112 protein-coding genes, 1 tRNA gene and 1 pseudogene (1 of these 114 running past the window's edge) are annotated in these 110,612 nt (G+C 68.5%); 53 read left to right on the top strand and 61 right to left on the bottom strand.

Going from position 1 to position 110,612, the window contains the following annotated elements:
* Together DI276_RS19155 and DI276_RS19150 are read left to right on the top strand one after the other, a co-directional pair.
* Positions 1 to 1,417: the 3' portion of an NPCBM/NEW2 domain-containing protein gene (locus DI276_RS19155; protein WP_112265257.1), read on the top strand. Its footprint begins 233 nt before the window's first position; the window shows 1,417 of its 1,650 coding nt (coding positions 234–1,650); its start codon lies off the left edge, out of view; its stop codon occupies positions 1,415 to 1,417.
* Positions 1,418 to 1,484: 67 nt separating this feature from the next.
* Positions 1,485 to 2,165: a hypothetical protein gene (locus DI276_RS19150; protein ID WP_112265255.1), complete on the top strand. Its 681-nt coding sequence runs from the start codon at positions 1,485 to 1,487 to the stop codon at positions 2,163 to 2,165.
* Here DI276_RS19150 and DI276_RS19145 read toward each other — a convergent pair.
* Both DI276_RS19145 and DI276_RS19140 read right to left on the bottom strand, forming a co-directional pair.
* The gene (locus DI276_RS19145) at positions 2,152 to 2,895 is read right to left on the bottom strand and encodes a class I SAM-dependent methyltransferase (RefSeq protein WP_112265253.1); all 744 of its coding nucleotides are present in this window, start codon (positions 2,893 to 2,895) and stop codon (positions 2,152 to 2,154) included. The genes DI276_RS19150 and DI276_RS19145 overlap by 14 nt on opposite strands.
* Positions 2,892 to 4,019 carry a carboxylesterase family protein gene (locus DI276_RS19140; RefSeq protein ID WP_232836759.1) on the bottom strand — a complete coding sequence of 376 codons (1,128 nt, stop codon included), beginning with the start codon at positions 4,017 to 4,019 and terminating at the stop codon, positions 2,892 to 2,894. The genes DI276_RS19145 and DI276_RS19140 overlap by 4 nt, the downstream gene beginning before the upstream one ends.
* Before the next feature lie 108 nt (positions 4,020 to 4,127).
* Here DI276_RS19140 and DI276_RS19135 point away from each other — a divergent pair, with 108 nt between their 5' ends.
* Positions 4,128 to 5,162 carry a zinc-dependent alcohol dehydrogenase family protein gene (locus DI276_RS19135; RefSeq protein WP_112265251.1) on the top strand — a complete coding sequence of 345 codons (1,035 nt, stop codon included), beginning with the start codon at positions 4,128 to 4,130 and terminating at the stop codon, positions 5,160 to 5,162.
* Here the strand turns inward: DI276_RS19135 and DI276_RS19130 are convergent.
* Entirely contained in the window at positions 5,146 to 6,618 is a 1,473-nt protein-coding gene (locus DI276_RS19130) for a flavin-containing monooxygenase (protein ID WP_112265249.1), read from the bottom strand. The genes DI276_RS19135 and DI276_RS19130 overlap by 17 nt on opposite strands.
* A gap of 121 nt (positions 6,619 to 6,739) precedes the next feature.
* On the opposite strand from DI276_RS19130, the gene DI276_RS19125 reads away from it, so the two are divergent.
* Complete coding sequence (locus DI276_RS19125; RefSeq protein ID WP_112265736.1) at positions 6,740 to 7,315, top strand: TetR/AcrR family transcriptional regulator; 576 nt, start codon at positions 6,740 to 6,742, stop codon at positions 7,313 to 7,315.
* Here DI276_RS19125 and DI276_RS19120 read toward each other — a convergent pair.
* From DI276_RS19120 to DI276_RS19105, 4 genes are all read right to left on the bottom strand, one after another.
* Positions 7,281 to 7,988, bottom strand: coding sequence for a type 1 glutamine amidotransferase (locus tag DI276_RS19120; RefSeq protein WP_112265247.1), 708 nt, complete (start codon positions 7,986 to 7,988; stop codon positions 7,281 to 7,283). The genes DI276_RS19125 and DI276_RS19120 overlap by 35 nt on opposite strands.
* Positions 7,981 to 9,228 carry a MurT ligase domain-containing protein gene (locus DI276_RS19115; protein WP_232836758.1) on the bottom strand — a complete coding sequence of 416 codons (1,248 nt, stop codon included), beginning with the start codon at positions 9,226 to 9,228 and terminating at the stop codon, positions 7,981 to 7,983. The genes DI276_RS19120 and DI276_RS19115 overlap by 8 nt, the downstream gene beginning before the upstream one ends.
* 78 nt (positions 9,229 to 9,306) lie before the next feature.
* Entirely contained in the window at positions 9,307 to 9,792 is a 486-nt protein-coding gene (locus tag DI276_RS19110) for a helix-turn-helix domain-containing protein (protein ID WP_232836757.1), read from the bottom strand.
* Between the two features lie 116 nt (positions 9,793 to 9,908).
* Entirely contained in the window at positions 9,909 to 11,480 is a 1,572-nt protein-coding gene (locus DI276_RS19105; RefSeq protein WP_232836756.1) for an LCP family protein, read from the bottom strand.
* A gap of 430 nt (positions 11,481 to 11,910) precedes the next feature.
* On the opposite strand from DI276_RS19105, the gene DI276_RS19100 reads away from it, so the two are divergent.
* Entirely contained in the window at positions 11,911 to 14,841 is a 2,931-nt protein-coding gene (locus DI276_RS19100; RefSeq protein WP_112265245.1) for a glycine--tRNA ligase, read from the top strand.
* A gap of 44 nt (positions 14,842 to 14,885) precedes the next feature.
* Here DI276_RS19100 and DI276_RS19095 read toward each other — a convergent pair whose 3' ends face one another.
* The 4 genes from DI276_RS19095 to DI276_RS19080 form a co-directional block, all read right to left on the bottom strand.
* A complete protein-coding gene (locus DI276_RS19095) occupies positions 14,886 to 15,674 on the bottom strand; it encodes a chitosanase (protein ID WP_269814274.1) in 789 nt (262 codons plus the stop codon).
* 159 nt (positions 15,675 to 15,833) lie between these two features.
* A complete protein-coding gene (locus DI276_RS19090; protein WP_112265243.1) occupies positions 15,834 to 16,619 on the bottom strand; it encodes a chitosanase in 786 nt (261 codons plus the stop codon).
* Between the two features lie 78 nt (positions 16,620 to 16,697).
* A complete protein-coding gene (locus DI276_RS19085; RefSeq protein WP_112265241.1) occupies positions 16,698 to 18,134 on the bottom strand; it encodes an alpha/beta hydrolase in 1,437 nt (478 codons plus the stop codon).
* 162 nt (positions 18,135 to 18,296) lie between these two features.
* Positions 18,297 to 20,003 carry a S8 family serine peptidase gene (locus DI276_RS19080; protein ID WP_112265239.1) on the bottom strand — a complete coding sequence of 569 codons (1,707 nt, stop codon included), beginning with the start codon at positions 20,001 to 20,003 and terminating at the stop codon, positions 18,297 to 18,299.
* Between the two features lie 210 nt (positions 20,004 to 20,213).
* Here DI276_RS19080 and DI276_RS19075 point away from each other — a divergent pair, with 210 nt between their 5' ends.
* Positions 20,214 to 21,332, top strand: coding sequence for a sugar ABC transporter substrate-binding protein (locus tag DI276_RS19075; RefSeq protein WP_332874701.1), 1,119 nt, complete (start codon positions 20,214 to 20,216; stop codon positions 21,330 to 21,332).
* A 21-nt stretch (positions 21,333 to 21,353) separates the two neighbouring features.
* Here the strand turns inward: DI276_RS19075 and DI276_RS19070 are convergent, their stop codons facing one another.
* Together DI276_RS19070 and DI276_RS19065 are read right to left on the bottom strand one after the other, a co-directional pair.
* A complete protein-coding gene (locus tag DI276_RS19070; RefSeq protein ID WP_232836755.1) occupies positions 21,354 to 22,100 on the bottom strand; it encodes a hypothetical protein in 747 nt (248 codons plus the stop codon).
* Positions 22,101 to 22,131: 31 nt separating this feature from the next.
* A complete protein-coding gene (locus DI276_RS19065; RefSeq protein WP_157984803.1) occupies positions 22,132 to 22,362 on the bottom strand; it encodes a hypothetical protein in 231 nt (76 codons plus the stop codon).
* Positions 22,363 to 22,602: 240 nt separating this feature from the next.
* Here DI276_RS19065 and DI276_RS19060 point away from each other — a divergent pair, with 240 nt between their 5' ends.
* From DI276_RS19060 to DI276_RS19040, 5 genes are all read left to right on the top strand, one after another.
* A complete protein-coding gene (locus DI276_RS19060) occupies positions 22,603 to 22,809 on the top strand; it encodes a cold-shock protein (RefSeq protein WP_030468404.1) in 207 nt (68 codons plus the stop codon).
* Between the two features lie 107 nt (positions 22,810 to 22,916).
* A complete protein-coding gene (locus tag DI276_RS19055) occupies positions 22,917 to 23,795 on the top strand; it encodes a glutamate ABC transporter substrate-binding protein (protein ID WP_112265231.1) in 879 nt (292 codons plus the stop codon).
* The gene (locus tag DI276_RS19050) at positions 23,792 to 24,406 is read left to right on the top strand and encodes an amino acid ABC transporter permease (protein ID WP_112265229.1); all 615 of its coding nucleotides are present in this window, start codon (positions 23,792 to 23,794) and stop codon (positions 24,404 to 24,406) included. Before DI276_RS19055 ends, DI276_RS19050 begins: the two co-directional genes overlap by 4 nt.
* Positions 24,406 to 25,173, top strand: coding sequence for an amino acid ABC transporter permease (locus tag DI276_RS19045; protein WP_112265227.1), 768 nt, complete (start codon positions 24,406 to 24,408; stop codon positions 25,171 to 25,173). Before DI276_RS19050 ends, DI276_RS19045 begins: the two co-directional genes overlap by 1 nt.
* On the top strand, positions 25,154 to 26,056 hold the full coding sequence (locus tag DI276_RS19040; RefSeq protein WP_112265225.1) for an asparaginase: 903 nt from the start codon (positions 25,154 to 25,156) through the stop codon (positions 26,054 to 26,056). The genes DI276_RS19045 and DI276_RS19040 overlap by 20 nt, the downstream gene beginning before the upstream one ends.
* Here the strand turns inward: DI276_RS19040 and DI276_RS19035 are convergent.
* Entirely contained in the window at positions 26,050 to 26,502 is a 453-nt protein-coding gene (locus tag DI276_RS19035) for an ester cyclase (RefSeq protein ID WP_112265223.1), read from the bottom strand. The two genes, DI276_RS19040 and DI276_RS19035, sit on opposite strands and share 7 nt — an antisense overlap.
* A gap of 68 nt (positions 26,503 to 26,570) precedes the next feature.
* Here DI276_RS19035 and DI276_RS19030 point away from each other — a divergent pair, with 68 nt between their 5' ends.
* Positions 26,571 to 27,206: a TetR/AcrR family transcriptional regulator C-terminal domain-containing protein gene (locus DI276_RS19030; RefSeq protein WP_112265221.1), complete on the top strand. Its 636-nt coding sequence runs from the start codon at positions 26,571 to 26,573 to the stop codon at positions 27,204 to 27,206.
* Here DI276_RS19030 and DI276_RS19025 read toward each other — a convergent pair.
* Positions 27,203 to 29,206, bottom strand: coding sequence for an NPCBM/NEW2 domain-containing protein (locus DI276_RS19025; RefSeq protein ID WP_198680746.1), 2,004 nt, complete (start codon positions 29,204 to 29,206; stop codon positions 27,203 to 27,205). The genes DI276_RS19030 and DI276_RS19025 overlap by 4 nt on opposite strands.
* Before the next feature lie 106 nt (positions 29,207 to 29,312).
* Positions 29,313 to 31,025 carry an acyl-CoA dehydrogenase family protein gene (locus DI276_RS19020; protein WP_112265216.1) on the bottom strand — a complete coding sequence of 571 codons (1,713 nt, stop codon included), beginning with the start codon at positions 31,023 to 31,025 and terminating at the stop codon, positions 29,313 to 29,315.
* Between the two features lie 120 nt (positions 31,026 to 31,145).
* Here DI276_RS19020 and DI276_RS19015 point away from each other — a divergent pair, with 120 nt between their 5' ends.
* Together DI276_RS19015 and DI276_RS19010 are read left to right on the top strand one after the other, a co-directional pair.
* Entirely contained in the window at positions 31,146 to 32,225 is a 1,080-nt protein-coding gene (locus DI276_RS19015; RefSeq protein ID WP_112265214.1) for a WD40/YVTN/BNR-like repeat-containing protein, read from the top strand.
* Positions 32,222 to 32,506, top strand: a complete 285-nt coding sequence (locus tag DI276_RS19010; protein ID WP_112265212.1) for a MoaD/ThiS family protein — start codon at positions 32,222 to 32,224, stop codon at positions 32,504 to 32,506. Before DI276_RS19015 ends, DI276_RS19010 begins: the two co-directional genes overlap by 4 nt.
* Before the next feature lie 411 nt (positions 32,507 to 32,917).
* Here the strand turns inward: DI276_RS19010 and DI276_RS19005 are convergent, their stop codons facing one another.
* Together DI276_RS19005 and DI276_RS19000 are read right to left on the bottom strand one after the other, a co-directional pair.
* Positions 32,918 to 33,721, bottom strand: coding sequence for an alpha/beta fold hydrolase (locus tag DI276_RS19005; protein WP_198680745.1), 804 nt, complete (start codon positions 33,719 to 33,721; stop codon positions 32,918 to 32,920).
* Between the two features lie 35 nt (positions 33,722 to 33,756).
* On the bottom strand, positions 33,757 to 35,223 hold the full coding sequence (locus DI276_RS19000; protein WP_112265208.1) for an aromatic amino acid ammonia-lyase: 1,467 nt from the start codon (positions 35,221 to 35,223) through the stop codon (positions 33,757 to 33,759).
* A gap of 30 nt (positions 35,224 to 35,253) precedes the next feature.
* Between DI276_RS19000 and DI276_RS18995 the strand changes: the two genes are divergently transcribed.
* The gene (locus tag DI276_RS18995; RefSeq protein ID WP_112265206.1) at positions 35,254 to 38,229 is read left to right on the top strand and encodes a DEAD/DEAH box helicase; all 2,976 of its coding nucleotides are present in this window, start codon (positions 35,254 to 35,256) and stop codon (positions 38,227 to 38,229) included.
* The gene (locus DI276_RS18990) at positions 38,222 to 39,052 is read left to right on the top strand and encodes an SWIM zinc finger family protein (protein WP_112265204.1); all 831 of its coding nucleotides are present in this window, start codon (positions 38,222 to 38,224) and stop codon (positions 39,050 to 39,052) included. Before DI276_RS18995 ends, DI276_RS18990 begins: the two co-directional genes overlap by 8 nt.
* Before the next feature lie 524 nt (positions 39,053 to 39,576).
* Here DI276_RS18990 and DI276_RS18985 read toward each other — a convergent pair.
* The 4 genes from DI276_RS18985 to DI276_RS18970 form a co-directional block, all read right to left on the bottom strand.
* Positions 39,577 to 39,849: a GlsB/YeaQ/YmgE family stress response membrane protein gene (locus DI276_RS18985; protein WP_112265202.1), complete on the bottom strand. Its 273-nt coding sequence runs from the start codon at positions 39,847 to 39,849 to the stop codon at positions 39,577 to 39,579.
* Positions 39,850 to 39,911: 62 nt separating this feature from the next.
* The gene (locus DI276_RS18980; RefSeq protein WP_112265200.1) at positions 39,912 to 40,394 is read right to left on the bottom strand and encodes a hypothetical protein; all 483 of its coding nucleotides are present in this window, start codon (positions 40,392 to 40,394) and stop codon (positions 39,912 to 39,914) included.
* Between the two features lie 50 nt (positions 40,395 to 40,444).
* A complete protein-coding gene (locus DI276_RS18975; RefSeq protein ID WP_198680744.1) occupies positions 40,445 to 41,650 on the bottom strand; it encodes a TolB family protein in 1,206 nt (401 codons plus the stop codon).
* A gap of 70 nt (positions 41,651 to 41,720) precedes the next feature.
* On the bottom strand, positions 41,721 to 42,767 hold the full coding sequence (locus DI276_RS18970) for a DUF2786 domain-containing protein (protein ID WP_112265196.1): 1,047 nt from the start codon (positions 42,765 to 42,767) through the stop codon (positions 41,721 to 41,723).
* A gap of 62 nt (positions 42,768 to 42,829) precedes the next feature.
* On the opposite strand from DI276_RS18970, the gene folP reads away from it, so the two are divergent.
* From folP to DI276_RS18955, 3 genes are read left to right on the top strand one after another with little or no spacing between them, the layout of a single operon-like run.
* On the top strand, positions 42,830 to 43,654 hold the full coding sequence (gene folP / locus DI276_RS18965) for a dihydropteroate synthase (protein ID WP_112265194.1): 825 nt from the start codon (positions 42,830 to 42,832) through the stop codon (positions 43,652 to 43,654).
* A 14-nt stretch (positions 43,655 to 43,668) separates the two neighbouring features.
* The gene (locus DI276_RS18960; RefSeq protein ID WP_112265192.1) at positions 43,669 to 44,607 is read left to right on the top strand and encodes a hypothetical protein; all 939 of its coding nucleotides are present in this window, start codon (positions 43,669 to 43,671) and stop codon (positions 44,605 to 44,607) included.
* 48 nt (positions 44,608 to 44,655) lie between these two features.
* Positions 44,656 to 44,940, top strand: a complete 285-nt coding sequence (locus DI276_RS18955) for a hypothetical protein (protein WP_112265191.1) — start codon at positions 44,656 to 44,658, stop codon at positions 44,938 to 44,940.
* Here the strand turns inward: DI276_RS18955 and DI276_RS18950 are convergent.
* A complete protein-coding gene (locus tag DI276_RS18950; RefSeq protein ID WP_112265190.1) occupies positions 44,897 to 45,949 on the bottom strand; it encodes a cytochrome P450 family protein in 1,053 nt (350 codons plus the stop codon). The two genes, DI276_RS18955 and DI276_RS18950, sit on opposite strands and share 44 nt — an antisense overlap.
* Before the next feature lie 84 nt (positions 45,950 to 46,033).
* Between DI276_RS18950 and DI276_RS53010 the strand changes: the two genes are divergently transcribed.
* From DI276_RS53010 to DI276_RS18935, 3 genes are read left to right on the top strand one after another with little or no spacing between them, the layout of a single operon-like run.
* Positions 46,034 to 48,304 carry a LuxR C-terminal-related transcriptional regulator gene (locus DI276_RS53010; RefSeq protein WP_112265189.1) on the top strand — a complete coding sequence of 757 codons (2,271 nt, stop codon included), beginning with the start codon at positions 46,034 to 46,036 and terminating at the stop codon, positions 48,302 to 48,304.
* Between the two features lie 32 nt (positions 48,305 to 48,336).
* Positions 48,337 to 48,852: a 3'-5' exonuclease gene (locus DI276_RS18940; RefSeq protein WP_112265187.1), complete on the top strand. Its 516-nt coding sequence runs from the start codon at positions 48,337 to 48,339 to the stop codon at positions 48,850 to 48,852.
* The gene (locus DI276_RS18935) at positions 48,849 to 49,352 is read left to right on the top strand and encodes a DUF6998 domain-containing protein (protein WP_112265176.1); all 504 of its coding nucleotides are present in this window, start codon (positions 48,849 to 48,851) and stop codon (positions 49,350 to 49,352) included. The genes DI276_RS18940 and DI276_RS18935 overlap by 4 nt, the downstream gene beginning before the upstream one ends.
* On the opposite strand, the gene DI276_RS18930 is transcribed toward DI276_RS18935, so the two are convergent.
* The 3 genes from DI276_RS18930 to DI276_RS18920 are packed head-to-tail and all read right to left on the bottom strand — an operon-like array spanning position 49,336 to position 55,572.
* A complete protein-coding gene (locus tag DI276_RS18930) occupies positions 49,336 to 53,118 on the bottom strand; it encodes a TIGR02680 family protein (RefSeq protein WP_112265174.1) in 3,783 nt (1,260 codons plus the stop codon). The two genes, DI276_RS18935 and DI276_RS18930, sit on opposite strands and share 17 nt — an antisense overlap.
* Positions 53,111 to 54,190, bottom strand: a complete 1,080-nt coding sequence (locus tag DI276_RS18925) for a TIGR02678 family protein (protein WP_112265172.1) — start codon at positions 54,188 to 54,190, stop codon at positions 53,111 to 53,113. The genes DI276_RS18930 and DI276_RS18925 overlap by 8 nt, the downstream gene beginning before the upstream one ends.
* Complete coding sequence (locus DI276_RS18920; RefSeq protein ID WP_232836754.1) at positions 54,187 to 55,572, bottom strand: TIGR02677 family protein; 1,386 nt, start codon at positions 55,570 to 55,572, stop codon at positions 54,187 to 54,189. The genes DI276_RS18925 and DI276_RS18920 overlap by 4 nt, the downstream gene beginning before the upstream one ends.
* Positions 55,573 to 55,880: 308 nt before the next feature.
* On the opposite strand from DI276_RS18920, the gene DI276_RS18915 reads away from it, so the two are divergent.
* The 8 genes from DI276_RS18915 to DI276_RS52175 are packed head-to-tail and all read left to right on the top strand — an operon-like array spanning position 55,881 to position 61,573.
* Positions 55,881 to 56,396 (top strand): YbaB/EbfC family nucleoid-associated protein, encoded by a 516-nt coding sequence (locus DI276_RS18915; protein WP_112265170.1) that lies wholly within the window; start codon positions 55,881 to 55,883, stop codon positions 56,394 to 56,396.
* The gene (locus tag DI276_RS18910) at positions 56,393 to 56,695 is read left to right on the top strand and encodes a hypothetical protein (protein ID WP_112265168.1); all 303 of its coding nucleotides are present in this window, start codon (positions 56,393 to 56,395) and stop codon (positions 56,693 to 56,695) included. The genes DI276_RS18915 and DI276_RS18910 overlap by 4 nt, the downstream gene beginning before the upstream one ends.
* Complete coding sequence (locus DI276_RS18905) at positions 56,692 to 57,786, top strand: WXG100-like domain-containing protein (RefSeq protein WP_112265166.1); 1,095 nt, start codon at positions 56,692 to 56,694, stop codon at positions 57,784 to 57,786. Before DI276_RS18910 ends, DI276_RS18905 begins: the two co-directional genes overlap by 4 nt.
* Complete coding sequence (locus DI276_RS18900) at positions 57,783 to 58,709, top strand: DUF6346 domain-containing protein (RefSeq protein WP_112265164.1); 927 nt, start codon at positions 57,783 to 57,785, stop codon at positions 58,707 to 58,709. The genes DI276_RS18905 and DI276_RS18900 overlap by 4 nt, the downstream gene beginning before the upstream one ends.
* Positions 58,706 to 58,936, top strand: a complete 231-nt coding sequence (locus tag DI276_RS18895; protein WP_112265162.1) for a hypothetical protein — start codon at positions 58,706 to 58,708, stop codon at positions 58,934 to 58,936. Before DI276_RS18900 ends, DI276_RS18895 begins: the two co-directional genes overlap by 4 nt.
* Before the next feature lie 4 nt (positions 58,937 to 58,940).
* Entirely contained in the window at positions 58,941 to 59,165 is a 225-nt protein-coding gene (locus DI276_RS18890) for a hypothetical protein (RefSeq protein ID WP_112265160.1), read from the top strand.
* The gene (locus DI276_RS18885) at positions 59,162 to 60,214 is read left to right on the top strand and encodes a nucleoside hydrolase (protein WP_112265158.1); all 1,053 of its coding nucleotides are present in this window, start codon (positions 59,162 to 59,164) and stop codon (positions 60,212 to 60,214) included. Before DI276_RS18890 ends, DI276_RS18885 begins: the two co-directional genes overlap by 4 nt.
* A gap of 27 nt (positions 60,215 to 60,241) precedes the next feature.
* Positions 60,242 to 61,573 (top strand): DUF2786 domain-containing protein, encoded by a 1,332-nt coding sequence (locus tag DI276_RS52175; RefSeq protein ID WP_112265156.1) that lies wholly within the window; start codon positions 60,242 to 60,244, stop codon positions 61,571 to 61,573.
* 89 nt (positions 61,574 to 61,662) lie between these two features.
* Here the strand turns inward: DI276_RS52175 and DI276_RS18875 are convergent, their stop codons facing one another.
* Genes DI276_RS18875 through DI276_RS50055 form a run of 5 tightly spaced genes read right to left on the bottom strand, consistent with a single transcriptional unit; the run spans position 61,663 to position 65,039 of the window.
* Positions 61,663 to 62,553, bottom strand: a complete 891-nt coding sequence (locus DI276_RS18875; RefSeq protein WP_112265154.1) for a DUF6346 domain-containing protein — start codon at positions 62,551 to 62,553, stop codon at positions 61,663 to 61,665.
* Complete coding sequence (locus tag DI276_RS18870) at positions 62,550 to 62,990, bottom strand: DUF6346 domain-containing protein (RefSeq protein WP_112265144.1); 441 nt, start codon at positions 62,988 to 62,990, stop codon at positions 62,550 to 62,552. Before DI276_RS18870 ends, DI276_RS18875 begins: the two co-directional genes overlap by 4 nt.
* Complete coding sequence (locus DI276_RS18865; RefSeq protein ID WP_112265142.1) at positions 62,987 to 64,285, bottom strand: WXG100 family type VII secretion target; 1,299 nt, start codon at positions 64,283 to 64,285, stop codon at positions 62,987 to 62,989. Before DI276_RS18865 ends, DI276_RS18870 begins: the two co-directional genes overlap by 4 nt.
* Positions 64,282 to 64,590, bottom strand: a complete 309-nt coding sequence (locus DI276_RS18860; protein WP_112265140.1) for a type VII secretion target — start codon at positions 64,588 to 64,590, stop codon at positions 64,282 to 64,284. The genes DI276_RS18865 and DI276_RS18860 overlap by 4 nt, the downstream gene beginning before the upstream one ends.
* Positions 64,587 to 65,039: a YbaB/EbfC family nucleoid-associated protein gene (locus DI276_RS50055; RefSeq protein WP_157984802.1), complete on the bottom strand. Its 453-nt coding sequence runs from the start codon at positions 65,037 to 65,039 to the stop codon at positions 64,587 to 64,589. The genes DI276_RS18860 and DI276_RS50055 overlap by 4 nt, the downstream gene beginning before the upstream one ends.
* Before the next feature lie 57 nt (positions 65,040 to 65,096).
* Here DI276_RS50055 and DI276_RS50050 point away from each other — a divergent pair, with 57 nt between their 5' ends.
* From DI276_RS50050 to DI276_RS18825, 7 genes are all read left to right on the top strand, one after another.
* Positions 65,097 to 65,657 (top strand): hypothetical protein, encoded by a 561-nt coding sequence (locus DI276_RS50050; RefSeq protein WP_157984801.1) that lies wholly within the window; start codon positions 65,097 to 65,099, stop codon positions 65,655 to 65,657.
* 63 nt (positions 65,658 to 65,720) lie between these two features.
* Positions 65,721 to 66,353, top strand: a complete 633-nt coding sequence (locus DI276_RS18850; protein ID WP_157984800.1) for a hypothetical protein — start codon at positions 65,721 to 65,723, stop codon at positions 66,351 to 66,353.
* A 117-nt stretch (positions 66,354 to 66,470) separates the two neighbouring features.
* Positions 66,471 to 67,787: a purine-cytosine permease family protein gene (locus DI276_RS18845; RefSeq protein ID WP_112265134.1), complete on the top strand. Its 1,317-nt coding sequence runs from the start codon at positions 66,471 to 66,473 to the stop codon at positions 67,785 to 67,787.
* Positions 67,788 to 67,804: 17 nt separating this feature from the next.
* Positions 67,805 to 69,376, top strand: coding sequence for a hydantoinase/oxoprolinase N-terminal domain-containing protein (locus tag DI276_RS18840; protein ID WP_112265132.1), 1,572 nt, complete (start codon positions 67,805 to 67,807; stop codon positions 69,374 to 69,376).
* Positions 69,369 to 70,436 (top strand): DUF917 domain-containing protein, encoded by a 1,068-nt coding sequence (locus tag DI276_RS18835; protein WP_112265130.1) that lies wholly within the window; start codon positions 69,369 to 69,371, stop codon positions 70,434 to 70,436. Before DI276_RS18840 ends, DI276_RS18835 begins: the two co-directional genes overlap by 8 nt.
* A gap of 22 nt (positions 70,437 to 70,458) precedes the next feature.
* Positions 70,459 to 71,520 (top strand): DUF917 domain-containing protein, encoded by a 1,062-nt coding sequence (locus tag DI276_RS18830; RefSeq protein ID WP_112265128.1) that lies wholly within the window; start codon positions 70,459 to 70,461, stop codon positions 71,518 to 71,520.
* Complete coding sequence (locus DI276_RS18825) at positions 71,517 to 73,052, top strand: helix-turn-helix domain-containing protein (RefSeq protein ID WP_112265126.1); 1,536 nt, start codon at positions 71,517 to 71,519, stop codon at positions 73,050 to 73,052. Before DI276_RS18830 ends, DI276_RS18825 begins: the two co-directional genes overlap by 4 nt.
* A gap of 1 nt (position 73,053) precedes the next feature.
* Here the strand turns inward: DI276_RS18825 and DI276_RS18820 are convergent, their stop codons facing one another.
* Both DI276_RS18820 and DI276_RS18810 read right to left on the bottom strand, forming a co-directional pair.
* Positions 73,054 to 73,842 (bottom strand): sensor histidine kinase, encoded by a 789-nt coding sequence (locus DI276_RS18820; protein ID WP_232836753.1) that lies wholly within the window; start codon positions 73,840 to 73,842, stop codon positions 73,054 to 73,056.
* 359 nt (positions 73,843 to 74,201) lie between these two features.
* A complete protein-coding gene (locus DI276_RS18810) occupies positions 74,202 to 75,152 on the bottom strand; it encodes a glycoside hydrolase family protein (RefSeq protein WP_112265122.1) in 951 nt (316 codons plus the stop codon).
* A gap of 99 nt (positions 75,153 to 75,251) precedes the next feature.
* On the opposite strand from DI276_RS18810, the gene DI276_RS18805 reads away from it, so the two are divergent.
* The 9 genes from DI276_RS18805 to DI276_RS18765 all read left to right on the top strand — a co-directional run bounded on the left by DI276_RS18805 (position 75,252) and on the right by DI276_RS18765 (position 83,225).
* On the top strand, positions 75,252 to 76,493 hold the full coding sequence (locus DI276_RS18805; protein ID WP_198680743.1) for an SLC13 family permease: 1,242 nt from the start codon (positions 75,252 to 75,254) through the stop codon (positions 76,491 to 76,493).
* A 2-nt stretch (positions 76,494 to 76,495) separates the two neighbouring features.
* Positions 76,496 to 76,930, top strand: a complete 435-nt coding sequence (locus tag DI276_RS18800; protein ID WP_112265118.1) for a universal stress protein — start codon at positions 76,496 to 76,498, stop codon at positions 76,928 to 76,930.
* 37 nt (positions 76,931 to 76,967) lie between these two features.
* On the top strand, positions 76,968 to 77,954 hold the full coding sequence (locus DI276_RS18795; protein WP_112265116.1) for a hypothetical protein: 987 nt from the start codon (positions 76,968 to 76,970) through the stop codon (positions 77,952 to 77,954).
* Positions 77,955 to 77,981: 27 nt separating this feature from the next.
* On the top strand, positions 77,982 to 78,764 hold the full coding sequence (locus DI276_RS18790) for a TIGR02452 family protein (protein WP_112265114.1): 783 nt from the start codon (positions 77,982 to 77,984) through the stop codon (positions 78,762 to 78,764).
* Positions 78,765 to 78,849: 85 nt separating this feature from the next.
* Complete coding sequence (locus tag DI276_RS18785) at positions 78,850 to 79,368, top strand: ribbon-helix-helix protein, CopG family (RefSeq protein ID WP_112265112.1); 519 nt, start codon at positions 78,850 to 78,852, stop codon at positions 79,366 to 79,368.
* 69 nt (positions 79,369 to 79,437) lie between these two features.
* Complete coding sequence (locus DI276_RS18780; RefSeq protein ID WP_112265110.1) at positions 79,438 to 80,280, top strand: DUF4097 family beta strand repeat-containing protein; 843 nt, start codon at positions 79,438 to 79,440, stop codon at positions 80,278 to 80,280.
* Between the two features lie 10 nt (positions 80,281 to 80,290).
* On the top strand, positions 80,291 to 81,226 hold the full coding sequence (locus tag DI276_RS18775; protein WP_112265108.1) for an ATP-binding cassette domain-containing protein: 936 nt from the start codon (positions 80,291 to 80,293) through the stop codon (positions 81,224 to 81,226).
* Complete coding sequence (locus tag DI276_RS18770; RefSeq protein WP_112265106.1) at positions 81,223 to 82,005, top strand: ABC transporter permease; 783 nt, start codon at positions 81,223 to 81,225, stop codon at positions 82,003 to 82,005. The genes DI276_RS18775 and DI276_RS18770 overlap by 4 nt, the downstream gene beginning before the upstream one ends.
* Positions 82,006 to 82,028: 23 nt before the next feature.
* A complete protein-coding gene (locus DI276_RS18765; RefSeq protein WP_198680742.1) occupies positions 82,029 to 83,225 on the top strand; it encodes a cytochrome P450 in 1,197 nt (398 codons plus the stop codon).
* A gap of 24 nt (positions 83,226 to 83,249) precedes the next feature.
* Here the strand turns inward: DI276_RS18765 and DI276_RS18760 are convergent, their stop codons facing one another.
* The 10 genes from DI276_RS18760 to DI276_RS18715 all read right to left on the bottom strand — a co-directional run bounded on the left by DI276_RS18760 (position 83,250) and on the right by DI276_RS18715 (position 91,809).
* Positions 83,250 to 83,951, bottom strand: coding sequence for an SDR family NAD(P)-dependent oxidoreductase (locus DI276_RS18760; protein WP_112265104.1), 702 nt, complete (start codon positions 83,949 to 83,951; stop codon positions 83,250 to 83,252).
* A gap of 51 nt (positions 83,952 to 84,002) precedes the next feature.
* Positions 84,003 to 85,871 carry a hypothetical protein gene (locus tag DI276_RS18755; RefSeq protein WP_112265102.1) on the bottom strand — a complete coding sequence of 623 codons (1,869 nt, stop codon included), beginning with the start codon at positions 85,869 to 85,871 and terminating at the stop codon, positions 84,003 to 84,005.
* A 68-nt stretch (positions 85,872 to 85,939) separates the two neighbouring features.
* Complete coding sequence (locus tag DI276_RS18750) at positions 85,940 to 86,920, bottom strand: fatty acid desaturase family protein (protein ID WP_112265100.1); 981 nt, start codon at positions 86,918 to 86,920, stop codon at positions 85,940 to 85,942.
* A 59-nt stretch (positions 86,921 to 86,979) separates the two neighbouring features.
* Positions 86,980 to 87,330: a VOC family protein gene (locus DI276_RS18745; RefSeq protein WP_112265727.1), complete on the bottom strand. Its 351-nt coding sequence runs from the start codon at positions 87,328 to 87,330 to the stop codon at positions 86,980 to 86,982.
* Positions 87,331 to 87,360: 30 nt separating this feature from the next.
* A complete protein-coding gene (locus DI276_RS18740) occupies positions 87,361 to 88,368 on the bottom strand; it encodes a BtrH N-terminal domain-containing protein (RefSeq protein ID WP_232836752.1) in 1,008 nt (335 codons plus the stop codon).
* Between the two features lie 21 nt (positions 88,369 to 88,389).
* Positions 88,390 to 88,632, bottom strand: coding sequence for a three-helix bundle dimerization domain-containing protein (locus tag DI276_RS18735; RefSeq protein WP_112265098.1), 243 nt, complete (start codon positions 88,630 to 88,632; stop codon positions 88,390 to 88,392).
* Between the two features lie 416 nt (positions 88,633 to 89,048).
* A complete protein-coding gene (locus tag DI276_RS18730; RefSeq protein ID WP_112265096.1) occupies positions 89,049 to 89,783 on the bottom strand; it encodes a GAF and ANTAR domain-containing protein in 735 nt (244 codons plus the stop codon).
* A gap of 34 nt (positions 89,784 to 89,817) precedes the next feature.
* On the bottom strand, positions 89,818 to 90,459 hold the full coding sequence (locus tag DI276_RS18725; protein ID WP_112265094.1) for a GAF and ANTAR domain-containing protein: 642 nt from the start codon (positions 90,457 to 90,459) through the stop codon (positions 89,818 to 89,820).
* The gene (locus DI276_RS18720; RefSeq protein ID WP_112265092.1) at positions 90,456 to 91,370 is read right to left on the bottom strand and encodes an acyl-CoA desaturase; all 915 of its coding nucleotides are present in this window, start codon (positions 91,368 to 91,370) and stop codon (positions 90,456 to 90,458) included. The genes DI276_RS18725 and DI276_RS18720 overlap by 4 nt, the downstream gene beginning before the upstream one ends.
* Positions 91,371 to 91,605: 235 nt before the next feature.
* On the bottom strand, positions 91,606 to 91,809 hold the full coding sequence (locus DI276_RS18715) for a cold-shock protein (RefSeq protein ID WP_112265090.1): 204 nt from the start codon (positions 91,807 to 91,809) through the stop codon (positions 91,606 to 91,608).
* 59 nt (positions 91,810 to 91,868) lie between these two features.
* On the opposite strand from DI276_RS18715, the gene DI276_RS50045 reads away from it, so the two are divergent.
* Positions 91,869 to 92,021 carry a hypothetical protein gene (locus tag DI276_RS50045; protein WP_157984799.1) on the top strand — a complete coding sequence of 51 codons (153 nt, stop codon included), beginning with the start codon at positions 91,869 to 91,871 and terminating at the stop codon, positions 92,019 to 92,021.
* A gap of 528 nt (positions 92,022 to 92,549) precedes the next feature.
* On the opposite strand, the gene DI276_RS18705 is transcribed toward DI276_RS50045, so the two are convergent.
* The 6 genes from DI276_RS18705 to DI276_RS18680 all read right to left on the bottom strand — a co-directional run bounded on the left by DI276_RS18705 (position 92,550) and on the right by DI276_RS18680 (position 95,875).
* The gene (locus DI276_RS18705) at positions 92,550 to 93,419 is read right to left on the bottom strand and encodes a transglutaminase-like domain-containing protein (protein WP_198680740.1); all 870 of its coding nucleotides are present in this window, start codon (positions 93,417 to 93,419) and stop codon (positions 92,550 to 92,552) included.
* Entirely contained in the window at positions 93,416 to 93,571 is a 156-nt protein-coding gene (locus tag DI276_RS50995; protein ID WP_198680739.1) for a DUF6307 family protein, read from the bottom strand. The genes DI276_RS18705 and DI276_RS50995 overlap by 4 nt, the downstream gene beginning before the upstream one ends.
* Positions 93,572 to 93,705: 134 nt before the next feature.
* Positions 93,706 to 93,963, bottom strand: coding sequence for a DUF5994 family protein (locus DI276_RS52170; protein WP_232836785.1), 258 nt, complete (start codon positions 93,961 to 93,963; stop codon positions 93,706 to 93,708).
* Positions 93,964 to 94,114: 151 nt separating this feature from the next.
* A complete protein-coding gene (locus DI276_RS18690) occupies positions 94,115 to 94,570 on the bottom strand; it encodes a DUF6292 family protein (protein ID WP_157984798.1) in 456 nt (151 codons plus the stop codon).
* A 206-nt stretch (positions 94,571 to 94,776) separates the two neighbouring features.
* Complete coding sequence (locus tag DI276_RS18685; protein ID WP_059362550.1) at positions 94,777 to 94,953, bottom strand: CsbD family protein; 177 nt, start codon at positions 94,951 to 94,953, stop codon at positions 94,777 to 94,779.
* 82 nt (positions 94,954 to 95,035) lie between these two features.
* On the bottom strand, positions 95,036 to 95,875 hold the full coding sequence (locus tag DI276_RS18680) for a helix-turn-helix domain-containing GNAT family N-acetyltransferase (protein WP_112265080.1): 840 nt from the start codon (positions 95,873 to 95,875) through the stop codon (positions 95,036 to 95,038).
* A 99-nt stretch (positions 95,876 to 95,974) separates the two neighbouring features.
* Between DI276_RS18680 and DI276_RS18675 the strand changes: the two genes are divergently transcribed.
* The 3 genes from DI276_RS18675 to DI276_RS18665 are packed head-to-tail and all read left to right on the top strand — an operon-like array spanning position 95,975 to position 99,465.
* The gene (locus tag DI276_RS18675) at positions 95,975 to 97,306 is read left to right on the top strand and encodes an NAD(P)-binding domain-containing protein (protein WP_112265078.1); all 1,332 of its coding nucleotides are present in this window, start codon (positions 95,975 to 95,977) and stop codon (positions 97,304 to 97,306) included.
* The gene (locus DI276_RS18670; protein WP_112265076.1) at positions 97,296 to 98,507 is read left to right on the top strand and encodes an MFS transporter; all 1,212 of its coding nucleotides are present in this window, start codon (positions 97,296 to 97,298) and stop codon (positions 98,505 to 98,507) included. Before DI276_RS18675 ends, DI276_RS18670 begins: the two co-directional genes overlap by 11 nt.
* Complete coding sequence (locus tag DI276_RS18665) at positions 98,494 to 99,465, top strand: ArsO family NAD(P)H-dependent flavin-containing monooxygenase (protein ID WP_112265074.1); 972 nt, start codon at positions 98,494 to 98,496, stop codon at positions 99,463 to 99,465. The genes DI276_RS18670 and DI276_RS18665 overlap by 14 nt, the downstream gene beginning before the upstream one ends.
* Positions 99,466 to 99,468: 3 nt before the next feature.
* Here DI276_RS18665 and DI276_RS18660 read toward each other — a convergent pair whose 3' ends face one another.
* Entirely contained in the window at positions 99,469 to 99,816 is a 348-nt protein-coding gene (locus DI276_RS18660) for an ArsR/SmtB family transcription factor (RefSeq protein ID WP_112265072.1), read from the bottom strand.
* A 79-nt stretch (positions 99,817 to 99,895) separates the two neighbouring features.
* On the opposite strand from DI276_RS18660, the gene arsM reads away from it, so the two are divergent.
* Positions 99,896 to 100,645: an arsenite methyltransferase gene (gene arsM / locus DI276_RS18655; protein WP_112265070.1), complete on the top strand. Its 750-nt coding sequence runs from the start codon at positions 99,896 to 99,898 to the stop codon at positions 100,643 to 100,645.
* Here the strand turns inward: arsM and DI276_RS18650 are convergent.
* The 7 genes from DI276_RS18650 to DI276_RS18620 all read right to left on the bottom strand — a co-directional run bounded on the left by DI276_RS18650 (position 100,636) and on the right by DI276_RS18620 (position 105,610).
* Positions 100,636 to 101,046 (bottom strand): arsenate-mycothiol transferase ArsC, encoded by a 411-nt coding sequence (locus DI276_RS18650; RefSeq protein WP_112265058.1) that lies wholly within the window; start codon positions 101,044 to 101,046, stop codon positions 100,636 to 100,638. The genes arsM and DI276_RS18650 overlap by 10 nt on opposite strands.
* Positions 101,043 to 101,744, bottom strand: coding sequence for an MIP/aquaporin family protein (locus tag DI276_RS18645; RefSeq protein WP_112265721.1), 702 nt, complete (start codon positions 101,742 to 101,744; stop codon positions 101,043 to 101,045). The genes DI276_RS18650 and DI276_RS18645 overlap by 4 nt, the downstream gene beginning before the upstream one ends.
* A gap of 22 nt (positions 101,745 to 101,766) precedes the next feature.
* Complete coding sequence (locus tag DI276_RS18640; RefSeq protein ID WP_112265056.1) at positions 101,767 to 102,420, bottom strand: arsenate reductase ArsC; 654 nt, start codon at positions 102,418 to 102,420, stop codon at positions 101,767 to 101,769.
* Positions 102,413 to 103,105 (bottom strand): arsenate reductase/protein-tyrosine-phosphatase family protein, encoded by a 693-nt coding sequence (locus DI276_RS18635; protein WP_112265054.1) that lies wholly within the window; start codon positions 103,103 to 103,105, stop codon positions 102,413 to 102,415. Before DI276_RS18635 ends, DI276_RS18640 begins: the two co-directional genes overlap by 8 nt.
* A 244-nt stretch (positions 103,106 to 103,349) precedes the next feature.
* Positions 103,350 to 103,423, bottom strand: a tRNA-Lys gene (locus DI276_RS18630).
* A gap of 67 nt (positions 103,424 to 103,490) precedes the next feature.
* Positions 103,491 to 104,111: a lysoplasmalogenase gene (locus DI276_RS18625; protein WP_112265052.1), complete on the bottom strand. Its 621-nt coding sequence runs from the start codon at positions 104,109 to 104,111 to the stop codon at positions 103,491 to 103,493.
* Positions 104,111 to 105,610, bottom strand: a complete 1,500-nt coding sequence (locus DI276_RS18620; protein WP_112265049.1) for a flavin-containing monooxygenase — start codon at positions 105,608 to 105,610, stop codon at positions 104,111 to 104,113. Before DI276_RS18620 ends, DI276_RS18625 begins: the two co-directional genes overlap by 1 nt.
* A gap of 96 nt (positions 105,611 to 105,706) precedes the next feature.
* Between DI276_RS18620 and DI276_RS18615 the strand changes: the two genes are divergently transcribed.
* Positions 105,707 to 106,333: a TetR/AcrR family transcriptional regulator gene (locus DI276_RS18615; protein WP_112265047.1), complete on the top strand. Its 627-nt coding sequence runs from the start codon at positions 105,707 to 105,709 to the stop codon at positions 106,331 to 106,333.
* Here DI276_RS18615 and DI276_RS18610 read toward each other — a convergent pair.
* Together DI276_RS18610 and DI276_RS18605 are read right to left on the bottom strand one after the other, a co-directional pair.
* Positions 106,326 to 107,489 carry an amidohydrolase gene (locus DI276_RS18610; protein ID WP_112265045.1) on the bottom strand — a complete coding sequence of 388 codons (1,164 nt, stop codon included), beginning with the start codon at positions 107,487 to 107,489 and terminating at the stop codon, positions 106,326 to 106,328. The genes DI276_RS18615 and DI276_RS18610 overlap by 8 nt on opposite strands.
* Complete coding sequence (locus DI276_RS18605) at positions 107,486 to 108,184, bottom strand: TetR/AcrR family transcriptional regulator (protein ID WP_232836751.1); 699 nt, start codon at positions 108,182 to 108,184, stop codon at positions 107,486 to 107,488. Before DI276_RS18605 ends, DI276_RS18610 begins: the two co-directional genes overlap by 4 nt.
* 91 nt (positions 108,185 to 108,275) lie before the next feature.
* Between DI276_RS18605 and DI276_RS18600 the strand changes: the two genes are divergently transcribed.
* Positions 108,276 to 108,839 (top strand): ester cyclase, encoded by a 564-nt coding sequence (locus DI276_RS18600; RefSeq protein ID WP_112265040.1) that lies wholly within the window; start codon positions 108,276 to 108,278, stop codon positions 108,837 to 108,839.
* 15 nt (positions 108,840 to 108,854) lie between these two features.
* On the opposite strand, the gene DI276_RS18595 is transcribed toward DI276_RS18600, so the two are convergent.
* Positions 108,855 to 110,066 (bottom strand): heparan-alpha-glucosaminide N-acetyltransferase domain-containing protein, encoded by a 1,212-nt coding sequence (locus DI276_RS18595; protein WP_112265038.1) that lies wholly within the window; start codon positions 110,064 to 110,066, stop codon positions 108,855 to 108,857.
* 340 nt (positions 110,067 to 110,406) lie between these two features.
* Positions 110,407 to 110,612: pseudogene (locus DI276_RS50990) on the bottom strand (sporulation protein); the annotation flags it as partial.

The raw sequence follows: 110,612 nt of genomic DNA, 5'->3' as shown, positions 1-110,612 counted from the left end.
CATCGACGACTGCTGGGCCGAGAAGACCCGCGACTCCCAGGGCAAGCTCGTTCCCAACAAGGTGCGCTTCCCCAACGGCATCAAGGCCGTCGCGGACTACGTGCACTCCAAAGGTCTCAAGTTCGGCATCTACACGAGCGCCGGCACGAAGACCTGCAACAAGGACAACGGTTTTCCCGGCGGCCTTGGCCACGAGGAGTCCGACGCCCAGCAATTCGCGTCGTGGGGTGTCGACTACCTCAAGTACGACAACTGCAACAACCAGGGCGTCGACGCCAAGCAGCGCTACCGCAAGATGCGTGACGCGTTGAAGAAGACCGGCCGGCCGATCGTCTTCTCGTTGTGCGAGTGGGGCCAGAACAAGCCGTGGGAGTGGGCCTCCGACACGGGGCACCTGTGGCGCACCACCGGTGACATCAACGACACCTGGCCACGCACCATGGACATCTACGAGAAGAACGTCGTGCTGGATCAGTACGCCGGTCCTGGGCACTGGAACGACCCCGACATGCTCGAAGTCGGCAACGGAAAGATGAGCGCCACCCAGTACCGCAGCCACTTCTCGCTGTGGGCGATCATGGCCGCACCGCTGCTGATCGGGTCCGACCTGCGCAAGGTCAACGCCGACACGTACACGATCCTGGGCAACAAGGACGTCATCGCGATCGACCAGGACAAGCTCGGCAAGCAGGGCAAGCGGATCAGGACCACCGGCAAGACCGGCATCGACGTCATCGTGAAGCCGCTCGCCAACGGGGACAAGGCCGTGGCGCTGTTCAACAAGTCCGGCTCCACGCAGACGATCTCGACCTCCCTGTCCGAGATCGGCATGTCCGGACCGGCGACGTTGAAGGACCTGTGGACCAAGTCCACGCGCACCACGACCGGCGCGATCTCGGCGTCGGTGCCGTCGCTCGCGACCGTGATCTACCGGGTGTCCAAGGGGGACGGTGGCCCGCGGCCGACCCCGCCCGCCGGCACGACCGACCTGTCCGCGTTCGAGGCCACGTCGTCCACGAACGGCTGGGGCCCGGTCGAGATCGACAGGTCCGTCGGTGGCAACAAGGCCGGTGACGGCAAGGCGATGGCGATCAACGGTGTGACGCACGCGAAGGGCTTCGGCGCGCACGCTGCCTCGACGATCGAGTTCTACCTCGGCAGGAAGTGCTCGTCAGTCACTGTGGACGTTGGTGTCGACGACGAAGTGGCCGTGGGCAAGGGATCCGTGGTGTTCGAGATGTTCGCGGATTCGACCAAGGTCGCGGAATCCGGACGGATGACCGGAACCGATCCCGCGAAGAAGCTCACCGCGTCACTGAGCGAAGCCGAGAACCTGCGCTTGGTCATCACGGATGCCGGTGACGGCATCAATTCCGACCACGGTGACTGGGCGTCTCCGCGGATCACCTGTTCGTAGCGTGTTTTTTCGAGCGGTCTGTGGGTAGCGGTGTTACGCAGCTCACAGGCCGTTCTATATTCAAGCTATGAAAGCAACTCGGCTTCTCCCTGCCTTCGCCGCTGCCGCGGCGCTGGTGCTGGCCCCCGGTCTGGGGCTCGCCGAGCCCGGCAACGGCAAGGGGAACGGGATCACGAACAACCCCCAGGTCCCACCGGGACAGTCCACCCAGGACACTTCGGCACCGCAGCCGCCGTCCAATGCGGACTTCAGCGGCAACGGCGCGAACGTCCACGGCCCGTACGACTCGACGCGCGATGGCTCGCCGTCGTTGAACGGCAACGGCGGCGGCGAGGCCGTCGGAAAGCCGTGCGCGGGCTGCGTGGGCAAGGCGGACAACAAGAACCCGCCGGGCCAGCTGCCGGGTGGCTCGGACGCGAACAAGGGCTACGAGTGCGACGCCAACCACGGCGTGGGCCGCACGAACCCGGCGCACACGGGCTGCAAGCCGAACGAGACGCCTCCGTCCACGCCGCCGTCCACCCCGCCGCCGTCGACCAAGACGGAGACGCCTCCGCCGCCGCCTGGTGGAGGCGCGCCGCAGGCTCCTGCACCGCAGGCTCCGGCGCCTCAGGTCGCCACTGCTGCTCAGGCGGACGAGCTGGCGTTCACCGGCTTCGACGTGCTGCCGGTCGGCCTCGGTGGCCTCGCCCTCGTCGGCGCGGGCGGCGCGGTCGTGCTGATGGCGCGGCGGACTAAGCGCTCCTGAGACGGGCAACGGCGAGCTGGGTCAGGTACCGCTTGGTGACCCGGCCGCCGTAGCGCGTGTCGATCAGCTGCCGGATGTCCGCGATGAGTTCTTCGCGGGTCGGTAGTGCGATGTGGTTCGAGTACGTGAGGAGCAGGTCTGCGTACGCCTCGGTGTCGTAGGCCTGCTCCCACTCGTACCGGTGGAACTCGGGTTGCTCGAACTCGGGGCTTTCGTCGAACTCGCGCGGGATGTCGTCCGCCTTGGACTGCCTGAGGTTCGGTGGTGTGGCGGGATCCCAACGCTCGTAGCACTCCTGGACGTCCACGAAGAACTGTTCCGTGCCACCGGCGACGTGGTGCGTGGAGATGACGGCCAGCGCGCCACCAGGTTTCAAGGCCGCCGCGCACTTCGCCGTGCGGGTGTGCGGATCGAGCCAGTGGAACGCCGTCGCGGAGACCACGAGGTCGAACGGTTCGGGCAGTGGCCACTCGTCGAAGTTCGCGACGATCAGTTCGGCGTCCGGCGCGTGCTTTTGCGCAACGGCGGCCAGTTCCGGGCTCAGTTCGACGGCGGTCACGTGACCGATGTGCGTCAACGGCAGCGTGGCCTGGCCCGTGCCTGGGCCGATCTCCAGGATGCGTTGGCCGCTGAGCTCGGCGAACAGCTCCGCGGGGTAGGAGGGACGGGCTCGGTGGTAGCGGGCCGCGTCCTCTCCGAACGTGGTGCGCAAACGCTCGCGGTCGGTCATTCGCCGAATTCAAGCGAGCGCGACGGCAGCGCGTCCATTCCGTTTCGCGCGAACCCGGCCCAGATCTCCCGCACGGTCCGCGCCAACGCCGGATCCGGCTCCTGCCCCGCGAGCATGCCTGCGCCCTTCCATCCGTCCGGATCGAACAGGAACGGCAGCTCCACGCAGTGGCACGCCCCGAGCGGAGCGCCGGCTGGCCGCCATTTGAAGTTGTAGGTGGCCGCCTGACCGCCCGCCGTCGTCCAGTCCGTGGCGAGCTGACGCGCGGGGCCGGCGAACACGAGCTCTGTCACGACGCCCCAGGCTTCCGGCTGGTCTGCGACGTACGGGCTGCCGTCGTCGGCCGTGTGTCCGATGAGGAGCTCGAATCGGCCCGCCGCCGCGGCGAGGTCGACGGAGCCCAGCTCAGGCGCGAACGGCATGCCGCCAGAGGGCATGAAGCGCGCGGCGGCCATCGACATCGCGTCCTTCTGCACCTCCAGCACGTCTTCCACGGACGTGGACTCGTCGACCGACACGAACTCGCGCAGGGCCGCGGTCATCTCCGGACGTTCCGGGCTGCGGGCGCCCAGCGGCGGACTTTGCATGATCGCGCGGTGGAACAGGCCTTCGGTGTCCGTGAGCATCAGCGCGTACACGGAGTCCGCGCCCGCCGACTGGCCGAACGCCGTCACGTTCGCCGGATCGCCGCCGAACGCCGCGATGTTGTCGCGCACCCACCGCAGCGCGACGAGCTGGTCGAGCAGGCCCAGATTGCCGGTCAGATAACCGAAAACGCCGAGCCGGTAGCTGACGCTCACCACCACAACGCCCAGCGAGGCCAGCAGAGCGGCGTCGTACTTCCGAGACTCGCCGCTGCCGGTCACGTAGGCGCCGCCGTGGAACCAGACCAGCACCGGCAGCCCGGAGGCGTCGGCGGGAGCGGTGACCGACAGCACCTGGCAGTTCTCGTCGAAGGTCAGGCCCTCGACCGAGTTGCCGACCACGTGCACCAGCGCGGACGGCGGCTGCGGGCAGGCGGGCCCGCGCTCGGTGGTGCCGAGCACGCCGTCCCAGGCGCACGGCACGGGCTCGGCGAACCGGGACGCCTTCGCATAGCGGACACCGCGCGTGGTGATCAGCACGAACCCGATCGTAAGCGCGTAACCAATTCCACAGCGTCTCGATTCGGCGGGAGCGGGCACACAGGAGCACCATGTAACGGTTGAGCAACGAGGCAGAGGAGGCGCCCGGTGCGGGCTACGACGATCTACGGCACCCGTGACATCCGCGTCGAGGAGGTGCCGGACGCGGCCGTCGAGGACGCGACCGACGTCGTCGTCCGGGTCGAGCTGGCCTGCATCTGCGGCAGCGACCTGTGGGCGTACCGCGGTGTCGCCAAGCGTGCGGGCGGGCAGCGCATCGGGCACGAGTTCCTCGGCATCGTCGAAGAGGTCGGCAGCGAGGTCAGGACCGTCCACGTCGGCGACCGCGTGATCGCGCCGTTCGTGTGGAGCGACGGCACCTGCGCGTACTGCGTGGCCGGACTGCAGACCTCGTGCCGCTCCGGTGGCTTCTGGGGCTCGAAGGGCAGCGACGGCGGCCAGGGCGAGGCCGTGCGGGTGCCGCTCGCCGACGGCACGCTGGTCAGGGTCCCCGCGGACGCGTCGCCCGACCTCCTCCCCGCGTTCCTGAGCCTCTCCGACGTCATGGGCACCGGGCACCACGCGGCCATCGGCGCCGGCGTCGGGCCCGGCAGCACCGTCGCGGTCGTCGGTGACGGCGCGGTCGGGCTGTGCGGGGTGCTCGCGGCCAAGCGGCTGGGTGCCGAGCGGATCATCGCGATGGGCCGGCACGAGGACCGCGCCAAGATCGCCAAGCTGTTCGGTGCCACGGACCAGGTTTCCGAGCGCGGTGACGCCGCGATCGAGCGCATCAAGGAGATGACCGGCGGCCTCGGCGCGTCGGCCGTGCTGGAGTGCGTCGGCACCGAGCAGTCGTGGGGGACCGCGATGGGCATCGTGCGCGACGGCGGCACGATCGGGTACGTCGGCGTGCCGCACGAGATGCCGGGGCTGCCGCTGGGCAAGCTGTTCGGGCGCAACATCAACATCGGCGGTGGTGTCGCGCCCGTGCGCGCGTACCTGCCGGAGCTGCTGGCCGACGTGCTCGCCGGGCGGATCGACCCCGGTCCCGTGTTCGACCGGACGGTCTCGCTCGACGACGTCGCCCAGGGCTACCAGGCGATGGACGAGCGGACCGCCCTGAAAGTCATCGTGAAGCCGTAGTGAGCACATAGTCCTCGGCGCGCACGCGCTTGGTCCGCATCCAGTACCGCCAGGTGAAGCCAGGCCACACGGTGCGGTTCACGCCCTGCGCGTCGAGGTACCAGCTCTGGCAACCACCCCGGGTCCACACGCCCTTGGTGAGCTTGCCCTGGATCTCGCGGTTGAACTCGTGCTGGGCCTCCGGTCGCACGTCCAGCTCCGCTGCGCGGTGTTCGTCGAGGAGCTGGAGGCACTGCGAGATGTACCGGATCTGCGACTCGATCATGAACACGACCGAGTTGTGGCCGAGCCCGGTGTTGGGGCCCAGCAGGAAGAACAGGTTGGGGAAGCCCGAGACCGTGATGCCGTAGTAGGTCTCGATTCCCTTCTCACGCCACTGCTTCGCGAGGTCGACGCCGCCCTTGCCCTGGATGTCCAGGTAGTCGAACGAGTCGACGACGTGGAAACCGGTGCCGTAGATGATGACGTCGACCTCGTGTTCGACGCCCGCACTGTCCACAACGGAGTTCTCACGCACCTCGGTGATCTTGTCCGTCACGAGGTCGACGGTCGGGTAGCCGAGCGCGGGGTAGTAGTCGTTGGAGATGAGCACCCGCTTGCAGCCCATCGTGTAGTCGGGCTTCAGCTTGCGCCGCAACGACGGGTCCGGCACCTGCTTCTTCATGTGCCGCAACGCGATTCCCTGGGCGAACTGCATGATCTTCGGGTTGACCGCGAACCCCAGCGCGGACGACTCGCGGACCCAGTAGACGAAGTTCCGGTACAGCCGCTGCGTGAAGGGCAAGGCGCGGAACAGCTTCTGCTCCCGGCCGGTGATCTCGCGGTCGGCCTTGGGCATGATCCACGGCGGCGTCCGCTGGAAGATCTTCATCGACCCGACCTGGGAAGCGATCTTCGGTACGAACTGGATCGCGGACGCGCCGGTGCCGACGACGGCGACGCGCTTGCCGCTCAGGTCGTAGTCGTGGTCCCACTGGGCGCTGTGGAACGACTTGCCGGCGAAGTTCTCGATGCCCGGCAGCTCGGGGATGTTGGGGATGTGCAACGCGCCGACGCCGGCGACCAGAGCCTGTGCCGTGTACGTGTCGCCCTGCTCGGTCGTCACGTTCCAGCGCTTGGTCTCGTCGTCCCACTGCGCGCCGGAGACCTTGGTGTTGAACCGGATGTGCGGCCGCAGCCGGTACTTGTCGGCGACCCGCCGCAGGTAGTCCCAGATCTCGCCCTGCTGGGCGAACATGCGCGACCACTTCGGGTTCAGCTCGAACGAGAACGAGTACATGTGCGAGGGCACGTCACACGCGCAGCCGGGGTACGAGTTGTCCCGCCACGTGCCACCGAGGTCGCCCGCCTTCTCGAGGACCACGAAGTCGTGCTCACCGCGGCGCTTCAGCTCGATGGCCATGCCCAAGCCGGAGAAGCCGGTGCCGATGACGAGCACTTTCGTCTCTCGATGCATGGGGACGTCCCTCCGCTCGGCGTGCCTACTTCGCAGTAGGTTACTCGAAGTAAGTTACGAGCGGTAGACTCCGTTCGTGACCGCACCTGCGCCCCGGCGCCGCATGCCCAAGGCCCAGCGCATGGCGCAGATGCTCACCGTCGCCGAGGAGATCTTCGCCGAGCAGGGGTATCTGGCCACGTCGATGGACGAGATCGCCGAACGCGTCGGCGTCTCGAAGCCGATGCTCTACGAGTACTTCGGCTCGAAAGAAGGCCTGCTCATCGGCTGCATCCACCGTGCGCGCACCGAGCTGCGGGAGAAGACGGCGGCGGCGATCGCGGGCGCGCAGAGCCCCGAGGAGTTCCTCCGGCTGGGGCTCAGGGCGTTCTTCGAGTTCATCGACGAGCACCGCAGGTCGTGGGCGCTGCTGCGGCAGGAAGCGGCCGTGGCCGTGCCGTCGGCGCAGGAAGAGGTGGAAGGCATCCGTCAGCAGCAGACGGACATGATCGGGGCCGTGCTGGCGTCGTTCACGCCGGACATCGACCCGCTGGAGGCAGAGGCGTTCGCGGAGATCGTCGTCGGTGCGACGGAACGCCTGGCGGTGTGGATGGAGCGCAGGCCCTCGGTGGGGCCCGCGCTCGCAACCGACTACGTCATGGCCGTGATCTGGCCAGGCGTCGCTATGAAGCTGCCCGCACCCGCTCCGCACGCATAGCGGTGACGGCCGGGAGGTCCAGCGGCGCGACCTTCGTGCCGGTGGCCCACTCGATCAGCATGTCCGCGAGTGCCGGGTTGCGCGGCAGCACCGGGCCGTGCAGGTAGGTGCAGACGATCCGGCCCTGGACGGCGCCCTCGACGCTGCCGTCGTTGCCCGTACCGACCTTGACGTGCGCCAACGGCCGCGCGGCCGGGCCCAGCACCGTGCGGCCCTGGTGGTTCTCGAACCCGGTCAGCGGACCCGCGAACAGGCCGTCTGCGGGCTCCGCGATGACCTCGCCGATCGCGCGGCTGCCACCCGCGTGCGAGGTCGAGTCGATCAGGCCCATGCCGGGGTGCGTGACGTTGTCGGCACGGGTGAAGCTCTCGCCGAAGATCTGGATGCCGGCGCACACGCCCAGCACCACGGCGTTCTTCGTGACGGCGCGCTGCAGGCCGGGGTGCTCGCGCAGGTGCTTCACGGCCAGCGTCTGCGCCGTGTCCTCACCGCCACCGACGACGTAGATGTCGCACGAGTCCGGCACCGGCTCGCCGTAGTTGATCGGCACGATCTCGGCCTTGATGCCGCGCCACGTCATGCGCTTCTCGAGGACGACGGCGTTGCCGAAGTCCCCGTATGTGCCGAGGAGATCCGGCAGCACGAGCGCGATCTGGATTGTCGACTCACTCATCAGCGGCAGCCCTGGCATTCAAGTCGCGGAACGCGGTGTAGTTGGCGATGACCTCGACCGCCCCCTGCGGCATCTGGTCGATGGCCTTCAGCGGGTCGGGCACGATCGTGTGCTGGACCTCGGCATACGTGAGACGCACGGCGAGGTCGGTCGCGCGCTCGCCGGACGCGATGACCGTGCGGCCCTGCAGCCGCTCGAACGGCACGTCCCAGAGCCACGAGAGGTCGCGGCCGTCGGCCTCCTGGGCGTTGATCACCAGGACGGCCGGGTGGTTGGCCTCCTTGACGACCGTGAGGGTCTCGCTCCAGCCCGCGGGGTTCTTGCTGAGCAACAGGCGCGCGCTGCGGCCGTTGCGCTGGATCGTGCGGTAGCGGCCGCTCACGTTGGAGACGCCGCGCAGCCTCGCGACGGCGTCCTCGGTGCGCACACCCATCGCGTGCGCGGCCGCAGCCGCCATGACCGCGTTGGCCTGGTTGAACTTGCCCGGCAACGTGAGCCGCAGCTCGATCTTCTGGTGTTCCGGCGTGATCATCGCTTCGTCGGCGGTGATCCAGTTCGGGTGCGGGCGGGCGAGGTCGCAGCCCGTGCAGTGCCAGTGCTCGCCCTGCCAGCGGATCGGGTTGCCGCAGCGGGGGCAGCTCGCGGAGTCGTGGTGCCAGCCGGTGCCGGTGGCGACCCAGACGACGTTGGCCGCGTTCCAGGCCGCGCTCGTGACCATCACGTCGTCGCAGTTGGCGACGATCGTGCAGTTCTGCAGCTTGGTGATGGCGTCGCGCAGCGAGCGCTCGATCGTGCGCACCTCGCCGACGCGGTCCAGCTGGTCGCGGGACAGGTTCAGGATCATCGCGACGGCCGGGTTGCTCGCACCGGCGACGGCGGGGAAGTAGCCCTCGTCGCACTCCAGCACGGCGTACGGGGCGTCCGGCTGCTTCGACAGCGCCGTGACGTGACCGTCGGGCATGTTGGCGCCGCTGTGGTTCGTGGCGACCTCACCCAGCGCGCCGACGGCCCTCGCGAGCATCATCGTGCTGGTGGTCTTGCCGTTCGTGCCGGTCACCACGGCGACCCTGCGGCCCTGCGTCAAGCGGTTCAGCGCCTGCGGGTCGAGCTTCAGCGCCACCCGGCCGCCGATCATGCCGCCTGCGCCGAGCCCCATCTTCTGGGACAGCGAGGAGCTCAGGTTGCCCAGTTTCACTGCGGCCGCGGTGCGCAGCGGGAGGCGGGCGGGGGAATCGTTCACCCCGGCGATGCTACCGGCGGTGGAGAAGTGCCCGTTTCGGGCGGTCGTTTCGTTGGTGTGAACGGGGGTTCGGTACAACTAACGACTCAGCGCACGCAGGGTGCGGATGAGCTCGACGGTCGGCAACTGGCACAGCTGCGCCATGTTCTCCAAGGCGGGCAGATCAAGATGCACCTCGGTGGACGCACCCGGCGGCAGCACGTGCAGACGTCCGGCCGCCCAGCGCTTGAGCGGGATCAGCCGGGGGTTGTCGGTGGCGGCGACGGCGGTGAGGTTCAGCGTCAGGTGGCCGGCCGGGGTGTCGCCGAAGAAGCGTTCGTGCACACGAGCGAGGACTTCGTGTGCCGGAACGTCGAGGGCGTGACAGATCTCCACCAGCCGCACCACCGAGCACTGCCGGGTGCCGAGTTCGTAGGTGGCCAGCGTCTGCAGCGAGATCTCGGTCTGCAGACGCTTGTTGAGCTCCTTGCGGGTCCAGCCGCGCTGCTTGCGAAGGCTGCGGATCTCATCACCGAGCACGCGCTGGTACGCCGCTGTGTCGATTTGGCCGTTCGCGGTTTGCACCTGGTCCCTCCACCCCGTGAGCGGGTCTCACGGTGATGGAAGGCGCCAGTTCTTCGGCGCTTACGCAACTTACTAGCAGAATCCCCCGAACGGGCTAAACATCTCTACTCTAAGTATCAGTTTACGCAGCGCACACCGTCTGCGGTGATGGGCTTGGGGGCCTCCGGTTCAGCCGGTTGCTGACGCGCACCGTCCAGGGCGAGTACTCCGGAACCGGTGAAGCCCTGCGCGCCCGGACCCGAGTAGTCCGCGCCGAGGAACACGCGGGCCCGGCCGGCCGGGACGTTGACGTCCTCCTCGATCTTCATCCCGCCGAGCGCCTTCTGGACCGCGTTGGCGCCGGCTTCGCCACCCTTGCCGTAGCGGACGACCGACTTGGTCATGGCCTCGGCGTTGCCCGGCTGGCCCGCCGTGAAGCCCTTCGCGACGAGCGACTGCAGCACCGTGCCCGCGAGACCGGGCTGGCCGGAGGCGTTGCGGACGTCGACGGTCACCGAGGCGTTGTTGAACTTCGGGTCCGGCGCGGTCGACGACGACGCCGGGTCCTTGCCGAGGTTCTTGATGAACGTGTGGACCTCGGACTCGTCGACCTCGACCGCGGAACCGTCCTCGGGGGTCTGCAGGTCCGGGTTGCCCGTCGGGATCGTCTGGAACGTCATGTTGCCGCCCGTCATGTCCTTCATCTGCAGGGCGAACTTGGTGATGTCCCAGCCGTCGTCGAGCACGATCGCGCCGCTGACGGCCTTGATCATCTCGCTGCGCTTGGTGCCGTCGGTGAGCACGCCCGCCGAGAGCATCTTCTTGGCCAGGCCCGCCATGAAGACCTGCTGGCGCACCACGCGGTCCAGGTCACCCATGGGCAGGCCGTGCCGCTGCCGGACGAACGCCAGCGCGTTCTTGCCCTCGATGGTCTGCGGGCCCTTCTTGAAGTTCGCGCCGGAGAAGCTGTCGCGCACGTTGTTGTTGAGGCAGACGTCGATGCCGCCGATGGCCTTGGTGATGTCGTAGAAGCCGACCAGGTTGACCTCGGCGTAGTGGTCGATCTTCACGCTGGTCAGGTTCTCGATGGTCCCGATCAGGTTGTTGGCGCCCGCCTTGCGGGACTCCATCTCGACTTCCTGCGCGCTCTTGCCGCTGCCCTGCAGCTTCTCGGCCGCTTGACCCTTGGCGTACCCGTAGGCAGAGTTGATCTTGTGACGCCCGAAGCCGCCCGCGATCTTCACGTAGGAGTCGCGGGGGAACGACACCGCGTAGGCCTTGCCGCTGTCGTTCGGGATGTGCAGCAGGATCAGCGTGTCGGTGTTGAACCCGCCGTCGTCGCTGCCGCCCGCCTGCAGCTCGTTGAGAACGTTCTGCGGCAGCGGGTTGCCCTTGGAGTCGGTGCGGCTGTCCATGCCGACCAGCAGGATGTCGATCGCGCCGTCCGCGGGCTTCTCACCGGCGTCCGCGAGGTTCAGGTCCTGCTTGGTGAGGTTCTCGGTCAGCGAGTTCAGGTCTTTCCACGCGATGCCCGTGACCAGCAGGATCACCGCGGACAGCATGCTGACGAAGATCTTGGCGCCGGCGGACGCGCCGCTCTTCGCAGCGCTCGGCCTGCGGGCTGCAGGCCTGGGGCGCGGCCGGGGTGCGGGCGCTGCCTTGGCCTTGGCCTTGGCCGGTGTGGTGCGGACCGTCGGGCGGTCGGCCACCGGACGCGGGCGCGGAGCCGACGAGGTGGCGCGGGCCGGGTCGCGGCGAGGCTCACGACGGGGCGGCTCGCTGCGGTTCTCCCGCTTGGGTGGCTCGGAGCGCTTCGGCGGCTCCCGGCGGGGCGGTTCGGCCCGGTTGGGCTGCTGCCTGCGCGGGGGCTCTGAGCTGCGCGGAGGTACCTGGGGACGGCGGGGCTGCCCCGCCTGGGGACGCGGGGTGGCGGAAGGTCGCCTGGGAGTTCCGTTCGGTTCTCCTGGCCGCGGCGGCCGGTTGTCCACACCCACTCCTCTCAGCGCATTCGGGTACACCAAGTAGACGTGCGGGGACTCCACTCGGTTGTGCAAAGGGTGACACAGTGGCGAAGGCCACCTGATCAAGGGGCCGTGACCAGCGGTTTTGTCCGCTTCGTAGACTCGTGCCGTGTTGACGATGCAGGACGCGCTGCTCGCGCTGACCAAGTACTGGACCGATCGTGGCTGCCTCGTCGTGCAGCCCTTCAACACCGAGGTGGGCGCCGGAACGCTGAACCCGGCGACCGTGCTGCGGGTGCTGGGTCCCGAGCCGTGGCGCGTCGCGTACGTCGAGCCGTCGGTGCGGCCCGATGACGCCCGTTACGGCGAGAACCCGAACCGGCTGCAGACGCACACCCAGTTCCAGGTGATCCTGAAGCCGGATCCGGGCGACCCGCAGGAGCTCTACCTCGGTTCGCTGGAGGCGCTGGGCATCGACGTGCGGGCGCACGACGTGCGGTTCGTCGAGGACAACTGGGCCTCGCCCGCGCTGGGAGCCTGGGGCCTCGGCTGGGAGGTCTGGCTGGACGGCCTGGAGATCACCCAGTTCACCTACTTCCAGCAGGCCGGCGGCATGACGCTCGACCCGGTGTCGGTGGAGATCACCTACGGCATCGAGCGGATCATGATGGCGCTGCAGGGCGTCGACCACTTCAAGAAGATCGCCTACGCGCCGGGCATCTCCTACGGCGAGGCGTTCGGCCAGGCCGAGTACGAGATGTCGCGGTACTACCTCGACGACGCGGACGTGGAGGCGAACAAGCGCCTCTTCGAGGAGTTCGCGGCCGAGGCGCGGCGCATGCTCGACGCTCGCCTGCCCGTGCCGGCGCACAGCTTCGTGCTGAAGTGCTCGCACATCTTCAACGTGCTGGACGCGCGCGGCTCGATCTCGACGACCGAGCGCGCCCGTGCGTTCGGCCGGATGCGCGGGCTGGCGCGTGAGGTCGCTGGTTTGTGGGCTGAGCGGCGTGAGGAGCTCGGGCATCCGCTCGGGCTGGCCGAGGTTCCGGCTCTCGCTGCCGCGCCTTCGTCCTTCGAGAACGTTGTCGCGCCCGCCACGCTGCTGTTCGAGATCGGCACCGAGGAGCTGCCGCCGCACGAGGTGCTGCGGACCGTTGACGCGGTGCGCGAGGCGGTCACAGCCAAGCTCGGCGCCACTCGGCTGACTTTTGGTGAAGTGGCCGTGTACGGCACGCCGCGCCGGATCGTCGTGCTCGTGCCGACCGTGGCGCCACGTGAGCCGGACGCTGAGCGCACGGTGCGTGGTCCACGTGTTTCCGCCGCGTTCGACGCCGACGGCAACCCCACGAAGGCCGTGCAGGGCTTCGCTCGCGGCCAGGGCGTCGACGTGTCGGCGCTCGGGCGGGTCACCGAGAACGGCGCCGAGTTCGTCGCGCTCACCAAGACCGACGCCGGCCGTGGCGCCGTCGAGGTGCTGAGCGGGCTGCTCGCCGAGGTCGTCTCCGACCTGCGCGCCGAGAAGAACATGAAGTGGAACGACCCGAAGCTGTCGTTCACCCGGCCGATCCGCTGGCTGCTCGCGCTGCTCGGGGACACCCCCGTGCCGGTCGCGGTCTCGTCGCTGACCTCCGGCACGACCACGCGGGTGCACCGCACGGCCGCGCTGCCCGTGGTGGAAGTGTCCACTGCGGACGGTTACCTCAAGTTCCTGGAGTCGCACGGCATCCAGGTCGACGCCTACGCACGTTCCGCGGCGATCGTGGCCGCCGCGCAGGAGCTCGCGGCGTCCGTCGGCGGTGTCGTGGAGGTCGAGGGGCTGCTGGACGAGGTGACGAACCTGGTCGAGTGGCCGACGCCGATCCTCGGCTCGTTCGAGGAGCGGTACCTGGAGCTGCCGGGCCAGATCCTCACCACCGTGATGCGCAAGCACCAGCGGTACCTGCCGATTCGCACGGCCGACGGCGCGTTGCTGCCGCACTTCGTGGCCGTGGCGAACGGTTCCGTCGACGCGGACCTGGTGCGGGCGGGCAACGAGGCCGTGCTGCGGGCGCGGTACGAGGACGCGGCGTTCTTCTGGCGGGCGGACCTCAAGACGCCGCTGGAAGAGATGAAGTCGGGCCTCGCGAAGCTGACGTTCGCGGACAAGCTCGGCTCGATGGCCGACCGCGCCGCTCGGATCGCCGCGCTGGCCACCCGTTTTTCTTCAGTGGTCGACGTGGACCGCGAGACGCTGGACCGCGCCGGTGCGCTGGCCAAGTTCGACCTCGGCTCGCAGATGGTGATCGAGCTGTCGTCGCTGGCCGGCGTGATGGCGCGCGAGTACGCGGTGCGGGCGGGGGAGACCCCGGAGGTCGCCACGGCCCTGTGGGAGATGGAGCTTCCGCGCTCGGCCGGTGACGCGCTGCCGTCGTCGGTGCCGGGTGCGCTGCTGTCGCTCGCCGACCGCTTCGACCTGCTGGCCGGCCTGTTCGGCATCGGCGCGCAGCCGTCCGGTTCGTCGGACCCGTTCGGCCTGCGCCGCGCGGCTCTCGGCGCGGTGTCGGTGCTGCGGGCGTTCCCCGACCTGCGCGAGATCACCCTGTCGAAGGCGCTTTCGCTTGCGGCCGAGGGGTTGTCGGTGTCGGCCGACGCGCTGGAGACGGCACGGGAGTTCGCGGTGCGGCGCTACGAGCAGGCGTTGCTCGACGCGGGCCACGAGCACCGGTTCGTCCAGGCGGTGCTGCCGCTGGCCGACTCGCCGGTCCGCGCCGACGAGACGCTGAAGCAGCTGGAGTCGTTGGCGGGCAACGAGTCCTTCGACGCTCTTGCGGCCGCTCTGCAGCGCGTGCGCCGGATCGTGCCGGCGGACGTCTCCGCTTCCTACGACGCCTCGGTGCTGTCCGAGCCGGCGGAAGTGGCGCTGCACAAGGCGTTCGACGGCGTCTCGCGCGACGTCGACGGCCTGGCGGCGTTCGTCGCCGCTGCCGAGGGGCTGACCGCGCCGATCAACACCTTCTTCGACGAGGTGCTGGTCATGGCGGAGGATCCGGCGGTCAAGGCAGCCAGGTTGGGCCTGCTGGCGTCGATCCGCGACTTCGCGGCGCCGGTGCTCGACTGGACCCAGCTGTAGTTCCGACGGCAGGGGCGCCCCGTTCGGGCGCCCCTGCCGCGCGGCTACTTGATCTCGTAGCTGTCGCCGTAGACCTTCCACCGCAGCGGCGTCTTCAGGTCGAAGTTGCCGGCCTTGAGGAACACGCGCTGCGCGGTCTCGATGCGGGTGACGTCCTCGTGCGCGGGCTCCTGCTTCATGGCCCACACGCGGGCGTCCATGAACGCGTTGAGCCAGGTGGTCTCGTTGCCGCCCTGCGACGGCGGCTTCGCCTTGGCGAGTGCCCGCTTGCGGATGTTGCTGAAGCTGGTCTTGTCGCCACCGTTGCCGTGCACGACGATCGCGTCGTAGTAAGCGAACTGGCCCAGGGCGCGCACGCCGTCCGCCTTGCCCTGCCGCACGGCCGGGTTGAAGTAGACGCGGTCGCGTTCGGACTCCTGGGCGGCCTTGAACGCGGAGTCCTTGGCCGCGGTCTTCCAGTCCTTGGTGTAGTTGGGATCCAGGCCCGCGTGCGAGGGCGTCCCGTTCACCTTGCGCAGTGCGGGCAGGTACTTCTCCAGCACGTTGCCGGGCTTGCGCTTCTGGTACAGCTCGACCAGGTCGAGCATGTCGCCCGTGCCGCTGCAGAAGCCGATGATCCCGGCGGTGTAGCCGCGACCGTCCTTGATGTCCTCGATGTAGCCGAACTGGCCGCGCCAGTTCAACGAGGAGTTCTCCGCGCTCGACACGATCTGCATCGCGATGTCCTTGAGGCGCGGTTCGTCGAGGTTCGCCGCAGCGGCGGTCGATGCCGTGGTGGTGATCAGAGCAGCGCACGTCAGCAGCGCGGCCGCGAGACGACCAGGGAGTTTCACGAAGTTTTCCCTCCGGGGCAGGGGTGGTGGGGTCCCGGGCGGCGTGGAGCAACGGTAAGGGGTCCACACCTTTATTGGCAAGAGGGTTTACTAATTCGCGAATCGGGCAAACCACGGGATTCCGGCGGGAATGCCGTGCGGGCATTCCCGCCGGAACGGTCACCTGATCTCGAAGTAGTCCCCGTACACGTGCCACTGCAGCGGCCGTTCGAGGTTCAGCTTGCCCTCGTTGAGGAACCGGCGCTGCGCCGTGTCGACGCGACTGGTCTCCTCGTGCGCGGGTTCCTGCTTCATGACCCACACCCGCGCGTCGAGGAACGCGTGCAGCCACTGGACTTCGCTGCCGCCCTGGGCCGGCGGGCGTGCACCGGTGTTGAGAGCGCGCTGGCGGATGCTGGAGAAGTCCAGATCACCCCAGCCGTCGCCGTGCATGACGATCGCGTCGTAGTAGATGAACTGGCCCAACGCCTGCACGCCGTCCTGCTTGGCGCGGTTCACCGCCGGGTTGAAGTAGACGCGGTCGCGCTCGTGCTCCTGCGCGCCCTGGAACGTGCCGTCCTGGGCCGCGGTCTCCCAGTCGGACTGGAACGTCGGGTCCAGGCCGTCGTGGGACGGTGTGCCGTTCACGCGTTCCAGTGCGGGCAGGTACTTCTCCAGGACGTTGCCCGGCTGCCAGTCCCGGTAGAGGCGGACCAGGTCGAGCATGTCGCCGGTGCCGCTGCAGAACCCGATGATGCCCGCGGTGTAGCCGCGGCCGTCGCCGATGTCCTCGATGTAGCCGAACTGGGCGCGCCAGTCCAGCGAGGAGTTCTCCGCACTGGACACCAGCTGCATCGCGATGTCCTTGAGCTGCGGGTCGTTCAGGTCCGCGGCCTGCGCGGTGCCCGGCGTGACGAGGGCGGCCGCGCACAGAACTGTTGCAGCGAGGCGTGAAAACGTCTTCATGTCGCTCCGTTCCGGTTGGGGATCGGCGGCGACTGGACGCGGAGCACCGTAGCGTGGAAGCGGTTGCACGACAAGAGGTCAGCATTTGACGTCGTGGGCCGGTCGCTGTCCACTGAGGAGGTACTCGGTCACCTTGTCGTTGGCGCACTTGTTCTTCCCGATCAGGTAGACGCCGTGCCCGCCCTGGTCGACGGTCAGCAGTGCGGCCCGGTCCCCGAACGCGCGGCGCATCGTGCGAGCGCCGGCCAGCGGTGTGGCGGGGTCGCGTTCGTTCTGCACCACGAACACGTTGCGCGGTCCGCGGTCGTTCGGCAGCACCTGCTTCTCCACCGGCTTCGGCCAGAACGCGCACGGCTGGATGTTCGCGGCCGCCGCACCGAACATCGGGTGGCGGACGCGGTCCACGGCGACGTTGCGCTCGTAGGTCCCCACCGACGACGGCCAGTCCGAGTCACCGCAGATCACGTGCAACCGTCCGGCCAGCAGGGCCTGGATGCGCGGGATCTCCGGCACCTCCTGCGGCGGCTGCGGCGAGTTGGTGTCGAACGCCTTCCACGAGGCGGCCATCTTCGCGAACACCTCGTCCCCGGTGCCGTAGAGGGCGACGAACGTCATCAGCCGGAAGCCCTGGCCGTTGATGCCCTCGACGGACGGCTTCGCGTCCAACCGCGCGGCGAGGTCGAAGTACTTGGCGCGCACCTGTTCCGGCGTCGTGCCCAGGCCGTGCTCCGGGTGCGCGGCCGCCCACTTCGCGAAGTCCGGGAACGTGTCCTCCACGCCCCTGCCGAACATGCGGCCGCCCTCGACGTCCCACCCGCCCGCACCGAGGCTGCTGTCGAGCACGACGCGGTCGGAGGACTTCGGGAACAGCGTGGCGTAAACCGCGCCCAGGTACGTGCCGTACGAGTAGCCCAGGAACGACGCCTTCTTCTCACCCAGTGCGGCGCGGACGCGGTCCAGGTCGCGGGCGATGTTCGCGGTTGTGTTGTACGGCAACGCATCCGCGGTCGAGGACTTGAGGCACTGCTGTGCGATCGCCTTCGTCTCCTCGGCCCGCTTCCGCACATCGGCCTGCGTCACGGCGTACGGCGGCACGCTGCCGGGCGCTATCTGCTCCTCGGTCAGGTCGCACGTCGACGGCGAGCTGTAGCCGAGTCCGCGCGGATCCATGCCGATCACGTCGTATGCGTCCTGCACGCTCTGCGGCAGGCCCAATGTCTTGAGCAGGAACGGGAACGTGAGCCCTTCGCTCGGCCCGCCGGGGTTGGTCAGCAGGATGCCACGGCGCTTCTCCGGGTTCTTGCTGGCCAGGCGCGAGATCATCACCTCGGTCTGCCGACCCTCCGGCTTGCGGTGGTCCAGCGGCACCTTGAGCGTTCCGCATTCCACTCCCGGAGCGGCCACATCCGCTGGGCACGCGACCCACTTCACCTCGTTCGCGGGCGCCGCTGATGACACCCCTGGCACCACCAACGCGGCGATGGCAGCCATCGCCAGTGACAACGTTTTTCGCATTGCGATTACCTCCCCGTGTGAACGCCCAGTGGAAACCGTGCCGCTACGGCACGGTCAAGGCGAGGAGGAACGTCGCGACGAAGGTGTACCCCGCGAACCCACTTTCGTCGCAAGCAAAAGGCCCCCGGTCGAGACCGAGGGCCCTTGCCGTCCTAACAGGACTTACAGGAACTGACGACCGCGGGTGACCGCGCCGTAGGCGTCCACGATGCCGTGACCGTAGAAGCCGTTGAACTTCGCGTCACCTTCACAGGTGGCGTCGAACTCGGCCGGGCGACCCTCGTTCGCGTACGAGACCGTGCGCGGGTTCGGGCAAGCCCGCTGGATCGCGGTCTTGTAGAGCACCTTCTCGACCTTGTCCGGGTCGAGGGTGAGGCCGGGGCGGCCCTTGTCCTTCTTGCCGTACTCGCTGACGATCAGCGCGGCGACACCAGCGGCGTGCGGGGCGGCCATCGAGGTGCCCTGCAGGAACTGGTAGTAGCCGACCTTGTCGCCCTGCACGGCCTTCTTCACGCCCGCCGTGACGCCCTTGGGAGTGACGTTGCCGGCCTCGTCGACGTTGCCCTCGACGATGGCGACGTTCTTCGGATAGGTCGACAGGATCATGTTCTCGTTGGTGCGGAACCACGGCGTGCCGAAGCCGTCGCGGAAGTAGCCGCCGGGAGCCGAGATCGCGGTCTGCTCGAGGCCGTAGTTCGAGTAGTCGGCCTTCTTGGTCGACGGGCCCAGAGACGACACCGAGATGACGTGGTTGCCCTCGGTCGGCAGGGTGAGGCAGGTGGCGTTGTCGATCGGACGCGGCCGGTTGTGGTTCGGCGGGTAGTTCGGGCTGACGGTGTCAGTCCGCGGCTTGCCGAGGTCCTCGTGGTTGTTGCCACCGGCACCGATCAGCGTGACGCCCTTGCGGTGCGCGTAGTTCAGTGCGCGCTGCACGGACGCGATGATCGTGCGCTGCTCCAGCTGCTCCTCCGGCGTGGCCGTGGAGTCGTTGATGCAGTTCATGTACCAGGGGTCGACGTAGAACGACATGTTGATCACGTCGAGGCCGATGTCGGCGCCGTAGGTGATGGCGTCGACGACCGGCTGCAGGAAGAACGAGCCGGCGTCCTGGCCACCGCGGATGTTCACCAGCGACACGCCCGGCGCGACACCGGAGATGCCGAAGCCGTTGGCAGCGGCGCCGATGGTGCCGGCGACGTGCGTGCCGTGGCCGCCGTCGTCCCAGTTCGCCGGGTCGACACAACCGCGGAACTCACACGGGCCGTCGAACTCGCCACCGTCGGAGTCGTTCGGGATGTCGACGGTGAAGTTGCGCGACAGCTCGTTGTTGAAGTTCGGCGCGATGTCCGGGTGCGAGCCGTCCACACCCGTGTCGAGAACGCCGACGTACACGCGCTTGTCACCGGCCTGCTTCGCCCGCGCGATGTTCGAGCGGACGAGGTTCAGGCCCCACAGGTCGCCGTCCAGCGGGTCCATGCCCGCCGCCGACTTCGACGCCGCAGGAGCCTTGGCCGGCTGCGACGCCGTGTTCTCCTTCTCGACGTTGTCGCGCTTGGTCTTCTCGGCCTTCGCGGCCGGAGCGTGACCGATCGGCTTGGACCGCGCGGCACCGACGATCTCGCTCGACGCGGAGACCTTCTCCACGAACCCGTTCGCGGGCGCCTTCACGGTCAGGACACCGATCGCCTTGTTGTCCCGGACGACCTCACCGCCCGCCGCGTGCACGGCGTCGATAGCGAAGTCGCGGTTGCCGGGATCCTCCAGCAGGACGGTGTACTCGGTGTCCTGCTGGCCTGCGGAAGAGGCCGGCGCTGCCCCCGCCGCCGAAGTACCCGCTGCGATCAGCGACACCGTTGCCGCCACCGCCATCACGGTTCTGCGCGTTCTCACTCAGCTGTCTCCTCACACCCGGTCAGGGCTGGATCCACAACATGGCGGCCCCCGATTGCCGCCCAAGTCCGACACACTGACACGAAAATTCGCTGCGCATCAGCACCTTTCGTACGGAATCGAACTGTAGCCGATCGGAAGCGGAGCGTAATCAGTGCCCGGAAATCTTGACTTAACAACATTCAAGCGATGAACTCCGCGTTTATGCGAAGACGGGTAATGGCATCGTCGGCGTGCCTGCTCTTTCTCCTCTCTGCCTGCGGTGATGCAGGTCAGGGTGCTCCGACGCTGCCCGCGCGTGGTCCCAAACCAATCGTCGGGGTAATCCTTCCCGACCGAACGACTTCCACGCGCTGGGAAGAACAAGATCGACCGCTGCTCACCCAGGCGTTCAACTACGCGGACATCGAACCGTTCATGGAGAACGCCGAGGGCGACGAGGCGAAGTTCACGCAGATCGCCGACGAGATGATCCGCCGCAAGGTGAAGGTCCTGATGATCACGCCGTTGTCGGCGGCGGGCGGCCTGGCGGTGCACAAGAAGGCGAAGGCCGCCGGCATCCCGGTCATCGACTACGACCGGGTGACGCTCGGTGGCACGGCCGAGTACCACGTGGGCTTCGACAGCGTGAACGTCGGCCAGCTCCAGGCGGACGGTCTGCTGGCGTGCCTCGGTGAGAAGCCCGGCGCCCAGATCATCGAGATCGAGGGCGCGCCGACCGACCACAACGCCACGCTGTTCACGCAGGGCCAGAAGTCGCGGCTGTCGTCCAAGTACGACAGCGGCGCGTTGAGACTCGTGAAGTCGCAGCCGGTCGCGGACTGGAACAACGAGCTCGGCGGCCAGCTGTTCGAGCAGATCCTGAACGGGAACGGCGGCAAGGTCGACGGCGTGGTCGCGGCCAACGACGGCCTGGCCGGCGCGGTCATCGGGGTGCTCAAGAAGAAGAACCTCGCGGGCAAGGTCCCGGTCACCGGCCAGGACGCCACTGTGGACGGTCTGCGGGCCGTGCTGCGGGGCGACCAGTGCGTCACCGTCTACAAGCCGGTGCGCGACGAGGCGGAGGCCGCGGCCAGGCTGGCCATCGCGATCGCTCGCGGCGACCTCGACGGTGCCGATGACCTCGCCACCGGCAACCTGCGGGATCCCGTCGCGCGGCGTGACATCAAGTCGGTGCTGCTCGGGGCGACATTGATCAAGAAGGACAGCGTGCGGACGCTCGTCACGGAAGGCATCGTCAAGCCGCAGGAACTGTGTGCGGGCGACGTTGCCCAGGCCTGCGCTCAGCAGGACATTCTCGGAGGGTGATGCCTGGGGTGCTCGGCCCCGTCACGGCCTGTCGTGATCCGGCAGGTCGTGACGTCCCGAGATGAACTCCTGCACGGCGATCTTCGCCTTGATGATCGGCTGCCGGATCCTGGCCTCGCGCCGGTAGGCCCGCGTGAGCTTGCGCGAGCCCTCCTGGTACCGCCAGCGCGCCCACGGCGAGCCCGGCCGGGCCAGGCGCACGGCCCCCACCGCGGGCACCACCGGCACCAGCAGGCCGAGCAGGCCCGTCCAGATCTTGCCCTTGAGCAGCGCCACGATCGCGAAGCACAGGTTGACCCCGATGGTGATCAGCCTCGCCGTGAACGTGTCGGAGGGCGTCGTGTCCGGGTTGAGCTGCAGCACCTCGTCGTAGCCGAGCGGGCGCGCGCCGAGCAGGAACGTCCCGGTCAGGCCGATGGCGAGGAAGACGGCGTCAACGGACAGCCGGCCGGCCTTCGTCCAGTACACGTCGCGCAGGTGCAGGATCAGCGCGAACTCGTCCAGCACCAGCGCCGCGCCCACGCCGAGGCCCGCCGCGGCCGCGAGCCGGGCGTTGTGCAGGTCGTCGGGGATGACCAGGCTGGTCACGCTGGACAACAGCAGCAGCACGGTGCCGAACACGACGTGATGCACGTGCGTGTCGCCGTGCACGATATTGCGCGGCCACCAGCGCACCTTCGCCCTGATCATCCGCACGCTGATGCGGATGAACACGAACGTGGTCACCAAGCCGATGAAGAAGAAGAGCAGACGCTCGCTGCCGGTCAAGCACAGCCCCCTGGGTCAACGACCCTCCAGGTTACCGGTCGCCGTGGTGGTGGACGTCGCCCTCGACGTTCCCGATCTGGAACAGGGTGCCACGGACTGTGCCTTCGTACTTGTTGACGATGGATTTGCGAGCCCTGCGGTCGCCCTTCGCCCCCTGCTGCGCGGCCACGTCGGCGAGGACCTTCTCGACGAGTGCGGACAGGCCACCGGCCACCTGTGGCGCGATCCCGGCCTTGATCGAGATCGCCGGATGCTCGGGCACGGGCACCTCCGCGTGGTCGTTCGGGGTCTCACGGTAGCAGTGAGATCGGGTGCTCGACTGCGAGCGGGAGGTCGTGGTTGACTGTCCATGGTCGTACGTTTTCGTGTTCGTGTCCCACGCTCGCGGAAGCGAAGTTAGTGAGCGTGTGGTTTCTCCAGGTTCCGGAGAGAACGCTGCTCTCTCAGCTTGACCCGGTGGTCGCGAGCGCGATCCGGCACCTGTTAGAGGAGAAGTAGCAAGATGGCAGTACAGGGCACCGTCAAGTGGTTCAACGCGGAGAAGGGCTTCGGCTTCATCTCCCCTGACAACGGTGGCGCCGACGTGTTCGTCCACTACTCCGAGATCCAGATGAACGGCTACAAGGCTCTCGAGGAGAACCAGCGGGTCGAGTTCGAGATCGGTCAGGGCCAGAAGGGCCCGCAGGCCCAGGGCGTTCGCGCCGTCTGAGTCTGACTGATCAGCACATCTGATCTAGACAAGCCGCCTGTCCACTATCGGACAAGCGGCTTTGTCGTATCTTGTGCGTGTTTGATCGCGATCAGTAGCTTCGCGGTATGGGGAGACTGTTCGTAGCGGCGGTGTTGCTCTTCGTGGCCGGATGCTCCGGCGGCTCGGACGCGGTGCCAGGTGGCAGCAAGATCGACGCGCTGCTGGCCAAAGCCCCCGTCTACGCAGGTCAAGTGAACCCCGGCTCGGCCGTCGACCGCATCAAGAAACGCGGCAAGCTGCTCATCGGCGGCTCCCAGGACGCCCCGCTGCTCTCCCAGCTCGACCCGATCAGCGGCGAGCTCACCGGCTTCGACGCCTACCTCGGCAAGCTGCTGGCGCGCTACCTCGTCGGCAAGCCCGAGACCGAGCTGCTCAGCGCCACCTCGGAGACGCGCGAACCGTTGCTGGCCAACGGCACCGTCGACGTGATCATCCAGACCTACACGATCACGCCGGCGCGTCAGGAGCGCGTGGCGTTCGCCGGCCCGTACTACCAGTCGGGTCAGGCCATCGCCGTTCGCAAGGGCACGTCGGGTATCACCAAACCCGCTGACCTGGCCGGAAAAACCGTGATCGTCGGCGCGAACACGCCGGGCGTGAAGGCCGTGCGAGACGCCGCCCCCACGGCGAAGATCGTCGAGTTCGGCTCGGATCCCGAGTGCCTGACGGCGTTGAAGCAGGGCCGTGGCGAGGCGTACGTGCAGGACCAGGCGATCCTGGTGGCCGACGCGTCGAAGGACGGCGAGTTGCAGCTGGTCGGCGAGCCGTTCACCGAGGACCCGTACGGCATCGGGATCAAGCACGGTGACGCGGAGTTCCAGCAGGTCGTCAACGACTGGCTGCGCGAGATCGGCAAGTCCGGGCTGTGGCAGGACGTCTGGAAGCAGACGATCGGCACGGTGGTCACCGGCGACGCGCCGGCGCCACCCGCGATCGCCTCATGAGCCTGGTCCTCGAAGGCTTTCTGAACACCGTTGCCCTGACCTTGTTGTCGTTCGCCGGCGCGCTGGTCGTCGGACTCGTCGTCGCGGTCCTGCGGATCGTGCCGGTGCCGCTGCTGCGTGGCGTCGGCGCGGTCTACGTCGAGGTGTGGCGGAACATCCCGTTGCTCGCATGGCTGGTGCTCTTCGTGTTCGGGCTGCCGGAGGTGGGCGTGCGCATGCCGTTGTTCTGGACGGCTTTCACGGCGATCGCGCTGTACGAGGCGGCTTTCGTGGCGGAGGCGCTGCGGTCGGGCGTCAACTCGGTGGCGGCCGGGCAAGGTGAGGCCGCACGGGCGTTGGGGCTGTCGTTCCGGCAGTCGTTGCGGCACGTGATCCTGCCGCAGGCATCCAGGCGCGTTGTGCAGCCGTTGGCGAACATTGCGATCGCGTTGACCATGGCCACCGCACTGGCCGGTGTCGTCGGCGTCGTGGACATGACCCGTGCGGCGCAACGGATCAACCTGGAGCTCGCGCAGCCGTTGCTGGTCTTCACCGGCGTCGGGCTCTGTTATCTGGTGATGGCCGCCGGGATCGGGTTCGGGGCGCGGGTGCTGGAACGGCGGCTGGGCTGATGTTCGACGCTCCCGGACCTCGTTTTCGCCGCCGGGTCTTCTGGGTCTCGGTGGTGTCCGCTTTCGTGCTGGCCGGCCTGGTCGCGTTGGGGTTGCGGCAGTTCGCGTCCGGCGGTGAGCTGGACGCGGTTCGGTGGCGGCCGTATCTGACCTGGCCCGTGTGGCGTTATCTGCTCGGAGGCCTGTGGTCGACGGTGGTGGCGGCGTTCGCGACGGGGGTGCTGGCGATGGCGGGTGGGTTGCTGCTCGCGTTGCGGCCCAACCGGTTCACGCGCGCCTACGCCGAGGTCATGCGCACGGTCCCGGTGCTGCTGCTCGTGTACGTGATGCTGTTCGTGCTGCCGTCGTTCGGAGTGAACCTGCCGCTGTTCTGGAAGCTCGTGGTGCCGCTGGCGTTGTCGCACGCGGCTTCCTACGCGGTGATCTTCCGGGCGGGCGTGGACTCGGTCGACGGTGGGCAGCGCGAGGCCGGGCTGTCGCTGGGCATGCCGGACGGGGTGGTGACGCGGTTCGTGGTGCTGCCACAGGCCGTGCGGCACATGACGCCGTTGCTCGTGACCCAGGCTGTCAGTCTGTTGAAGGACACCTCGCTGGGATATGTCGTGTCCTACACGGAGTTGTTGTTCAACGGGCGGGTGCTCGCGAACTACAACGGTCTGCTGATCCAGACCTTCATCGTCGTGGCGTTCATCTACCTGGTGGTCAACCTGGCGCTGTCCAGGCTGGCCCACCGACTGGAGGCCGGTCGTGCCCGCACTGCTCGCTGAGGTCACCCGGAACGGTTTCGTGGAGAGCCTGCACCACGGCAGCGTGGTCGGGCTGCTGCCGTCCGGCGAGGTCGGCGTTTCCGTTGGGGCCGTGACAGATCCGGTGCTGCCGCGGTCGTGCATGAAGCCGTTCCAGGCGCTGGCGTGCCTGGCCGCGGGGGCGCCGCTCGCCGGTCCCGCGCTGGCGATCGCGGCCGGGTCGCACACGGGTGAGAACCGGCACGTCGAACTGGTGATGCAGCTGCTCGGCGGGTTGCCGGTGGGGTTGTTGCGGTGCCCGGCTTCCTGGCCTGAGGACGAGGAGACACGTCAACGGTTGACGGAACCGTCGCGCGTGCGGATGAACTGCTCTGGCAAGCACGCGGCGATGCTGGCGGCGTGCGTGGCGGCGCGGTGGCCGACGCAGACCTATTTGGAGCCTACGCATCCGTTGCAGCAGTTGGTGTTGCGGACGATGGAGGATCTTGCCGGCGAGACCGTCGCGCACACGGCGGTCGACGGCTGTGGTGCGCCCGTGTACGCGTTGTCGTTGCACGGCTTGGCGCGCGCGATGCAAGGCCTCGTGCGCACACCCGTTGCCGACGCGATGCGCAAGTTCCCCGAGTACGTCGGCGGAACCGGGCACGTGAACACCGTGGTCATGCAGGTGCTGCCTGGCGTGGTGGCCAAGGGCGGTGCGGAAGGTGTGCTGGTGCTGGCGACGGCGGCCGGGCACGCGGTCGCGGTGAAGGTGCTCGACGGAAATCCTCGTGCCACCACGGCGATCGGGCTCACGGCGTTGGCGGCGCTGGGGTTCGACGTGTCACCGGCCAAGGAGCACCTGTCCGTGCCGGTGCTCGGCGGTGGGCAGGTCGTCGGCGAGGTGCGGGTCGTCTTTCAGTAGGGGCCCGCGTACTCGTCCGGGGCGTTGAGCAGGCCGAGCTGCTGCATGACCGTCGTGGTGTCGCCGTAGACCCGTTCGCAGAGCAGGACATCCTTCTCGAACAGGAAGAAAGCCACCATTCTCACTTTGAAGGACTTGTTCGTCGGCTCCTCACCGAGGAGGCTGCCCAGATGCGTTCCCGACAGTTCGAACTCGACGACCACCGCGTCATCGGCGTGGTGGACCTCGATGACCTTGTTGCGCTGGTCCGGGAACGTCGCGCGGGTGCGCTGCCAGTACGCACGCACCTCGTCCACCCCGTCCAGGACCTGGCCGGACGCCATGATCTCGTACCGCGGGTGCGGGAACGCGTTCAGGGAGGTGTCGAAGTCGAAGTCGTTCTGGCATTCCATGTGCTCCAGGACGATCGCCTCGCGCAGCGCTCTGAGCGCCTTGGACTCGGTCATGCCGGCCGACCCTCCTACGTACGCCGTACGTCGCAGGGAAGCTACTCCACGTCCTGTGGTCTACGCCAGTGTCCGCGTCACGTGAACCGTTGACCCGCGACCGCATCGTGGATGCGGCCGTGCGGTTGATCGAACGTGAGGGCGTGGAGGCCGTGTCGATGCGGCGCCTCGCCGCGGAGCTCGGCGCGGGCACGATGTCGCTGTACAACCACGTGCCGAACAAGGCCGTGCTGGTGGATCTCGCGGCCGAGCAGATCATGTCGGAAGCCCGGCCGTACCACGTCGACAGCGACGACTGGCGTGATCACATCAGGGCGCACGCACGTGCGGTGCGCGAGCTGGCACTGCAGCATCCCCGCGCGTTCGTGATGCTCGCGACGCGACGGCTGAGCAGTCAGGCCGGGTTCACGACCATCGAGGCCGCGCTGCGGAACATCGAGCGGGCCGGGTTCCGGGGCAAGATCGCCGTCGGGATGATGCGGGCGATGGTGTCCTACCTGCTGGGCACGTTGATGAGGGAGGTCGCGACGTCGCCTGAGCTCGGCGGGATCGCCCTGTCGCCCTACGAAGACGTTGACGTCGAAGCGTTTCCGCTGTCCGCCGAGGTGATCGACGAACTGGGCACCTACGACCACGACCACGAGTTCGAGTTCGGGCTCGAACTCATGATCGCGGCGTTGGAGCGCTACCAGGAGCCGGACTAACAGGTGATCTTCAGGTCTGCCCAGTTCGCGTGGTCGTAGGACTTGCCGTTGCCGCCGTCGGTGACGACCAACCGGACGACGGTCGCGCCGGACACGTTGGCCTCCAACGCCTTCGCGGCGTCGGTGCCGGTGACCGGGCCGCTGTCGTAGACCTTCTGGTTGTCGCCCCAGACCTGGTAGGTGACGAGGCTCAGCGGGTTGACCTTGTTGTCCTGGATGCCGATCGTGGCGGTCAGCTTCGAGCACGCGCCGCCGGCGTAGTACTCGACGTGGGCCGGGGCGTGGGTGCCGAGGCCCTTGGTGAAGACCTTGCCGCGGATGGTGATCGGGCCGCCGTCACCCTGTTTGGCTTCACCGTTGGTGGTGTCGACCTCGACCGGGCCGTGACCGTTGGCTGACCGCAACCACTTCAGGTCGCTGACGAAGAGGTCGCCCTTGGGTTTTGCGCCGGGTACCAGTGCCTCGGTGGAGTACTGCCTGGTCACCGGGTTGTTCTCGTGCGGGCTGTGGAAGGTGAAACTCGCGTTGACGGGGAAGCGGCCTTCCTCGGCGTCCGGTGGGACGGTCACCTGCCACGTGGTCTTGAAGCTCTTCTCACCCGGCAGGATCGCCTTGAAGGTCTTCGTCGTGGCTTTCGCGGTCCAGCCCGGCGGGACCTGGAGGGTGGCCTGGACCAGGGCGATCGGCAGGCGGCCGGTGTTGCTCACCGACGTCGTGTAGGTGACGGACTTGCCGGGCTGCACGATCGGCAGCGCGCCGGGGTAGAGGACCTCGCCGTCCGCGGCCGTGGTGATGGCGGGCGGGTAGCGGTACCAGTCGGTGGCGGCGCTGACGCGGAACATGGCGCTGCCGTGCGGCGGGAGTGCCGCGCTGATCTCGTTGGCGGAGTGCGTGGTGGTCTTGGTCCAGAGGTCGCGGACCTTGTAGCCGCCGGCTTTCGTGAGCCCGAGCTCTGCGGCCGTCACGGACATGTTGGCGGCGCTGTCGTTCTCGTTGAACAGCAGCACGGCCTTGTCGCCGTTGCTGAGCGGCTTGACGAGCACGTACATGCCGCCCTGGTCGCGGATCGGCTTGGCCTGGACGCCGAGCTCGTCCTGGTTGACGGCGATGACCTCGCGGTTGTTGAGGATGTCGAAGGTCTGCGGGGTGACCTTGCGCAGGTCCGAACCGATCAGCAGGGGAGCGGCCATGATCGCCCAGAGGCTGAAGTGGCTGCGGTACTCGAGGTCCGTCATGCCGCCGTTGCCGACCTCGAGCATGTCCGGGTCGTTCCAGTGGCCGGGGCCCGCGTACTCGTGCAGCACCATGTTGCGCTTGGCGATCGACACCATGGAGTTCCAGTTGTCGCTGATGTCGCCGGTCGTGCGCCACAGGTGGCCGACGTCCTTCGCCCACTCCCACGGCTTGTTCTGGCCCCACTCGCAGAGGCTGAACACGATCTTGCGGCCGGTGGCGTTCAGGGCGTCGCGCATCTTGGTGTAGCGCAGCTTCGCGTCCACGCCCTGGTTGTTGCAGTTGTCGTACTTGAGGTAGTCGACGCCCCAGCTCGCGAACAGCTTGGCGTCCTGCTCCTCGTGGTTCAGGCCGCCGGGGAAACCGTTGTCGCGGTTGCACGTCTTGGTGCCCGCGGATGTGTAGATGCCGAACTTCAAGCCCTTGCTGTGCACGTAGTCGGCGACAGCCTTGATGCCGTTGGGGAAGCGGACCGGGTGGGGGACGAGGTCGCCTTCTGCGTTGCGTTCGGGGAGGGCCCAGCAGTCGTCGATGTTGACGTACTCGTAACCGGAGTCCTTCAAGCCCTTGCTCATGAAGATGTCGGCGATGCCCTTGACCATCTCTTCGTTGAAGTCGTTGCGGCAGTGCGTGGTGTTCCAGTTGTTGAAGCCCATCGGCGGTGTCAGGGCGAGTTCGGGCTTTTGTGCCTGCGCCTGAGGTGCGATGAGGGTGCCGGCGGCGATGAGGGCCGCTACTGCGGCTGTGCGCCATCTGCGGAGATCCACTTGCACGCGCTCCTATCTGCGGAGAGCGGCGGCGGACCTTATGAAAACGTTTGTGGAACGGATGCGTCAAGGGGGCGAAGCAGGTCGCTTCGCCCCCTTCGGGTGTTTACGGGCGCATCTCGTACCGGCCGGAGAGCGCGACGACCTGCTGCCAGACGGCGTCGAAGCGGGCCTGGTCGACGTGCGGCTTGCGGATCTGGCCGAGCGCCCACTGCTGCTGCGCCTCGGTGCTGCTGGGCTTGCCGTGCAGTGCGGTCGCGTAGCCGGCGAAGTCGCGGACCAGGACGTCGAAGATCTGGTCGAGCACGGAGTCGTCGGTCTTGGTGATCTTGGCCTGCTCCAGGACCAGCTGGCCGTAGACGACCAGGGTGAAGAGGTGGCCGAGGTTCAGCAGGAAGTCGAGGTCCTTCTGCTGTTCCGCGTCCGGTGCTGCCGTGGTCAGCAGGGTCTTGATGGCCTTGGCCTGCTCGTGGAACAGGGCGACGTTGGGCAGGTGGGCGTGCTCGGTGTAGATCGGCTCCCAGTCGTGGAACTGGATCTTGCCGAGGCCGCGTGCGGGGCCCTGGTGCCAGAAGAAGTCGTCGTCCTTGGGCTCGTGGACGGAGCCGACCTCGTCGTACTGCTTCGGGTTGAAGAGGTAGTTCGGCATGAACTTCAGCACCAGGGCCAGGTTGACGTGCACGGTGCCTTCGAGCTTGGGCAGCGCGCGGATGTCGGCGGTGGCGCGGGTGAAGTAGGTGTCCTTCTCGAAGCCCTTGGCCGCGATGACGTCCCAGAGCAGGTCGATGACGTTCTCGCCCTCGCTCGTGACCTTCATCTTGGTGATGGGGTTGAAGAGCAGGTAGCGGCGGTCGTTCTCGTTGGCACTTCGGAAGTAGTCGACGCTGCGGTCCGCGAAGAGCTTCATCGCGACGAGGCGTGCGTAGGCGTCGACGAAGTTCTGGCGGACGTGCGGGAAGTCCGTGACCGGGTTGCCGTAGAGGATCCGGTTGTGCGCGTGGGTGATCGCCTCGTAGAAGGAGTGCTCGCTGATGCCGATGCTGGCGGTGCAGAGGTTGAACTTGCCGACGTTGACGGTGTTCAGGGCCGCGCTGAACGCGTCTTGTCCGCGGTGGAGGATGTCTGCTTCGGTCAGCGGGTAGTCGTCGAGGCGGAACTCGCTGACGAACATCTGGCTGTCGACGACGTTCTTGATGAGCTTGAAGTTCTCGTGCTGGCTGTCGACGGCGAAGAAGACGTAGTCCTCGCCCTCCCTGCCGAAGACGCTGACCATGCCGGCGACGTTGCCGTTGCCGATGTAGTACTTGCTGCCGTTTGCCCTGAAGGAAATGTTTCCGGAGCCGTCCTCGGTCCTGGTGAGGATCATGTCGGTGCTGTAGACGTCCGCGCCGTGCTCCTTCTCGGAGAGGCCGAACGCGAAGACCGCGCCGCTGTCGAGGAGCGCTGCTGCCTTCTTCTTGGCTTCCTCGTTGCCGCTCATCCAGATGGGGCCGAGGCCGAGCACCGTGACCTGCCAGGCGTACCAGTACTGCAGCCCGTAGAAGCCGAGCACCTCGCTGAAGGCGGCGTTGCGGGCGGCGTCCCAGCGCTTGGTGCCGTCGACGCTCGCCGGCGTGCAGAAGGTGGCGAAGAGCTTCTCCTGCTTCACGAAGTCCAGGAACTCGGCGTACCAGACCTTGTCCTGCGCGTCGGCGATCAGCTGCCGCTTGCCGCGGGCCTCGAACCAGTCGATCGTCGCCCTGAGCAGGCGGCGGGTCTCGTCGTCGAGGTGGGTGGGGTCGTAGTGGTTCGGGTCGAGCAGCACTGGCGCCTCCTTCATGTCGTTTCGGACGCTACCAGTGAGTAACTTGCCGGTCTACGTGGGGTTTCCTGCGCAGTCGGAAATTGTCGGACCCCAGGCGTAACGTGCTCCGCATCACACCTTGGGAGGTTGGATGCGATGACGGTGGTACTGGCGATCGGGACGCGCAAAGGGCTCTGGCTCGCCCGCAGCGACGATCGGGTCACGTGGCAGGTCGACGGTCCGCACCACGCGATGCAGGAGGTGTACGCCGTCGCCTTCGACACTCGTGCTGACGTGCGTTTGTTGGCCGGCGTCGCCTCCCCGCACTTCGGCCCAGGTGTGTCCATTTCGGACGATCTCGGTGCCACGTGGGAGGAGTCCTCCTCGCCTCCGATCTCGTTCCCGGTGGACGACGCGGCACTGGAACGCGTGTGGCAGCTGCAACCGGCCCCGGCGTCGCAGCCGGGCGTGGTCTGGGCGGGCACCCAGCCGTCGGCGCTGTTCAAGTCCACCGATGGCGGCCGCTCCTTCGAGTTCGTCGAGGGCCTCTGGAACCACCCGCACCGCCCGGAGTGGGACGCGGGCTTCGGCGGCCAGGCGATCCACACGATCGTGCCCGACCCGTCCGACCCCGACCGCGTCCTGGTGGCCATGTCGACCGGCGGCGTCTACCGCACGGCCGACGGCGGCAAGTCCTGGGAGGCTCGCAACAAGGGCATCAAGGCGTACTTCCTCCCGGACCCGTGGCCGGAGTTCGGCCAGTGCGTCCACAAGGTGGCCCAGCACCCCGCCGAGCCGTCGCGCTTCTACGCCCAGAACCACCACGGCGTCTACCGCAGCGACGACGGCGGCGACTCCTGGCAGTCCATCGCCGAGGGCCTGCCCACCGACTTCGGCTTCGCCATGGTCGTCCACCCGCACGACCCGGACACGATCTTCACGTTCCCGATCGAGGCAGACGGCCGCCGCTTCCCACCGGAGGGCAAGTGCCGCGTCTACCGCTCCCGCGACGCAGGGGGTTCCTGGGAGGCTCTGGGCAACGGCCTGCCGGACAACTTCTGGACCGCAGTGATGCGCGACGCGATGTGCACCGACACCGCTGAGGTTCCAGGCGTCTACTTCGGCTCCCGCTCAGGCGAGGTCTACGCCAGCCCCGACGCAGGCGAAACCTGGCACCAGGTGGCCGCCCACCTGCCAGACGTGATGTCGGTCCGGGCAGCGGTGATCCCGACGTGAAGGTGACGGTCCTGATCCCAGGAGTCCTCCGCACAGCCACCAACGGCGCCTCCCACCTGGACGTGGACGTCCCAGAGCCGGCCACCCTCGGCGCGGCCCTGGACGTCCTGGCCGACACCTACCCAAGCCTCGACCGCCGCCTACGCGACGAACGCGCCGCCTTACGCCGCTACGTGAACTTCTACGTCAACGGCGAGGAGTGCCGCCGCCTCTCGGGCCCGGCCACCCCACTGCCGGCAGGCGCCGAAATCCAGATCCTGCCCTCGGTGGCAGGAGGCTGAGGGCCGAGCCGGGTTGCGCCGCGCGTCCGGCTCGCCTGCGCCGGACCGCTGGTTTGCCCGCCGTTGCCGGTGTGACGCGCCCCGGCTTGCCCCGCCATCGCCGAGCCGCGCGCACCCCGGCCCGCCTCGCTATCGCTGGTGCGGCCCACGGCTTGCCCTGTCATCGCCGATGCCGCGCACCCCGGCTGGCCTGCTCTCGAAGACAAGGCGCCAACCCCGTTGGTCGGCACCACCGACAAGTCCATCCGCCTAGCACTCCCGATGCGTCCACCCGACAGCCCAGCACCCCGACCGCACGGCAACACCGGGGTCACCCACCCACCAGCCAGCACCACCCCGGCAGGTCCAATCCCGTCGGTCCAATCCCGTCGGTCCATCCTCCGAGGCCTCGGGCGTCCCAGCTGTCGTCGACTACGTGGCCAGGAAGTCGGCGATCGCCTGGCGGAAGAACTCGGGGTCGTCCAGCCACGGGTAGTGCCCCGCGCCGGGCTGCACCACGACGCTCGCCCGCCCGAACAGCTTCGCGGCCTCGCGCGCGGCCGCGGGGGACGGGAACGCGTCGACCTCACCGGCCAGCAGCAACACCGGCACGTCCAGCGCGGCCAACTCGGTGGACGAGGCGACCGGCGCCCCGGCCGCGTAGTACGCGGTAGCCCCGCCGGGCAGCCGAGTCGCGTCGGCAGCGCGCGCGTGCTCCCGCGCCGCGTCATCCCAACGCGCGTAGAAGAAAGGAGTCACCGCTGCCCAGTCAGCAGACGCGGTACTTCCGCCCAGCACAGCCTCGAGCGAGTCCTTCACCGCGGGGAACCAGTCCTCGGACGTCCGGGACTCGGCTGTGGCCCGCAGCTGAGCCAGGTCGGGTCCGAAACCCAACGACCGCAGGCTGGGCGTCACCAGCACCAGCCGGCGCACGTGCGACGGGTACCGCAGTGCGTACCGGATCGCGATGGCCGCACCGGCCGAGTGCGCCAGCACGTCCACCGGTTCGAAGCCGGCGTGAGCGCGATAAGCCTCGACGTCGTCGACGTGCAGATCGAACCGCAGATCCGAAGCATCTGCCGGGCCGGACCTGCCGGTGCCGCGCAGGTGCAGCAGGTGCAACCGAGCCGGGATGCCGCCGAGTTCGCCCAGGTACGACGGAGCGAGCAGCGGACCTCCCGGCACCACGAGCAGTGGTGCGCCGGCGCCGATTTCATCGTGAGCGAGCAGACCCATGAGAACGATCATCACATCGCGCGACCCGGAACTAGCTAGCAACCAGCGAAGTCGTCCAGGAGGCCCGAGGCCACCTCGACGTCCGGGCTGAGCTGCCGGTCCGACATGTCCGGATTGAGCTTCGACTCCGCCATCTCGAACGCGGCCAGCAACGCTGGGGTTTCCGGGCGCACCCCGCGCAACCGCAACGCGCGCACTGCGGCGACGATCTCGCACGCCAGCACGAGTCGGAACGCGCCCAGCGAGCGCAGGGCCTGCGACGCGGACTGGAACGCGAAGCTCGAGTTCTCCTCCTGCCCGCGCGACACCACCGCGTTGCCGATGCTCGCGGGCTCGGCGAGGGTGCGGACCTCGGCCAGCGCGGAGTTGGCGCTGTACTCGAGGATCATCACGCCCGAGCTGCCGCGCACGCCCTCGGCCAGGAACGGGCGCAGGCCCGTGAAGTTCGGCTCGACCAGGGTGGCGAGGCGCGCAGTCGACAGGTGGCCGGTGTGCAGCATCGACAGGCGCAGGCGGTCCAGCGCCTGGCCGAGGTACCCGCTGTGGAAGGCGCCGTGGTGATAGGCGGCGTCGTCTTCTGGGCCGAACTGGTCGGCGACGATCAGCGGGTTTTCGGCGGCGGCGTTGAACTCCACGTCCAGAACGCGGCCGAGATCGGTGGCGGCGTCCACGGCCGGGCCGTGGATCTGCGGGAAGCAGCGGTAGCCGAACGGGTCCTGGATGCGGGCCGGCGGGCGGGACGGTTCGGCCAGCAGGCGGCGCATCTCCGCGGCCACCGCCACCTGGCCTGGGTGCGGGCGGCCGAGGTGGACGCGTTCGTCGTAGGCCTCGACGGCTCCGTCCACCGCGAGGAACGACAGCGCGGCCACCACGTGGGTGGCCTTCAGCAGCTGGTGAGCGTCCTGCCAGGCGAGGCCCGCCATGCCGATGGTCAGGGCGTTGCTGCTGATCAACGCCAGCGCGTCGCCCGAGTCGAGCTCGATCGGGTCCGGGGTCTGGGTGGAGCCGAGCCAGTAGCGCTCGCCCAGCAACGTGAGTCCGGTTTCGGCCAGCGCGGTGAGGTCGCCGGTGCCGATGGCGCCGTACTCGTGCACGCCGGGGTAGCAGCTGCTGTTCAGCGCGGCCAGCAGCGCGTCGGCCACGGATCTGCGCACGCCGGCACCGCCTGCCAGGAGCTGGTTGAGGCGCACGACCATCATGGCGCGGACCTGTTCCTCGGGGAGCATGCCGCCGAGGCCGCCCGCGTGGCTGCGCAGCAGGCGCAGGCCGTGTTCGGCCCAGCCTTCGGTGCTGACGATCTGGTCGCGGTTCGCGCCGACGCCGGTGGTGCGGCCGTAGACCTGTCGTCGCACCACGAGGCGCTGGCTGGCGCGCCACGACGCTTCGAGGCGCTCGAGGCCGTCGGCGTGCAGGGCGACGGGGGCGTGGTACCGCGCGACGCGCACCACTTCGTCGGCGCCGAGCGACCGGCCGTCCAGCACGACAGGGGAGTCTTCGACCATGGCGCCAATGTGAACACATAGGGTTCAAAGGTGCTCGTACTGCATGGCCTGTGCACGACCGACGGCGTCCTCGCGCTGTGGGCGGAGGACGCCGAGCTGCCCGCACGCAGCGAGAGCACCCGGCGGGACGCGCCGCACCCGTTCGCGGCGACGGCCGAGACGTTGGCCGCCGTGCTCGAACAAGAGACGATCAAAGCAACCACGCGGATGTTGCTGCTGCCGTCGTTCTCATCAGGGCCGATGGCGTCGCCTGAGCTGGTGCGCGACCCGTTGACGGCGGGACGGGCGCAGCGCGGCAAGGTGCAGCTGCGGCAGTGGGGTGTGCCCACGATCCGCCTGACCACGAAGCCGGATCCCGCCGCCGAAGTGCGGCTCAGCGACTCCGCGCGGTTCGTGTTCGACGTCGCCGGGTTCGCCACCGACCTCGTCGATCGGGGACGTGTGCTGCCGTCGGTCGCGCCGGACCAGGCCGTCGCGCGGTGGGTGCCGGTGTTGTCGGGCACCGACTCGGCGCGGTTCGCGGCGTTGCAGACCGCGATGCCGCCGGCCTGCCGGTGCGAGGAGATCGTCAGCGACCCGGCCGAACTGGTCCGCGCGGCGCTCACCACCGCGGTCGACGAGCAGGTCAGAAGCCGGTTGACCGGCACAAGCCTCGCACCGAAGCATCGCGGCCGGGTGACGACAGCCGAGGCGTGGCTCGCCGCGCTCACCGGGGAGCCGGCGTTCGACGCCGACCCGGTCGAGCTGTACGAGCTGCGCGAACAGCTGGAGCGGTGGCGCACCAGCGCGGGCAACGAGAGCCCGGTGCGCACGTGCTTCCGGCTGCGCTCGCCCGAGCAGCGCGACGAGGACGAGTGGGCGATCGAGTTCCTGCTGCAGGCCGTCGACGAGCCGAGCGTCCTGGTGCCCGCACATCAGGTGTGGTTCGCGGACGACGGCGTGCTGCGGCGCTGGATTCCGGCACCGCAGGAGCACCTGCTGGCCGACCTCGGCCGGGCGAGCAGGCTGCACCCCGACCTCGACGAGGCGTTGCGCGGCTCGCACCCGGCCGAGCTGGAGGTCGACGCGGAGGGCGCGTACCGGTTCCTGACCGCGACTCCCGTGCTGGCACAGGCCGGGTTCGGCGTGCTGCTGCCGTCGTGGTGGCAGCAGACGACGAGGCTGGGCCTGAAGCTCACCACGAAGAGCCGCGGCACGGCCGGTACCGTCGCCAAGGAGAGCGAGATCGGCTTGAAGTCCATTGTGGACTACAAGTGGGAGCTCGCTCTCGGCGAGGACACGCTCACCGACGCCGAACTGGCCGAGCTGGCGAGGGCGAAGGTGCCGCTGGTGAAGGTGCGCGGCCAATGGGTGCAGGTCGACCAGAAACGGCTCGCCGCCGGGCTCGCGTTCCTCAAACGCGGCGGCGGCCAGATGACCGCGGCCGAGGTCATGCTCCACAGTGGACTCAGCGCTGCCGACGAAAGCCTCCCGCTCCCGCTGACGACCGTCGAGGCCGACGGCTGGCTCGGGGACCTGTTGTCCGGCAAGGCGGACGAGCAGCTCGAACCCGTCGAGCCGCCAGACGGCTTCGGCGCGCGACTGCGCCCGTACCAGCAGCGCGGCCTCGCCTGGCTCGCGTTCCTCGACAAGATCGGCCTGGGTGCCTGCCTCGCCGACGACATGGGCCTCGGCAAGACCGTTCAGCTGCTCGCGCTCGAAGCGCTGAACCGCGCGCACGGCAAGCGGCCTCCGACGCTGCTGATCTGCCCGATGTCGGTGGTCGGCAACTGGCAACGCGAAGCCGCGCGGTTCACCCCGGAGCTCTCGGTGCACGTGCACCACGGCGCGGACCGGCTGGACGGCGACGCACTGCGCGAGGCCGTGGAGAGCCACGACCTGGTGCTCACCACGTACGCGCTGGCCGGCCGCGACGCCGACGCGCTGGGCGACCTGACCTGGGACCGCGTGGTGCTCGACGAGGCGCAGAACATCAAGAACAGCGCCACCCGCCAGTCGCAGGCCGTGCGCCAGCTCAAGGCACGCCACCGCGTCGCGCTGACCGGTACGCCCGTCGAGAACCGGCTGGCCGAGCTGTGGTCGATCATGGACTTCGCGAACCCCGGCGTGCTCGGCACGATCAACACGTTCCGCGCCCGCTTCGCCGTCCCGGTCGAGCGCCACAACGACCAGGACGCCGCCGCCCGCCTGCGCAAGATCACGAACCCGTTCGTGCTGCGCCGCGTGAAGACCGATCCGCGCATCATCAGCGACCTGCCGGACAAGGTCGAGATGCGCCAGCTGTGCAACCTCACGACCGAACAGGCCTCGCTATACCAGGCCGTCGTCAACGACATGCTGGAAAAGATCGAAGAAGCGGAAGGCATCGGGCGCAAGGGTTTGGTGCTCGCGACGATGTCCAAGCTCAAGCAGGTCTGCAACCACCCCGCGCACTTCCTCGGCGACGGTTCGCGCGTCGCCGGCCGCTCCGGCAAGCTCGCGCGTCTGGAGGAAGTACTGGAGGAAGTGCTCGCCGAGGGCGACAAGGCGTTGTGCTTCACGCAGTTCACCGAGTTCGGCAGCATGCTCGTGCCGTACCTGGCCGCGCGGTTCGACACCGAGGTGATGTTCCTGCACGGCGGCACCAACAAGGCGTCCCGCGACCGCATGGTCGAGCGCTTCCAGGACTCGCGTGGACCGTCCCTCTTCCTGTTGTCCTTGAAGGCAGGCGGCACCGGCCTCAACCTCACCGCCGCCAACCACGTGATCCACCTCGACCGCTGGTGGAACCCCGCGGTCGAGGACCAGGCGACCGACCGCGCGTTCCGCATCGGCCAGCGCCGCAACGTGCAGGTGCGCAAGTTCGTCTGCATCGGCACGCTGGAAGAGCGCATCGACACCATGATCGAAGAGAAGCGCGCACTGGCCCAGCTCGTCGTCGGCGCGGGCGAGAACTGGCTCACCGAGCTGTCGACGTCCCAGCTGCGCGACCTGCTGACGCTCTCCGGGGAGGCCATCGGTGAGTGAGCACTGGTCCGGCGAACGCCCCCGCTACGGCAAGACCATCAAGGTGGACAACGGCATCAAGGCGCGCAGCAAGCGCGGCGACATCGGTGCCACCTGGTGGTCGCGTCGCTTCATCGAGGTGCTCGAGTCGTTCGGCATGGGCGGCCGCCTGACCCGCGGCCGCAACTACGCGCGCCAGGGCCAGGTGCTGTCCCTTTCCTTGTCCACCAGCATGGTCATCGCGCTGGTGCAGGGCTCGCGGCCCACCCCGTACAAGGCGCGCATCGCCATCAAGTCGTTCACCACGCCGGAGTGGCAGCGCATCGAACACGCCCTGGCCGGCAAAGCCCTGTACGCGGCCAAGTTGCTGGCCGGCGAGATGCCGGCGGACATCGAGACCCTGTTCGCTTCCCTTGGCCTGCAGCTCTTCCCGGCCTCCTCTCGTGAGCTGACGATGGACTGCACCTGCCCGGACTGGGAAGTGCCGTGCAAGCACCTCGCCGCCACCTGTTACCTGCTCGCCGAGTCGTTCGACAACGACCCGTTCGAGATCCTCGCCTGGCGCGGCCGCAGCCGTGAGGACCTGCTGGAACGCCTTCGCACGCTGCGCGGCACCACGCACGCCCGTGTCGCCCGCGAGGAAGCGCCGCCGCTGACCCGGTGCCTGGACACGTTCTGGCAGCGGCAGACCGCTTCCTCGCTGAACCTCGGCGATCCCACCGCTGCGGTGCGCGTGGACGCGGTGCTCGACCAGCTCGACGCCGTGCCGATCACCGTGCGCGGCGAGAACGTCGTCGATCTGCTGCGCCCGGCCTACCTCGCGTTGCGGCCTCCGTCCGAGTAAGGCCGTGCGGACTGTTGGGGGCGGTTTTCTTTGCCGGAGCGGACCGCGGGACCGTTGGGGGCGCCGCGGGCCGTTCAGAGGCCACTTCCTTTGCAGACAGGCGGTACCTCCGGCTCCCAGGCCGAGCCGGTGGAGTCGTGTCGCAGCGAGACGAGGGTTGGCCGCGCTCGAGACGGCCGTGGACCCGTTGGGAGCGCTGCGGACCGCGCGCGTGGAGCGGCGGTGGGCAGTGCGGCGAGGGGCCGTGGCCTGGGTGGGTGAGGTGTCGTTTTCGTGTGCAGGCAAGCCGGGTGCGCGACTCGCGATCCGCAGCCGTGGCGCCTGGCGAGCAGCTGGGCCCGTGCCGGTAGGGCGCGTCGCAGCGGCGGACCGGGGCTGGTCGCAGTGGGGAGGGCCGTGGACCCGTTGGGTGCGCTGCGGGCCGCGCGCCTGGAGCGGCGGGACGGCAGCGCGGCGAGGGTCCGCGGCCTGGTGGGCGGGGTGAGGACGTGGGCGGCGCGGGGCCGCCCTTGCCCGGTTGGCGGTCAGCGGGGGAGTTTGGACCTGGAGCGGTTGGCCAGGATGGACACGCCCGCACCGGCCAGGCCCACCTGGAGGGCCAGCTCGATCCAGTCGATGCCCGGGGTGTCGGCCACGCCCAGGACGGTGGCGACCGCGGTGCCCAGGAGGGCCGCGACTATGCCCACCAGGACGGTGGCCAGGAGTGAGACGTGTTGCCTGCCTGGGATCACCAGGCGGCCCAGACCGCCGATGATGGCTCCGAAGAGCAGCGCGGTGAACAAGCCGCCGATTTCCACTGTTACCCCCTGAGACTCATGCGCTCGTGGTTCCAGCGTCCGCCGGGCCGGGCCTGGGCGAATCAGGTCTTTCCCTGAGTGGTCCCTGACATCGACCCCAGCAGGGTGGCGGCTGTCGGGGAGAGCTCACGGCCCGGGACGTCCGGATCGCAGCCGACGCGCGGCAGGCGGGCCCTGATGGCGGTGGGGGAGCGTTGCATGTCGTCGGCGATGGACCTGATCAGCGCCGGCGCCGGGGCGTCGGTCGGGGTCAGCCAGGTGGTGCGGAGGGTTTCGTCGAGGGGGTCGGTCCAGGGCTGGTTGGCGTTGGCGAAGCGGGACGGGCGGCCCCGCAGGCGCGTGTGGGCGCTGAGGACGCGGGTCAGCAGCTTGCCGACCGTGGCGCCGCCCTCGACCGGTAGTCGAAGGCGGCCGTCCGCGATCACCTCGCCCGAGTCGAGCGATCCCAGCAGGTCCAGCACCAGGGACTCGGTGGAGTCCGTCGTCGCGCTCAGCCGGTAGTTGACCTCGCCGAGCTTGATCTCGTTGTGGTAGGTGGATGTCATGGGGTCGACGTTAGGGAGGGGGTCTGACGGTTTTTCGCCGGTGTTGCCCTTCAGATGCGGTTGTGAAGGAGGAGTTCACTCGAAGGGGTGGGGGTCAGGTTCGTCGCCTTCGAGGAGAACACCACGGAGCGGCCGTCGGCGGAGATGGTCGGCGCCAGCGAGAAGTTGTTGCCCTGCCTGCCAAAGCGCTCGCTCAAGCGCGTCACGGAACCTGAAGACAGGTCCTTCAGGAACACGTCGTCGACGTTGTTGGTGTCGCGGCGCACCAGGTTCGACGCCAGCGACGAGAACACGACGAAGCGGCCGTCCGCGCTCACAGCCGGTTGATACGGCTGTGCGTCCGACACCGTCCCGTCAGCGCGCGTGTTCACGCGCGTGATCGAACCAGAGCGCCTGTCCTTCATGAAGATGTCCGGCGTGTCCTCGGTGTCACCAGGCACCAGGTTGTCGCCCCACGCCACAAAAAACACGCGCGAACCATCAGGAGTGATGGCGGGCATCAACGTATAAGAAGAAGTCTGCGCACCAGAGGCGGACACGTTGACCCGTTCCACCGCACCGGAAACGACGTCCTTCACGAACATGTCCACGCTGCCGTTCGTGTCGTCCGGCACGAGGTTCGTTGCGGCGGAAGGGAAAACGACCAACCGGCCGTCGGCGCTCATCGCGAGGCCGTGGTGCACCACCTTGTCACCCTCCGCACCGGAGGCCGACGTGCTGATCCGCGTCACGACGCCGGACACCCGATCGGTCAGGAACACGTCCGCCACGCCGTTGGTGTCCCCCTCCACCAACGTCGACGCCTCGGACCGGAACGCCACATACCGCCCGTCAGCGCTCAACACCGGGCTGCCGAACGCCGGACCGTTGCCGCCACTAACGCGCTCAACCCGGCCCGTACGCATGTCGGTCACGAACACGTCGTCAGCACCATTGGTGTCACCGGCGACCAGATTCGTGGCTGACGACACGAAGGCGACGAACCGACCGTCTGCGCTCAACGCCGGTGGATCGAACGAAGGCCCGTCACCGCCACGCGACGCCGACCGCACCAGACCCGTGCGCAGGTCCTTCACGAAGACGTCCGAGACGCCGTTGCGGTCGCCAGGAACGAGGTTCGACGCGAGAGAGGGAAACGCGACATAACGCCCATCAGCGCTGATGACCGGTGTCGTGGAGTCACCGTTGCCGCGCGTCAGCGGTCTGAGCAGCGAGAAGGACGCGGAAGCAGACGACGAGAAGGCCACCGTGAGCACCACAGCGACAGCAAGAGACCGAATGAACAAGGACGTGCACCACCCAAGGTCGCGGGGCGGCGGCGCCAGCTTAACCCGAAGTCACGGTCTTCCGACCGGTACCGATGTCCGCGACGTTCGCAGCCGCCCGCCCGGCACCCCACCCGGCCGCCGACCGCACCGTCACGCGCGAGGTCCGCGTCTGCGTGAACATCTGGTCGAACAACGTGTCCACGGCCTGCTTGCGATCGGCCAACACCGGCAGCAGCCGTTCGTCCGCGACCTCCGGGACGTCCTCCAAGGCGGCCAGCCGCTCCCCGATCCGCGTGGCATAGGACACCAGGAACGCCTTCCGGAACGGCCGCGACCGCGCCTCACTGCCCTTCCCGGCGCTGCCACCGACCGCGACCATCGCCCGCGTCGCCTGCACCAGCAGCGACGTCGACAGCAGCTCCACGCTCTCCAAGTCCACCTCGTCACCCACCAGCGCGACGAAGCCGAACCCGTCGTACGCGACCGCGCGCGAGCGGAAGGCACGCGACACCACGTGGACGAGCTGCGACTTCTCCTTGAAGTAGCTCTTGTCCAGCCACATCCGCCGTGACGTCGCCAACGCCGGCAGGTCCGCGTCGAGCATCGCCCGTTCCAGCGCGTGCCGGTTCATCAGCTCCTGCGCCTTGCCCGACAACGCCTCGGCTTCCTCCGGGAACGACGTCGACTCGGCCTTCGCGAGCAGCGCGCGCACCCGGTTGAGCACCTTCGGGTCGAGGCCCGCGCGCACGGCCGACATCAACCTGTCGCCCGGCAACGGCAGGATGAGGGGCAACGCGGGCAACCGGCGGAGGAACGTCAACAGCCGTGACTCCGTACGAGACGCGTAGGACGCCGTCTCGATGTGACGCGTGGCCCACGCCTCCAACAACGGGCCTTCCCACCACACGGAGGCGCCGATCTCGTCCAGCTGACGCTGCCATCGCGGATGCACGGTCGACGAGGCATGCGGCGAACAGGACAAAGCGATCGCGTCCACCACGAGAGAGGTGGCCGATTCGTCGAGCGAACGCGACACGATCTCGCGAACGTCGTACGGCAGCCAGCCTCGTTGCCACGCGGCGTCGACCGCCTGAACCAGTTCCACACGGGCCAGTATGAGACGTCCGCCATGTGCCAAGGTCGGGGACCACCTGGTAGACACAGGTTGTGATCGAGCTCCAGTTCCGCGGCCGGACCGTCGTCCGCGACCACGCGCTGGTGATGGCGATCATCAACCGCACCCCGGACTCGTTCTACGACAAGGGCGCCACCTACGCCGAGGACGTCGCGATGGAGGCCGTCCACCGCGTCGTCGAGGAGGGCGCGGACATCGTCGACATCGGCGGCGTCAAGGCCGGCCCCGGCGACCGAGTCGACTCCGACGAAGAAGTGCGCCGCGTCGTGCCGTTCATCGCCCGTGTGCGCGAGGCCTACCCGGATCTCATCATCAGCAGCGACACCTGGCGCGCGGACGTCGGCAGGCTCGCCTGCGAGGCCGGCGCGGACCTGCTCAACGACACCTGGGCGGGCGCGGACCCGCAGTTGGCCGAGGTCGCGGCCGAGTACGGTGCCGGCTACGTCTGTTCGCACACGGGCGGTGTGAAGCCCCGAACGCGTCCGCATAGGGTTACGTACCCAGACCTCATCAAGGACGTCATCACGGAGACGACCGCGCACGCCGAGAGAGTGGTTGCGCTCGGTGTGCCGCGCAAGAGCGTGCTGATCGACCCCACACACGACTTCGGCAAGAACACATGGCACAGCCTCGCGCTGGTGCGGCACACGGACGAGCTGGTGGCGACCGGGTGGCCGGTGCTGATGGCGTTGTCCAACAAGGACTTCGTCGGGGAGACCCTCGGCGTAGAACTGCACGAGCGCGTCGAGGGCACCCTCGTCGCGACTGCGATCGCGGCGGTGGCGGGCGCCGCGGTTTTCCGCGCGCATGAAGTGGCGCGGACCAGACGAGTACTCGAGTCCGTCGCTCGACTGTGAGCTGGAGGTATGAGGTGGACGACGTCTTCGCCCGGTTTTCGGAGGGCCGGTGGGACGACTTCCTCGACGAACTCGACAAGATCCGCGTGACCGTGGTCGACCCCGCGGAACGGCAGCAGATGAAGGTCAACGCACGGCGCGATGCGCGTGAGGCGGGCTCTCAGCCGTTGCTGGTGCGGATGGCCATCGCGGACCACTACCTGAACCTGCTCGCCATCGGCGTGTGGGCGGGCGACGAGAGCTGGCGCGCCGATCTGCGCGACCTGGTCACCACTCTCGTGCCCGAAGACGACGAGTCACATGACGACGCCCTGTTGAGCTCCGTCATCGCCGTGGTGCTCGCACAGTTGCTGCAGGACGCACGGCTGCGCGGTGGTTCCGAGGCCGACGTCATCGCACGGGCCGCGTGGGACAAGGCACAGGAGTGGGCTGCCTACGCGGAGGACCGGCACGTCGAACGCCTCCTGCACGCCTCCACCGAGGCCGGAGCGCGCGTGGTGACGGCCTCCGAGGTCCAGGAGGTCGTCGAGCTCGCCACGGCCGCCGCGGACGACCAGCACGCCGAGACGCTCGCGGCGCTGGAGGCGGAAGGTCTCAACGCGGAGGTCATGAACGGCGTCTGGGTGGTGGACGGGGACTTCCGGAACCCGGTCCGGGCGGCCGCGCGCGCGATCACGCTCACGGGCTACGGATGTGTTCTCGCGCGCAACGTACGTCAATCCGCGGTGATGTTGTGGCACGAGAACACGCTCGCGATGGCCGACTCGAAGGTGCCCCGCTGGCGCGTCTACCCGATCCTCGCGCCCGTTACGCCGCAATCCAAGTTTTCGGGCGGGGAAGGTCTGCCGTTCACCCGCGACACCCACCCGTTGGCACCCGCTCCAGAAGTCGTGCGCCGGTTGGCGGACGCCGTTGGTGTCAACCTGTCTCATCTGCTGGCGGCATTGCGGTGAAAGGGTGATCTTTGACTTTCCGCAACCTGCACTCGTTATCTTGGTGGCATGCCCAGATTTGCCGAGTTCGATGTGGAAGGCCTGCGGAAATCCAGCGCCGTCGCGGACTTTCCCTGGTCAGAGACGTGGGTCACGCTGATCCGCGTCGATGCCAAGGGAGTTGTCCGGCAAGCCAAGTCGTTGACCGAGAAAGTTTCTTTGTTGACTGTCGCGTCAGACAAGGATCTCGTCATCGCCTCCTGCCCGGAGATTTACGCCGTGGACGACCTGTCGGCGGCGCGAGCAGCCGTCAGGGCTTCGGCCGCACGCGAAATGATGCCAAGCCTCGGATGAATGACTCCCGCCACTCGGGCTCAGCGGCGAGCACGAGTTCCGGGAAACGTCGAAGCAGCGTTCCGAACGCGATCTCGCCCTCGATGCGAGCCAGCCGCGCCCCCACGCAGTAGTGGATCCCGTGCCCGAACGCGACGTGCGGGTCTCGGCCCAGCTGCAACACGTCCGGATCGGGATACCGGGACGGATCCCGGTTCGCTGCCCCAAGTGAGACGGTGACCTGCGAAGACCGCGGAATCGTGACCCCTCCGATCACCACGTCGGAGGTGGCGACGCGAACGAGTCCGGTGGTGAACGGGCCGTCGTAGCGCAGCAGTTCGTCGACGGCGTCCGGGATGAGGATCGGGTCGTCGACCAACCTCCGCTTCATGTCGGGATCGCGCAGCAGCGCGAGCAGACCGTTGCCGATGAGCTGCACGGTCGTCTCGTGCCCGGCTGTGATGAGCAGCACGAGCGTCTGCACGAGGTTCGGTTGGTCGCGCAGCTCGGTGATGACGTCGTCACCGGGCTCCTTGGTCTCCAGGAGGCGCTGCACGTACGCGGCGAAGCTGCCGTAGGCCTCGACCATGGTCTGCGGATCCATCAGCTCGGCCGTGAGCGAGCGGATCTCGTCCCTGTCCCTTTCGGGCACACCCAGCAGTTCACAGATGACCGTGATCGGCAGCGGGTACGCGAACGTGCTGATCACGTCGACCTCGTCCTCGGTCTCCCACGAGTCGAGCAGATCGTTGGTGATCCGTTCGATGCGCGGCCTCAGTGATTCCATGCGCCGTGTGGAGAACGCGCGCGCGACGGGCTTGCGCAGGCGCGTGTGCTCCGGTGGATCGGTGTGGTTCAGCATGCCGCCAGGAATGACGGAGCTGCTGAGGCCGGGGTGGCTGAGTGCCTGCACCACGTCGTCGTAGCGGCTGATCATCCACGTCGTCTGGCCGTCCGGGGTCTCGATCTGCGCCACGCCCTGCGTGCGCCACTGGTCGAAGTACTGGGTCGGGTCGGTGAAGAAGCTCATGGTCCAAGACTGGCGTCTGCGCTGGTGGAAGGCCTGAGTAGGCGATCACCCATCTTCGCCGCGCGGATCACCTAGCCTGGCGGCATGGGGTGGCCGTTCGTGGGGAGGGACGCCGAGCTCGCCGCGGTCCGGCGCGCGGTGCGCGGCGCCGGACTGATCGTGGCCGGGCCTGCCGGTGTGGGCAAGACGCGGTTGCTGGACGAGGTGGCGTGCGACGTTCGGTTGCGGGCGACGTCAGCGATGTCGGGCATTCCTCTCGGCGTGATGACGCCCTTCTTGCCTGAGGTGGAGCCCTCGCCGTTGGCAATGCTGCACGCCGCACAGTTCGCATTGCGCGGTCGTGTCGTTGTGGTCGACGACGTTCATCTGCTCGATGACGCGTCGGCGGGACTGCTGCACATGCTCGTGCAGCACCGCGAGGCAGTGGTGGTGGCGACCCTGCGTTCAGGTGAGCGCGCGCCGGACCCTGTGGTGGCCCTCTGGAAGGACGAGCTGCTGCCACGCATCGAGCTCACACCACTTGGTCCTGCCGAGGTGACCGAGGTGCTGGAAACCGTGCTGGGCGGCGTGGTGGACAGCGGTGCCGCCAGTCGGTTGTGGACGGCTTGCGCCGGAAACATGTTGCTGCTGCGAGAGATGCACCTCGCCGCGCGGTGGGTGTCGCACGACGGTGTCTGGTGGTTGGACGGACCGTTGCCCCTGTCGCCGCGGCTGATCGAACTGATTGAGGCGCATCTCGCCGCTGTGCCGGACGAGGAACGCCGGGTGCTGGAGCTGCTCGCCTTCGGTGAGCCGCTCGATCTGGCCGCATCCGAGGCGTTGGACGGGCTCGTCACTGTGGCGACTGACGGACTGAGGCTCGCGCATCCGTTGTACGGCGAGGTGTTGCGCGCGCAATGTCCGCCTCTGCGCAAGCGCAACCATCAGCGCCATCTGGCTTCGGTGCTGGACGACCCGCTTCGAGTCGCTGTGTTGCGACTTGAATGCGGCACGGCAGATGACCCCTCTCTGCTGCTTACTGCTGCACAGCTGGCCGTCGCGAGGGGTGCTGTCGTTCTGGCAGAACGACTCGCACGCGCGGCATGGTCGGTCGGTGGTGGTGCGGAGGCCGGACAGCTGCTGGCGCAGGTGCTGGTCTTCAGCGATCGGCCGGAGGAGGCCGAGGAGGTCTTCGCGATGATCGGCACCGACGGCTCGGCCGTGGTGCGTGCCCTCCGCGCGTTGAACTTGGCCTGGGGCCTCGGGCGCGTCGAAGAAGCCGCGGGCATGCTCGAAATGAATGCCGCGCGCGTCAACCTGCTGTTCGGCGCGGGGAAGTACGCCGAAGCGCGCGCGATGATGACCTACGAGGAGCCGGAAGAGGCCGCCGTCCTCGCGATGATCGACGTGGTGGAGGGCCGGTACGTCGGGCCGTTTCCCGAGGTGCCGATGCGCGAGGAGTTCTCACTGGCCTGGGAGACCACGAGGTTCGCCGAGGTGTTCGTCCGTTCGCTGCACGGCGACCTGGACGGCGCGGAACGCATTGCCGTGCGCGCACAGGAAGAGAAGGCCGAGTGGGACTCCATCCGGTCCATGTGGGCGGTTCCGCGGGCCGCGCTGGCACGGGCACGTGGCCGGCTGGACGAGGCACGCAGGTTGCTGCGAGAGACGCGCCCCCTCCGGCCGTACGCGCAGTTGTGCGAGCTTGCCTATGTGGAGGCACAGCTGGGCAACGACGCACGCGACGTGCTCGCCTCCGCAGAAGAGCAGGCGCCGCAAGGGATGCGTCCGTACCACTACGGGCTGTGGCTCGCCCGGATCTGGGCAGGTGGCGCGTCGCCGTTCGACGCGGCCGCGGACGTTCGCGCACATGGCGAGCTCGCCGCAGAGGCGTTGTTGCTGCATGAGGCGGTGCGGCTGGGGCATGCGGCTGAGACAGCGGAACGGTTGCGCGAACTCGCCGCGACAACCACCGGACTTCTCGTGCCGGTGTACGCAGCGCACGCCGATGCGTTGGTGCGCAACGACTCCGCCGCACTGGAGGAGGTGGCCACCCGCTTCGAGAAGGCAGGCTTCATGCTGCACGCGGCGGAAGCTGCTGCTGCGTCCGGCAATCGGGCGTTGTTCGGACGCTTGGTCGGCCACTGCGAGGGCGCGCGCACTCCCGCGTTGGCGCTGATGTCCGCAGCGTCGCTCACCCGACGCGAACGGGAGATCGCCGTGCTGGCCGCGCGCGGCCTGACGAACAAGGAGATCGCCTCTTCCCTGGTGATCTCCGTGCGGACCGTCGACAACCACCTGTCCAACGCCTACGCGAAGCTCGGCATCGCGACCCGCGCCGAACTCGCGTTAGCCCTATCGGATGACAGCGGTTAACAGCAGGCACGGGTCCGAACGACAGCCCCGGCATGAGCAACGGCTACGCGGTCGTCGACGTCGAAACCACCGGGCTCGGTCATACCCACCGGGTGGTTGAAGTTGCCGTGGTCCACGTCGACGAGTCCGGCCGCCGGACCGACGAGTGGTGCACGCTGGTCAACCCGAGGCGTGACCTCGGCATTCAGTACGGCATCGCCGACGCCGACATCCGCCGAGCGCCCGACTTCGCCGGCGTCGCGGGCGAACTCGCCGCCAGGCTGTCCGGACGGGTGCTGGTGGCGCACAACCTGGCGTTTCACCTGGTGTTCCTGCGCGCCGAGTTCGCTCGGCTGGGGCACGAATTCTCGGGTTCGGGGGTGTGCACGATGGAACTCGTCGGCGGTGTCACGCGCGCGTACTCAGCATTGCGCAACGCGCGCGCGTCCGCGGGACTGCTCGTGCGGTGCTTGGACCGCGTCGGCGACGCAACGCCGTTACGGCTCGACGTGCCACGACTGGTGCGCACCTATGCAGTGCAACGCAGTTCCACGGGAGGACGGGCGTGAACGACGTGAGGTGGGTGGCCGGGTTGATCCAGGAGCGCAACCGCGTCGACGCGGCGCTGTCGGCGTGCATCCGCCGACCGGCGCTGTCGGGCCACCTCGGCGACTGGATCGCGGCCCAGCTCTTCGGGATCGAGCTGGACCAGGACAGGGCCAAAGGCGTCGACGGCCGGTTCGCGGACGGCCGGACCGTCAACATCAGGTGGTACCTGAAGCGCGAGAACCTGCTGGACCTGCGCGAGGACGGGCCGGACCGCCATCTCGTGCTGACCGGTCCGAAGGCGGCTGCCGAGGCACGGCCGATGGTCATCGACGCCGTGTACCTGTTCGACGCGGCGACGGTCGTGGCCGAGCTACGGGCGCGTGGGCTGAAGATCGGTGTCGCGTCGAGTGTGCGCGCTCAGCAGTGGGAGGCCGCGGAGATCTATCCGCGGCACAACCCGGCGTTCCCGCTCACCGAGGAGCAGCGGGATCTGTTGGCGTTGTTCAATCCTCAGCCTTGAGGCTGTGGCCGTCCCACGTGAAGCGGACCGTCGTGACGGCGTCGTCGCCGTCGGTGCCGGTGGTGAGCTGGTGGATCGCGATGCCGGTCAGTTCGCGGTAGTCGCACCACTCGTGGTCCGACGTGAGCACCAGGTCCAGGTCGAACGCGACGAGCAGCTCCAGGAGTTGGCCGCGGTTGGTCGCGTCCACGCCCACGAAGACCTCGTCCAGCAGGATCAGGCGGGGTGCGGTCGGCGTGGCGTGGTAGTGGGCGGCTGCCGCGGCGAACAACGGCAGGTGCAGCACGATGGCCTTCTCACCGCCGGACAACGCGCCGTGCACGCGTTTGGTGACCGGCATCCAGCCGTCGCCGCGGTCCACCTTCACGACGAACTGGTGCCACGTCGTGTAGTCCAGCACCTGCGCGAGTTGTTGTTCCCAGCCCGTCGCGGTGTCGTGCGCGCGTGCTTCCTCGATGCGCTCACGGAAGAACCGGTGCAGCACGGCGCGTTCGTTGGCGTCGAGGTCTGAGCGCAGCAGGAGGTCGCGGGCCTCGCGGGTGCCGGGCGGCAGCTGGGGGTCCACCTGCCAGTCGAGCTGCACGCGGATGTTGGACGCGGTCTGGACGCGTTCCAGCCGTTGGTTCATCGTGTCGACGAGCTCGGAAGCGCCCTGGATGCGTTGGGCGATGTGCCTTCTGGTGTCGCCGGTCAGGGTTTGGTCGAAGAGGTCGCGCTCGGCGTCGGTGATGTGTGTGCGCATGCGGTCGCGTTCGGCCTGCAACGCTTCAAGCAACGCGTGGGCGCCCATGCGCGCGTCGTCGAGCGTTGCGCTCAGCACGGTGACGTCGTCGTCGGGGTCCAGTGACAGGTCGATGCGGCCCGCTAGTTGTTGCTGGGCCTCGTGCACGGCCAGACCGAGGCGTGCCTCGGCGTCGCGGATCAGCCTGGTGTCGACGGGACCGTCCGGCACGTCGCCGGCGTCGACCGGGAGGTGGCCGCTGGTCAGGTTGCGGTGGCGCGTCTCGGCTGCCTCCTTCACGGCTGCGGCTTCCGTGGCGCGCGCCGTGTCCACCTTGCGTTTCTCCTCCAACGTGCCGAGGGTGCGCGCTAGGCCGGTTTGCTTGTCCTGCAACGTTTCGCGTTGCTCGGCCAGTTCGAGGGCCTTGGTGCGCAACAAGATGAGCTGCTGGTCGAGGGCGTGGAACTCGGAACCGGCGGAGCGCTCGACGGTCTCCAGCGTGATGGCGACGTCGGCTGCCTCCTGCTGGCGGGCAGAGGCGGCTTCCTCGGCCTCGTCGGCCAGGGCGCTGCTCACCGACGACCGGTGCAACGCCTCGGCGGCCAGGGCTTCCGCCGCGAAGGCGTCGTGGCGGTCGTCGAGCCAGCGGTGGCCTGCGCTGCCGAACGCGGCGACGGCGTCCTGGTTCACCGGGACGTCGCCGTTGATCAGGCGGAGCGCCGCGGCGACGGCCTGGTCGGCCTCTGTCATACGGCGGGCGGCGGCTGCGACGGCGTCTTTCCTTGCCGCGCACCGCAACTGGGCCTTGGTGCGCTGCTCCTCTGCGATCTCCACCGGGTCGGTCGACGGCTGCCTGGCCAGCTCGCCGGCCAGGGTCGCGCGGCGCACGGAGATCTGGGACAGCGCGGCGTCCACGCCGGCCAGGTCCGTGGCGAGCTGCTCGATCAGGCCGGTGAGCTCGGCGATTCGCCCAGCCCGCGCGCGTTTGCGGGAGTCGGCGCCGATGTAGGCGGGGGAGGGCTTGGTCCAACGGCCGTGCGCGTTGGCCAAGCGCCACGTGCCGTCCGCACCGATGGCCGCCGTGTGGCCCGTGGCCGTCTCACCGAACGCAACGCCTTCCAAGAACCGATAGGCGCGGTCGTCGTCGGTCGTGAGCACTTCGAGCAGCGTGCGGCCGGGAGCCGGGGTGGCCAGCAACGGTTCGGCGAAGCGGTCCCGGTCGGAGAGACCGAACGAGTTGCCCGGCGTGAGCCACGCGTCCAGGAGCCCGGACGCTTCGAGGGCGGCTTCGACGGCGGCGCACACGTCGGGTGGCGTGCCGGGGCGGAAGTTCACCAGACGCCACAACGGAGCGCCCACGGCAGATGAGCGGTATTCGGAGTCACGGGTGTACGGCGCCGGTGGCGGCACATCGACCTGATTGGCGAGCTTCTCGCGGATGGCGTTGTACTGCGCGAGTTGGCCGTTCAACGCCGAGCGCGTCTCGTGGAGGCGTGCCTCGGTGGAGCTGAACTCCTCACGGGCGCGGGCCGCGGCTTCCGTGACCTCGCCGTGTTCGGAAACGCGCAGCTCGGAGCAGCCATGCGCCCACGTCTCGAAGTCGGCGCCGAACTTCGCAAACGCTTGCTCGAACGCATGCTGAGCGGCCGTTTCCGCGTCCGTGGCGAGTTCGAGCTCCTCGCGGGTTTCGTCGAGCCGTTGGCGTGCGGCGTCCCGTGCGTCGACAGCCCTCTCGTGGGCCGCAATGGTCCGCATCACCGCGTTGATCTCGGCGGAACGTGCGTCGACGGCGGCGGAAAGCAACTGACGGCCCGTACGTGATTCGGTGCCCGCGTCGATCTCCTCGAACACCGACCGCATGCCCGCGCGCTCTGCGGCTTCCCGTGCCTCCACGGTCGAGTGCCGCAACTCCTCAGCGCGTGCGGCGGCATCGGCCTTGGCCTGAGCGGCTTGCTCGTCGTCCGCAACGGCACGCGCGCGGAGTTTAGAGGCGTGCGAGGCGGCCTCGGAGGCACGTTGAACAGCCGCGGAATGCTGCTGCCGCAACAGGTCGAGCTGCTTGCCCTCCTGGTAGGCGGGCAGGTCGGAGATCCCGGCGATCTCGGCGTCGACCGCGCTCGCCTCACGCCCCAACGCCGCCAGTTGCTCGAAGGCCTCGTCGGTCAGCGTGACCTGACGCTGGTAGCGCCGCTCGCTCATCCGTGCGGCGCGCGTCAGGTCTTCGAGCTGCTCGGACGACGACGACAACGCCCACTGAGAGGCGCCGAGAACGCGTTGCGCATAGGTGCGTTGGACGTCCGCGAGCCGTTCGGCGGTGGTGATCTCCTCGTCGAGCCGGCGCAGCTCCTCGCGTTGCCGGTCGAGCCGCTCGAACCCTTCGGCGATCTCGGTGAGATCCGACTGGTCCAGCGGCGGAAGCGCCTTGGACAGCAACGAGGACAGCACGCTCGGGTCGAGCCGCTCGGACAGCTTCGGCGTGCGCAGCTGCAGCAGTGCGGTGATCAACGAGTCGTACCGCTGTTCGCTCACACCGGGGAACAACGTCGTGCGCACCGTGTGGCGGTAGTCGACCGGTGAGGCGTGCACGACGCCGTGCTCGCCAATCGCCGCGATGAGGTCGGTCTTGGTCAACGGGCGCCCCGCCTCGTTGACGAGCGCGAGATCACCGACGCGTTGGCTGGTTGTGAAGTACGTGGCGGCGACGTTGGACGTGTTCGTGGTGGCCTGCAGCCGCGCGCCGCAGGTGAACCACTCGTCGCCCTGCTCGAACTCCAGCCACACGTAACCGACGCGGGTGCTGCCCTGGTTCCCCTCGCCCATCAGGTTCCAGTGCATGGTGCGGTCCGCGCTGCCGAACGTCGACAGGCGGTGCGGGCGCAGGTTCGCGTCGAAGAGGTACGGCAGCAGCAGCTCGAGCGCCTTCGACTTGCCCGTGCCGTTGGGTCCTCTGAGCAGCAGTCTCCCCTGGTGGAACGTGAAGATCTCGTCGTAGTAGCGCCAGACGTTGATGATCCCGGCGCGGCTGGGTTGCCACCGGTCAGTCATGCAGCTCCTCGTACCTGGCTGCGGCGGGCAGCCTGCGAACGGTGCCGTTCTCGACGCGCGCCAGCCCGAACGCGACCAGCAGCGCGAGCCCGTCTGCCGCGAGCCTGTCCGCGCCACCGTCCGACTGGTAGGCCTTGGCCCAGTTGCGGAACTTCGTGAGCAGCTCGCGTGCTTCTTCGACCAGGTCCTCCTGCTTTGCCGGACCTTTGGCCAACCGGTCCAGCAACAACAACGCGGCGACCTTCGCGTGGCTGTCGTCGTCCGGAAACCTGGTGTCCGTGGCGATCGCGTCGGCGTCGACCACGAGAAACCCCTCGGCGCGTTCCTCCAACGTGCACCCGGCGAGCCCGATGCCGGTCTGCACGACCTTGCGCCCCGTGGGCGAGCTCAGGAACGTGAGCTGTGCCGGCGTGAGATCGTCCTTGTACACCACGGGATCGTCGATGAGCCTGCGCATGACGGAATGCCGCTGCCACAAGCTGCGGTGCGCGGTCTCGTACTTCTGTTCTCGCGTGAGGTCGTCGATCGTGTCCACTGTGGAGGCTGAGACGGGTGCAGCGAGCAGCCGCGTAATGATCATCGGATCGCTGCGCAGCTGGGTCTCGGTGAACTCGAGGGCGCCTTGCTGATCGAGGAAGTCCAGCACGTCGGCGAACGCGGCCCGGTCAGAACGCCTGGTGGGGTCGAACGGCGGCAGGTTCTCGAGCTGCGCTGCTTGTTTGACCCGGTCGGCCAGTGCGTCGATGGTGGCGGTTGTCGTGCTGAGCAGCTCCGCACAGGTGAGACACAACAACACGTAGCGCCGCCGGTCGAAGTTCTCCGCAGGCCGCGTGCGGTCTGGTCGCTGCGTTGTCTTGAACAGGCGCGCATACCCAGCGCGCGGCTCAACGAGCACACGCCAGCCGCAGTAGTAGTCGAACCACTTCACGATCGGTTCGCGCCGTCGCCGGATGAGGTCGAAGCCATCAGGATCGTGCGCGGCACTGAGCATCGGGCTGGCGAGCAGCAACCGCACGCCACGCGCCACCTCTTCGCTCTCCAGCCGCGCGAGCTGGTTCCCGGTCCTGCTCATCGGCTCTGCACGTCGATCACGTAGTCGGGCCCGCTCAACGTGCCCTTCTGGGTGGTGATCGTCGCCCAGCCGCGAGCGTTGCGCAGGTTGATCTGCATCCGCCCGTCACTCGTCCCAGCCGTCCGCGTGCCGGTGCTGTCCGGATCACTGCCGAGCGCCCTGCCGAGCAGGTCGATGAGCCGGTGGAAGGTGTCGTGGTCGAGGTTGGTCAGCGTGGAGATCCGGATCGGCCCGTCGGTCTGGATCTGCCGCCACGCGTGCTCGAGCTCCGCACGTTCCTGCTCCGCTTGCAGACGGCGGTTGCGGCGGATCTCGTCGACGTCGCGGATCTTGCCGGTGCTGCCGATGTGCTCCTGCTTGCCGGTGGCCCGCAGCTGCGGCGAGATGGTGACCGGCGGCGTGTTGTGCCACGGCTCGCCACTCGGGATCAGCTCGCCGTCAGCGTGCGCGAGGTGCGCGTGCCGGGCGGGGAACAGCCCGAACGCGGCGTTGAACAGCTCGTGCGCCTCGTCCTCGGTGCTGGTCCTGGCGAACCACTGCGCCAGCGCCCTGAAGTCGGCCGCGGTGTTCGTCGGCTTCTTTCGCTCGCTGATCCGGTCCAGCACCCTGAGGAGCTGCACGATCGCCTTTCGCGCCACGTCCTGGAGCTCGTCGGCCTTCGAGGGCGTGTCGTGGAACCAGGCCTTGAGGTCCTGCCACTTTTTGGTTCGTTGCTGCAGCCAGTCGTCGTCCTGGTAGAGGCCGGCGCCTTCTTTGGCCTGCTCGAGGATGGTTGCCGGGACGTCGCCGATCGCCTCGCGGATCCGGTGCTTGCGGGCGTCCAGGTCCGCGACGAACTCGCGCAGGTAAGTGATCGTCGTGCGCTTGACGTCCTGGAACGTGGCGAGGTCGTGCTCTTGCTTGAGGAGCCGCTGCAGGTCCGCGTTGAACCGCGCGGTGTTCGTCTGCAGCGTCTGCACGTGGCCTTCGAGCTCCATCAACGCCGCAAACGCCCGGTTTGTCTTGGTCAGCTCGTCGAGGCGATCCGCGATGGCGTCAAGCACGGCGGTCTGCAGCGCGCCGCTGCTGGTCAGCGTTTCGAGCGCGTGCTGGATGCCGGCGTACGCGGCCTCGCCGAGTTTCGTCAGCCCGTACCGGTGCTGCGTGCTCTCGATCAGCCCCCACTGCCGGAGACTCGTGAGCGACGCGGTCAGCTCGTCGTCCGTCACCTGCTCGGACCAGCCGACGTCCCTGAGCCGTTGCTGCACGTCGTCGAGGGTCAGCGACGTCTCCAGGTGCGCGTTCGCCACGCCGAAGGCGCGCAGGACCGCCGTGTGCAGGTCCGCGCGCTCTGTGGTGGTGAAGCGGAACAGGTCCGCCGGCACCCCGTGAGACTTCGTCACGTGGCCCACCGTAGCTGGTCGCTGTAGCTCGTTCGGGTGACACGGCGGGCGGCCGATCTACGTAACGAGTTCCGGTACCGGATCAAGCCGACAGATCGCGACACGGGCACCTTCGTGCTCCAACGCGTTTACCGCATCCACCGGACCGGGATCGCAACTAGTTGTTACCGTGTGGCGACGGTGCGTGACAGAGGCGGGTCGGGTGCGACTTCGCAGCGGCACAGCTGACTCACCTCCGGTTGCTGTCCGACGTAGAGCGTTCGGGCGGCTTTGGATCACGGGCACGACGAGAAGGACCAAGTGGGCGGATGACTGACCCGGATCAGATCCTCAACCAGTACGAGGGCAGGCTGGCTGAGGCTCAGCGCAAGAGCGACGCGATACGCGAAAGTCTGGCGAATCTGCGTGTCGTGGAACGCAGCGCGGACGGCCAGATCGTCGTGGCGGTCAACGATGCCGGCAACCTCGTGGACTTGAAGCTGGGCAGTTCGTTGCAGCGCAGGGACGGCGGCAGTGTGGCGCAGGAGGTGCTGCGCGTGGTGCAGGCAGCGCAGAGCCGAGTCGCCGCAACGGTGCAGGAGGCCATGTCGCCGATGCTGGGCGCCGACTCCGAGGCGATGCACTTCATGATGGACAAACTGCGCAGTGCCCAGCCGCCACCTCAGCCGCAGTACGTGCCGGGCGGCGGCGGCCAGTCGCGGCTCGGTGCTATCGAGGATGACGCGCCACCTCCTCCGCCTCCGCCACCAGTGCCACCTCGCCCGCAGCGGCCTCGGCCGCCGCAGGATGACGACGACTTCAGCGACAGGGGCTTCCTGCGATGAACTACCGCATCGACCTGGTTGAGATGCAGGCTCACGTGACCAAGCTCAACAACGTCGGCCAGCAGGTGAACTATGCGCTGAGCGCAGCGCAAGTCGTGTCCAACATGGAGGCTTTCGGCAAGCTCGGCTTCCCGCTCGCGGCTCTCTGCACCGCCGCGCAGAACGCTGCTGTGGACACCATGCGCCAGGTAGTTGACGCCTCAGTCGACCACGTCAAACGGTTCGACGGGTGGCGCAGACACATCGAGGAGCACGAACAGGCTCAGTCTGACATCTTCGACGGGATGCACGACCAATGACCACGATGGGACCGGCGCCGACGCCAGGCGCGAACCACCTCGTGAGCACCGGCGAGAAGACGCCGAGCACTGAGGGTGCCGGGATTTTCCACGACGCCACCGAGACGGTGAAGGGCTTCTCCAGCGGCAACTGGGCAGAGGGTCTGATCAACGCGGGCGCGACGGTCGCAGGCGTGGCGGGTGTTCTCGCTGACCCGTTGGCGGCGCTGTTCAGCGCGGGTTTCGGGTGGCTGGTTGAGCACGTCTGGTTCCTGAAGGAACCGCTGGACTGGCTTGTCGGTGACCAGGAGGCCCTGGACGGCATGGCGAAGACCTGGGAGTCCGTGTCCGACTATCTGAAGGACACCTCTGACGACCTCAGGAACTGGGTCAAGAACGACACCACCGGGTGGATCGGCAAGGACAGCGATCAATACCGCCTGTTCGGCGCCGATCGCGCAGACACCTATGCCGGCGTCGCCACCGCGGCCGGAGGGATCGCCGGCCTCGTCCGGACGTGCAAGATCGTGCTCAAGGTCGTCCGTGACATCGTGCGCGACATCATTTCCGAAGCGATCGGCAAACTGATCTCGATCTGCCTCCGGTGGGCACCCGCCGTCGCAGCGGCCGGCGCGGGCCTCGCGGGGGCGATCGCCGAGTGCATCCCGGTCGCGGTCAAGTGGGCGAACAAGGCCCTGGAGGCCTGCCGCAGGCTCACGAAGGCGTTCAGCAACGCCGGTGGGCTGTTCAAGAAGCTCGACGACATTCTGGTCAACGCCAAGACCGCACTGTCCAAAAGCGGCGACGACTTCGTCAACGTCCTCAAGAAGGGCATCGACGCGGACATCCGGCGTAGCATGGCCGACTTCTCCGTCACCGGTATGGCCAAGGACGCGCTGGGCGAGGCCAAGGAGGTCGCGGTCGACGGTTTCAAGAGCGCGCCCGCGGAGTTTCTGCCCAAGCTGGGGATCGAGGCGACCAAGGAGTCCACCAAGTTCCACGACTGGGAGGACAAAGCCAAGGATGGCGGAGGCTGGCGTACGTGGCGCGACTTGAGGGCGGAGGAAGAGGAGAAGCAGGAAGACAAGCGCAAGGAGGCCAACGGCGGATGAAAGCCATCCGCATCCTGCACAAGATCCTCGCGTTCCTGATCATCCCCGTTCTCGGGTACCTGCTCGGCGCGACGATCTTCAACTACTTCTCGGACAAGGTCGAGACCGAAGACCTGAGCGATGCCAGTCACATCATCGTCGCCACGTCGTGCGACCGGCACGGTCCGGTGACACTGCGCGGCTTCGGGTACGTGTACGAGTGTCGCGCCACGGTCGCGAACAAGGTCAACGGCAACGTTGTGACGGCGACTGCGCGAGGGTTTCTCCGCCCCGAGCTCATCGGCAAGCAGGTGGCGGGTGAAGGGTTCAACCGCGGGGACTTGTATCCGGTGCGTCCCTACGCGGGATGGGGGATGGTCCTGCTTCTCCCGTTCGGCGTTCTGTGGTTCTACGTGTACATCAAGGTGGCCTGGCCGTTGTTGCCCGAGCGGCGGAAGTCCCGACGCAAGCCGGTGCGCTATCAACGTCCTGACAACCCAGCAGAACCCGATCGCACCGTTCGTGTCTTTGGCGGGCACCGGCGGGTGTGGATGGTCGTCGTCCTTCTGATCGGGTGCGTCGGCACCTTCCTGTACAGCTCGTCGGCGTTCCAGGACGACACCGTCGCCACCGTTGCCGCGATCGTGTCCTGGACAGTGGTCGTACTTGTGATCGCCAACGTCGGCTGGCGGTTGGTGCGGGGGCCGATGATCGCGATCTCACCCGAAGGCTTGGAGTGGCGCGAAGCGAACCTCAGCTGGACCGAGATCCAGGAGGTGCGCCTGACGCGTCGCCGCGTCCTGGTCATCCAGCCTCGCAACGGCAAGGCCGTGCGGGTCGGCAAGTTCGGCACCGAACAGGCCACCCGCATCCACGTGGCCATGGGGCACTTCAGTCAGGCCACGTACGCCCGTGAGAGCGCCAGCGGACCAACGTCAACATGATTGTCGGCTCCGCGTTCGCGCATCAGGACGCGATCGGTGTCGAGACGACGTTGCACGGCACCATTTTCGGTCCACGCCAGCTCGAAGAGGACGGGCCGGTGCAGCAGCCGCACCGGTTCGAGGAGGACCTCACCAAGGGCATCAACCCGATCAGGCCGCCGAGCCGTTCCAGGATCCGGCGGTGCGTGGCGCGACGAACTGTCCGCGCGGGCGGAACACGGCCGTGACCAGGTGCGGTCCTGGGTCGCCGAGGACGCGGGCACCGACCCGAGGTTCCGCGAGGTGATGGACTCGTTGGTGCGCCGTGGTGACAAAGGTGCGGTCATCGCCGTCGAGGACGCGGTGCGCGACCTTCCGCCCGACGAACAACGCCGGGTGTGGACGGAGTTCGCCGCGTTGCCGAGCATCAGGGAACGCGACGAGTACGCGCGCCGCCTGCAGGAGGGGAAGTCATGAGCGAGGAGCTGAACCGGGAGCGTCAGGAGCTGGCAGACCTGGCACAGCGGTTCGGGCTGCCGCAGACGGTGTCGGGGGAGGCGTTCGCGCCGTCGCAGGAGGGCGCGCCCCTGAACATCGACACGGACGCGGGTGGAGACCCGGACGGCGCGATCGCGCTCGTGATCGCCGCCGCAGAACCGTCGCTCGCCCTGGTGTCCACTGTGGATGAGCTAGGTGGGCGCCGCGCTCGGTTCGTCCGGCACCTGCTCGACCTGCTCGGTCGCGAGGACGTGCCGGTGGTCGCCGGCGCCGACCTCGGCGACAACAGGATGGACTGCATCGCCGGGTTGGTGCCGGATTCCGTTGCACCACAACGAACCGACGTCGCCAACGCCGTAGCCGACGTCCTGACGAAGGCAGACGGTCTGGTGCGGTGGGCCGGAATGGGCCCGGCGACCAACCTGGCCGCCCTCCTCACCCAGAACGCGGATCTCGCGGAACGGCTGGTCGTCACGCAGATGGGCGGTGCGCTGAACCACCGCGATCCGGAGCGCGCCGAGCACAACTTCCGGCTCGACCCCGCCGCGGCGAACACCCTGCTCACCAAGGGAAAGCTACCGAAGCTGGTGCTGTCGGACACCACCTTCACGCCGGCGATCGAGATCACCAAGGACTCCGACGTCTGGCAAAAGCTCTCCGCACCGGAAGCACCCGCGTGGGCCAAGCTCGTCACCTCGCACATGGCACAGTGGTTCGACCGCTTCCACGCCGGCACGATCCAGCACGACGTGCTCGCGCTGACCGCCGCGCTGCAACTGCCGTTCGTGGCGTTGCGCCGGGAACGCGTCGTGCTGGACGACATCGGCCGGATGACCACCGCACCGGACGGGAATCTCGTCCGGCTCAGCATCAAGGCCGACTACCCCGCGTTCCGGGCGTGGCTCGGCAGGAGACTGGTTGCACGCCGCCTATCGCGACTTCCTCGGGCTCGAACCGTTCCTGCCACGCCGAGGCCCGGCTGGAGCGTGCGGTCGGCGGAACTGTCGGACCAGATCACTAGCCTGTGAGGACACGACTAGCGAAGGAGGGCCGACGTGGGGAAACGCAACCGTGAGAAGCGGGCCGCGAAGAAGAAGGTCAAGGCGAATCGTGGCCCGACGCCACCCCGGCAGGCCTTTGACGAGTACGAGGAGCCGTGGGCCCCGCCTCCCGCCGTGTCGCCGGAGATGGTGGCCGAAGGGTTGAAGGAGGCGGCTTTCGCCCGTGCGTTCGACACGGACTTCGTGGACCGCAGCATGGCGGACCTTGCGGGGCGCAGGCCTGTTGCCGAACCTCGGACGGTGGCCATCGGTGCCGGGATCTTGCTGGCCGCGTTGATCGACAACGTCTGGCGAAAGGGCTGGATGCCCGTCGACGTCCGGGAGCATGTCCGGCGGACCGCTGATGCCGTGGCGAGCAGTCTGTTGATCGACGTGATCGCTGCGGACACCGTGACGCACTCTCCGTCCACTGTGGATGAGCGGTGGATGGCGCAGGTGCGCGAGCTGGGTGCCGAGGTGTGGTGGGAGCCTGGGATGCCACAGCTCTTGCAGTGGGCGGATCGTCATCGGACGGATCTCGAGAGTGCGCTGCGGACCACGATCTTGTTGGTCGACGAGTTGATGAAGCTGCCTGAGCTGCCGCTCATCGTGCCGAGGCCGGGGTCGGCGTCCGCGCGCTCGTCCGCCTCGGTGAGCGGTGTGGACCAGAAGGTGCTGGCGCGGGTGCGTGCCTTGCTGGCCAAGGCGGAGTCCACTCAGTTCTCCGAAGAGGCTGAGGCTCTTTCGGCCAAGGCCCAGGAACTGATGAACCGGCACGCCTTCGAACGTGCCGTCCTCGACGCCGACGAACACCGGGAACAGACGGCGGCCTCGATCCGGTTGTGGCTCGATGCGCCGTATCTCGACGCCAAGTCGCATCTGGTCCACGCGATCACCCAAGCGAACCGGTGCCGGTCCGTGTTCTACCCCCACTTCGGCTTCGTCGCGCTGGTCGGAGAGTCGATGGACCTGGAGATCACCGAGTTGCTGGTGACCTCACTGCTGGTCCAGGCGACCCGCGCGATGGTGGCCGAAGGCAGCCAGATCACTCGAGGCGGAACGTCTCGCACCCGGTCGTTCCGGCAGTCCTTTCTGGTCTCGTATGCCAAGCGGATTGGGGAACGGCTCGAAGAGGCCAGCGCTCGGGCTCACGATCCGGTCGAGGACGAGCGGCTGCTCCCGGTGCTGGCCGCTCGGTCCCAGGTGGTCGAGGAGACGTTCGAGAAGATGTTCAGCAATCTCAGCCAGAGGTCGGCGACGGTCACCAATGGCGCGGGATGGGAGGCGGGTAGGGCGGCCGCCGACCGCGCGGACATCACCGTTGAACGTCAAGCAGTCCGCGTCTGAGCACTCGCTGATCGGTGTGCGAACGGCCGGTGCCGTCTGCCGGCCTCGAGTGGTGTGGCGGCAAGCCGGGTCATCACCGGGCGACCTGATCACCTGACCTGGAGGAAACGAGGTGGCAGGTCCGGGTTCTCCAGGTCTCGGATCCGGGACCGGTCGTACGTCGGTTTGGCCGCCAGCGCCAAGCCGCCGGCCAGCAGCAGGACCAGCAACGTTTTGGCGAACCGGTGCTCGTAGGGCTGGTCGACGGCTTCCCACGCGGAGCCCGTGAACATGACCGGCTTCGGGTGGCCGATGTCCGCCTCGGTGAACTGCGAGTGGCTCATCGTCTGGGAGAGCTTGGTTTCCGCTGTGATGTCGACGGTGCAGCGCCACGTCACGCCGAGGTAGCGCCAGTCGCGGTTGCACGATGTTGCCGTGCCGGTGCCTTCTTGTGGCCGCGGCCAGAAGTCGGCGCGGGCTGCGATGAGAAGGCCGTAAGTGAAGTGGGCGGCCAGGAGGGCGAGGGCGCCGGCGCCTGCGTACCAGCGTGCCTGGGCTCGCAGGCGGCGTGCCTCGGTCGCAGGGGGTGGGCGTTTGGTGCGGCTGTTCTGCCACCACACGCCTGCGCCGGTGAGTCCGAATGCGATCAGGACGACTGCGCCCATGGTTGGCCACGGTGCCGGGGTGGACGACGCTCGGGCTGGAGCGAAGTCTGTTGTGGACAGTCGCTGCATCGGGACCGAGGTGTCGTCTGGGGTCAGCAGGGACGAGTCGCTGGTGAAGCGGTGCTGCAGGCCGTAGTTGTCGGTGACGATCGCGCTGCAGCTCCAGCGGGTGCCGAGGAGGAGCCAGTTGCGTTCGCAGCGGATGTTGTCCGCGCGGGCCACTGCTTCGCCTTTGGGGCCGTGGTCTTCCCAGAACAACAGGAGGAAGGCGGCACCGTAGGCGCACACCGCTAGCCAGGCGAGGGCCAGCCAGCGTTGGTGGTGGTGTCCTTTCACGACACGGGTTTCTTGTTGCGGAACAAACGGAACGTGATGAAGAGGCCGACGATGAAGAGGCCGACCGCGGTGGGCACGACCGCGGCTTTGTTGGGTTCCCTGCGCTCGGCCAGGCCCCATTCGAGACTGGCCTGGGAGGATCTTCCTGACCGCACGCGGTTGGTGGTCATCGGTACCTGGCTGCCGATGTCGGCCGGCGTCAGGATGGAGTTGTCGCTGCGGTACGCGTACCGCTTGCCGTCGTTGCCCACAATTGTCGCCTCGCACGACCAAAGCAGTCCGAACGCCCACCAGTTGCGGTGGCACGAGATTTCCTGGGCGTGGCCCTTCGTTTCGCCGCCGGAGGACGCCTCGCCGCCGAACGTGAGCAGGGCCGCCTGGGCGCCGTACAGGACTGCCAGCCAGGTCAGGACGGACAGAACGATCCGCTTCGTCATCCCTTTGCCCCCGGATCCTTGTGGCCGCCACCTTCGGCCTTGTTCAGCTCTTTCGACAGCTCCTTGGCCGGGTGGACCAGGTCGCCCCAGTTCGGCATGAGGTGGCTGATGTCCCTGCTGGCCACGGCGCGCACCCAGTTCTGCCCGTCGAGCAGGCCCTTGCTCATCGGCGCGTCCACCCGGTCGGCTGCACGGCCGAGCCCGGACTGGGGGTCGCCCATGTTCTCCTTGCGGGTGGACAACGGCGGCTGGTTCATCGACTCGTAGAAGTCCTTGACCTTCTGCTTGCGCGCTGGGCCGTTCTCCTTCACGCGGTTTGCCCAGTCGTCGACCTTTTGGCTCGTGCGCTGGGCGAAGTCGTCGACCTTGTTCATCGTGTTGTCGACGCCGTCCTGGATGCGCCTGCTCGCGTTGCTGAGGTTGTCGCCGAGGTTGTCGAGCGAGTCGGCCCTGGACACCTTCGTCGCGGAGTCGGAGGCGAGCTCTGCGGCTCGCTGATTGCCGTAGCGGCTGTTCGGCATCTGCCTGCTCAGCGCGGCGAGGTCGTCTGCCTGCTTGCGCATCGCGGCGCCGGCCTTCTTCGCCAGGGAGCCGAGTTTGTCCAAGGCCTTGAAGAGCTTGGCCACGAACCGGGCGATCTTGGTGCCGATCTCGACTGCTTTGGTGACTGCGCGGGTGATGAAGGCGGCGATCGAGGCGCCCGCGGTGGGGATCGCGGATGCCGCGGCAGGGATGCCCCACATCAGCAGGGTTCCTGCCAGGTCCGCCAGGAGGTCGCGGATCAGTGCCCTGGTCGCGGCGACGACCGCGCCGGCCACCTTGATCTTGTTTGCGGCCGACGACGCGGCTGCCGATGATCCGCGAAGATGTTCGGCCAGACTGCTGCAGCGGGTCCGGTACGAGTCAGCTGCCTCGCCGGTCCAGTCACCGAGCGACTTGGCGTTGGACTCGTAGTTGTTCGCCTCGTCGCTCAGTCGCTTGGCGATGTTCTCCCACGTGGTGCCGATCGCCTCGATGGCCGGTGGATCACCCATGAGCTTGTCGAACGGTTCCCGGATGAAGCCGACGTTCTCGATGATCCAGCCCACGACGGACGAGGCGAGCGTGCCCAAGGGGTCGGTCAGGAAGCCTGCGACGTCCAGCGCGAGCGCGGCGCCGTCGATGCCCAGAGCGACGGGATCGACGTCTTTGCCCTCGACGAAGGGCTTGACCAGGTCTTCGCCGGTGTCGAACATCCCGGCACCGGCGAGCCACTTCTGGTCGTCTTCCTTCTTCGCGATCAGCGGGTTGCTCATCGGTCCATCCCCTGCATGGCGGTGCGGTTGCCTTCCTCGGCCTGCTGGTACGTCTCGGCGGTCGAGCACAGTTCGTCGCCGGTTGACTCGAACGCCCTGGGCAGGGCGGCGAGCAGGGCCTTCGCCTCGTCGAGTTCCTCGTTGAAGATCCACGACCAGGCCTGACAGAGTTCGCCCATCACGTTGGGGCCGAGGTTCACCTGGGAGGCGGACACCGCCTCCTGCAGGGAGGGGGCGAGCTGGCCCACGATCTGCTTGCCGTGGGCGGAGATCGCCTCGGACTGCGCCTGGAAGCCGCCGCTCATCGCAGCACCGAGCTTCCGCCGAAGTCGTCGTCATCGCCCTGAGGCGGAGTAGGGCGGCCTGGTGCCGGTTTGGGCTCCTCGACCGTGCTTGCCGGGTCGATCACGGCGATGCCTTGCTCCACCTGTTCGCGCAGGAAGGCCATGCCCTCGCCGTCACCGAGGATCGGGCGCATGGTCTCTTCGATCTTGCGGGCGGCTTCCACCTGGGCGCGGCGGATGGTGTCCATGATCGTGCGGGCCAGGGCGGTGTGGCCCAGGTCGTCTGCACGTGGTGTGAGTTGAAGCGACTCGATGCGCCCGCCGGAGCCCACGGTGATGATGACCGAGCCGTCCGGGCTTCGGGCTTCGGTGCGGGACTCGCGGAACGCCGTCTGGACGGCGTTCGCCTGTTCCTGGGCCTGCTGGAGGCGCTGCTCGAAGTTGGCGAGAAACTGGTGCGGATCGCTCACGGGCGAAATGATCCCATTCGGACGCACTCTCTGCGCATGATTCGGCACAATGCGTGCATGGTCAAGCCGCTGATCACTCGGGAGATGCGCGAACGAGCTCGTCGCGTGCCCAACAACTGGCTGCACGTCGTGGACCCCGCCTGCGAAACGACGGTGGGCGTTCCGGCGGAAGCGGTGATCGGGCGGTACCTCGTCGACGAGCGGGGTGAGATCACCGACCAGTACGTGCCGAATCCTCGGTATCAGCCGCGCGAGGTCACCTTTGAGAACGACCTCGAGTCGTTGATGTACCTCGTGCATCGCGGGTACGAAGACAAGCGGGAGCTGGTCGATGCGGTGCTGGCGGCTGAGCTCGTTCTGCCCGCCGATCCGGCTCGCGAACCGCGCGGGCACCTGGTGATGCGTGGCGATGTGGTTGACGTCTTCGCTTCCGAACGGGCGCGGCCGCGTGACTGGCCACCGCACTGGCACAGGTTTCGCGGTGTGGAGTTGGCTGTTGTCGTGGACGCTCTGAAGCGGCCGGTCAGGCTGCTCGTGACGGCGCAGGGTGGGGTGCAGTTCGAGATTCCTGGCGAGGTGCTCGTCGACGGGCTGCGTGCGGTGGTCTCGATGGGGTGATCCGCGCGGTGGCGTGGATCAAGGAAGGCGTGGCGTTGCGCCGATCGGGCTAGCCTGCCGCGCGTGCGGACGAGGCTGACCCCCATGCAGCAGGCGGTGGTGGATGCGGGGCGGCCGTTGCCGCAGTTGACCGATCCGCTCGAGGTCGAGTTGCAGGTCAGTGCGTTTGTGGGGCCGTTCGCGGACAACGAGGCGTTGTGGGAGGCCGTTGTCCAGCATCTCCGAGAAGTGCCGAGTCGACGTAGTGCTGCGCTGCTCACCGCCCTTGCGCATCTTCTTCCCGGCCGGCCTGGGCAATGGGCCAAAGAAGCGGCCACACACCAGCAAGAACCGCCGTGGGACCTCCGGAGCCTGAAGTTCGGGGAGTGCTGGATCGGGGATCGGTCGATCGACGCGGGATATCTGGCACTGCTGTGCAGTTATGCGTACGGGGATGAGCCGCACGCCATGGTTTTCATGATCGATGAAATTAGTGGCGGGCTCACGAGGCATGCGTTCATCACGCGGCATGTGCACGAGGCGCTTGAGCGGTTGCGGAACCAGATGCGGCTCGAGCTGATCACGGCTGAGGCGGCGCATTGGCTGCTCAGCCGCAGTTATGACCGGTTTGAGCGGCGGCCTGGGCTGGGTGTGAGTGTTGATGTGCACCAGACGCGGTTGGTTGCGCGGCGGCGAATCGGCCTTGCGATGAATTGAGCGCGCCTGTGCGGATCGCAACGTGATGATTCGTCCGACAGTGCACATTGTCTGTAGCTCGATCGTGAGTCGGCGGTTACTGTCCGAGTTGTCGATCACCGGGCGGAGGGACATGTTGTGGCCGCTCTCGGGCATGACGACCAGGCCCTCAGCCGCGTCCCTGACCAGGCGCGACACCCGTGGTTGTCAGTCGCGACCCAGCGCTTCGGGCAGACGACCGCGCTGAGCCAGTTGTTGCTGGGCGCGACACTCGGGTTCGGCATGACGTTCTGGGACGCGTTCGTCGCGCTCACGATCGGGGCGGTGCTGCTCAACGCCATCGCCATCGCGGTCGGGATTGTCGGGCAACGCGAAGGGCTGTCCACCGCGATCCTGACGCGCTGGACCGGGTTCGGGCACGCCGGTAGCGCCATGCTCGGGCTGATCATCGCGCTCAGCTGCACCGGGTGGTTCGGGGTGCAGACCGGGCTGGCCGGGGTCGCGCTCGCGGACGTCACCGGGGTGTTGGCGGCGCCGGTCTGGTCGCTCGTCTTCGGCATCGTCGTCACGGTCATCGCGGTGTATGGCGTGCGGTGGATGGCGTGGACGGCTTACGTGGCGGTGCCTGCGTTCCTGTTGCTGCTCCTGTGGTTGGTGCTCACGCAGGTCGACGACATTCCCGCCGCGCTCAGCAGCGCGGCGCCGGGGCCGGCCATCGGCATGGTGACCGCGGTGACGCTGGTGACCGGCAGTTTCATCGTCGGGGCGGCCATCGCACCGGACATGACGCGCTTCAACCGCAACGAGTGGGACGTGGTCAAGCAGACGGTCCTGGGCATCACGCTGGGCGAGTGGGTGATCAGCCTGGCCGGCGTGCTCATCGCGCACGGTCTGGGCACGACGGACATCATGAGCGTCATCAGCGAGTCCAGCGGCTGGATCGGGGCGCTGGTGGTCGTCACGGCCGTGCTGAAGATCAACGACTGGAACCTCTACTCGGCGTCGCTGGGGCTCGTGAACTTCTTCGACGCCGTGTTCGCGGTGCGGATCAGTCGGGCGCAGGTGACGGTCATGGTCGGGTGCGCGGGCAGCTTTCTCGCCGCCGCCGGGATCGTGCACCAGTTCAGCCACTTCCTGGTGTTGCTGGGCGTGGTGTTCCCGCCCGTCACCGGGATCATGATCGCCGAGTACTACGTCGTGCGGCGCTGGCGGAACGAGATCATCTCCACTCGGCCGCACGTGCCGAGATCAGCTCCGAGCTGGGTGCCCGCCACGGTGGTCATCTGGCCGGCCGCTGCGGGGATCGGTGAGTTGCTGCCGTTCGGGCAGTCCAGTGTGAACTCCCTCGTGCTCGCGTTCGCCCTCTACGTCTCAGCTGGGCGATTGGACCTGCTGCGGATGAGGACGCGGAGGGCTACCAACCGTAAGGTGGTCGGGGAAGCGTCGGCCGCCTGAGGGGTGGGTGCGCAGAAATGCACATCGGGATCGACGTCGGCGGCACGAACACCGATGCCGTCCTCGTCGAGGGACGGCGGGTGCTCGCCGAGTGCAAGACGACCACCACGGTCGACGTGACGAGCGGGATCATCAAGTCGGTCAACGGACTGCGCGCGGCCAGCGCGTTCGAGCCGGCCGAGATCAACGCCGTCATGATCGGCACGACGCACTTCGTCAACGCCGTCGTCGAGGGCAGAGGGCTCGCGCAGACGGCGGCGGTGCGGCTCGGACTTCCCGCCACCAAAGCACTTCCGCCGTTCGTCGACTGGCCGCAGCGGTTGCGGCAGGTCATCGGCGGGCACTCCTACCTCTGCCACGGCGGCCACGAGTACGACGGGCGGATCATCTCGCCGCTCGACGAGGACGAGCTGCGCGCCGTCGCCGCGGACATCGCCGCGAAGGGTGTGCGGTCGGTCGCCATCTCGTCGGTGTTCTCGTTGGTCAACGGCGACTTCGAGCGGCAGGCGGCGGAGATCCTGACCGCCGAGGTGCCGGACCTGCTGGTCAGCTTCTCCCACGAGATCGGGCGGCTCGGCCTGCTGGAGCGGGAGAACGCGACGATCATCAACGCCGCACTGCGCGAACTGGCCGAGCAGATCGCCGACGGGCTCACCGAATCGCTGACGGCACAGGGCATCGACGCACCGCTGTACCTGAGCCAGAACGACGGCACGCTGATGGACCTCGAGTACGCGCGCTGCTACCCGGTCGCCACGTTCGCCTCCGGGCCGACGAACTCCATGCGCGGCGGAGCTTTCCTGTCCGGATTGGACGCATGCGCGGTGATCGACGTCGGCGGCACGACGACCGACGTCGGCATGCTGCAGAACGGTTTCCCGCGCGAGGCGTCGTCCGAGGTGCTGATCAGCGGCGTGCGCACGAACTTCCGGATGCCCGACGTGCTGTCGGTCGGGCTGGGCGGCGGCAGCGTCGTGCGCGAGCAGCAAAATGGCATCGAGGTCGGCCCGGACAGCGTCGGGTTCCGGTTGTGCGAGCAGGCTTTGGTGTTCGGCGGCGACACGCTCACCGCCACGGACATCGCGGTCGCCGCCGGCCTCGCCGACATCGGAGATCCCAAGCTCGTCAAGAACCTCGACCGCACGCTCGTCAGTTCGGTGATCGACCACGTGTGCGACCAGATCGCCTCGCACGTCGACCGCATGAGGACGTGCCCGGCGCCGTTGCCCGTGGTGCTGGTCGGCGGTGGCAGCGTGCTGGTGCCGGACGAGATCGAGGGCGTCAGCGACCTGATCAGGCCGGAGCATCATGCGTTCGCCAACGCCATCGGCGCCGCGATCGCGCAGGTCGGCGGCGAGGTCGACCGCGTCTTCGCGATCGACCCGAGCCGGCGCGACGAGGTGCTCGACTCGGCCCGGCAGGAGGCCGTGGACAAGGCCGTGGCGGCGGGCGCGAAGGCCGACAGCGTGCGGATCGTCGAGGTCGAGGAGATCCCGCTGGCGTACCTGCCGGGCAACGCGAGCCGCGTGCGCGCGAGAGCGGTGGGCGATCTCTTGCTGGAGGACGCCCCGAGGAGGGCGCGTGCGTGAGATCGGGCTCGACGAGCTGAAACACCTCGCCCGCGGTGCCGCGATTCTCGGCACCGGCGGTGGCGGCGACCCGTACATCGGCAGGCTCGTCGCGGAACAGGCCCTGCGGGAGTACGGGCCGGTGCTCGCGGCCGAGTTGCACGAGGTGCCGGACGACGCGCTCGTCGCGGGCATCGGCATGATCGGCGCACCCACCGTGATGATCGAGAAGCTGCCCGCCGGCGAGGAGGCCGTCACGGCTTTCCTGACGCTGCAACGGGAAATCGGCCGCCCGATCACGCACGTGCTGCCGATCGAGGTCGGCGGGATGAACTCGCTCGCACCGTTCCCGGTGGCCGCGTCGCTCGGCCTGCCGGTGCTCGACGCGGACTGCATGGGCCGCGCTTTCCCGATGGTGCAGATGGTCGTGTGCACACTGGACGGCGTGCTGGCCAGGCCGCTCGCGATCGCGGACGAGAAGGGCAACTCGATCGTCCTCGACGTCCGCGACAACCACTGGGCGGAACGGCTCGCGCGCTCGGCCACGATCGGCATGGGCTGCACCGCGCTGATGAGCAGCTTTCCCATGTCCGGCAAGCAGGCTCGCGACATCACGATCCCCGGCACGCTCACCCTCGCGTCCCGGCTGGGGCGGCTGGTGGAGGAGGTGCGACGCCGGCACGTCGACCCGTGCCAGGCCATCGCGGAGTTCCTCGGTGGCCGGGTGTTGTTCACCGGCAAGGTCGTGGACGTCGTGCGCGCCAACGATCCCGGCTTCGCCAAGGGGGAGGCGTGGCTGGAGGGATTCGCCGCGCACGACGGGGCGAACTGTCGGCTCGCGTTCCAGAACGAGCACCTCGTGGCGTCCTGCGACGGGAAGGTCGTCGCCTCCGTGCCGGACCTGATCTGCGTGCTCGACGCCACCGGCGAACCCGTGCCGGCCGAGCGGTTGCGGTACGGGCAACGCGTCACGGTCGTCGGCGCGCCGTGCCACCCGCGCTGGCGCACTCCGGAGGGCCTCGCTCTGGTCGGACCGTCCGCCTTCGGCTACTCGCACGCCTACACACCTCTCGGGGCGTGAATCTCCACTACAGTCCCGCCCCATGCACCTGCTCCAGCCCGACGAGGTCGACCGGCTCGCCCTGGGCGTGGTCATGCTCGGCAGTGGTGGTGGAGGTGGCGAGCACGAGACCCACGCGTTCGCGGCGATGCTCCGGCAGGAAATGCGGCAAAGCGGACCGGTGATGGTTTTGTCGCCGGAAGAGGCCGATCCGGACGGGTACGGCGCGCGGGTCGGGTTGATCGGCGCGCCGACCGTGATGATCGAGAAGCTGCCGTCGGGGCAGGAGGCGGAAGACGCGCTGAAGGCGTTGCAGGCGCACGATTCCACGTCGGTCACCGCCGTCATCGGTTGGGAGGTCGGCGGGTGCAACGGGCTGTTGCCGCTGATCCTGGCCGCACGTCTCGGGCTGCCGTACGTCGACGTGGACGGGATGGGGAGAGCGTTCCCACGGATCGACCAGACGACCTACGACGCGGCCGGGCTGCCCACGACCCCGTTGGCCATCACGGAACCCGGCGGAAACCGAGCGGTCCTCGACGCGACCGGCATCGAGAAGCTCGCGCGCACGGTGATGGTCGACTTCGGCGGCTGGGCGATGATGGTCGCGAAACCGTTGAAACTCGCAGACGCTCTCAAAGCAGGCATAACCGGCTCGCTCGCGAGGGCGCTGGAGCTCGGCGAGATCTGGTCGCAGCAAACGCTTTCGGTCGACGAACGCGCGAAGGCTTCCGGCGGTTTTCGCGTGGCGCGGGGAAAAGTCGTCGAAGTGTGGCGTGAGTCCGTCGGGGACTTTCCTCGCGGAACGGTGGCGCTGCGCCTCCTGGACACCGACGATGCGTATGTGCGCCTGGAGATGCAGGGTGAGTACCTCGTCGCGCTCGCGGACGGCGAGCCGCTCGTGACGACCCCTGATCTGCTGTGCTGCCTGGACGCGGAGTCCGGCAAACCGGTGTCGACCGAGCGGCTCAGGTTCGGTGCGGTCGTCGATGTGGTAGCGCTCCCATCACCGCCGCGGTGGGTGCGCCGGGAAGTGCTCGGCCGGGTCGACCCGCGGGCGTTCGGCTACGACCTCGACTACCTCCCGTTCCGGGACGTGTCGTGATCGACGACGCCGACTCGCTGACCGTGCGCGATCTGCTGGAGATCGGCGTGCTGGGCGAGGCGTGCCTGCTGGCGGGCGAGCGCGGCGTCGACACCGAGGTCGCCGACGTGCGGCTGGCCGCGGACATGACGGCCGTCGAGGCGTGTTCGGCCGGCGATCTGGTGATCCTCACGGGGCACCAGCCGTACCTCGTCGAACTGGCGTTGCGCCGTGCCTACAGCGCCGACGTGCGGGCCGTCGTGCTCGTGCGTCCGCCGACCGGCAGCTACCAACCTCCTTCCACCGCAACGATCTCGTTCGCGAACCGGCTGGGCGTGCCGCTGCTGCAGACCAAGGCCGACGATCCGTTGCTGGTCGCCGACTCGTTGCGCACGGCCGTCCGCCGCCCAGAAGTCGCCGCCGCCCGGCTGCTCAACGCCGTGACCGCGCGGCTGGGCCGGAGCAAGCCGGATCCGCGGTCGGTCATCACGATCCTGTCCGGCGAGCTGCACGTGACCTGCGCGGTGATGAGCGCGGACGGCACGGCGATCGAGGGCGTCTCCCCACCGGGCCTGCCGCCGGACCTGCTGGTCGGCTCGGTCGCCACGACGGTCGAGCTGCCGGAGGGCGTCGCGGTGGCGGTGCCGGTGGAGACCGACCGGACCGGGCACGTGCACCTGTGGCTCGTCTCGCACACCCGCGGCCGCAACAAGCGCTGGGCCGAGACCGTGCAGCAGATCAGCCAGGTCGCCTCCTGGGCCCTGGGCAACTGGGTGGCCGCGGAACGCCTCGAAACCGAGCGCAGGGCCCGTTCCCGCGGCTCGCTGCTGGCCGAGTTGCTCACGGCGGGCGACGACGTGCCACCACAGCTCGTGCAGCAGGCGATTCTCGCGGGCTGGCGCCTCGACGGCTGGCACACGGGCGTCTACGCGACGCCGAACCCGCCGTCGCCGGGTGTTCTGGACGCCGCCCACACCGAACGCCTGCGCGTCGAACTGTCCCGGCGCGGCCTGCACGGCCAGCTGGTCGAGGGCGCGGAGGGCTGGTCGTTCTGGCTGACCAACGACGCCGAGCCGCCGCAGTCGCAGCACCGCGAGCTGACGGCGAAGCTCGCCCAGGCGCTGGGCAACTGCAACCTCGTGGCCGGCGTCGGGCGTCCGCATCCGGGGGCTTCCGGCGTGGGACGGACGTTGGCCGAGGCGCGTGAGGCCGCGGCGATGACCGGGACCGCGAAGGTCGTGCACATCGACGAGCTGGGCGTGCGGCGGTTGCTGTCGATGGCGGCGGAGACACCGGCGTTGGTGGAGCAGGCGGCGCGGCTGCTGGAGCCGTTGGCGGGCGTGGAGGACGGGCAGCTGCTGCGCACCCTCGCCGTGTACCTGGACGAGGAGTCGGTGACGTCGACGGCGGCCGTGCGGCTGAAGGTGCACCGGAACACGGTGGCGCAGCGGATCAACCGGGCTGAGCAGCTGCTCGGCGTCAGTCTGCTCAATCCGGACGAGCGGCTGGCGGTGCACCTCGCGTGTCGGGCATTGCGCGCGTCGGACGAGTGAGCTAAGTCGGTACGAACGCGGGCAGCACGGCGTCCACTTCGAAGCCACCGTCGTCCGTGGGGCCCGCGGTGAGGGTGCCGCCGACCATCTCGACGCGGCCGCGCAGGCTGGACAGACCGGATCCGGGGACAGCGATGTCCGGTGTGGACGCCGGGGCGGTGTTGCGGATGACGGCACGGACGCTGCTCGGTCCACAGTGGATGGTGATCTCGGTGTGCGCACCGGGCGCGTGCTTGTGCACGTTCGTGAGGGATTCCTGGACCACGCGGTACATCGTGCGGCGGACGGCGGGGGAGATGATGTCGGCGTCGCCGTGTTCGGTGAGGGTCACTTCCAGGCCCGTGGCGGCGGAGTCGGCGACCAGGTTGGCCAGGCGGTCGGGGAGCACGTCCGGGGGGATGCGGGCGGTGCGGCCGGAGCGCAGGACGCCCACGAGGTCGCGGAGTTCCTCCAACGCCTGGCAGCCCGCGGTGCGCAGCTCGTCGGCGGCCTTGCGGACGTCGTCGTCCTTGGCGGCCACCTTCAACGCGCCGGCGTGCAGGACCATGAGGTTGAGGCGGTGGGTGACCACGTCGTGCATCTCGGCGGCGAGCCTGGTGCGTTCGTCGGTGCGGGCTTGTTCGGCGCGCAGTTCGCGTTCTGCTCGTTCGGCGCGATGGGCGAGCTCGCGACGGGCCACCAGGTAGAGGCCTGCGAGGACGGCGATCGCGAGCACGCCCAGGGAGGCGGCGGTGTCGCCGGCGTCGGGGGCGGCGAGCGGGTGGAAAGCGATTGCCGCGTCGCGCTTCACGCGGCTGACGATACTGCCGGGTAGGTGTCGCGGATCACCTACGGGAGCAGGGCGAGGACCCTACTTTCGCAGGTGGCGGGCACCGGTTGATCCGCCTGCCGGACGCGCGCGTCCGTTCGCCGCGTCAATCCCTTCTGAACAACGCGGTCCACAGGAAGGCCTTGCCGAACCCGGGGGAATCCGGTGGCTGGTCGGTCATCTGGCGCAGCTCGACCTCGGTGAGGTTCTGGAAGATCCACCGCAGGTCGTCTGGGTGGTGGCCGGGGCGGACCAGTCCGCGCTCCAGGTAGCCGGACGAGGTTCTCGTCCGGCTTCGTCACGAAGAACGGGACCTCGCGGTCCCGATCCTCGCAGCACCCTCAGAGGCCGCCTTCGCTGAGCCTCTTGCGGTACCCGCGCGCCCCCTCGGAACCGACGTTCTCGTGGTAGTCGATGCCCGCGGCGTTGGTCTGCACGTGGTAGTAGCAGGCGCCCCACAGGCTGCCCGCCACCGAGTCGTCGAAGTGGATCAGGCTCCCGTACTTGTAGCCCTTCTGGTACGGGGTGAGGCGGGTGGTCCTGATCGAGTACTCGGTCGCGATCACCGGCTTGCCCGGCCACTTCGAGGCGCACCGCGAGAGAGTTTCGGCGTAGGTCAGCTCGTTCCACTCGCCCTGGCGGGTGAAGCTGCCGTCGTCGGGATTGCTGTAGAAGTGCACGCCCACGAAGTCGCACTTCTTGATGGCGTTGACGAAGTTCGGGTTGCTGTACCAGGTGTCGGGGTTCGTGCCCTTGTTCGGCGACAGTGCGGTGCCGCAGATCTTGGCTCCGGGGAAGGTCTCCCGGATGCGGTCGATCGTGACGCCGAGGTTGTAGCCGTAGACCCACGGGTCGGCGACGCGGATGTTCGGCTCGTTGCCCAGTTCGATGATGCACTTGTCGGCGCCGGAGCGGATCCGCTTGTACTCGAAGAAGCGCGAGTCGCGGATTTCGGCGACCGCGCGGTTCGGGTCGATCACGTTGTCGGTGTCGCCGGTGACCGTGCGAACGATGAGGAAGTTCGTCGCGCCGGCGGCGGTCCACACGTGGTCCGGGTAGTTCGCCCACGGGCCCGGCATGCCCCAGCCGGTGACGACCTTGGCGAGGTTGGCCCCCTGGTTGTTGATCGCGTCGATCCACGTCTGGTAGCCGTCGGTGAGCAACGGGCCGTGCGCGCGGTAGTGCGGGGCCGCCGAGGCCTGGCCCGGCAACGAGGCCACGCCCACCGCCGCGATGGCGCCCGCCGCCAGCTTGCCCATCGCTCGGCGGCTGTACTGCTTCTCGCCGGCCATCGCCGGTCTCCCTTCGTCGAGGAACGACGACAGGCAACCGCGCCGGGGTATGAGGCCCGGTATGCGACCGGTATGTGGCACGTGACCTAACGTGTGGCCGTGCTGGCGCTTTCGGTGTTGTTGCTGGTGGCCGTGCTCGTCTGCGCGGTCGTTCGACCGTGGGGCTGGCCGGAGGCGGCGGTGGCGGTGCCCGCGGCCGTCCTCGTCGTGCTGGTCGGCGCGTTGCCCGTCGAGCACGCGGTGGACGAGGCGGTGCGGCTCGGGCCCGTGATCGGGTTCCTCGCCGCCATCCTCGTGCTGGCGCAGCTCTGCGACGACGAGGGCCTCTTCCACGCCTGCGGCACCTGGATGGCGCGGGCGTCCGGCGGTCGGCCGCGGACGTTGCTGGGCGGCGTGTTCGTCACGGCGTCGGTGATCACGGCGGTGCTGAGTCTCGACGCCACGGTCGTGCTGCTGACGCCGGTGGTGTTCGCGACGGCGGCCCAGCTCGGGGTGCGGCCGAAACCGCACGTCTACGCGTGCACGCACCTGTCGAACAGCGCGTCGCTGCTGCTGCCGGTGTCGAACCTGACGAACCTGCTGGCGTTCGCGTCGAGCGGGCTGAGCTTCACGCGGTTCGCGGCCTTGATGGCGTTGCCGTGGGTGGTGGCCATCGCCGTGGAGTACGTGGTGTTCCGGCGGTTCTTCCGGACCGATCTCGACGCGCCGGTGCACGCCCCGGCCACCCGTCCGGCGGCCGAACTGCCGGTGTTCGCACTGGCCGTGGTCGGGCTGACGCTGGCGGGGTTCGTGGTCGCGTCGGTCATCGGCTTCGACCCGGCGTGGGCGGCGTGTGCCGGTGCCGTGGCGATGGCGGTCCGTGCGCTGGTGCGGCGCCGTACCTCCGTGTTGAAGATCGTGCGGTCCGCATCGTTGCCGTTTCTCGCGTTCGTGCTGGGCCTTGGTGTCGTGGTGCAGGCGGTGGTGGACAACGGTCTCGACGACCTGCTGAGGCACGTCGTGCCGCACGGCAACGGCTTGCTGGGGTTGCTCGGGCTCGCGGCGGTCGCGGCGGTCCTGGCCAACGTGATCAACAACCTGCCCGCGGTGCTCGTGCTGCTGCCGCTGGTCGCGCCGTTCGGGTCCGGCGCGGTGCTCGCGGTGCTGCTGGGCGTGAACCTTGGCCCGAACCTCACCTACGCCGGGTCGCTCGCGACGTTGCTGTGGCGGCGGATCGTGCACGACCACGACACCGAGGTGAACCTGCCGGAGTTCACCAGGCTCGGCCTGCTCGCCGTGCCTGCCACGCTGGTCGGCGCCGTCGTGGCACTGTGGGCGTCCCTGCACGTGATCGGAGGTTGACCATGACCGTCGTCGTGTGGATCGCCGACGACACCTGGCAGTCCAGCGTGGACGCGGCCCGTGCGCACGGCTCCGACTTCCTGCTGCTGCACGTGAGTGATCACGACGTGCCCGGCGCCGCCCACGGTGCGTTCGCCGGGCTGTTCGGCCGCAGTCAGCCCGCGCGAGATCCCGGCAGCCGGTTGGACGAGCTCGCCGCCGATCACGCTGCCCAACTGCTGGCGGCGGCCGCGGAACGGCTGGGCGTTCCGTGTGCGACGACCGCACGGGTGGGCCGGGTCGAGCACGAAGTCGTTGCGGCTGCTCAGGACGCCTCACTGCTCGTGCTGTGCCGGGACGGCGACGTGAGCCACGCCGGTCCGCGCAGTCTCGGCCCGGCGACGCGGTTCGTCGTCGACCACGCGCCGTGCCCGGTGCTGTTGGTCTGGCCCGACTAACTTGCGTGCACGAAAAATTGCGGGTACGCATGTAGGTATGCGAGCAAAGGGAATTGCCTACGACACCGGTTTTGTCCGCCATGGGGAGATCTCCGTGCCGGAGTTCGACCTCGGCGTGGTCACGCGGGATCTGACGGTCATCCGGGACGACCTGCACTGCAACGCCGTCCATCTGGTCGGCGGTTCGCCGGAACGGCTGGAGCAGGCCGCGCGCATCGCGGCCTCGCTCGGCCTGGAGGTGTGGTTCTCGCCGTACCCGCTGGAGCTGACGCAGGCCGAGATCCTGGAACTGTTCGTCGACTGCGCGCGGCGGGCCGAACGGATCCGGGCGGACGGCGCCGAAGTCGTGTTCGTGGCGGGCGTCGAGCTGAGCGTCATGAACGACGGGTTCCTGCCAGGAAACGACGTCATGGACCGGGTGAACAGGCTGCTCGGCCACCCCGAGCGGATGGGGGAGGTCAGCGCGCGGCTCAACGAGTTCCTGGCGAAAGCGGTCGCGGCGATTCGCGCCGAGTTCCGGGGCAGGCTCACGTACGCCTGCATCCAGTTCGAGCGGGTTGACTGGAGCCTGTTCGACATCATGTCGTTCGAGCTGATCCGGTCGGCCGAGGTCGCCGACCGGTACCAGGAGGCCGTGCGCAGCCTGGTGGCGCAGGGAAAACCGGTGGCGATCACCGGGTTCGGCACGGCGGCCTGGCGTGGTTCGGGTGCCGTGGCGCCGCGCAGCATGGAGATCGTCGAGCACGACGAGGCCGGGCTGCCGGTCCGGGTGCGGGACGGTCATGTCCGCGACGAGGAGGAGCAGGCCACGTACCTGCGTGAGCTGCTGGAGATCTTCCAGGCAGAGGACGTGGACGGCGCATTCGTGTACATGTTCGCGCTCGCCAACTATCCACATCGGCCGGACGAGCCGAGCCGCGACCTCGACCTGGCGAGCCCTGGGATCGTGAAGGTCTACGACGACCTGCACTGGGAGCCCAAGGCCGCGTTCGGTGCCGTCGCCGAAATCTACGCGCGGATCTGAGCACCGCTTGCCACAATTGCGCTCATCATGAGCAGCAGGCTGCGTGCGATCGCCCGCGACACCGTCGAGATCTCGGAGCGCGGCTCCTACTCCACCGCTTCGGGTGACGTGCCGATCGCCGTCACGCCGGCCGTGTTCGGGACTCGGCTCCACCTGCCTGACGACGAGTTGTCCTTGCCGCCGCAGGGCGACCTCCCGCTCGTGGACGTCACCAACGAGTCCACTTTGGAGGCAACACGCCGGCTCGGTGGCGACATCGCCGCCCTGGTGTTCGCCTCCGCGCGCAACCCCGGCGGCGGGTTTCTCAACGGTGCACAGGCTCAGGAGGAGAGCGTCGCGCGGGCGTCGGCGCTCTACCCCTGCCTGCTCGCAGCCGGTGACTTCTACCGGTATCACCGCGCGCACGAGGATCTGACGTACACCGACCGCGTGATCTACTCGCCACAGGTGCCGGTTTTCCGCGACGACAAGGGAAACCTGCTTTCTGAGCCGTACCCGGTGTCGTTCCTGACCGCCGCGGCGCCGAACCGGTCGGCGATCGTGCGGAGCCAGCCTGAGCGCGCCGACGGCATCCCGGCTGCGCTGAGGCAACGAGCGGTGCGGGTGCTGCAGGTCGCGGCCGCGCACGGGCACCGACGGCTCGTGCTGGGGGCCTGGGGGTGCGGGGTGTTCGGCAACGAGCCGGCCGTGGTGGCCGAGACGTTCCGGGACGCCCTGCGGGAGAACCGGTACTTCGACCACGTGGTGTTCGCGGTGCTCGACCGGCAGCGGGGAACGCCCGTGCTGCGTGCCTTCGAGGGGCTCAACTAGCGCTCTGACCTGCAGTGAGCCAAAGTGATGCCACGCTGAGCCAGAATCGCTTGCCTGTGGTGCCACCGCGTGCCATAGTGATGCCATGGATCTGACCCCGTATGTGGCATCGCTTGGTCGCGAGCTGCTGACCGCCGTCGAGACCGGCGGCGACGAGGCGAACGCGCTGGTCGAGCGGTTGACCGTGTCGATGGAGTCGGCGATCCGGCTGGCGCTGCTCGAGGCGCTGTCCGCCGCCGCCGACGAGATCACCGCGGACCTCGCGCCGGACTCGGTGCAGGTGCTGCTGCGGGGCAGGGACCCGAAGTTCGTCGTGACGCGCCGGCCGGTCGAGCAGCCGGCCGCCGCCGCGCCGGAGCCCGTCGCGGCACCCGCCGAGGACGTGGCAGCCGGCTTCGAGGACGGCACCACCGTGCGCATCAACGTCCGCCTGCCCGAACCGCTCAAGGCCGCGATCGACGAGGCGGCGGCCAAGGAGGGCCGCTCGGTCAACGCGTGGCTCGTGCGCGCCGCGTCGGCCCAGCTCTCGCCGAAGTCCGGCAGCGAACCGCTCCCCGGTGGGCCCGCGCCCGCGTCGCAGCGTTTCGTCGGCTGGGTCCGCTAACACCACCAGTTTCACTGCACGTCTCTGACCTGCGGAGACGCTTTTCCGGCACCTTCTGAGGGGACAGCCATGCCTTCTTACGACACGTATGAACCGATTTCCGTACTGCTCGACGTCTACGCGGGCTTCGTCCAGATCCTCGCGAGCGACCGCCTCGACACCGTGGTCGACGTGCGTCCGTCCGACCCGGAGGACGCTTCCGACGTCGAGGCCGCGCAGAAGACCCGTGTCGACTACGCCGACGGCGTGCTGACGATCCGCGGGCCGAAGCGGACGTTCGACTTCTCCAAGAAGACCAGGTCGGTCGACGTCGTGATCGAGCTGCCCACGGGGTCCAAAGTGGATGCCGACGTGACCGCGGGCAGCACCCGCACCACCGGTGTGCTGGGGGAGACCGAGATCGACATGTCGGCGGGCCACGTCCACGTCGACCGCACCGGGCCGTTGAAGGTCGACACCGGCGCCGGTCAGGTCCGCGTCGGAGCAGTGACGGGCAACGCCGAGGTCAAGACCGGCAGCGGGCACGTCCGCGTCGGCTCGGTGGCCGGGTCGTTGACGGTCAAGAACTCCAACGGCAACACCGAGATCGGCACGGTCGACGGTGAGCTGCGGGCCCGCGCGGCCAACGGCGACATCACCGCCGAACGGGTCGGTGGCGCGCTGGAAGCCAAGAGCGCCATGGGATCGCTCATCATCGGAGAGGTCGTGCGCGACACCGCCTCGCTGAGCACCGCGATGGGCAGCATCGAGGTCGGCATCGCCCAGGGCACCGCCGCGTGGCTCGACACCAAGACCAGCTTCGGCCGCGTGCACAACTCGCTCAGCGGCAGCGAAGGCCCCGGCGACGCCGCCGAGACGGTCAAGATCACCGCCCACACGTCCTTCGGCGACATCACCGTCCGCCGTGCCTGAGGGGAACTCCATGAACGCGATCACGGCCACCGGCCTGCGCCGCTCGTACGGCGACCAAGAGGTGCTCAAGGGCGTCGACCTGAACGTCCAGCGCGGCACCGTCTTCTCGTTGCTCGGCGCGAACGGTGCCGGCAAGACCACCACGGTCAAGATCCTGTCCACCCTGATCAGGGCCGACAGCGGCAGCGCGACGGTGGCGGGCCACGACCTCGTCCGCGACCCGGACGCCGTGCGCGCCGCGATCGGCGTCACCGGCCAGTTCTCCGCCGTCGACAACCTGTTGACGGGCAGGGAGAACCTGAAGCTGATGGCCGACCTGAACCACCTCGGTCGCACCGAAGGAAAGCTGAAGGTCCAGCTGCTGCTGGAACTGTTCGACATCGCCGACGCGGCCGACAAGATCGCGTCGACCTACTCCGGCGGCATGCGGCGCCGGCTCGACCTCGCGATGACGCTGGTCGGGTCGCCGCAGGTGATCTTCCTCGACGAGCCGACCACCGGCCTCGACCCGCGCGGCCGCCGTGCCATGTGGGAGATCGTGCGGCGGATCGTGGCGGACGGCGTCACGATCTTCCTCACCACCCAGTACCTGGAGGAGGCCGACGAGCTCGCCGACCGGATCGCGGTGCTGGACCACGGGAAGATCGTCGCCGAGGGCACCGCGGACGAGCTCAAGCGCCGCATCCCCGGCGGGCACGTCCTGTTGCAGTTCACCGAGCTCCGCGACCTGGAGTCCGCCGCGCGGGTCATCGGCTCCGCGTCCCGCGACGGCGAGGCGCTCGCCCTGCGGGTGCCCAACGACGGCAGTGTCCGCTCGCTCAAGGCGTTGCTCGACCGGCTCGACCAGAACGCGGTCGCGGTCGACTCGCTGAGCATGCACACCCCCGACCTCGACGACGTCTTCCTCGCCCTCACCGGCAAGCCCGAAACGGTGACCCACTCATGAGTTACGCACTGACCGACTCGGCGACGATGATCCGTCGCAACCTCAAGCGTGTGATCCGCTACCCCTCGATGACGTTCCAGCTCCTGCTGATGCCGGTCGTCTTCCTGCTGCTGTTCGTCTACGTGTTGGGCGGCACGCTCGGCGCCGGGATCGGGGGACCCACCGGCGGACGCGCGGAGTACCTCAACTACGTCACCCCGACGATCATCCTGATGGCGATCACCTCGGCCGTGCAGGGCACGACCATCTCGATCGCCCTGGACATGACCGAGGGCATCGTCGACCGGTTCCGCACCATGGCCATCGCCCGTGTGTCCGTCCTGACCGGACATGTTGTCGGCAGCCTGGTGCAGACCGTGCTGAGCATCTCGTTCGTGCTCGGTGTCGCAGTGCTCATCGGCTTCCGCCCGAAGGCGAACGCGGTCGAGTGGCTCGCGCTGATCGGCCTGCTGGTGGCCATGGCCTTCGCGCTCATCTGGCTGTCCGCCGCGCTCGGGCTCGCGAGCAAGACCGTCGAGGGATCGAGCAACGTCGGCCTGCCGCTGATCCTGCTGCCCTTCTTCGGCAACGGTTTCGTGCCGACCGACTCGATGCCGACCGTGCTGCGCTGGTTCGCCGAGTACCAGCCGTTCACCCCGTTCATCACCGCACTGCGCGGGCTGTTCATGGGTACGCCCATCGGCAACAACGGCTGGATCGCGCTGGGCTGGTGCGTCGTCATCGGCTTCGGCGGCTACCTCTGGTCCAAGAAGCTCTTCAACCGCGAAGCCATCCGCTGAACCAGCCGAAAGAGAGCACTGCCATGCTGCACGGCCTTCCCATGGACCGCGACGTCACGCCGTTCGACCCGCCCAGCCAGATCACACAGGTGCGCTCGACCCGTCCGGTCAGCCCGATGCTCTTCCCCGACGGTCACGAGGGCTGGCTCGTCACCGGCTATGACGCGGTACGAGAAGCCTTAGCGGACACCAGGTTCAGCTCACGCCAGGACCTGGGCATCCTGCACGTGCCGTACCCGACTCCGGGCATGCCGGAGCAGACCGAGCCGTCCCCGCAGACGCCGGGACTGTTCATCAGCATGGACCCGCCGGACCACACCCGGTTGCGGCGCAAGCTCACCGGGGCGTTCACCGTCAAGCGGATGAAGGCCCTGGAGGAAGGCATCATCGAGATCACCGAACGGCAGCTGGACGAGCTGGCGAAGCTCACGCCGCCGGTCGACCTGGTGCAGGCGTTCGCGCTTCCGGTGCCGTCTTTGGTGATCTGCGAGATGCTCGGCGTGCCGTACGCGGACCGCGAGACGTTCCAGTCGAACTCTTCCAAGTTCATGGAGCGGGACGTGAACCTGGACGACAAGATGGCCGCGTACATGGCGATGCACACGTACCTGTACGAACTGGTCAGCAGCAAACGCGCCGAACCCGGTGACGACCTGCTGTCCGACCTGGCCCGCGACGAGGACCTCAGCCTCGAGGAACTCACCGGCATGGCGTTCCTGCTGCTGCTCGCCGGCCACGAGACCACCGCGAACATGCTGGCGCTGGGCACCTTCGCACTGCTGGAGCACCCGGAGCAGCTGGCCGCGTTGCGCTCGAACCCCGAGCTGATCCCGGACGCCGTCGAGGAACTGCTGCGCTACCTGACCGTCGCCGACATCTTCTTCCGTTACGCGGCAGAGGACATCGAGTTCCACGGGGAGACGATCCGCGAGGGCTCGACGGTGATCCTGTCACTGCTGGCGGGCAACCACGACCCCGCGAAGTTCGAGCACGGCGACGAGTTGGACGTGCACCGCAACTCCCGCGGGCACCTGTCGTTCGGGCACGGTGTGCACCAGTGCCTCGGGCAGCAGCTGGCCCGCATCGAGATGCGGGCCGGGTTCGAGGGGCTGCTGCGCCGGTTCCCGAGCCTTCACCTCGCGGTACCCGCCCGCGAGGTGAAGCTCAGGACCGACATGAACATCTACGGCGTCCACGCCCTGCCGGTCAGCTGGGCCTGAGGCCACTGACCGGGCTTCACGACCTCATACCGTGAAGCCACCGTCGGCATTGATGCTGGCGCCGGTGACGTACGCACCGGCGTCCCCCGCAAGTGCCGCAACGACTTCAGCGATTTCCTCCGGCTGGCCGTAACGGCCCAGCGCGGTCAGCCCGCGAATGGTGTCCGCCATCGGGCCGTCCGCCGGGTTCATGTCGGTGTCGGTCGGACCGGGGTTCACGATGTTCGCGGTGATACCGCGCGGCCCCAATTCACGGGCCAGGCCCTTCGTCATGCCGATGAGCGCGGTCTTGCTGGCGGAGTAGAGCGCGAAGCCGGGAAATGGCGCGTACACAGCGACATTGCTGCCGATGCTGATGATGCGCCCGCCCTCGTGCATGTGCCGCACCGCTGCCCTCGCCGCGAGGAACGGCGCCCGCACGTTCACCGCCATCGTTCGGTCGAACTCTTCTCTCCCAAGCTCTTCCAACGGCCCCACCTGGAACACGCCCGCGTTGTTCACGAGGACGTCGAGCCGTCCGAACTCCGCCGCGGCCGCGTCCACCGCCGCCACCACGGCATCGGGGTCCTCGCTGTCCGCCTGGATCGCGAACCCGTTGTCCGGCTTGGTGTTCTGGTACGTCACTGCTACTCGCGCGCCCAGGTCGGCGAGCTTGCGCGCCACAGCGGCCCCGATCCCGCGGCTTCCGCCGGTGATCAGGGCCGCTTTTCCGTCAAGTGATCCCATGTGGATCAGCCTGGCGGAGTTCGACTTCGAACTCTGGCGGGAATCGGACCGTCAGTTGGCGCCTCGGGTGTACGCCCACGCGGTGCGGTTGAGGGAGTCCTCGATCCCGGTGAAGCCCTCGTTGGGGTTGAGCACGTCCTCGTGGAAGTCGACGTCGAGGTCGTCCGCCGTGCCGCCGACGCCGTCCGGGCCGACGCCGAACATGCCCTTCGGGTTGCCGCCCTGGTCCATGATGCTGTCGAGCGCGTTGAACTGGTCCTGGTGCCAGCTGCCCGACATGTGCCCGGCCTCGTGGGCGGTGATGTTGCCGATCGCCCTGCCGATGAACCCGGCCTTGTCGGTGGTGGCCGGGGTGATGTAGGTGTTCAGCGAGGTGCGGGACTGGCCGGCGGGCAGGCTGAGGACGTCCAGCAGGACCAGCGAGGTCTCCTCCTTGCCGAAGTTGCCCGCGTCGATCGACTGCGCGATGCCGACGGTCTGGATGCCGGACTCGGCGATCGAGCCACCGATGACCACGCGGCTGACGTTCGGCTGGCCCCACGGGTCGGCGTGGTCGCGGCTGTTGAGGATCCGCACGGCGAACCGCCGGTTGGTGCCCTTCGCGGCCAGATCGTGCTCGACGCTCTCACGCACGGACGCGATCACGGCGTCGATCACCGCGTTCTCGTCGGCGTCGGTGAGACCCCAGCCGGGCAGGAACTTCTTCAGCGGCGAGAGGTCGCGGTTGCCGCCAGGCTCCGCCCCGTAGATCCGGGTGTTGACGCGCGCGCCGTTGAAGTCGAGGAAGACCGTCAGGACCTCCGGGCGCGGGTTGAGCTCGGAGCCGGGGCGGAAGGCCTCGACCGTGACGTCGTAACGGCCGTCGCCGTTCTCGACGCCGACGGTGTAGCGGCCGTCCCTCGGCGCCACGAAGTCCGCGACGGCGTTGCCACCGGCGGGCATCGGCGAGTTGTCCGCGTACAGGAAGCTGAAGTCCTGCGACGAACCGAAGACCTCACGCCCGGCCGGGTCGTGGACCATCACCCTGGTGGCCCGGCCGGCCGCCGACGCGCCGAGCACGTCGCCCGCCTTCAGGTCGACGGCGAAGAAGTCCTTGTCCACCTGGCCGTCGCCGGTCGCGATGGTCAGGTCGTACGGGCCTTCGGTGGTGACCTGCTTGCCGGTGCCGGGCTTCATCGGGTCGGCCGGGATCGAGCCGGGGCCCGCGCCCGCGACCATCACGAAGACGTCGGTCGCCGGCGGGACGTGGACCTGCAGCCGGCTGTCCGTGGTGCCCGCGAGGTTGTCGTTCTGCCCGACCAGCTGGCCGTTCGCGTCGAACGCGGCGAGGAACGTGTCCAGGCCGCCGGTCGGCGTGTGCACGTCGACGGTCGCGACGAGCCCGCTGTTGCCACCGCTCAGCTTGTAGAAGTCGTGGTCGCCGGTGCCGTCGCCGGCGCTGCCGTACGGGCCGTCACCGATCGTGCCGCTGGTGTGGACGGCCCTGCCGCGCACGGGCACGCCGGTGTCGCTGCCGTGCGGTACCGCGTCGTTCATCTCGGCGAACGGCGGCACCGCCGGGATGGTCGGGTCGCCCGCGAGGTCACCGGTGAGCGTGAGCTTCGGGTTCTTGCCGCGGCCGGTGCCGAACCCCGGCACGCGCTCGGCCTTGGCGGGCGCGTCGTTGGCGCCCTGCCCGGTCTCCTTCTCGGTGTACGTCAGCGGCGCGCCCTGTGTCTTCACAGCCTGCCGTGACTGCTTGCGGGCCTCGCGGTTCCGCTGCACCGCGGCCCAGTCGATTTGGGCCTCCGCGGGCAGGAAAGCCAGCATCGGATCGGGCTGGCTCACCTGCTGCGCGACGGGTTCCGCGGCCGACTGACCTGCGGCGACGAGTGACAGTGCCACACCTGCGGCGAGCACGCCGAGGAGTTGTTTGCGCATGTGTAGTTCCCCCAGTTCGGTCTGTCACCGAGGAAACCAGCGCTGAGTGCGGTCGACGAGCCTTTTGGTCAGGCTTTGTCCAGTTTCGGACAACGCATCTCGTGCAGGTACTCCAGCACGTACCCGTACGACCTGAACAACCCGCACTGCGCGTAGGGAATGCCGCGCTGCCGGCAGAACTCGCTCACGATCAGCTGCGCGTGCTTCAGGTGCGGCCGCGGCATGCTCGGGAACAGGTGGTGCTCGATCTGGTAGTTCAGCCCGCCGAGCAGGAAGTCGACGAACCAGCCGCCCCGGATGTTGCGCGACGTCAGCACCTGCTTGCGCAGGAAGTCGAGCGTGTGACCGGCCGACAGCACCGGCATGCCCTTGTGGTTGGGGGCGAAGGAACATCCCATGTAGAGGCCCCACAAACCCTGGTGCACCAACACGAACGCGATCGCATACACGGGGGAGAGCACCCAGAACACCGCGACCAGGTAGACCACCACGTGCGCGATCATCAGGTACCGCTCGCGCCCGGAGTACCGGATCGAGTGCAAGTGCAGCGCGAAGCCTTCCAGCAGCAGCAACGGGAAGAACAACACCGCCTGGTGCGAGGCGATCCACCGCAGTGGCCCGCGCTTGGCCGCACCCTGCTTCTGCGTGAACGCCAGCACCGAGATGTCGACGTCCGGGTCCTCGTCCTCGTGGTTGGGGTTGGCGTGGTGCCGGTTGTGCTTGCTCACCCACCAGTCCTGGCTGACGCCGACCAGTCCACCGTGGACGTACCCGGTGAGCGCGTTCCACCGCTTCGAGGCGAAGATCTGCTTGTGCCCGGCGTCGTGCCCGATGAACGCCAGTTGCGTGGACATCACCGCCAGCACGAACGCCACGGCCAACTGCCACCACGAGTCGCCCAGCAGGGCGAACGCCACCCACGCCCCCGCGTAGACCACCAGGTTCACGCTGATCCTGGCGATGTAGTAATCGCGCCGCCGAGCAAGCAGGCCGGCCTGCTTGATCTCGGTGGACAACTGGGCGAAGTCGCTCGCCTGCCGGAGTGTCATTTGCGCATAATGCCCGGTCGCGGCGACAAGGCAATGCACGGGCGATGAAGCGGGCGCGGCTACCAGGTCACCAGACAGAACGGATGCCCTGCGGGGTCCGCGTACACGTCGAAGGTCCCGTCGCCGCCACCCAGCCGTCGCGCGCCCAGTGCCAGCACTTTCTCGCCGGCCGCGACCCGGTCGTCCACACGTACGTCGAAGTGCATGTGCGACGACTCCTCTGGCCACTTCGGCGGTTGCCAGCTCTCGGTCTGCGCGAACCCAACGCCGGGGCGGTCCGGCGCGTCACCGATGACGACCCAGCCGGGTTCGTCCTGGACCCGGACCATGCCGAGCAGCTTCTCGTAGAAACCCGCGAGGGCCTGCGGGTCCGGGCAGTCGATCACCAGGCCGTGCCAACGTCCGATCATGCACGGGATGCTGGCACCCGACGAGGACAACTAGTGCCCTGATTTGCTCAGGGTCTCCATGGCGCGGCGTTCCGCGTCCGCCAGTTCGGTGAGGATCGCGGCGGCGCGGGTGAGGTGGCTGGGGTCGCCGGTTTCTCCTGCCGCTGCGATGTGGTGCGAGGCCTCGGTCCACCGCGGGGCGATCTCGGCGTACAGCTGGTGGCCTGCGCGGATGTTCTCGTCGTCGACGATGTCGGCGCACTCGGCGAGGAAGTCGCGGTACATGGCCCGGAACAGGCTGCCGCCGGTGCCGCCGCGTTCCATCAGCAACGCCGCGAGCGGGAGGTCGCGGGACGGATCTGCGGCCCGGTCGAGCCACTTGGGAACCTGCTTGGCCGCCTTGGCGATGCCGCGGTGGCCCAGGTTGGCGATGGGCGGGTTGAGGAAGGCGTGTGCGTTGTTGGCGATGGCCGTTCGGATGGCGTCGCTCAGATTCCGGTTCATGGAGCCGGTGATGGTGAAGGAGAGGTTGCGGGCGGTCATGGGTCCGCGTTCGTTGCGCGCACGTTCCAGGCTGGTCAGCGAGGTTGTCACCGCGCCGCCCTGCTGTTCCGTGTCGATCAGGTGCGCCTGCGTGTCGTCGTACCCGTACATCGCGACGAAGTGGCCGCCGAAGTGGACCTTCGTGGTGAAGTGGTCGAGGTGGTAGGAGTCCAGCTGCAGGCCGACCGGGCGGCCCGCGCTGATCGCGGCGGTGACGTTCTGCCAGGCCTTGCGGGTCGAGGCGGTCTCCCGGACGTCCAGCGTCAGGCCCAGCCGGTCGGCGACGGTCCTGGTGATGGCGGCCGGTTTGACGCGGCCGCCGAGGAACGGGAAGCCCATGTTCTTGGCGTCCCAGTAGACGAAGCTCAGACCTTCGCCGAGGCCGAACAGCATCGGCTCGGACAGCTCGAGACCCTCGTGGCGCAGCAGGGCGCCGAGCGTCGTGGTCTCGCAGTGCTGACCGCCGGGGAACGAGACGTTCTCGATGAGCATGCCCGCCAGCATCGACCCTCTCACCGTGTGAGGGTCAACCTGGGTTCACCGGCCGCAGAGACTCTGGTGTGCGGCCCTGGCGGCGAGAATCGGCAGGAAGCTCTGAAACTTGGCTTCGCGGGACAGCCGGCGGTAGGCCTCGGAGACGGCTCGCCGCACCGTCTGGTAGTCCGCCTTGCCGTTGCACCGTCGTACGGCTTCTTCGGCGGCGAGGTCGAGCTGAGCCTCGATCTCGGCATGGAGGTCGTGCGGATCGCGGACCTTGTGTCCGTCGAGGGTCGTTGTCATGGCCCCTCCTCCAGGTCAACCAACCGCGCAGAGGTTGCCCCCGGCCGGAGTTGGCCAAACGGACCCGAAGCCGTCAAAGAGGTGTACTGTCAGGCTTGGGGTCGATGCGTTTCGCACCCCCTTCACCTACGCGCCGTGCAGTCACTCCGGCTCCGCCTCACTCGCGACGACCACGCACGGGACGCGAAGAAAGCCACGACGATGAGAAATGATCTTTTGCCTTGTCTCCGAACGGAAAGCATTCAATGACCCTGCACCCGGCGAACCACCTGTTCAGCCATCCCGAGACGCACGACCCAGTGGCGACGTCCAGCTCGCCTGATCCCGAGCAGCCGTCCTGGACGAACCTGTTCCAGGAACCTGTGCCGACCCAGCGAGCTTCCTCAGAGCGCTGAGAGCACCTTCGCGACCTTTGCTCACGTGGGCTCCCTGCGTTCTGCGCCCAGCGCGTCCACATCAATCCTTCCGGCGACAACCGCTTCGGCGACGGCGCTGAGGTGCTGGTGCCGGCTTCTCGAGTAGCGTCGCAGCGCCTCGAACGCCTGGCTGATGCCGATGCTCAGCCGTTCCGCGAGAACACCTTTCGCCTGTTCGATGAGCACCCTGCTCTGCAACGCGTGTTGCAGCTGGCTGGCCAGCAGGTCTCGCCGCGTGATGAGCTGAGCCTGCAGCAGGCCGATGGTGGCCACATCCGCCATGGCCTGGGCGACCCTGATGGTCGACTCGCCGAGCACACCCGCCTTGACGGTGAAGAGGTTCAGCGCCCCGACGGTCTGCGCTCGCAGCCGCAACGGCAAGGCGTGCACCGCGCCGAACCCCGCGTCGAGGGCTGCCGAGGAGAACTCGGGCCATCGCTGCGGCTGTTCGGCAAAGCCCGCCACCGTCACCGGTGCGCTGGTGAGATAGCACTCCATGCACGGTCCCCGCCGATCCTGGAGCTCGAACAGCTCGATCAGCCGGGCCGCGTCGCTGGACGCGCCCACGACCTGGAGTTCGCGGCGATCGTTCGCGAGCAGAATGCCCGCGGCGTCCACCGCCAGCGTGTCGACGCAGCGGTTGGCCAACAGGTGAACGAACTCGACCGGGTCGAAGTCGGCGACCAGCGTGTCGGCCAGCTCGACGAACGTCTCTGCCAGGCTCTCCATCGACATGCGGCCACCTCTGCTGGTAGTTCGCCGGAGGGGATCACGCGAGTCCCGACGCGGTGCCCGGACTCAGCCGCAAATGCCGGGCAACGACTTCGTGGGCGACCTCGACCACCGGCTGGTCGTGGGCGAACGCGTGCCCCCGCAGCCGCGCGAGGGCTTCCTCCATGCTCACACCCAACTGGACCGACAGCATCCCGGTCGCCTGGTGGACCTCGGCACGGCTGTCGGAGTGCAGCCGGGTCAGCTCGTTCAGTGCCAACGAGAGGATGACCTCGGTCAGGACGTGGACGTCCAGAATCTGTGTCGTGGTGAGCGGACCGGGTCCGTACCGGTGCAGAGCGAGCGCTCCGATCCGGATGACGCCACTGCACAGCGGGAACACGAAGACCGCGGACGCCCCGGCCGCGCACGCGGCCGGCACGAACAGCGGCCATCGCAGCCGGTTCTCCCGGGAGTCCAGCTCCGCCACCAAGACCGGCAGGCCGGAGCTCAAAGCGTCCTCACCAGGGCCTTCGCCCAGGACGAACCTCAGGTTCTCGAGGCGCCCGCCGGTCGCGTTCGTGGCGTATCGCGACTCGCCCCGCCCGGTGCCGTTCACGAGTGTCAGCTGAGCCCCGCTCACTCCCGCCAGGTGAACGCACACCTCGCAGGCCGCTTCGACCAGCCGCTCATCGCTCACACCGCTGCTCGGGCCGTGTTGTCCCTGAGCTTGCGGGCGAGGCGCTCCGGCCTGGGCCAGCGCACGTCGGTGACCCAGCCGAGTTGTTCGAAGATCCGGATCAGACGCGCGGAGACGTCGATCTGGCCCCGGCGAACTCCGTGGCGCGCACAGGTGGGATCGGCGTGGTGGGAGTTGTGCCACGACTCACCCATCGACAGGATCGCCAAGGGCCAGAAGTTCGCCGACTTGTCGCGCGCCTCGAACGGGCGATCGCCGATCATGTGGCAGATCGAGTTGACCGACCAGGTCACGTGGTGCAACGCCGCGACCCGGACGAGACCGGCCCAGAAGAACGCCGTCAGCGCACCCCACCAGCTCCACGTGATCAGCCCGCCGAGCACCGCGGGAGCGAGCAGCGTCACCGCGGTCAACGCCGGGAACCAGCGGTTGACCCGCTGGATGTCCGGATCGCGGAGCAGGTCGGGGGCGAAGCGCGCGGCGTTGGTCAGTTCTCGCCGGAACATCCAGCCCATGTGGGCGTGCCAGAAACCCTTGGCCAGTGCGACGGCCGACGTGCCGTACAACCACGGCGAGTGGGGATCGCCCTCGCGGTCGGCGTAGGCGTGGTGCCGGCGGTGATCGGCGACCCAGCCGATGATCTGGCCCTGCATCGCCATGCTGCCGGTCATGGCGAGCGCGATCCGCAAGGCGCGGTTGGCTTTGAAAGCGCCGTGGGTGAAGTAGCGGTGAAAGCCGACCGTCACGCCAAGACTCGTGAAGATGTAGAAGAAGACGGCGATCCCGACGTCCGCCCAGCCGAGTCCCCAGCCCCACGCCAGCGGCACGGCGGCCACCAGGGCCACCGCCGGGACGACCGCGAAGAGCTTCACCAGGAACATCTCGAACGGGGTCTTCTCGCCCGAGAGCATCGGTTGTGGCCCAACCTGAACTCCGGGAACTGATGCGCTCACGTCACGCACCTCCAGCACGGCGATTGCGTCTCCGCCGCCGGGGTCTGGGGCGATCGGTGCAGGTCAGTCGAAAGTGCTGGCTACCCCGTTCGTGGTGGTGCCGAAACCTCGCGGCACCTCACTCCGCAGTGGACTGTGCTGGGCGAGGTCGGCGGCCGGTTGCGCGAGGACCGGCCGCCGGTTCTTCAGCCGGTCAGAGAACGCGCACGGAGACCGCTCGCGGCCCCTTGTCGCCCTCGCCGATCTCGAACTCCACCGGCTGGTTGTCCGGGATGCCCTGGTAGGCGTAGCCGTTCACCTCGGTGTGGTGCACGAACAGGTCCGGCCCACCGTTCTCGGGCGCGATGAAGCCGAAACCCTTGCTGCCGCTGAACCACTTGACGGTGCCTCGGTTCATGCACGTGCTCCTTCCACAGGCCGGAACACGTCGAGCGCCTCCGGGAAAGTCGGGGTGGTGTGCTGGTCGTGTCGCGGGACCGCGCCGCAGGAGCCCGGTGGCAGTTTTGCCAGGCCGAGCATGGACAGCAGTTCACGGCAGTCGCCCGCATCGCGAGCGTGTTCCGCAACTCGTCGGGCGGCCTGGCGTTGTTGGACGACTTCCGCTCGTGACGCGGCCAGTCGTGCTTCGGCGAAGTCGACGGCTGCGCGGGATCTGGAAGGGGGAGGCTGGCTGTCCGGCAACAAGCCGGTGCTCCTGTCTCCGGCCGGAGAACCACCGGACCGGACGGGATCGGGGACCGCGTCGGCTGGATGCCGTCGGCTGGACCCCAACCCGCCCCACAGTAGCCGAATGTCGGCAGCGACGGGTCTGCCGCGACCGGGCGGGCCGAGCGACGCGGGTGTTGCCAGGCCGGACGACAGCGGGAGCAGGTGGGCGCCGCCGATGACCTGACCGTCGGAGGTGCGTTCGATCGCCCATCGGCCGGCCGGGGCCGGAAGGCGGGTGCTTTCCGCGTTCCACTGCTGCAGCAACAACCTCATGGCGGCGGTTCGTGACTCGGGAATTGCGGGTGCTCCGATGATCAGTGCTGGAACGAGAGAGCGCGTGTCAGCGCGTACGCGTCAATCGGTGACCGCGTGATGCGGCCAAAGCCGCAGTGGTGCAGAGCTGCTCCGAGTTCATCTCGGCGCTCCCGCTCAGCGCCATGACGGGGCCAGGTCCTCTTCCGCCTGAACGACCATCGACTCGAGCACCGGGCCGCCGAACGTGGTGACCATCGCGACGTCGGCGGCGTCGCGGCCTCTGCCGATGACGACGCGTCCCTTGCGGGGCTCGTTGTTGCGCGGGTCGAAGGTCCACCAGCGGTCGCCCAGCCAGACCTCCATCCACGCCGCGAAGTCCATCGGCGCACCGTCGGGCGGCACGTCCAGGTCCGGCAGGTAGCCGAAGACGTACCGGGCCGGAATGTTGAGGGCGCGGCAGAACGAGATCGCCAGATGCGTGAAGTCACGGCAGACACCGAAACCCGCGGCGTTGACGTCGGCCGCGGTCGACAACGCGGTGGAGGTGCCGTAGCCGAAGCTCAGCGACTCGTGGACGTGCCGGCAGATCTCGCGCACCCGGCCGTAACCGGGCGGATGAGCGCCGAACCTCGACCAGGCCTCGTCGCCCAGCACGTCGGACACGCAGTACCTGCTGGGCAGCGTGTACAGCAGCACGTCGTCCGGAAGACCGTCGGGCAGCGTCTCCGGCACGGTGTCGTCCACGTCCTCCGTCCTGTCCGGCACGTCCACCCACGCGCTGTAGTGCACTGTGGACAGACCAGGAGGAAGCACGATCCTGGTGTTGCGGTTGCCGTACAGGTCGAGGTGATGCCGCATCGGGACGTCCGGCTGGACGTCCAGGTGCTCCCGGCTCAGCCGCACGTCCGCACTCCACAGCGGGCGCACCAGGAACACCGCCGGCGTGGGCACTTCGGCGCGGTAGGTGAACGCACAACCGACGCGGAGCAGTCGGGTGCCCCACGTCAGCTGTGTCGCGCCAGTGCCGTAGTGGCGCGAGTTCAACGCACCCGCTCGGGGATGTGGTCCAGCGCGCGCAACACGTGCACCGCGAGATCCCGTGCGGCCTTGCCGTCGAGTTCGGTTCGGCCGGTCAGCACGTCCTCCACCATCTTGAGCCTGCGCTCATATGCGGATACGTGGGTCGATGTCGTCATCCAATTTCCTTGCGTTGTTTGTTCGGGTATGCAGGCGCTTCCGACATCGAGCGCGTCCACAATGGACTCGTCGGCCTCGCTGTCGTGCGGCAGAACGTCGACGGTGTCGGCGTTTTCGCGGCGAGCGGCGTGCATCATGGCGTGGTGGACGGCGGAAGGGCTGGTGTCAGGCGGACCGAGGAGCGGTGTGGGGCGACGCCGCCCAGCCGAACTGCCGGCACCGCGAGCAGCGCGGGCAGTTCGGCGGCGAGGTCCCGGGAACGTGGCCACCAGGCACCGTCGACATACCCCGTGGTGAGCGCCTTCGGCCGCAACCGCAATCGCAGCGGATACCGAGGCTGCTCGTTGGCCGTGACAGCCGGAGGGGCCGTGGAATGGTGAGGAGCCGACATCATGCCGGGACTCCCGTCTCCGGCCCGAAGGGGGACCGGTTCAGGTTTCGCCGAGTGCGACGTGAGCTTGAGTGCTCAGGTGCGAGATGCTCTCGGCAGAACCGACACTACACGCATTCCGGCCTGATCGACCGAAACGGCGTCCACCACTTCAGGGCGCGTAACGTTCCATGCACTCGGCGAGGTCCGACCACCCCATCAACGGCGGGCCTGCCACCGGGGCTTCCCGGGCACCGAGGCGTCCCATGGACTCGGCCACCAGACGTGCCACGGCCTCCGGCGCCTGCACGATGTCCCCGGCCGAGCGGGCGAGCACGATCCGAGGCTCGGCGGGATCGGTCTCGATCGACACCGCCCAGCCCTGCGTCGCGCTCCAGACGAGCATGACGTCACGATCCGGGTGAGCCACGGCGCGGCAGCCGAGTGCGATGTAGGCCGTTGCGGTGTCGGTGACCTCGAAGCTGATGCCGTCGCGCGGCACGCCGAGAGCCTCGGCGACCTTCCCCACGTACCGCTCGAGGGCACCTGCCAGCAGGTACGTGCCCTCGGACGTGGCGTTCCGGCCGCGCAGCCTCCGATCATCCCCGATGGGCGCGGTCACTGACATGCCGGACTCCGCCTTCCTCAGATCGCTGCGGAGCCACGGCGGGCGGACACAGACCGCGGAGGTGACGAAGCGAGTGGACGGGCCGATCGACGGCCCGGTTCCTGCACTGTAGCTGCTCGCCAACCGTGGCGGAGCGTTCGCCGGACCGCACGCACCTGGGGCGCGCACCGCCGCGGTGCGCGCCCCAGAGGAGAGCAGTGAGCCGTTCAGTCCTTCTTGAAGGCGTCCTTGACCTTCTCGGCCGACTCACTCAGGTGACCCTTCGCCTGGTCGACCTTGCCCTCGGTTTCCAAGCCCTTGTCGTCGGTCGCGTCGCCGACGCCTTCCTTGACCTTGCCCTTGAGCTCGTCGGCCTTGGCGTCGAGCTTGTCGTCGGTGCCCATGTGGTCCTTCCCCGACACCCGAATCTCAGGTGCGACGTCTGCCTCCGGATGCCCGCGCAGACGGACTTCAACCGTCCGCTTCTCAGGAGTTGGCGGTGCGGCGTTCGAGGAAGACGGTGTCGCGCCACACGCCGTGGTGTTGCGCGATGCGTTCGCGGACGCCGAGGGTGCGGAAGCCCGCGGAGTGGTGCAGGGCGAGGCTTGCGCGGTTCTCGGGGAAGATCGAGGTTTGCAACGTCCAGAGGCCGGCTGCGTCGGCGGCGGTGACGAGCTTGTGCAGCAAGGCTTTGCCGACGCCTCGGCCGCGGAAGTCGGCGGCGACGTAGACGGAGTGTTCGGCCACGCCTGCGTAGCAGTCGCGGGTGGACACCGGTGTGGCCGCGGCCCAGCCTGCTACCTCGCCGTCGATCTCGGCGATCCAGCGGTGGTCGGGCAGCCACTTGGCGTCGAGCGCTCGGCGTTGGGGGACTTCGGTTTCGAAGGTGGCGTCGCCGGTGGCGATGCCCTCGGCGTAGATGCGGCGCACGGCGGTCCAGTCGTCGTAGCGCAGCGCGCGGACGGTGACGTCGAGCGGCAGGTTGTCCGGGCAGCACGGGCGGGGGGCGAGCACGCCCATGACGACATCGGCTGCGTGCGGCAGGCCAGTGCAGCACGACGGGTTCACGGTGACGTGCGTGGCTGTGCCCTCCTTGTGCGACCTCAGGAAACCGACCTCGACGAGCTTGCGCACGTGGTGGGAGCAGGTGGACTGGCTGATGCCGAGCAGTTCGGTCAGCTCGCCGACCGTCATCGACCTGCCCGCAGTCGCGGCGGCGTGCAGCAGCCGGACGCGGGTGGGTTCGGCGAGGCTCGCGAACCACTCCGAGTAGGTGGCGGCGTCCTGTGTGCCGAGCAACCGAGGACTGGACGCGGTGACCGTCATGCGGGCAAGTATCGACGCAGATCGATGGTTGCGTCAATCGATACACGTCGATACAGTCACTGGTGTTGATTTGAAGTCCATCGATGCAAGGGGTGTGCGGTGAACGGGTTGCCGGTGGTCGTGGTGGGAGCTGGACCTGCGGGTTTGGCCGCGGCGGCGCACTTGGTCGAACGAGGGGTGCGACCGATTGTGCTGGAAGCCGGTGACCGGGCAGGGGCCGCCGTGTCGCAGTGGAACCACGTGCGCTTGTTCTCGCGGTGGAGCGAGCTCGTGGATCCGGCGGCGGCCCGCCTGCTCGAACCGACCGGCTGGGTGCGGCCGGACGGCGACGGTTACCCGACCGGTGCCGAGTGGGCGGACCGCTACCTCGTGCCGCTCGCTGCCGCCCTGGGCGACCGGGTTCGGTTCGGTGCGCGGGTGGTCGGTGTCGCGCGGCGCGGCCGGGACCGGATCGTCGACTCCGGGCGTGCCGACGAGCCGTTGACGGTGCACGTGCAGACGGCAGGCGGCGAGGAGCGGATCACGGCCCGTGCGGTGGTCGACGCTTCTGGCACGTGGGGTTCGCCGAACCCGCTCGGTGGCGATGGGCTGGCCGCGGCGGGGGAGAAGGCGGCGGCGTCGCAGATCACTTACCGGGTTCCAGACGTCGGGACCGAGCATGACAGGTACGCGGGCAAGCGGATCGTGGTCGCAGGCAGCGGGCACTCGGCGCTCACCGCGCTGGTCGCGCTGGCGGACCTCGCCGAGCAGGAGCCCGGCACGAAGATCGTGTGGCTGCTGCGGCGCGGTGCCGTGGGCAACGTCTTCGGTGGCGGCGAGGCCGACCAACTGCCCGCCCGCGGCGCGCTCGGGCTGCGGGCTCAGCAGGCGGCCGAAGCCGGGCACATCGAGACGGTCACCGGCTTCCGCACCGCCGCGGTTGAACGCGGCCCCGACGGCACGCTCGCGCTGGAGTCGTTCGACGGCCACCGCATCGAGGGCGTCGACGAAGTCGTTGTGCTGACGGGGTTCCGGCCGGATCTGTCGTGGCTGTCGGAGATCCGGCTCGACCTGGACCCGGTGTTGCAGGCGCCGGTGAAGCTCGCGCCGTTGATCGACCCGAACGTCCACTCGTGCGGCACGGTTTACCCGCACGGTGAAAGCGAGTTGCGGCATCCCGAGCCGGGCGTTTACCTGGTGGGCATGAAGAGCTACGGCCGCGCGCCGACGTTCCTCGCGCTCACCGGCTACGAACAGGTCCGGTCGGTCGTCGCGGCGATCGCGGGCGACCTCGAGTCAGCCGGGCGGGTGGAGCTGGTGCTGCCGGAGACCGGTGTGTGCGGTGGCGCCGGTGTGTTCGACGCTCCCGAGGAGCAGAAGAACGGTGGCGGCTGCTGCGGCGCACCCGAGACGGTCGACGTGACGATCGGCCTCGCACCCAGTGCACGCTGACACAACGACGCAGCCCGGCACCACTGCCGGGCTGCGCCGCGTGCTGATCGTCCTGTGCACCACCGAGATCATCAGCTGGGGCGTGCTCTACTACGCCTTCCCCGTGCTGCTGCCGACCATCAGCACGCGGACGGGCTGGTCGCTCGCGGCGATCACGGCGGGGTTCTCCGCGAGCCAGATCGTCGCGGGCCTGGTGGGGATTCCGGTGGGCAAGCTGCTCGACCGGCACGGCCCGCGCGCCATCATGACCACCGGCTCGATCCTGGCCGTGCTTGCGCTCGTCGCGTTGGCGAGCGCAAGCTCGCTGGCTTGGTTCATCGCGGCCTGGCTGTTGGCCGGTGTCGCGATGGCCGGGGTCTTCTACGCGCCCGCGTTCGCCGCGCTGACCCGCTGGTACGGGCCGCGCCGGGTGTCCGCGCTGACCGCGCTCACGTTGGTTGCCGGGCTGGCCAGCACCGTGTTCGCGCCGCTGACCGCCGTGCTCAACGACCAGGTGGACTGGCGCGACACGTACCTGTTGCTAGCCGGATTCCTCGCTGTCACGACGATTCCGCTGCACCTGTGGGGCTTGCGGTTGCCGTGGCCGGCGATCGAGCACGAGGCCGCGCGTGCTCCGTCGGCGGTGGCGCGCAGCAGACCGTTCCTGGTGCTCGTGGTCGCGATGAGCCTGGCCTCGTTCAGCGTGTACGCCGTCGTGATCAACCTCGTGCCGCTGCTGACCGAACGCGGCATGACGACCTCGGCCGCAGCCATCGCGCTCGGCCTGGGCGGCGTCGGCCAGGTGCTCGGCCGGCTCGGCTACGCCAGGTTGGCCGCGAGGACGTCGGTGCGCCTGCGGACCCTGTTGATCCTGCTGCTCAGCGCTGTCGTCACCATCCTGCTCGGCGTGGTGCCCGGCCCGGCCCTGCTGCTGATCGCAGGCTCTGTGCTCGCCGGAGTCATACGCGGGATCTTCACGCTGGTGCAGGCGACTGCGATCACCGATCGATGGGGCGCTGTCCACTACGGACAACTCAACGGTCTGTTGATCGCGCCGGTCATGTTCACCGCCGCCATCGCACCGTGGGCGGGCAGCGCGTTGGCGGCCTGGCTCGGTGGCTTTCCGGCTGTGTTCGTCGTGCTAGGGCTGGTCGGGGTCATGGCGGCCGTGTTGTCGACCGCTAGCGTGCCGCAGGTGGAGGTGGCTCGTGCTGAGGTCTGACGTCGTGGTGGTCGGTGGCGGCCAGGCGGGGCTGGCTGCTGCGTTCTATCTGCGCCGAGCCGGGATCGATCACGTGGTCCTCGATGCGCAACCTGTGCCGGGTGGGGCGTGGCCGCACGCGTGGAACTCGTTGCGGTTGTTCTCCGTTGCGCGCCACAGTTCGTTGCCTGGCTGGCCGATGCCGTCCTTTTCGGACGGATACCCGACCGCGCAGCACGTCGTCGACTACCTCGCCGCCTACGAGAAGCGCTACGACATCCCCGTTCAGCGCCCGGTCCAGGTCACCTCAGTCCACCGCGGCGAGAACAGGCTGTTGGTGCACACCGATTCCGGGACCTGGTCGGCCAGGCACGTGATCAGCGCGACCGGTACGTGGTGGCGGCCGTTCCGCCCGCTGCTGGACCTGCCCGGCCGTCAGCTGCACACCGTCGACTACCGCGATCCGCTCGAGTTCGCGGGACAGAAGGTAGTCGTGGTCGGTGGCGGCAACTCCGGTGCCCAGATCGCCGCCGACCTCGTGCCGCACGCTGACCTGACCTGGATGACCCGCCGGGCACCGCGGTACATGCCCGATGAGATCGATGGCAAAGCCTTGTTCGACATCGCCACCCGGCGTGGCAGCGTCGGCGAACTTGGTGACATCGTGGCGGTTCCAGCCGTTCGCGAGGCACGTGACCGCGGATTGCTCGTCGCCACCTCCATGGACGTGGACGCGTTGGCTCGTGCCGACGCCGTGGTGTGGTGCACCGGATTCCGGCCCGTCCTCAGTCATCTCGCCCCGCTGCGCCTGCGCGACGCCGAAGGACGTGTCCCGGTCACCGGCACGTCGGCGGCCGACGAGCCGCGCCTGCATCTGCTCGGCTACGGGAGTTGGACGGGACCTGCGTCCGCGACTCTCATCGGAGTGGGACCGACGGCGAAGGCGGCGGTCGCGAGGATCTCCGCCAGTGTGGGCTGAGGTTCAGGCCGTGACCGGGCGGGCCACGCTGCTCAGCACCGCCGCCATCCGATCGGTCGTCTCCGGCCGCGCGCGGTAGTACACCCAGGTGCCCCGGCGCTCGGAGTCGACCAGGCCGGCCTGCCGCAGCAGCTTGAGGTGGTGCGAGATGGTCGGCTGGGACAGCTCGAACGCGGGGGTCAGCTCGCAGACGCAGACCTCGCCGTCCGGGCGTGAGGCGATCATCGACAGCAGTCGCAGGCGCACCGGATCGCCGAGCGCCTTGAACATCGTCGACAGCTCTGCCGCCTGTTGTGCGGCGAGCGGCTCCTCTGACAGCGGCTCGCAGCAGCCCGCGTCTTGCTTCGACATATTTCAATATTGACGGCGCTTCCCGTTCTGCGCAACACTGCATAGACAAACTTCGATACAGCCTGGAGGTGTGCCACCCATGAGTGAGCAGACTGAGCTGCGCGAGACCGTCCGTGCCCGCTACGCCGCAGCCGCGACCGCCGTCGTCAACGGGGGAGGCGGGTGCTGCGGACCTGAGGCCGTGGAGGTCGATGAGAGCTTCGGCGCCACGCTCTACCCGGCGGCTCAGCGCGACGAGCTGCCTGCTGAGGCGGTCGCCGCATCACTGGGGTGTGGCAACCCCATCGCCGTCGCCGAGCTCCGCGAGGGCGAGAGAGTGCTGGACCTGGGCTCCGGAGGCGGCATCGACGTACTGCTCTCCGCGCGCCGTGTCGGTCCGACCGGCAAGGCCTACGGCCTGGACATGACCGACGAGATGCTCGCGCTCGCCCTGTCCAACATGGACAAGGCGGGCGCCACCAACGTCGAGTTCCTCAAGGGCAACATCGAAGCCATTCCGTTGCCCGGCAACACCATCGACGTCGTGATCTCCAACTGCGTCATCAACCTGTCGGTCGACAAGCCCGCCGTGTTCGCCGAAACCTTCCGCGTGCTGCGTCCCGGCGGCCGCATCGGCGTCTCCGACGTCGTGGCCGACGACGCCCTCACCCCGGCGGAACGGGCCGAGCGCGGTTCTCACGTCAGCTGCATCGCCGGCGCGCTCACGTTCGCCGAGTACCGCGACGGCCTGCAGGCCGCGGGGTTCACCGCCATCGAGATCACCCCGACCCAGCAGGTCGCCGACGGCATGCACTCGGCGATCGTGCGCGCCACCAAGCCTCAGAACTGACCGTCGAGCAGCTCCGCGACGAGCCCACGGACACGACGGTCGATGTCGTCGCGGATCGGGCGGACCGCGTCCACGCCCTGCCCGGCGGGGTCGTCGAGCTGCCAGTCGAGGTACCGCTTGCCGGGAAACACGGGGCACGTGTCGCCACAGCCCATGGTGATCACGACGTCGGAGGCTTCGACATCCTCGGTGGTGAGCTTGGACGGCACCTCGGCGGTGATGTCCAAACCCCACTCGGCGAGTGCCTCTGCGGCGGCCGGGTTCACCTTCTCCGCAGGTGCCGAGCCCGCCGAGCGCACCGAGATGCGGCCCATCCCGTAGTGCTGCAGCAGTGCGGCGGCCATCTGCGAACGGCCTGCGTTGTGGATGCAGACGAACAGCACCTCGGGCGTAGCGGTCACGACTGCTCCTTCAGTTGGGGGAGTACGACGTCTTCGGCGTTGGTGCCGGGGTTCGGGTAGAGCACGCGCAGCACGGCGATGGCGAGGGCTCCGCCGACGAGCTGGGCGGCGATGAACGCGGGCACTGACGAGGGGGCGATGCCCGCGAACGTGTCGCTGAACATGCGGCCGATGGTGATGGCCGGGTTGGCGAAACTGGTGGAGCTGGTGAAGAAGTACGCCGCACCGATGTAGGCGCCCACCGCGGCGGGAGCCCGCTCGCCACGCCCGGACCGCACCAACGAGAAGATCACCAGCAGCAGGCCGACGGTCGCCACCACCTCCGACACGCCGTGCGCGACGGTCGCCCGCTCGGTCGTGCTGATGCTGACCGCGGGAGCTTCGAACATGACGTTCGCGAGCACCGCGCCGACGACGCACCCGATCACCTGAGCCGGCACATAAGTCAAGGCCTCGCGCCACGTCAGCCCGCCGAACGCGGCGTCGGCCAGCGACACCACCGGGTTGAAGTGGGCGCCGCTGATCGGGCCGAAGATCAGGATGATCGCGTACAGGCCGACGGCCGTCGCGGCCGCGTTCTCCAGCAGTTGCAGGCCGACATCACCCGGAGACAGGCGCTGGGCGGCGATGCCCGAACCGATCACCAGCGTGGCCAGCAGCATGCTGCCGAGGAACTCGGCGGCCAACCTGCGGGTCATCAACACTCCTCAATGGACAGAACTACTGGGCGGGAACGCCGAGCTCGTCGAGCAGGCCGCGGACCCGGCGCTCGATCTCGTCGCGGACCGGGCGAACGTCCTCGACCGTCTTGCCCGCCGGATCGTCGAGCGTCCAGTCCAGGTAGCGCTTGCCGGGGAACACCGGGCACGCGTCACCGCAGCCCATCGTGATCACCACATCGGCGGCCCGGACGATCTCGTCGGTCCACGGCTTGGGGAACTCGCCGGAGATGTCGATGTGACGTTCGGCCATCGCCGCGATCGCGGACGGGTTGATCTCATAGCCGGGCTCGGACCCGCCGGACCACGCGACGGCGCGGTCACCGGCGAGGTGCTGGAAGAACCCGAGCGCCATCTGGGAGCGCCCGGCGTTGTGCACGCACAGGAACAGCACGGTGGGCTTGCCGTCGTGAGCGTGCCCCTCGACCCGAGCGAGCGCGTGGAGGCGTTGGCGGGCAAAGCGTTCTGCCAGCAGGGGCAGGAAGTTCGGGACGGTGCTGTGCGAGGCGAACTGGTCGTAGCTGCCGTGCAGGAAACGCTCGATGGTCTCCTGTCCGAAGATTCCGTCGAACTCGCGCTGCAGCCGGGTGGCGGCGGTCGTCAGGGCGAGATGCTGGTCGATGCTCAGATGACGGCGGTCGTAGGTCTCAGTCATCGCTCTCTCCAGTGTGGTGAACAGCTGGCGCCAACCGGTCGACCCGGTCGGCGAGATCACGTAGAGCGGAGTCGAAGGCGTCGCCGGTGCCGATGCGCGACGGGTCGGGAACTGACCAGTGCAGCCGGTCGTCGTGGCTGTCGAGTGCTTCGTGAGCGTTGTCGCACACGGCGACGACGAGGTCGTCGGGCCGCAGCACGTCGCTGACGTGCGCGGTGTGCGCCTTGGCCAGCGACAAGCCGTGCTCACGGGCCACGGCGACGGCCAGTGGATGCACGCGCCGGGCGGGCTCGGTGCCGGCCGAAGCCGCGGGCACCGAACTGCGACGCTTCCACAGCGCGGTGGCGAGCTGGGAACGCGCGGAGTTGTGGGTGCAGACGAACACCACCCGCGCGGCCCGCAGCGACCCCATCGGCGCCAGGCCGGTCAGCGCGTCAGGCCGCAGGCGCAGGTAGACGCGGCGGTGATCTCCCTCGGAGCGAGAGCGTTCCAGCACGCCCGCCTGGTCGAGCAGCTTCACGTGGTGCGCCAGCAGATTGCTCGGCAGGCCCAGCTCCCGGCCGATCTCGCCGGACGAGGCGTCGCCGAGCAGCAACCGGTCCACGATCGCCAGCCGCGCGGGCTCGCCGAGCGCGGCGTGCAGCCGTGCCCGCGCAACCAGGGAGGAAGACCACTCAACGTTCATTGACTCAATGTTCGTTGACTAATATGGCCGGTGTCAAGCGAGTGACCTTGGACGGAGGGAATCGCCCGCCTCGTGCCGCGCAAGGTCGCCTCGGTCCGCATCGTGCCGGACCGTCCGGCGCTCGAAGATCACCCGCGTCTCGGGCTCACAAACCATGATCCACAACGGAGGAACGAAGAATGAAGATGAGTACGCGAAATGCAAAAAAGCAGGTAGAGATGAATCTCTACCTGCTTCTCTGGAGTACGCCGCCAGGGACTCGAACCCCGGACCCGCTGATTAAGAGTCAGCTGCTCTAACCAACTGAGCTAGCGGCGCTTGTTTGTGTGCCGGAGCCTTGCTCGTTCCGACGTAAGAACGTTAGCACAGGGCATCCAACGGGTTTTCATGCGGGGTCACCGTCCCGTGAGAACCCCGTGTGGATGAGCCACTGCGCGGCCGCGTAGGTGGGCATCACGCCGGCCGAAGCCACCCGCGCCGCCCGTCCGCAGAGGACGAACCGGCTGGCCCCGAGCAACGCGTCCGACACCGCGAACAGCGCCGCACCACCGAAAACCCGCCGCGCACCGGCACCACGTGCGGTGGAAGCAGCAGCCACCATGGTGCCGAGTGTCAGGGCGTACAGGCCCACCGGCTTTCCCATCGAGGGTCCCGCCGCACGAGCGAACGCGAAGGCCCCGGTCGCTGAAGCCGCGACGATCGGCACGACCAGCCGGCGCGAGCCAGGTGTCGACCGCCGTGCCATCGCCGCCGTGTAACCGACGTGGGCCACGAGGAAGCTGAACAGGCCGGTGCGGAACGCGCGGTCCGAGTCGCCGAGCAGAGCCACGTCGCCCGCCCACGACCCGGCGAGGCCGACCGCCATGCCGGGATCGCGCGGCGGCGAAGCCACTGCCAGCACGGGCATCAACGCCGACTTGGTCACGGCGCGCGCGGCGTGCGCGCTGGGAAGGGCTGCCGCGATCGAGTCCACGATCGCGGTAGCCGCGTACGCCCGCTTCTTCATCACGCCGCCGCCCCGGTGGCCGCGAGGGCCGGCGAGAAGTCGTAGTCCTCCAACGGGAAACGGCCGGCGGCCCGGTGCGCGCTGATCGTCGACGTCGGCCGCAGCAGGGTGGCTTCACCGTGCTGGTTGAAGTAGTAGCTGTGCGCGGTGGCGCACTGGCCGAGCGAGAACACCGAGTTCTGCGTGACCTTCGTGCGCATCCGGTGCAGGAACTGGTCGTTGGCCCGCTGGGTGACCTCGAAGACGGCTGCGCCACGTGCGTGCATCGCGGTGAACAACCGCCGCATGTGCGTCATCTGGCACTCGATCGTCGTGAAGTACGACAGCCCGCTGTAGGAGTAGGGGCTGTTGAGCGACAGGTAGTTCGGGAAGCCCGGCACGGTCACGCCTTCGTAGGCCTGGAACCGGTTCTTTCGCCACCACGCGCCGAGGTCCCTGCCGTCGCGACCGATCACCTCGAACGCCGGGAAGTTGGTGTCCCAGAGGTTGAATCCCGTTGCCAGCACGAGCACGTCGATCTCGGTGCGGCCATCGGCTGTGACGACACCGGAAGCGTCGATCCGGGCGATGGTCGACGTGTCGAGGCGCACGTGCGGCTTGGTGAACGTGCGGAAGTAGTCGTTGGAGAACGTGGGCCGCTTGCAGCCGAACGAGTAGTCCGGCGTGAGCTTGCGGCGCAGCTCCGGGTCGCGGACCTGGCGGTGCAGGTGCGCCCGGCACCACCGCTCGGCCAGCCGGTTCGCGACGCGCAGCTGCTTGTAGTGCACCACGCCCGAGATCATCATCAGCTCCAGGATCGAGCTGCCCAGCCACCGCACGGCCCGTTGCACGAGCGGCAGCCGCGCGAACAACGTCCGCAGCACTTGCGGGATCGGGTAGTCGGGCTTGGGGCTGACCCAGATCGGCGTGCGCTGGAAGACGGTCAAAGCCGAGGCTTCCCGAGCCAGTTCGGGAATCAGCTGCACCGCGGTGGCACCCGTGCCGATGACCGCGACCCGCTTGCCGGTCAGGTCCGTCGGTTCCCACGCGGCGGTGTGGACCACCTTGCCCTGGAACGACTCGATGCCCGCGATGTCGGGAGTCTTCGGCATGGAGAGGAACCCGGTGGCGGTAACCAGGTAGCGCGCGGTGAACGTCTCGTTGTCGGTGACGACCTCCCAGCGGTCGTCCTGCCAGGACGCGCCGGTCACGACGGTGCCGAAGCGCATGTACTTCCGCAGGTCGTACTTGTCCGCCACGTGCTCGGCGTACCGCTTGAGCTCGTCGCCCGCCGCGAACAGCCGCGACCAGTGCGGGTTCGGCTCGAACGAGTAGGAGTACGTCGAGGACGGGATGTCCACGGCCAGCCCCGGATAGCGGTTCACGTGCCAGGTGCCGCCGAGGTCGTCCTCCCGTTCCAGGATCAGCAGGTCGCGCAGCCCGAGCCGGTTGAGCTCGATCGCCGCACCCATGCCGCCGAATCCGGCACCGACCACGATCGCGTCGTACTGCCTGGTCATCCCGACCTCCTCGCCGAACGGAATCGAGTGTCAGTTCCGGAACCGTATGTCAGTTTTCGGGTGATCACAAGTGTCCGCAGGTCATAGACTTGCGGCATGACGTCCAGTGCCGAACCCGTCAGCCGCGCCGAGCGCAAGAAGCAGGAGTTGCGCCGCGAGATCATCGACGCGGCGTTCGACTGCTTCGCCGAACGCGGCTACCACGCCACCGGGATCGCCGACGTCGCCACGCGGCTCGGCATCGGGCACGGCACGTTCTACCGGTACTTCCAGAACAAGCGGGACATCGTCGACCACGTCGTCGACGACCTGGTCGCCCGCATCACCGGGGCCCTCACGGCGGAGAACGCGCCGGACGCGGTGTCGACGCTCGCCGAGTACCGCGAGCAGTCCGAGCGCATCGGCGAGTCGCTGGCCCGCATCTTCGGCGAGGACCCCCGCGTGCCACGCCTGCTGCTGTTCGAGGCGCCCGGCATCGACCGCGCGATGGCCGAACGGATCCTCGACCTGTTCGACCTGGCCGCCGCGCTGACCGCCGCCTACCTCTCGCACGGCGTCGAGCTGGGTTACCTGCGCGCCGACCTCGACGTCGCCAACACGGCCCGTGCCATCAACGGGATGATCCTCGGTTCGGCGATCACCTCACTGCGCACGCCGGAGGACCAGCGCGCGCTCAGCGAGGCCGTGCGACGCGTGATGTACGACGGGATCGCCGCTAGCTGAGCCACGTCCGTGCGGCGACGACCAGCGCGTCGACGCCCGTGGACAGCGTCGGTTCGATGTCCGGCGCGAACTCGGGGGAGTGGTTCATCGGCGCGGCCCGGCCTGGTTCGCGTGCGCTGAAGTCGATGCCGCCGAAGAACCAGAACACCGTCGGCACTTCGGCGGCCATGCCGAACACGCCGACGTCCTCGCTCGCGTTGACCACCGCGCCGGGGATCAGGCGTTCCTGGCCGAACTGCGCTGTGAAGGCCTCGACCGTCCTGCTGGTCGCGTCGGGATCGGACACCAGCACCGGCGTACCCCCGTGCCAGTCGAACTCCGGCTCGCGCGGCGCCCCGGACGCGGCAGCCTCGGCGCGCACGATCCGTTCGACGGCGGCGCGCAGCAGACCGCGGACGTGCTCGTTGAACGACCGGATGTTGATCCCGAGCTCGGCCGTCTCCGGGATGACGTTCTCCTGGGTACCGGCCTGAATCCGCCCGACCGTGACCACCGCACGCTCGCTGGGCGAGATCTCGCGCGCGACGATGCCCTGCAGCCGCACGACGGCGTGGGCGGCCATCAGCACCGGGTCGACCGTCGTCTCCGGCGCCGACCCGTGGCCACCCCGCCCGAACAACGTGACCGTGACGGAGTCGGACGCCGCCATGAGCGGGCCGCTGCCGTACGCGATCATGCCGGCGGGCAACGGCCCCACGTGCTGCGCCAGCACGATGTCCGGCCGGCCGAACCGCTCGAACAGCCCGTCCTCGACCATGTTCCGCGCGCCGCAGACCAGTTCCTCGGCCGGCTGGAAGACCACGAGCAGCGTGCCGGACCACTCCGCGCGGGTCTGTGCGAGCCGCTCGGCCGCCCCGACTAGGCACGTGGCGTGCATGTCGTGCCCGCACGCGTGCGCCACTCCGGGCCGAGTCGAGGAGTAGGGCAGCCCGGTCGCTTCTTCGACTGGCAACGCGTCGATGTCCGCCCTCAGCAGCACTACCGGCCCGTCGCCATTGCGCAGCACGCCGACCACGCCCGTGCCGCCGACGTTCGTGGTGACGTCGAAACCCAGCGGCCGCAGTGCATCCGCGAGCACTTCGGCTGTGCGGAACTCCTGCAGCGACAGTTCGGGGTGCTGGTGCAGGTCGCGATAGAGCTCGTGCAGATCGGTCATGGGCCGATGATCTCAGTGTCGGGACGTGCGCCGGTGCCGATCCGTGCGACCAGCGCGTCGAGTGCGAGTTCCACCGCGAACTCGTACTCGGCGGCGGCGTCGAACCGGGCGAGGTGCGGTGCGGCGGCTGCGATCGCGGGCAGGCCGCTGTTCGCCAGGACCGCTTGGCGCTGCGCGATTCCGGCGGTGTCGGTGGTGCCGTAGGTCGGGCCGGCGTTGACTTCCCGCAACAGTGAGCCGATGAGGGTCGCGACGAGCGTCCTGAGGAGGTGGACGGCTTCCTCCGCAGGGCAGCCGGCCGCGCGCAGGACGGTCAGGACCGCCTCGATCGGGGCGAGCGCCTCGAACGAGGCCAGCTGCCGGGTCAGCACGAGGGAAGCCGCCTCGGGATGGGCCAGTGCCCGCTCGCGGAAGGCGTAGGCGATCGCCCGCAGATCGGTGGTCAGGTCGCCGGTGCGCTCGGGTAGCGCGATGGACCCCAGGAGGTGTTCGGCCACCGCGTCGAGGAGGCCGTCCTTGCCGTCGACGTGGTGGTAAAGGCTCTTCGCGTCGACCCCGAGGACACGCCCGACCGCGCGCATGCTGACCGCGCTGACGCCCTCCGCGTCGATGACCCGCAGGGTGGCCTGCACGATCGCCTCGCGGGAGAGCTGGCTCTCGCCCTTGGGCGGACGTCCCCTGCGTGTGGTGCTCATGGCGTTCATCGTGCCCCAACGCCTTGTTGAAATCCACGGTGTGGGTATACCGTGCAGTAAACCCACACCGTGGATAAAGCAGGAGCATCCCATGTCCCGCTTCGCCTTGCCGTCCGAAGAAGTCCTGCGCGCACGCGAAAAGCTCGTCCTCGACCACTTTCATGACGAGGTCCGGCAGGACTGGGACGCCACGCTCTCGACGTTCCCACACCCGCACTACGAGCTCATCGCGCAGATGAAGGTTCACGACGGCGACGGTGAAGTCCGCGAGTACTACCACGACACGCGGGTGGCGTTTCCCGACCAGAACCACGAGATCATCGCGTTGCGGCACGCGCACGACGCCGTGATCGTCGAGTTCTGGTTGACGGGCACCCACAACGGCCCGCTCGGCAAGATCCCGCCCACCGGCTCCACGCACCGCACCCGCATGACCGCGTACTTCATCTTCGACGCCGACGAGAACCTGGTCACCGAACGCATCTACTTCGACCAGCTCACCATCCTCAAGCAGCTGCTCGCCGGGCTGGACAAGAAGAAGCCCGCCGACCTGCTCAAGCTCGGCCGCGTCGTCGCCGGCGCGCTCGCCATGGCCGGTGGCGAGCCGGACCCGCGCTTGACCGACACCGGTCAAGCCTGGCCGACCGGCAGGTAGCCGGTCGGCCAGGTCTCAGCGGATGTACTTCGCCGGCTTGGTGGCGAGGTTGAGCAAGTACTCCAGCGGTCCCTTGCTGAAGAAGCGAGACCAGACGAAGGCGAACACCATGGCGCCGAAGATGAACATGAGCACCGGCGTCCAGGACGCCTGGGACTCGGACCCGGCGGTCACGGCCATCCCGGAGGGTTCGCCGGCTCCGGAAGCTCCGGACATCTGGGACGACAGCAGGAAGTGGCCGACGTAGGCGGTCAGGGACATGGTGCCCACGGCGATGATCGGTGCGGCCAGGCGCTGCAGCAGCGGCAGGCGGTCGATGGCCATCATGGCGAGCACGATGACGGTGATCGCGACTCCGATGCAGCCGATGACGTCGAACGGCATTCCGCTGTGCGGCCCCGAGGTCAGCAGCGACCAGGCCGATCCCGTGGTGTTGGGCGGCATCATGTCAGCGGCGGCGCCGAGGTCCTTCGGTCCCTTGCCCATGCCCGAGCCGCCGGGTCCCCTGGCGCTCTGCATCTCCGCGGCTTCCCGGACGCCGTCGATCAGCCGGGACAGCAGCCACGAGGTGCCGTAGGCGAACAGGGCGAGGGCGGGACCGAACACGGCCAGCCGCTTGCGCACGGTGCCGGAGGTCAGGTCCAGCCGGCCCAGCGCCATGCCGCCGACGATGAACGCCATCCAGGGGATCGCCGGGTAGAAGCCGGTGAGCAGGAGGTCCAGCAGTCCCGCGCCGCCGAGTTGGGCCAGTGGGTCGTAGGCCTTGACAGCTGCCCTGGCCGGCTCGGTGATCAGGAGCTTGAGGCCGAAGGCCAGCAGCGGCCCGGCGACGGCGATCCCGGCCGCGATGATCGCGAGCGTCTTGGCGCTCAGCCGCAGCAGTGGCATGGCCAGGAGGAAGAAGAGCCCGTAGGAGGCGAGGATCACCACGTCGCCGTAGAACGTGATCATCACGGTGCCCAGGACGAGCAGGACCGCGGCCCGGATCGCGATCCTGGCCTTCGCCTGCCGTCCGGCCACACCGGTCTTCGGCTCGAGGCGGCCGGCGATCAGCATCAGCGAGAACCCGGCGAGCGTGGCGAACAGGGCCGACGAACGGCCTTCCGTCAGGTGCCGCACCCAGGCACCGACGCCGGTCGCGTTGGTCGCCGAGGGGCCGAGGTGCACGACGTACATGCCGAACACGGCCAGCGCGCGGGCCAGGTCGATCCCGACCAAGCGTCCCATCGAGGGAGCGGGTTCGGTCGCCGGCTGAGGTTGGGGAGGCGATGTCTCCGGCGCAGTCGACGTGTCCTGCGGTGGTGGCATCTGTGTCATACCGCAACTGTTGCGGTGCGGCAGGTGACGGGACCATCCGTCAGGTTGGGGTACGGCCCCCGCCACCCGGCCGGACCTTCCGGGCCGATCGGCTCGGGAGTCCACTGTGGCTGTTCAGGAGCGGTTGATCGTCGGCTGGAGGGTAAGTCCTCAGTGGACATTTGTCCCGCGGCTGCCTCAGCACGAAGCCCGCGTGACAGGCGCCGAGGGAGTGGGGCGCCTGTCACGCGGGCTTCGCTGCGAGTCCCGGTCAGCCTTCGTCGTCGCCGAAGAACTCGTCGGCCATGCTGCTGATCGCCATTCCGCCGAGCACACCGCCCGCGGCGCCGGCCGCACCGGCGGCGAGCATGCCGCCCATGCCCGGCCCGCGCCGTTGACCGTGCTGGTCGTCGTGGTCGTAGCCGCCGCCGTACCCGGGCTGTCCGCCGTAGCCGTGCTGGCCGCCGAACGCCGGGT

This window comes from Lentzea terrae, from assembly GCF_003265345.1.
Classification (GTDB): domain Bacteria; phylum Actinomycetota; class Actinomycetes; order Mycobacteriales; family Pseudonocardiaceae; genus Lentzea; species Lentzea terrae.
Note: the sequence above shows the minus strand (reverse complement) of the source record. Positions and strands in the feature narration are given on the sequence as shown.

Excerpts from the sequence above, each read along its gene's own strand:
- DI276_RS18785 (WP_112265112.1), top strand. The coding sequence starts at position 78,850 with ATGGATCTGACCCCGTATGTGGCATCGCTTGGTCGCGAGCTGCTGACC.
- arsM (WP_112265070.1), top strand. The coding sequence starts at position 99,896 with ATGAGTGAGCAGACTGAGCTGCGCGAGACCGTCCGTGCCCGCTACGCC.
- DI276_RS18625 (WP_112265052.1), bottom strand. The coding sequence starts at position 104,111 with ATGAAGAAGCGGGCGTACGCGGCTACCGCGATCGTGGACTCGATCGCG.
- DI276_RS18600 (WP_112265040.1), top strand. The coding sequence starts at position 108,276 with ATGTCCCGCTTCGCCTTGCCGTCCGAAGAAGTCCTGCGCGCACGCGAA.
- DI276_RS18980 (WP_112265200.1), bottom strand. The coding sequence starts at position 40,394 with ATGACATCCACCTACCACAACGAGATCAAGCTCGGCGAGGTCAACTAC.
- DI276_RS19015 (WP_112265214.1), top strand. The coding sequence starts at position 31,146 with ATGACGGTGGTACTGGCGATCGGGACGCGCAAAGGGCTCTGGCTCGCC.
- DI276_RS19075 (WP_332874701.1), top strand. The coding sequence starts at position 20,214 with ATGAACTCCGCGTTTATGCGAAGACGGGTAATGGCATCGTCGGCGTGC.
- DI276_RS18860 (WP_112265140.1), bottom strand. The coding sequence starts at position 64,590 with ATGAGCGGCGGCTTCCAGGCGCAGTCCGAGGCGATCTCCGCCCACGGC.
- DI276_RS19150 (WP_112265255.1), top strand. The coding sequence starts at position 1,485 with ATGAAAGCAACTCGGCTTCTCCCTGCCTTCGCCGCTGCCGCGGCGCTG.
- DI276_RS19020 (WP_112265216.1), bottom strand. The coding sequence starts at position 31,025 with ATGAAGGAGGCGCCAGTGCTGCTCGACCCGAACCACTACGACCCCACC.
- DI276_RS18910 (WP_112265168.1), top strand. The coding sequence starts at position 56,393 with ATGAACTACCGCATCGACCTGGTTGAGATGCAGGCTCACGTGACCAAG.
- DI276_RS50050 (WP_157984801.1), top strand. The coding sequence starts at position 65,097 with ATGGTCAAGCCGCTGATCACTCGGGAGATGCGCGAACGAGCTCGTCGC.
- DI276_RS18610 (WP_112265045.1), bottom strand. The coding sequence starts at position 107,489 with ATGACCGATCTGCACGAGCTCTATCGCGACCTGCACCAGCACCCCGAA.
- DI276_RS18795 (WP_112265116.1), top strand. The coding sequence starts at position 76,968 with ATGCGAGCAAAGGGAATTGCCTACGACACCGGTTTTGTCCGCCATGGG.
- DI276_RS19145 (WP_112265253.1), bottom strand. The coding sequence starts at position 2,895 with ATGACCGACCGCGAGCGTTTGCGCACCACGTTCGGAGAGGACGCGGCC.
- DI276_RS18645 (WP_112265721.1), bottom strand. The coding sequence starts at position 101,744 with ATGACCCGCAGGTTGGCCGCCGAGTTCCTCGGCAGCATGCTGCTGGCC.
- DI276_RS19055 (WP_112265231.1), top strand. The coding sequence starts at position 22,917 with ATGGGGAGACTGTTCGTAGCGGCGGTGTTGCTCTTCGTGGCCGGATGC.
- DI276_RS19125 (WP_112265736.1), top strand. The coding sequence starts at position 6,740 with ATGGCGCAGATGCTCACCGTCGCCGAGGAGATCTTCGCCGAGCAGGGG.
- DI276_RS19080 (WP_112265239.1), bottom strand. The coding sequence starts at position 20,003 with ATGGCGGTGGCGGCAACGGTGTCGCTGATCGCAGCGGGTACTTCGGCG.
- DI276_RS19090 (WP_112265243.1), bottom strand. The coding sequence starts at position 16,619 with ATGAAGACGTTTTCACGCCTCGCTGCAACAGTTCTGTGCGCGGCCGCC.
- DI276_RS19050 (WP_112265229.1), top strand. The coding sequence starts at position 23,792 with ATGAGCCTGGTCCTCGAAGGCTTTCTGAACACCGTTGCCCTGACCTTG.
- DI276_RS18715 (WP_112265090.1), bottom strand. The coding sequence starts at position 91,809 with ATGAACCGAGGCACCGTCAAGTGGTTCAGCGGCAGCAAGGGTTTCGGC.
- DI276_RS18955 (WP_112265191.1), top strand. The coding sequence starts at position 44,656 with ATGCCCAGATTTGCCGAGTTCGATGTGGAAGGCCTGCGGAAATCCAGC.
- DI276_RS18895 (WP_112265162.1), top strand. The coding sequence starts at position 58,706 with ATGATTGTCGGCTCCGCGTTCGCGCATCAGGACGCGATCGGTGTCGAG.
- DI276_RS18870 (WP_112265144.1), bottom strand. The coding sequence starts at position 62,990 with ATGACGAAGCGGATCGTTCTGTCCGTCCTGACCTGGCTGGCAGTCCTG.
- DI276_RS18660 (WP_112265072.1), bottom strand. The coding sequence starts at position 99,816 with ATGTCGAAGCAAGACGCGGGCTGCTGCGAGCCGCTGTCAGAGGAGCCG.
- DI276_RS18840 (WP_112265132.1), top strand. The coding sequence starts at position 67,805 with ATGCACATCGGGATCGACGTCGGCGGCACGAACACCGATGCCGTCCTC.
- DI276_RS18830 (WP_112265128.1), top strand. The coding sequence starts at position 70,459 with ATGCACCTGCTCCAGCCCGACGAGGTCGACCGGCTCGCCCTGGGCGTG.
- DI276_RS18760 (WP_112265104.1), bottom strand. The coding sequence starts at position 83,951 with ATGGGATCACTTGACGGAAAAGCGGCCCTGATCACCGGCGGAAGCCGC.
- DI276_RS18750 (WP_112265100.1), bottom strand. The coding sequence starts at position 86,920 with ATGACACTCCGGCAGGCGAGCGACTTCGCCCAGTTGTCCACCGAGATC.
- DI276_RS18790 (WP_112265114.1), top strand. The coding sequence starts at position 77,982 with ATGAGCAGCAGGCTGCGTGCGATCGCCCGCGACACCGTCGAGATCTCG.
- DI276_RS19130 (WP_112265249.1), bottom strand. The coding sequence starts at position 6,618 with ATGCATCGAGAGACGAAAGTGCTCGTCATCGGCACCGGCTTCTCCGGC.
- DI276_RS18765 (WP_198680742.1), top strand. The coding sequence starts at position 82,029 with ATGCTGCACGGCCTTCCCATGGACCGCGACGTCACGCCGTTCGACCCG.
- DI276_RS18800 (WP_112265118.1), top strand. The coding sequence starts at position 76,496 with ATGACCGTCGTCGTGTGGATCGCCGACGACACCTGGCAGTCCAGCGTG.
- DI276_RS18615 (WP_112265047.1), top strand. The coding sequence starts at position 105,707 with ATGACGTCCAGTGCCGAACCCGTCAGCCGCGCCGAGCGCAAGAAGCAG.
- DI276_RS18900 (WP_112265164.1), top strand. The coding sequence starts at position 57,783 with ATGAAAGCCATCCGCATCCTGCACAAGATCCTCGCGTTCCTGATCATC.
- DI276_RS18905 (WP_112265166.1), top strand. The coding sequence starts at position 56,692 with ATGACCACGATGGGACCGGCGCCGACGCCAGGCGCGAACCACCTCGTG.
- DI276_RS18885 (WP_112265158.1), top strand. The coding sequence starts at position 59,162 with ATGAGCGAGGAGCTGAACCGGGAGCGTCAGGAGCTGGCAGACCTGGCA.
- DI276_RS18685 (WP_059362550.1), bottom strand. The coding sequence starts at position 94,953 with ATGGGCACCGACGACAAGCTCGACGCCAAGGCCGACGAGCTCAAGGGC.
- DI276_RS18720 (WP_112265092.1), bottom strand. The coding sequence starts at position 91,370 with ATGCTCTCGGGCGAGAAGACCCCGTTCGAGATGTTCCTGGTGAAGCTC.
- DI276_RS18640 (WP_112265056.1), bottom strand. The coding sequence starts at position 102,420 with ATGACTGAGACCTACGACCGCCGTCATCTGAGCATCGACCAGCATCTC.
- DI276_RS18780 (WP_112265110.1), top strand. The coding sequence starts at position 79,438 with ATGCCTTCTTACGACACGTATGAACCGATTTCCGTACTGCTCGACGTC.
- DI276_RS18635 (WP_112265054.1), bottom strand. The coding sequence starts at position 103,105 with ATGAACGTTGAGTGGTCTTCCTCCCTGGTTGCGCGGGCACGGCTGCAC.
- DI276_RS19085 (WP_112265241.1), bottom strand. The coding sequence starts at position 18,134 with ATGCGAAAAACGTTGTCACTGGCGATGGCTGCCATCGCCGCGTTGGTG.
- DI276_RS50995 (WP_198680739.1), bottom strand. The coding sequence starts at position 93,571 with ATGACGACATCGACCCACGTATCCGCATATGAGCGCAGGCTCAAGATG.
- DI276_RS18620 (WP_112265049.1), bottom strand. The coding sequence starts at position 105,610 with ATGACCAGGCAGTACGACGCGATCGTGGTCGGTGCCGGATTCGGCGGC.
- DI276_RS18745 (WP_112265727.1), bottom strand. The coding sequence starts at position 87,330 with ATGATCGGACGTTGGCACGGCCTGGTGATCGACTGCCCGGACCCGCAG.
- DI276_RS18730 (WP_112265096.1), bottom strand. The coding sequence starts at position 89,783 with ATGTCGATGGAGAGCCTGGCAGAGACGTTCGTCGAGCTGGCCGACACG.
- DI276_RS19000 (WP_112265208.1), bottom strand. The coding sequence starts at position 35,223 with ATGGTCGAAGACTCCCCTGTCGTGCTGGACGGCCGGTCGCTCGGCGCC.
- DI276_RS18865 (WP_112265142.1), bottom strand. The coding sequence starts at position 64,285 with ATGAGCAACCCGCTGATCGCGAAGAAGGAAGACGACCAGAAGTGGCTC.
- DI276_RS19045 (WP_112265227.1), top strand. The coding sequence starts at position 24,406 with ATGTTCGACGCTCCCGGACCTCGTTTTCGCCGCCGGGTCTTCTGGGTC.
- DI276_RS19035 (WP_112265223.1), bottom strand. The coding sequence starts at position 26,502 with ATGACCGAGTCCAAGGCGCTCAGAGCGCTGCGCGAGGCGATCGTCCTG.
- DI276_RS18930 (WP_112265174.1), bottom strand. The coding sequence starts at position 53,118 with ATGACTGACCGGTGGCAACCCAGCCGCGCCGGGATCATCAACGTCTGG.
- DI276_RS19060 (WP_030468404.1), top strand. The coding sequence starts at position 22,603 with ATGGCAGTACAGGGCACCGTCAAGTGGTTCAACGCGGAGAAGGGCTTC.
- DI276_RS18775 (WP_112265108.1), top strand. The coding sequence starts at position 80,291 with ATGAACGCGATCACGGCCACCGGCCTGCGCCGCTCGTACGGCGACCAA.
- DI276_RS18940 (WP_112265187.1), top strand. The coding sequence starts at position 48,337 with ATGAGCAACGGCTACGCGGTCGTCGACGTCGAAACCACCGGGCTCGGT.
- DI276_RS52170 (WP_232836785.1), bottom strand. The coding sequence starts at position 93,963 with ATGTCGGCTCCTCACCATTCCACGGCCCCTCCGGCTGTCACGGCCAAC.
- DI276_RS18680 (WP_112265080.1), bottom strand. The coding sequence starts at position 95,875 with ATGACGGTCACCGCGTCCAGTCCTCGGTTGCTCGGCACACAGGACGCC.
- DI276_RS18770 (WP_112265106.1), top strand. The coding sequence starts at position 81,223 with ATGAGTTACGCACTGACCGACTCGGCGACGATGATCCGTCGCAACCTC.
- DI276_RS18915 (WP_112265170.1), top strand. The coding sequence starts at position 55,881 with ATGACTGACCCGGATCAGATCCTCAACCAGTACGAGGGCAGGCTGGCT.
- DI276_RS18735 (WP_112265098.1), bottom strand. The coding sequence starts at position 88,632 with ATGACAACGACCCTCGACGGACACAAGGTCCGCGATCCGCACGACCTC.
- DI276_RS18595 (WP_112265038.1), bottom strand. The coding sequence starts at position 110,066 with ATGGGACGCTTGGTCGGGATCGACCTGGCCCGCGCGCTGGCCGTGTTC.
- DI276_RS18605 (WP_232836751.1), bottom strand. The coding sequence starts at position 108,184 with ATGAGCACCACACGCAGGGGACGTCCGCCCAAGGGCGAGAGCCAGCTC.
- DI276_RS19005 (WP_198680745.1), bottom strand. The coding sequence starts at position 33,721 with ATGGGTCTGCTCGCTCACGATGAAATCGGCGCCGGCGCACCACTGCTC.
- DI276_RS19120 (WP_112265247.1), bottom strand. The coding sequence starts at position 7,988 with ATGAGTGAGTCGACAATCCAGATCGCGCTCGTGCTGCCGGATCTCCTC.
- DI276_RS18950 (WP_112265190.1), bottom strand. The coding sequence starts at position 45,949 with ATGAGCTTCTTCACCGACCCGACCCAGTACTTCGACCAGTGGCGCACG.
- DI276_RS18925 (WP_112265172.1), bottom strand. The coding sequence starts at position 54,190 with ATGAGCAGGACCGGGAACCAGCTCGCGCGGCTGGAGAGCGAAGAGGTG.
- DI276_RS18690 (WP_157984798.1), bottom strand. The coding sequence starts at position 94,570 with ATGTCAGTGACCGCGCCCATCGGGGATGATCGGAGGCTGCGCGGCCGG.
- DI276_RS19100 (WP_112265245.1), top strand. The coding sequence starts at position 11,911 with ATGCAGGACGCGCTGCTCGCGCTGACCAAGTACTGGACCGATCGTGGC.
- DI276_RS18810 (WP_112265122.1), bottom strand. The coding sequence starts at position 75,152 with ATGGCCGGCGAGAAGCAGTACAGCCGCCGAGCGATGGGCAAGCTGGCG.
- DI276_RS18755 (WP_112265102.1), bottom strand. The coding sequence starts at position 85,871 with ATGCGCAAACAACTCCTCGGCGTGCTCGCCGCAGGTGTGGCACTGTCA.
- DI276_RS53010 (WP_112265189.1), top strand. The coding sequence starts at position 46,034 with ATGGGGTGGCCGTTCGTGGGGAGGGACGCCGAGCTCGCCGCGGTCCGG.